91 protein-coding genes and 1 pseudogene are annotated in these 95,346 nt (G+C 71.7%); 37 read left to right on the plus strand and 55 right to left on the minus strand.

Translation table 11 applies throughout. The annotated features are described in order from the left end of the window. Together B0E54_RS12820 and B0E54_RS12825 are read left to right on the plus strand one after the other, a co-directional pair. Positions 1 to 2,389 (plus strand): FtsK/SpoIIIE domain-containing protein (locus tag B0E54_RS12820; protein WP_234583591.1); only part of this gene is annotated, 2,389 nt, incomplete at its 5' end. Continuing rightward, the gene (locus tag B0E54_RS12825; RefSeq protein WP_234583593.1) at positions 2,386 to 3,048 is read left to right on the plus strand and encodes a hypothetical protein; all 663 of its coding nucleotides are present in this window, start codon (positions 2,386 to 2,388) and stop codon (positions 3,046 to 3,048) included. The genes B0E54_RS12820 and B0E54_RS12825, both read left to right, overlap by 4 nt. A gap of 156 nt (positions 3,049 to 3,204) precedes the next feature. Here the strand turns inward: B0E54_RS12825 and B0E54_RS12830 are convergent, their stop codons facing one another. Both B0E54_RS12830 and B0E54_RS12835 read right to left on the minus strand, forming a co-directional pair. Continuing rightward, a complete protein-coding gene (locus tag B0E54_RS12830) occupies positions 3,205 to 4,479 on the minus strand; it encodes a cupin domain-containing protein (RefSeq protein ID WP_234583594.1) in 1,275 nt (424 codons plus the stop codon). Positions 4,480 to 4,488: 9 nt separating this feature from the next. Beyond that, complete coding sequence (locus tag B0E54_RS12835) at positions 4,489 to 4,794, minus strand: hypothetical protein (protein WP_234583596.1); 306 nt, start codon at positions 4,792 to 4,794, stop codon at positions 4,489 to 4,491. A 157-nt stretch (positions 4,795 to 4,951) separates the two neighbouring features. Here B0E54_RS12835 and B0E54_RS12840 point away from each other — a divergent pair, with 157 nt between their 5' ends. Further along, on the plus strand, positions 4,952 to 5,731 hold the full coding sequence (locus tag B0E54_RS12840) for a DUF72 domain-containing protein (protein WP_234583597.1): 780 nt from the start codon (positions 4,952 to 4,954) through the stop codon (positions 5,729 to 5,731). Between the two features lie 43 nt (positions 5,732 to 5,774). On the opposite strand, the gene B0E54_RS12845 is transcribed toward B0E54_RS12840, so the two are convergent. The 9 genes from B0E54_RS12845 to B0E54_RS12885 all read right to left on the minus strand — a co-directional run bounded on the left by B0E54_RS12845 (position 5,775) and on the right by B0E54_RS12885 (position 11,611). Continuing rightward, entirely contained in the window at positions 5,775 to 6,203 is a 429-nt protein-coding gene (locus B0E54_RS12845; protein WP_234583599.1) for a DUF2267 domain-containing protein, read from the minus strand. 289 nt (positions 6,204 to 6,492) lie between these two features. Beyond that, entirely contained in the window at positions 6,493 to 7,365 is an 873-nt protein-coding gene (locus tag B0E54_RS12850; protein WP_234583600.1) for a DUF72 domain-containing protein, read from the minus strand. 48 nt (positions 7,366 to 7,413) lie between these two features. After that, entirely contained in the window at positions 7,414 to 7,812 is a 399-nt protein-coding gene (locus B0E54_RS12855; protein ID WP_007459738.1) for a TraR/DksA C4-type zinc finger protein, read from the minus strand. Between the two features lie 155 nt (positions 7,813 to 7,967). After that, positions 7,968 to 8,612 carry a uridine kinase gene (locus B0E54_RS12860; protein WP_234583601.1) on the minus strand — a complete coding sequence of 215 codons (645 nt, stop codon included), beginning with the start codon at positions 8,610 to 8,612 and terminating at the stop codon, positions 7,968 to 7,970. Positions 8,613 to 8,654: 42 nt separating this feature from the next. Further along, a complete protein-coding gene (locus B0E54_RS12865; RefSeq protein ID WP_234583602.1) occupies positions 8,655 to 9,260 on the minus strand; it encodes a winged helix-turn-helix domain-containing protein in 606 nt (201 codons plus the stop codon). 260 nt (positions 9,261 to 9,520) lie between these two features. After that, positions 9,521 to 10,078, minus strand: a complete 558-nt coding sequence (locus B0E54_RS12870; protein WP_234583603.1) for a winged helix-turn-helix domain-containing protein — start codon at positions 10,076 to 10,078, stop codon at positions 9,521 to 9,523. 51 nt (positions 10,079 to 10,129) lie between these two features. Next, complete coding sequence (locus tag B0E54_RS12875; protein ID WP_234583604.1) at positions 10,130 to 10,618, minus strand: rhodanese-like domain-containing protein; 489 nt, start codon at positions 10,616 to 10,618, stop codon at positions 10,130 to 10,132. A 44-nt stretch (positions 10,619 to 10,662) separates the two neighbouring features. Next, the gene (locus B0E54_RS12880) at positions 10,663 to 11,118 is read right to left on the minus strand and encodes a cysteine dioxygenase family protein (protein ID WP_234583605.1); all 456 of its coding nucleotides are present in this window, start codon (positions 11,116 to 11,118) and stop codon (positions 10,663 to 10,665) included. A 115-nt stretch (positions 11,119 to 11,233) separates the two neighbouring features. Continuing rightward, positions 11,234 to 11,611 carry a signal peptidase I gene (locus tag B0E54_RS12885; protein WP_234583606.1) on the minus strand — a complete coding sequence of 126 codons (378 nt, stop codon included), beginning with the start codon at positions 11,609 to 11,611 and terminating at the stop codon, positions 11,234 to 11,236. 64 nt (positions 11,612 to 11,675) lie between these two features. Between B0E54_RS12885 and B0E54_RS12890 the strand changes: the two genes are divergently transcribed. Together B0E54_RS12890 and B0E54_RS12895 are read left to right on the plus strand one after the other, a co-directional pair. Next, on the plus strand, positions 11,676 to 12,068 hold the full coding sequence (locus B0E54_RS12890) for an ankyrin repeat domain-containing protein (protein ID WP_234583607.1): 393 nt from the start codon (positions 11,676 to 11,678) through the stop codon (positions 12,066 to 12,068). Positions 12,069 to 12,100: 32 nt separating this feature from the next. After that, positions 12,101 to 13,051, plus strand: coding sequence for a DUF3500 domain-containing protein (locus tag B0E54_RS12895; protein ID WP_234583609.1), 951 nt, complete (start codon positions 12,101 to 12,103; stop codon positions 13,049 to 13,051). 42 nt (positions 13,052 to 13,093) lie between these two features. Here the strand turns inward: B0E54_RS12895 and B0E54_RS12900 are convergent, their stop codons facing one another. From B0E54_RS12900 to B0E54_RS12930, 7 genes are all read right to left on the minus strand, one after another. After that, positions 13,094 to 13,864: a class I SAM-dependent methyltransferase gene (locus B0E54_RS12900; RefSeq protein WP_234583611.1), complete on the minus strand. Its 771-nt coding sequence runs from the start codon at positions 13,862 to 13,864 to the stop codon at positions 13,094 to 13,096. 66 nt (positions 13,865 to 13,930) lie between these two features. Next, positions 13,931 to 14,422 (minus strand): DUF2231 domain-containing protein, encoded by a 492-nt coding sequence (locus B0E54_RS12905; RefSeq protein WP_234583613.1) that lies wholly within the window; start codon positions 14,420 to 14,422, stop codon positions 13,931 to 13,933. Positions 14,423 to 14,550: 128 nt separating this feature from the next. Further along, the gene (locus B0E54_RS12910; RefSeq protein ID WP_234583615.1) at positions 14,551 to 15,291 is read right to left on the minus strand and encodes a GAF and ANTAR domain-containing protein; all 741 of its coding nucleotides are present in this window, start codon (positions 15,289 to 15,291) and stop codon (positions 14,551 to 14,553) included. 179 nt (positions 15,292 to 15,470) lie between these two features. Beyond that, positions 15,471 to 17,762: an accessory Sec system translocase SecA2 gene (gene secA2 / locus B0E54_RS12915; RefSeq protein ID WP_234583616.1), complete on the minus strand. Its 2,292-nt coding sequence runs from the start codon at positions 17,760 to 17,762 to the stop codon at positions 15,471 to 15,473. 88 nt (positions 17,763 to 17,850) lie between these two features. Further along, positions 17,851 to 19,632 (minus strand): ABC transporter ATP-binding protein, encoded by a 1,782-nt coding sequence (locus B0E54_RS12920; protein WP_234583617.1) that lies wholly within the window; start codon positions 19,630 to 19,632, stop codon positions 17,851 to 17,853. Between the two features lie 41 nt (positions 19,633 to 19,673). Further along, on the minus strand, positions 19,674 to 20,762 hold the full coding sequence (locus B0E54_RS12925; protein ID WP_234583619.1) for a zinc-binding alcohol dehydrogenase: 1,089 nt from the start codon (positions 20,760 to 20,762) through the stop codon (positions 19,674 to 19,676). After that, positions 20,755 to 21,765, minus strand: coding sequence for a Gfo/Idh/MocA family protein (locus B0E54_RS12930; RefSeq protein WP_234583620.1), 1,011 nt, complete (start codon positions 21,763 to 21,765; stop codon positions 20,755 to 20,757). The genes B0E54_RS12925 and B0E54_RS12930 overlap by 8 nt, the downstream gene beginning before the upstream one ends. A 223-nt stretch (positions 21,766 to 21,988) precedes the next feature. Here B0E54_RS12930 and B0E54_RS12935 point away from each other — a divergent pair, with 223 nt between their 5' ends. From B0E54_RS12935 to ctaD, 5 genes are all read left to right on the plus strand, one after another. Continuing rightward, complete coding sequence (locus B0E54_RS12935; RefSeq protein WP_234583697.1) at positions 21,989 to 22,972, plus strand: glucosyl-3-phosphoglycerate synthase; 984 nt, start codon at positions 21,989 to 21,991, stop codon at positions 22,970 to 22,972. A 46-nt stretch (positions 22,973 to 23,018) separates the two neighbouring features. Continuing rightward, positions 23,019 to 24,176 carry a glycosyltransferase gene (locus B0E54_RS12940; RefSeq protein ID WP_234583622.1) on the plus strand — a complete coding sequence of 386 codons (1,158 nt, stop codon included), beginning with the start codon at positions 23,019 to 23,021 and terminating at the stop codon, positions 24,174 to 24,176. A gap of 86 nt (positions 24,177 to 24,262) precedes the next feature. Beyond that, complete coding sequence (locus B0E54_RS12945) at positions 24,263 to 24,721, plus strand: DUF4383 domain-containing protein (protein ID WP_374109266.1); 459 nt, start codon at positions 24,263 to 24,265, stop codon at positions 24,719 to 24,721. Positions 24,722 to 24,833: 112 nt separating this feature from the next. Continuing rightward, positions 24,834 to 25,565: an ATP-binding protein gene (locus tag B0E54_RS12950; protein WP_234583624.1), complete on the plus strand. Its 732-nt coding sequence runs from the start codon at positions 24,834 to 24,836 to the stop codon at positions 25,563 to 25,565. Between the two features lie 125 nt (positions 25,566 to 25,690). Further along, entirely contained in the window at positions 25,691 to 27,682 is a 1,992-nt protein-coding gene (ctaD, locus tag B0E54_RS12955) for a cytochrome c oxidase subunit I (RefSeq protein ID WP_234583625.1), read from the plus strand. Positions 27,683 to 27,759: 77 nt separating this feature from the next. On the opposite strand, the gene B0E54_RS12960 is transcribed toward ctaD, so the two are convergent. Together B0E54_RS12960 and B0E54_RS12965 are read right to left on the minus strand one after the other, a co-directional pair. After that, on the minus strand, positions 27,760 to 28,902 hold the full coding sequence (locus B0E54_RS12960; protein ID WP_234583626.1) for a SigB/SigF/SigG family RNA polymerase sigma factor: 1,143 nt from the start codon (positions 28,900 to 28,902) through the stop codon (positions 27,760 to 27,762). 221 nt (positions 28,903 to 29,123) lie between these two features. Next, positions 29,124 to 30,536: a hypothetical protein gene (locus B0E54_RS12965; RefSeq protein ID WP_374109267.1), complete on the minus strand. Its 1,413-nt coding sequence runs from the start codon at positions 30,534 to 30,536 to the stop codon at positions 29,124 to 29,126. A gap of 223 nt (positions 30,537 to 30,759) precedes the next feature. Between B0E54_RS12965 and B0E54_RS12970 the strand changes: the two genes are divergently transcribed. Further along, on the plus strand, positions 30,760 to 30,987 hold the full coding sequence (locus B0E54_RS12970; RefSeq protein ID WP_234583627.1) for a CDGSH iron-sulfur domain-containing protein: 228 nt from the start codon (positions 30,760 to 30,762) through the stop codon (positions 30,985 to 30,987). Between the two features lie 204 nt (positions 30,988 to 31,191). Here B0E54_RS12970 and B0E54_RS12975 read toward each other — a convergent pair whose 3' ends face one another. Genes B0E54_RS12975 through B0E54_RS12985 form a run of 3 tightly spaced genes read right to left on the minus strand, consistent with a single transcriptional unit; the run spans position 31,192 to position 35,219 of the window. Next, the gene (locus B0E54_RS12975) at positions 31,192 to 32,298 is read right to left on the minus strand and encodes an iron-containing redox enzyme family protein (RefSeq protein ID WP_234583628.1); all 1,107 of its coding nucleotides are present in this window, start codon (positions 32,296 to 32,298) and stop codon (positions 31,192 to 31,194) included. Between the two features lie 49 nt (positions 32,299 to 32,347). Continuing rightward, positions 32,348 to 34,102: a thiamine pyrophosphate-binding protein gene (locus B0E54_RS12980; protein ID WP_234583629.1), complete on the minus strand. Its 1,755-nt coding sequence runs from the start codon at positions 34,100 to 34,102 to the stop codon at positions 32,348 to 32,350. Continuing rightward, the gene (locus B0E54_RS12985) at positions 34,095 to 35,219 is read right to left on the minus strand and encodes a Vms1/Ankzf1 family peptidyl-tRNA hydrolase (protein WP_234583630.1); all 1,125 of its coding nucleotides are present in this window, start codon (positions 35,217 to 35,219) and stop codon (positions 34,095 to 34,097) included. Before B0E54_RS12985 ends, B0E54_RS12980 begins: the two co-directional genes overlap by 8 nt. A 142-nt stretch (positions 35,220 to 35,361) precedes the next feature. On the opposite strand from B0E54_RS12985, the gene B0E54_RS12990 reads away from it, so the two are divergent. Next, positions 35,362 to 35,907 carry a hypothetical protein gene (locus B0E54_RS12990; RefSeq protein ID WP_234583701.1) on the plus strand — a complete coding sequence of 182 codons (546 nt, stop codon included), beginning with the start codon at positions 35,362 to 35,364 and terminating at the stop codon, positions 35,905 to 35,907. 70 nt (positions 35,908 to 35,977) lie between these two features. Beyond that, positions 35,978 to 36,838, plus strand: a complete 861-nt coding sequence (locus B0E54_RS12995; RefSeq protein ID WP_234583631.1) for an alpha/beta fold hydrolase — start codon at positions 35,978 to 35,980, stop codon at positions 36,836 to 36,838. Positions 36,839 to 36,893: 55 nt separating this feature from the next. Here the strand turns inward: B0E54_RS12995 and B0E54_RS13000 are convergent, their stop codons facing one another. Further along, positions 36,894 to 37,232, minus strand: a complete 339-nt coding sequence (locus B0E54_RS13000) for a DUF3817 domain-containing protein (protein ID WP_234583633.1) — start codon at positions 37,230 to 37,232, stop codon at positions 36,894 to 36,896. 162 nt (positions 37,233 to 37,394) lie between these two features. Between B0E54_RS13000 and B0E54_RS13005 the strand changes: the two genes are divergently transcribed. Further along, a complete protein-coding gene (locus B0E54_RS13005; protein ID WP_234583634.1) occupies positions 37,395 to 38,873 on the plus strand; it encodes a glutamate--cysteine ligase in 1,479 nt (492 codons plus the stop codon). Positions 38,874 to 38,886: 13 nt separating this feature from the next. Here B0E54_RS13005 and B0E54_RS13010 read toward each other — a convergent pair whose 3' ends face one another. From B0E54_RS13010 to B0E54_RS13025, 4 genes are all read right to left on the minus strand, one after another. Beyond that, positions 38,887 to 39,273 (minus strand): DUF2267 domain-containing protein, encoded by a 387-nt coding sequence (locus B0E54_RS13010; RefSeq protein ID WP_234583635.1) that lies wholly within the window; start codon positions 39,271 to 39,273, stop codon positions 38,887 to 38,889. A 133-nt stretch (positions 39,274 to 39,406) separates the two neighbouring features. Beyond that, the gene (locus B0E54_RS13015; protein WP_234583636.1) at positions 39,407 to 39,973 is read right to left on the minus strand and encodes a GNAT family N-acetyltransferase; all 567 of its coding nucleotides are present in this window, start codon (positions 39,971 to 39,973) and stop codon (positions 39,407 to 39,409) included. 82 nt (positions 39,974 to 40,055) lie between these two features. Beyond that, positions 40,056 to 41,228 (minus strand): zinc-dependent alcohol dehydrogenase, encoded by a 1,173-nt coding sequence (locus tag B0E54_RS13020; protein WP_234583638.1) that lies wholly within the window; start codon positions 41,226 to 41,228, stop codon positions 40,056 to 40,058. Positions 41,229 to 41,258: 30 nt separating this feature from the next. Then, complete coding sequence (locus tag B0E54_RS13025) at positions 41,259 to 42,209, minus strand: SRPBCC family protein (protein ID WP_234583639.1); 951 nt, start codon at positions 42,207 to 42,209, stop codon at positions 41,259 to 41,261. A 236-nt stretch (positions 42,210 to 42,445) separates the two neighbouring features. Here B0E54_RS13025 and B0E54_RS13030 point away from each other — a divergent pair, with 236 nt between their 5' ends. After that, positions 42,446 to 43,459: a carboxypeptidase-like regulatory domain-containing protein gene (locus tag B0E54_RS13030; protein ID WP_234583640.1), complete on the plus strand. Its 1,014-nt coding sequence runs from the start codon at positions 42,446 to 42,448 to the stop codon at positions 43,457 to 43,459. 13 nt (positions 43,460 to 43,472) lie between these two features. Here B0E54_RS13030 and B0E54_RS13035 read toward each other — a convergent pair whose 3' ends face one another. Then, positions 43,473 to 43,979 carry a DUF6584 family protein gene (locus B0E54_RS13035; protein ID WP_234583642.1) on the minus strand — a complete coding sequence of 169 codons (507 nt, stop codon included), beginning with the start codon at positions 43,977 to 43,979 and terminating at the stop codon, positions 43,473 to 43,475. 127 nt (positions 43,980 to 44,106) lie between these two features. On the opposite strand from B0E54_RS13035, the gene B0E54_RS13040 reads away from it, so the two are divergent. The 4 genes from B0E54_RS13040 (at position 44,107) to B0E54_RS13055 (ending at position 48,381) form a co-directional block, all read left to right on the plus strand. Continuing rightward, the gene (locus B0E54_RS13040) at positions 44,107 to 44,670 is read left to right on the plus strand and encodes an RNA polymerase sigma factor (protein ID WP_234583643.1); all 564 of its coding nucleotides are present in this window, start codon (positions 44,107 to 44,109) and stop codon (positions 44,668 to 44,670) included. Then, positions 44,657 to 45,859, plus strand: a complete 1,203-nt coding sequence (locus tag B0E54_RS13045; RefSeq protein ID WP_234583645.1) for a sialidase family protein — start codon at positions 44,657 to 44,659, stop codon at positions 45,857 to 45,859. Before B0E54_RS13040 ends, B0E54_RS13045 begins: the two co-directional genes overlap by 14 nt. 83 nt (positions 45,860 to 45,942) lie before the next feature. Further along, positions 45,943 to 46,305 carry an SCP2 sterol-binding domain-containing protein gene (locus tag B0E54_RS13050; protein WP_234583646.1) on the plus strand — a complete coding sequence of 121 codons (363 nt, stop codon included), beginning with the start codon at positions 45,943 to 45,945 and terminating at the stop codon, positions 46,303 to 46,305. A gap of 12 nt (positions 46,306 to 46,317) precedes the next feature. Then, complete coding sequence (locus B0E54_RS13055) at positions 46,318 to 48,381, plus strand: glycogen debranching N-terminal domain-containing protein (protein WP_234583702.1); 2,064 nt, start codon at positions 46,318 to 46,320, stop codon at positions 48,379 to 48,381. Positions 48,382 to 48,385: 4 nt separating this feature from the next. Here the strand turns inward: B0E54_RS13055 and B0E54_RS13060 are convergent, their stop codons facing one another. Further along, positions 48,386 to 49,099, minus strand: a complete 714-nt coding sequence (locus tag B0E54_RS13060) for a helix-turn-helix domain-containing protein (protein ID WP_234583647.1) — start codon at positions 49,097 to 49,099, stop codon at positions 48,386 to 48,388. Between the two features lie 242 nt (positions 49,100 to 49,341). Here B0E54_RS13060 and B0E54_RS13065 point away from each other — a divergent pair, with 242 nt between their 5' ends. Next, complete coding sequence (locus B0E54_RS13065) at positions 49,342 to 50,007, plus strand: DUF4097 family beta strand repeat-containing protein (protein ID WP_234583649.1); 666 nt, start codon at positions 49,342 to 49,344, stop codon at positions 50,005 to 50,007. A 28-nt stretch (positions 50,008 to 50,035) separates the two neighbouring features. After that, positions 50,036 to 50,854 (plus strand): alpha/beta fold hydrolase, encoded by an 819-nt coding sequence (locus B0E54_RS13070; protein WP_234583650.1) that lies wholly within the window; start codon positions 50,036 to 50,038, stop codon positions 50,852 to 50,854. Positions 50,855 to 50,925: 71 nt separating this feature from the next. Here the strand turns inward: B0E54_RS13070 and B0E54_RS13075 are convergent, their stop codons facing one another. Further along, positions 50,926 to 51,369 carry a DUF5990 family protein gene (locus B0E54_RS13075; protein WP_234583651.1) on the minus strand — a complete coding sequence of 148 codons (444 nt, stop codon included), beginning with the start codon at positions 51,367 to 51,369 and terminating at the stop codon, positions 50,926 to 50,928. Between the two features lie 131 nt (positions 51,370 to 51,500). Between B0E54_RS13075 and B0E54_RS13080 the strand changes: the two genes are divergently transcribed. Then, complete coding sequence (locus B0E54_RS13080; RefSeq protein ID WP_234583652.1) at positions 51,501 to 52,568, plus strand: glycoside hydrolase family 43 protein; 1,068 nt, start codon at positions 51,501 to 51,503, stop codon at positions 52,566 to 52,568. A 37-nt stretch (positions 52,569 to 52,605) separates the two neighbouring features. On the opposite strand, the gene B0E54_RS13085 is transcribed toward B0E54_RS13080, so the two are convergent. The 3 genes from B0E54_RS13085 to B0E54_RS13095 form a co-directional block, all read right to left on the minus strand. Next, complete coding sequence (locus B0E54_RS13085; RefSeq protein ID WP_234583654.1) at positions 52,606 to 53,190, minus strand: hypothetical protein; 585 nt, start codon at positions 53,188 to 53,190, stop codon at positions 52,606 to 52,608. A gap of 149 nt (positions 53,191 to 53,339) precedes the next feature. Then, on the minus strand, positions 53,340 to 53,915 hold the full coding sequence (locus B0E54_RS13090; RefSeq protein WP_234583655.1) for a dihydrofolate reductase family protein: 576 nt from the start codon (positions 53,913 to 53,915) through the stop codon (positions 53,340 to 53,342). Between the two features lie 30 nt (positions 53,916 to 53,945). After that, a complete protein-coding gene (locus B0E54_RS13095; RefSeq protein WP_234583656.1) occupies positions 53,946 to 54,464 on the minus strand; it encodes a pyridoxamine 5'-phosphate oxidase family protein in 519 nt (172 codons plus the stop codon). A gap of 75 nt (positions 54,465 to 54,539) precedes the next feature. On the opposite strand from B0E54_RS13095, the gene B0E54_RS13100 reads away from it, so the two are divergent. Next, positions 54,540 to 55,217, plus strand: a complete 678-nt coding sequence (locus B0E54_RS13100; RefSeq protein WP_234583658.1) for a helix-turn-helix domain-containing protein — start codon at positions 54,540 to 54,542, stop codon at positions 55,215 to 55,217. Here the strand turns inward: B0E54_RS13100 and B0E54_RS13105 are convergent. The 3 genes from B0E54_RS13105 to B0E54_RS13115 all read right to left on the minus strand — a co-directional run bounded on the left by B0E54_RS13105 (position 55,214) and on the right by B0E54_RS13115 (position 58,250). Next, the gene (locus tag B0E54_RS13105) at positions 55,214 to 56,737 is read right to left on the minus strand and encodes a hypothetical protein (protein WP_234583659.1); all 1,524 of its coding nucleotides are present in this window, start codon (positions 56,735 to 56,737) and stop codon (positions 55,214 to 55,216) included. The genes B0E54_RS13100 and B0E54_RS13105 overlap by 4 nt on opposite strands. A gap of 13 nt (positions 56,738 to 56,750) precedes the next feature. After that, positions 56,751 to 57,146 (minus strand): hypothetical protein, encoded by a 396-nt coding sequence (locus B0E54_RS13110; RefSeq protein ID WP_234583660.1) that lies wholly within the window; start codon positions 57,144 to 57,146, stop codon positions 56,751 to 56,753. A gap of 357 nt (positions 57,147 to 57,503) precedes the next feature. Then, positions 57,504 to 58,250, minus strand: coding sequence for a hypothetical protein (locus tag B0E54_RS13115; RefSeq protein ID WP_234583662.1), 747 nt, complete (start codon positions 58,248 to 58,250; stop codon positions 57,504 to 57,506). A 219-nt stretch (positions 58,251 to 58,469) separates the two neighbouring features. On the opposite strand from B0E54_RS13115, the gene B0E54_RS13120 reads away from it, so the two are divergent. Together B0E54_RS13120 and B0E54_RS13125 are read left to right on the plus strand one after the other, a co-directional pair. Continuing rightward, the gene (locus tag B0E54_RS13120; RefSeq protein ID WP_234583663.1) at positions 58,470 to 59,561 is read left to right on the plus strand and encodes a winged helix DNA-binding domain-containing protein; all 1,092 of its coding nucleotides are present in this window, start codon (positions 58,470 to 58,472) and stop codon (positions 59,559 to 59,561) included. Between the two features lie 191 nt (positions 59,562 to 59,752). Continuing rightward, positions 59,753 to 60,439 (plus strand): DUF4396 domain-containing protein, encoded by a 687-nt coding sequence (locus B0E54_RS13125; protein WP_234583664.1) that lies wholly within the window; start codon positions 59,753 to 59,755, stop codon positions 60,437 to 60,439. Between the two features lie 59 nt (positions 60,440 to 60,498). Here B0E54_RS13125 and B0E54_RS13130 read toward each other — a convergent pair whose 3' ends face one another. Next, on the minus strand, positions 60,499 to 61,413 hold the full coding sequence (locus tag B0E54_RS13130) for an SDR family NAD(P)-dependent oxidoreductase (RefSeq protein WP_234583665.1): 915 nt from the start codon (positions 61,411 to 61,413) through the stop codon (positions 60,499 to 60,501). 100 nt (positions 61,414 to 61,513) lie between these two features. On the opposite strand from B0E54_RS13130, the gene B0E54_RS13135 reads away from it, so the two are divergent. Both B0E54_RS13135 and B0E54_RS13140 read left to right on the plus strand, forming a co-directional pair. Then, positions 61,514 to 62,179, plus strand: coding sequence for a TetR/AcrR family transcriptional regulator (locus B0E54_RS13135; protein ID WP_234583666.1), 666 nt, complete (start codon positions 61,514 to 61,516; stop codon positions 62,177 to 62,179). 84 nt (positions 62,180 to 62,263) lie between these two features. Continuing rightward, positions 62,264 to 63,148 carry a S41 family peptidase gene (locus tag B0E54_RS13140; protein WP_234583668.1) on the plus strand — a complete coding sequence of 295 codons (885 nt, stop codon included), beginning with the start codon at positions 62,264 to 62,266 and terminating at the stop codon, positions 63,146 to 63,148. Positions 63,149 to 63,232: 84 nt separating this feature from the next. Here B0E54_RS13140 and B0E54_RS13145 read toward each other — a convergent pair whose 3' ends face one another. Beyond that, the gene (locus B0E54_RS13145; RefSeq protein WP_234583669.1) at positions 63,233 to 64,234 is read right to left on the minus strand and encodes a hypothetical protein; all 1,002 of its coding nucleotides are present in this window, start codon (positions 64,232 to 64,234) and stop codon (positions 63,233 to 63,235) included. Positions 64,235 to 64,557: 323 nt separating this feature from the next. On the opposite strand from B0E54_RS13145, the gene B0E54_RS13150 reads away from it, so the two are divergent. The 4 genes from B0E54_RS13150 to B0E54_RS13165 all read left to right on the plus strand — a co-directional run bounded on the left by B0E54_RS13150 (position 64,558) and on the right by B0E54_RS13165 (position 66,482). Beyond that, the gene (locus B0E54_RS13150) at positions 64,558 to 64,920 is read left to right on the plus strand and encodes a DUF2089 domain-containing protein (RefSeq protein WP_234583671.1); all 363 of its coding nucleotides are present in this window, start codon (positions 64,558 to 64,560) and stop codon (positions 64,918 to 64,920) included. A gap of 74 nt (positions 64,921 to 64,994) precedes the next feature. Next, the gene (locus B0E54_RS13155; RefSeq protein WP_234583672.1) at positions 64,995 to 65,177 is read left to right on the plus strand and encodes a hypothetical protein; all 183 of its coding nucleotides are present in this window, start codon (positions 64,995 to 64,997) and stop codon (positions 65,175 to 65,177) included. A 12-nt stretch (positions 65,178 to 65,189) separates the two neighbouring features. Next, positions 65,190 to 65,612, plus strand: a complete 423-nt coding sequence (locus B0E54_RS13160) for a DUF2089 domain-containing protein (RefSeq protein ID WP_234583673.1) — start codon at positions 65,190 to 65,192, stop codon at positions 65,610 to 65,612. 345 nt (positions 65,613 to 65,957) lie between these two features. Then, positions 65,958 to 66,482: a hypothetical protein gene (locus B0E54_RS13165; protein ID WP_234583674.1), complete on the plus strand. Its 525-nt coding sequence runs from the start codon at positions 65,958 to 65,960 to the stop codon at positions 66,480 to 66,482. A gap of 112 nt (positions 66,483 to 66,594) precedes the next feature. Here the strand turns inward: B0E54_RS13165 and B0E54_RS13170 are convergent, their stop codons facing one another. The 5 genes from B0E54_RS13170 to B0E54_RS13190 all read right to left on the minus strand — a co-directional run bounded on the left by B0E54_RS13170 (position 66,595) and on the right by B0E54_RS13190 (position 70,309). Further along, a complete protein-coding gene (locus tag B0E54_RS13170; protein ID WP_234583675.1) occupies positions 66,595 to 66,942 on the minus strand; it encodes a GlsB/YeaQ/YmgE family stress response membrane protein in 348 nt (115 codons plus the stop codon). 625 nt (positions 66,943 to 67,567) lie between these two features. Further along, the gene (locus B0E54_RS13175; protein WP_234583676.1) at positions 67,568 to 67,948 is read right to left on the minus strand and encodes a hypothetical protein; all 381 of its coding nucleotides are present in this window, start codon (positions 67,946 to 67,948) and stop codon (positions 67,568 to 67,570) included. Positions 67,949 to 68,098: 150 nt separating this feature from the next. Further along, positions 68,099 to 68,236 carry a hypothetical protein gene (locus tag B0E54_RS13180; RefSeq protein WP_234583677.1) on the minus strand — a complete coding sequence of 46 codons (138 nt, stop codon included), beginning with the start codon at positions 68,234 to 68,236 and terminating at the stop codon, positions 68,099 to 68,101. Positions 68,237 to 68,547: 311 nt separating this feature from the next. Further along, the gene (locus tag B0E54_RS13185; protein ID WP_234583678.1) at positions 68,548 to 68,940 is read right to left on the minus strand and encodes a hypothetical protein; all 393 of its coding nucleotides are present in this window, start codon (positions 68,938 to 68,940) and stop codon (positions 68,548 to 68,550) included. Between the two features lie 133 nt (positions 68,941 to 69,073). Next, positions 69,074 to 70,309, minus strand: coding sequence for a helix-turn-helix domain-containing protein (locus B0E54_RS13190; RefSeq protein ID WP_234583679.1), 1,236 nt, complete (start codon positions 70,307 to 70,309; stop codon positions 69,074 to 69,076). Positions 70,310 to 70,680: 371 nt separating this feature from the next. Here B0E54_RS13190 and B0E54_RS13195 point away from each other — a divergent pair, with 371 nt between their 5' ends. Further along, positions 70,681 to 72,039: a hypothetical protein gene (locus B0E54_RS13195; RefSeq protein WP_234583680.1), complete on the plus strand. Its 1,359-nt coding sequence runs from the start codon at positions 70,681 to 70,683 to the stop codon at positions 72,037 to 72,039. Positions 72,040 to 72,080: 41 nt separating this feature from the next. Continuing rightward, positions 72,081 to 72,572, plus strand: coding sequence for an NUDIX hydrolase (locus B0E54_RS13200; RefSeq protein ID WP_234583681.1), 492 nt, complete (start codon positions 72,081 to 72,083; stop codon positions 72,570 to 72,572). A 254-nt stretch (positions 72,573 to 72,826) separates the two neighbouring features. On the opposite strand, the gene B0E54_RS13205 is transcribed toward B0E54_RS13200, so the two are convergent. Further along, a complete protein-coding gene (locus B0E54_RS13205) occupies positions 72,827 to 73,273 on the minus strand; it encodes a hypothetical protein (RefSeq protein WP_234583682.1) in 447 nt (148 codons plus the stop codon). Positions 73,274 to 74,134: 861 nt separating this feature from the next. Between B0E54_RS13205 and B0E54_RS13210 the strand changes: the two genes are divergently transcribed. Beyond that, positions 74,135 to 74,689 carry a hypothetical protein gene (locus B0E54_RS13210; protein WP_234583683.1) on the plus strand — a complete coding sequence of 185 codons (555 nt, stop codon included), beginning with the start codon at positions 74,135 to 74,137 and terminating at the stop codon, positions 74,687 to 74,689. Here the strand turns inward: B0E54_RS13210 and B0E54_RS13215 are convergent. The 4 genes from B0E54_RS13215 to glgX all read right to left on the minus strand — a co-directional run bounded on the left by B0E54_RS13215 (position 74,655) and on the right by glgX (position 84,086). Further along, positions 74,655 to 77,636, minus strand: a complete 2,982-nt coding sequence (locus B0E54_RS13215; RefSeq protein WP_234583684.1) for a toll/interleukin-1 receptor domain-containing protein — start codon at positions 77,634 to 77,636, stop codon at positions 74,655 to 74,657. The genes B0E54_RS13210 and B0E54_RS13215 overlap by 35 nt on opposite strands. Positions 77,637 to 78,113: 477 nt before the next feature. Next, the gene (gene treZ / locus B0E54_RS13220) at positions 78,114 to 79,838 is read right to left on the minus strand and encodes a malto-oligosyltrehalose trehalohydrolase (RefSeq protein ID WP_234583685.1); all 1,725 of its coding nucleotides are present in this window, start codon (positions 79,836 to 79,838) and stop codon (positions 78,114 to 78,116) included. Then, positions 79,835 to 81,967, minus strand: coding sequence for an alpha-amylase family glycosyl hydrolase (locus B0E54_RS13225; protein WP_234583687.1), 2,133 nt, complete (start codon positions 81,965 to 81,967; stop codon positions 79,835 to 79,837). The genes treZ and B0E54_RS13225 overlap by 4 nt, the downstream gene beginning before the upstream one ends. A gap of 1 nt (position 81,968) precedes the next feature. Then, positions 81,969 to 84,086 (minus strand): glycogen debranching protein GlgX, encoded by a 2,118-nt coding sequence (gene glgX / locus B0E54_RS13230; protein WP_234583688.1) that lies wholly within the window; start codon positions 84,084 to 84,086, stop codon positions 81,969 to 81,971. Positions 84,087 to 84,420: 334 nt separating this feature from the next. On the opposite strand from glgX, the gene B0E54_RS13235 reads away from it, so the two are divergent. Next, entirely contained in the window at positions 84,421 to 85,866 is a 1,446-nt protein-coding gene (locus tag B0E54_RS13235; protein ID WP_234583689.1) for a glycosyltransferase family 4 protein, read from the plus strand. Positions 85,867 to 86,013: 147 nt separating this feature from the next. Next, positions 86,014 to 86,658 (plus strand): maleylpyruvate isomerase N-terminal domain-containing protein, encoded by a 645-nt coding sequence (locus B0E54_RS13240; RefSeq protein ID WP_234583690.1) that lies wholly within the window; start codon positions 86,014 to 86,016, stop codon positions 86,656 to 86,658. A 727-nt stretch (positions 86,659 to 87,385) separates the two neighbouring features. On the opposite strand, the gene B0E54_RS13245 is transcribed toward B0E54_RS13240, so the two are convergent. From B0E54_RS13245 to B0E54_RS13260, 4 genes are all read right to left on the minus strand, one after another. After that, positions 87,386 to 88,669, minus strand: a complete 1,284-nt coding sequence (locus B0E54_RS13245) for a citrate synthase (RefSeq protein WP_234583691.1) — start codon at positions 88,667 to 88,669, stop codon at positions 87,386 to 87,388. 165 nt (positions 88,670 to 88,834) lie between these two features. After that, on the minus strand, positions 88,835 to 90,886 hold the full coding sequence (locus B0E54_RS13250; protein ID WP_234583692.1) for a sulfatase-like hydrolase/transferase: 2,052 nt from the start codon (positions 90,884 to 90,886) through the stop codon (positions 88,835 to 88,837). Further along, entirely contained in the window at positions 90,879 to 92,309 is a 1,431-nt protein-coding gene (locus B0E54_RS13255; protein ID WP_234583693.1) for a methyltransferase domain-containing protein, read from the minus strand. Before B0E54_RS13255 ends, B0E54_RS13250 begins: the two co-directional genes overlap by 8 nt. Positions 92,310 to 92,323: 14 nt before the next feature. Then, on the minus strand, positions 92,324 to 92,473 hold the full coding sequence (locus B0E54_RS13260) for a hypothetical protein (protein WP_007459587.1): 150 nt from the start codon (positions 92,471 to 92,473) through the stop codon (positions 92,324 to 92,326). Positions 92,474 to 92,653: 180 nt separating this feature from the next. On the opposite strand from B0E54_RS13260, the gene B0E54_RS13265 reads away from it, so the two are divergent. Further along, a complete protein-coding gene (locus B0E54_RS13265) occupies positions 92,654 to 93,511 on the plus strand; it encodes an arginase family protein (protein WP_234583694.1) in 858 nt (285 codons plus the stop codon). 9 nt (positions 93,512 to 93,520) lie between these two features. Here the strand turns inward: B0E54_RS13265 and B0E54_RS13270 are convergent, their stop codons facing one another. Both B0E54_RS13270 and B0E54_RS13275 read right to left on the minus strand, forming a co-directional pair. Beyond that, the gene (locus tag B0E54_RS13270) at positions 93,521 to 94,750 is read right to left on the minus strand and encodes a glycosyltransferase (protein WP_234583695.1); all 1,230 of its coding nucleotides are present in this window, start codon (positions 94,748 to 94,750) and stop codon (positions 93,521 to 93,523) included. Further along, positions 94,747 to 95,346: pseudogene (locus B0E54_RS13275) on the minus strand (glycosyl transferase); the annotation flags it as partial. The pseudogene B0E54_RS13275 and the gene B0E54_RS13270, both read right to left, overlap by 4 nt.

Below are 95,346 nucleotides of genomic sequence, written 5' to 3' on the forward strand. Positions count from 1 at the left end.
TTGGCCGGGCTGGACGCCCACGCCCACCCGCCGGGCCGAGCCGCCCGGCGCGCTGCGGGTCGGCACGGTCCGGCTCGACGACGTCGACCCGGTGCCCGCGCTGGTGCCGCTGCTCGACGCGGGGCACGTGCACCTGTCCGGGGACGACCGCGCCGGCTGCGACGCGGTGGTGTCCGCGCTGCTGCTGCGGGCCGTCGGCCGCGCCGACCCGGGCGGGGTACGCCTTGTCGGCTACGACCCGGAGCACCTGGGCGGCGGCCTGGCCGGGTTCGCGCCCCTGGGCACCGCGGGGCTGCTCACCTTCGTCGGCCCGGGCGGGTTGGGTCCGCTGCTGGACGACCTGGTCGAGCAGATCCGCCGCATCAACGAGACGGTGCTGGCCGGCGAACACGGCTCGCTGCGGGAGCTGGCCGCGGCGACCGGGCGCCGTCCCGAGCCGTGGCGGGTGGCGGTGCTGCTCGGCGGCGACGAGCTGAGCCGGCACGAACGCGGCCAACTCGAACGCGTGGTCCGCGCCGGCGCCGCCTGCGGGGTGCACCTCGTGGTCCGGGGCATCCCGCTGCCGGACGACCCGACGGTGACCCGGGTGGTGACCGAGGCGTCCGGCGCGTGGATCGGCGGCCCGTCCGGCCTGTCGGTCCGGCTGGACCCGCCGCCACCGGCGACGCTTGTCACCGACACCTGCCGGGAGATCGCGGCCCGCGTCAACGCCGGCCCGCCGCCGACCCCGTTCGCCGACCTGCTGCCCCCGCCGGAGCAGATGTGGCGGGAGGACTCGGCCAGCGGGCTGACCGCCCCGATCGGCGAGGGGCCGCAGGGCCGACCGGTGCGCCTGACCCTGGGCGACTATCCACCGCACGCGCTGATCGGCGGGCCGTCCGGCACCGGCAAGACCAACCTGATCTTCGCGTGGATCGGCGCCCTCGCCGCCCGCTACTCCCCCGCCGAGCTGGAGTTCTATCTGCTGGACTTCAAGGAGGGGGTGTCCTTCGCCCGGTTCGCGCAGGGCCGACGCGACCCGAGCTGGCTGCCGCACATGCGCCTGGTCGGCATCAACGTCAACACCGACCGGGAGTTCGGGTTGGCGCTGCTGCGGTTCCTTACCGAGGAGCTGCGTCGCCGCGCCGACGCCGCGAAGAAGCACGAGGTGACCAAGCTGGCCGAGCTGCGCGCGGTCGACCCGACCGGGCACTGGCCACGGATCGTCGCCGTTGTCGACGAGTTCCAGATGCTGCTGGCCGGCCGGGACGTGGTCGCCCGGGAGGCCGCCGACCTGCTGGAGGACCTGGCTCGCCGCGGCCGGTCGCAGGGCATCCACCTGGTGCTCGCCTCGCAGGACGTACGGGGCATCGAGGCGCTGTGGGGCCGTCCGGCGCTGGTCGCCCAGTTCACGTTGCGCATCGCGCTGCCCAAGGCGTTGCGGATCCTGGCCGAGCGCAACGACGCGGCGCAGTCGCTGCCCCGCTGGCACGCGGTGGTCAACGCCGAGTCCGGGATGGTGGAGGGCAACGAGGTCGCGCGGATCCCGTCGGCCAGCGACTGGGAGACGTGGAGCGGCCTGCAACACCGGCTGTGGCGGATGCGCCCGCCGGACGCCGCGCCGGCCCGGCTCTTCGACGGTGACGCGATCCCCCGGCTGGACGAGGCCCCGGACTTCCGGGCCCTCGAAGCCCCGACCGACGGCCGCGCGCCGCGCAACCCGGTGGCCCTGCTCGGCGAGATCATCGACGTGCAGTCCCGCTCGGCGGCGCTGCGGCTGCCCCGCGCGCCCGGGCGCAACCTGGCGGTGCTGGGTACGCGGGTGGACGAGGCGTGCGCGGTGCTCGACTCGGCCGCCCGGTCGCTGGCCCGCCAACACCCGCCGGGCACCGCCCGGTTCTCCATCGCCTGCCTCGACCCGGACGCCGATCCGATCGCCCGCGCGCTTTACGACGACCTGGCCGACGACGCCTCCTGGTACGACGAGGAGACCGTCGGCGAGTTGATGGGCGAGACGGCCGACGGGCTGTCCGGCCCGGGCAGCCCGCACTATCTGCTGTTGTTCGCGGTCGACGCGGCGGCCGGCGCCCTCGCCGCGCGCACGGGCCGGCGCACCGGCCTGGAGCATCTGCGCCGGATCCTGCACGACGGTCCGGAGCGGCGCACCCACGTGCTGGCCTGGTGGCGGGGCGTGGCGCGGATGCGCGCGGACCTGGGCGGCCCGGCCGCCCGCACCGACCAGATCGGCGCCTGGGTTGCTCTGGACGCGCACGGCGGCGAGCTGGGCGCCTCGCTGTATCCGGGAACCGGCGGCCCGGACTGGTATCCCCGGCCGTGGCGTGGGCTCTTCTTCGACCGGGCGGTGCACCGCACCGGCCAGGTGCTCATCCCCTATGGACCGTCGCGATGAACCAACCGGTGACCAGTGACACGTACACGGCGCAACTGCGGCGACTGGCCGAGCTGAGCGCCCGGGTACGCGACCAGCGCGCCGAGGCGCACACCTGGTACGAGCGGCAGTGCGCGGCGGCCGAGCGGGCCGTCGCCGACGCCACCGACGAGGTACGCCGCGCCGAGCAGGAGCTGGTCGACGCCCGCGAGGAGCAGGAACGCGTCGACGCCGAGGTGGCGCACCTGTGGCAGCAGGTGCGGGCCCGCCTCGGCGCCCGCCGCCTCGGTGCGCCGCCCGCGCCGACCAACGGCAGTGCGGCCGGCGAGCCGGTGCTGCTGCTCGGTCGGGTCCGGGACCTGCTCGACCGGGCCGGGCAGCCCGGTGAGCTGCCGGGTTCGGTCAACCCGCTGCTGGCGCTCTGCGGGGTGGCGGGCGCGGTCGTGGCGTACGCGCTGGGCTCCGGCGCGCGGGCGCTCGGCGTCGGGTACGGCGGGGACCTGGCAGTCGGGATGCCGGTGCTGGCGTTGGTGGTGACCCTGCTCGGGCCGTTGATCGGTCTCGTGCCGGCGCGGGTGCTCGCCGACCGCCGACACGCGGTGCTCGGCCCTCGACCGATCACCGTGGTGCTCGGCGCCGGGCTGGTCACGACGGTGCTGCTGCTGGTGCTCGGCCGCTGACCTGAGCCGACGCCCGGGCCCGCTGGCGGCGGTCACTGTCGGTCACGTCCAGCGGGGCGAATGTGGTGGTGAGCGGTATACCGCAGAGTCATATTCATGCCTCTGCGGTATACCGCTCACCACCACATCGGCCCGGCAGGCCAGGGTGGGACTCGGTCAGGCCGGCACCAGGACGGCCTCGCGCAGCAGCCGGCGAGCCAGGGTGACCCGGTCGGCGTCGTCCGGCAGGCCCGGCAGATCACCGACCCGGATCGCGGTGCCACCGAGCAACGCCCGGGTCGCCGGCTCGCAGTCGGCGGGCAGCGTGATCGTGCGGTCGAACAATCGCAGCGCCACCTGGCCGTCCCCGTGCGGCACGAGCTGCCAGCGCAGGCCAGGCCGCAGGGTGAGCCGGGAGTCGGCGTTCAGCGCGGCCACGGCCCCGGCCTGGGCGAGGGGGCGGATCGGCGCCGGTCGGGCGGCCGGCCAGGCGCGGTGGCGCAGTCGCGCCGCGACGGCGGCCGGGTCGGCGCGCAGCAGCCAGTCCCGCAGCGCCTCCACCGTCTCGGTCAGCTCCGGCTCGATGGCGTCGGGGTCGGCCACGTCGGTGCCGAACGGCAGGCTGGCCCGCAGCCGCTGGTCCTCGGAGGCCAGCGCGAGCAGCTCCTCCACCAGGGCGTAGCGCGTCAGCGCGCGGATGCCCACGGTCAGGTGCAGCGAGCTGGCGTCCTGGGCCTGTGCGCTGTGCAGCCAGCCGCGGGGCAGGTAGAGGGCGTCGCCGGGGGCGAGCACCACGTCCAGCGCCGCCTCGCCCTGCGCGGTGGCGGAGACCTCGTCGGCGCGGCCACCCCACGGCTGCTTCTCCAGCGGGTCGGGCAGCACCGGCGGGTGGATCCGCCAGTGTTTGCGGCCGTCGACCTGGAGCACGAACACGTCGTGGGTGTCGTAGTGGGTGGCGAAGCCCTGGCTGCCCGCCGGGGTCAGGTAGGCGTTGATCTGGAGCGGCTGGTTCAGCGCGAGGCCCAGGTCACGGGCGAAGTCGACAAGCGGCGGCCAGATCCGGTGCAGGCCCTGCAACACGAGGGTCGCGCCGGCGGCGTACTGCTCCAGGACCCGTTCGTCGAGCACCTGGTCGCCGATTTCCGCGCCGGCACCGCCGCCGCCGGTCCACCGCGCCGCCGGGACGAGCTGGCCGTCCTTGGCGACCCGCAGGAAGGGGGTACGCAGACCGCGCCGGCTGAGCAGCTCGTCAGCGTCGGCGGGGCTGAACAGGTCGGTGAAGCCGGCCGGGTCGGGCAGCTCGGCGGCGCGGGACAGCAGCGGGGTGTGCCCCCAGTGCGCGGCGGCGAACTTGGCCGGCTCGACCGAGACACAGCGGGCCAGCGCCGCAGCGGCGCCCGCGAACGGAACCGCCGGGCGGCCGTGGCCGCCCGGCGGGTCGAGGTGCGTCATGACGGTCCGTTACCGGGCGCTGCCGTCAGCGCCGCCGTCCTGCTGGCCCGGGGTCGCGCCACCGTCGGCCGGACCCTCCGCGCCACCGTCAGCGCCGCCGTCCTGGTGACCCGGGGTCGCGCCGCCATCGGCCGGACCCTCCGCGCCACCGTCAGCGCCGCCGTCCTGCTGGCCCGGGGTCGCGCCGCCATCGGCCGGACCCTCCGCGCCACCGTCAGCGCCGCCGTCCTGGTGACCCGGGGTCGCGCCACCGTCGGCCGGACCCTCCAGGCCGCCGCCGCCCGTGGTCTGCATGTCATCGTCGTTGAGTGCCATCGGTACTCCCTCGGGTGTGCCGCCCCGCCGTACGCCGGGGTCCGTCGTGCTGCGGGTGGTACCCCACGCGCGATCTTCTCTAACCCACACCGTAGACGTCGAACCGGGACGACACGGTCGGTTCGCGGGCGGCGGCGGTCGGTGTCAGGATGAGACGGTGATCCTGGTGGGCACGTCGGGCTGGCAGTACCGGGACTGGCGGGGCCGCTTCTACCCGCAGCGGCTGCCGCAGCGACTCTGGTTGGAGCACTTCGCGGCGGGCTTCGCCACCGTCGAGGTCAACAACGCCTTCTACCGGCTGCCGGAGCGGGAGACGTTCGCGGCGTGGCGGGCGCGGACACCTGCGGACTTCTGCGTGGCGGTGAAGATGAGCCGCTACCTCACCCACATCAAGCGTCTGCGGGACCCGGCCGAGCCGGTGGCCCGGTTCCTCGGCCGGGCCACGGCCCTCGGTGACCGGCTCGGGCCGGTGCTGCTGCAACTGCCACCGAACCTGCGGGCGGACGTCGACGCGCTCGACGCGACGCTGCGGCTGTTCCCGGCGCACGTGCGGGTCGCGGTCGAGCCGCGGCACCCGTCGTGGTGGACCGACGCGACCCGGGCCGTCCTGGAACGGCGGCGGGCCGCGCTGGTCTGGGCGGATCGCCTGGGTCGTCCGGTGGCGCCGCGCTGGCGTACCACCGACTTCGGTTACCTGCGGCTGCACGAGGGGCGGGCCCGGCCGTGGCCGCACTACGGGCGTACCGCGCTCGGCTCGTGGGCCCGCCGGCTCACCGACGCATTCGGTGCGGACGAGCCGGCGTACGTCTATTTCAACAACGACCCCGGCGGCGCGGCCGTCACCGACGCCGTCGCCTTCGCGGCGCTGGCCCGCGGGGCCGGTCATCAGGTGTCACGGGTGCCGTCGGCCGCCGAGGCCGACGCGTCCGAGCACTGAGCCCGCCCGACGGCGTCGTCGGGCGGGCTCACGCGTCACGGCGTCACGGCATGAACGTGGCGAGATCCTTCGGCATGGTGTCCTTCACGTCCTGCCACTCACCCTGGGTGACGTGCCGACGCAGGGTGTCCAGCACGACCTGCGTCACCCGCTCCGCGCCGCCCTCGACGTCGTACGGGAAGCCCTGGCGGACCTCGTAGAGGAAGTCGTCGCGGTTGAGCTTGATCGGCACGTCGGACGGGTTCCAGCCGTCGAAGTAGATCCCGCGGACCAGCACCGGCAACTGCTGGGCGAACTCGACGCTCTCGTTGACCGCCAACCGGTCGCGCAGCAGGTGCAGCACGGTGCGCAGCGCCGCGTACGACTGGTTGCGCCGCTCCTTCGGCCACCCGTAGGCGGCCTCGATGTCCTTGAGGATCAGGTTCGTCTTGTCCAGCGAACTTTCGAACGCGGAGATCATCGCGTCAGCCATCGGTCGACCCCCGTTCCGTGGTGTCCCACCGTCGGTCGTCGGCGCGTCGCGGCGGCCCCACCGGGCCACGGCGGGCCCGCACCGGGGTGCCCTGAGGCGCGCGCCGGGTGTCGCCGCCCGTGCCCACGACGTGCAGGACGCCGCCGCGCCGTCGATCCGTCACCAGTCGAACCGTCATCCCCGTCACCTCCGTGTCGTCTGCGGCGTCGGCCGCTCCCGGGCGGCCGTACCCACCGTGTCCACCGTGCCGGTCGGGCGGGTGAGCCGGCCCCACCCGGATCGGGTGAGGTCAGCCCGCGTCGAGGAGACCCGCAAGCGTTGCCGCGTTGGTCTGGGCGTAGTCCCGGTAACAATTGTTCATGAGGACGTGGGTCTGCCCGGCGGAGTCGGCCAGCTCGCGCAGCTTCGGCGCCCAGTCGGCCAGCTCCCGCTTCGAGTAGTGGTAGCCGAACTTCTCGTGGATGTCCTTGCTGGTCCACTTGTCACTGTGGCCGTGAAAGCGCATCACCGCGAGGTCGCCGGTGGCGGCCAGCACCGGGGGCACCGACGAGCGGTGGCCCTGCGGCATGTCCACGCAGACGTACGACAGTCGGTGCTCGCGCAGGAAGGCGAGGGTCTCCTCGGCGTTGTCGCCGTCGAACCAGGACGCGTGGCGGAACTCGTAGACTCCTCGCAGCGGCGCGCAGCGCTTCGCCACCTCCAGCAGGTACTGCTTGTTGGCCCGCTTGATCGTGAACCAGGGCGGGAACTGGAACAGCAGCGCGCCGAGCTTGCCCGCCTCGACCAGCGGGTCCAGGGCGGACAGAAAGCGCGTCCACACCTCCTCGTACGACTGCGCGGGCAGGTCGTCGGGGTAGACGTTCTTCTTGTCCGTCTCCGGTCGCAGGTCCTTGTAGAGCGCGCTGACCCGGGTGGGATGCCCGGTGAGCAGGCTGAACGCCTTGACGTTGAACGTGAAGTCGGCCGGGGTGCGCTCGGCCCACAGCCGTGCGGTCGCCTCGGCGGGCGGTGAGTAGTAGGTCGCGTCGACCTCGACCAGCGGAAACTGCCGGGCGTAGTACGCCAGGCGCTTCTCCGGGTTGTCAGCGGTCTGGGGATACCAGCCCGAGTCGAGCAGTGTGCGGTCGGTCCAGGACGCGGTGCCCACCAGGATGTCACCCATGGCGCAAGTCCATCGTGCCGTGGACCGACCGGCAACCGCTGCCGTCGCTCAGGCCGCCCGCCGCTCGCGGGTCTGCTTGCAGGTCACGCAGGTGGTCGCGGCCGGGAAGATCTCCAGGCGTTCCACCGGGATCGCCGCCGAGCAGCCCTCGCACCAGCCGTACGTGCCCTCGGCGAGGCGGCCCAGGGCGTGCTCGTACTGGGTGCGCCGGTCGAGGATGGTCCGCAGCAGGGACTGCGCGGTGTCACGCTCGGCCGTCTTGGTGCCGCTGTCGGCCTGGTCGTCGCCGGCGGTGTCGCCGACCTCCACCAGACGCAGCACCTGACTCTGCAGCACGGCCTGCTCGTACTCGGCGGTCAGCTCGTCGTAGCGCGCCTGCAGGGAGTGCCGGATCTGGTCGATCTCCGTCTGGGATCGGCCGGTACCGACCGTGTCGTGGACGAGCATCGCTGCCTGCCTTTCCTGGCCTGATGGCTCAAGGTGAACCGGGTGCCGGCGGCGTGGGCCCCGGTCAACGGTCGCATCCGGTACGCGGGCGGTCACCCGCGCTCTGTGAGCCGGGCGAGTACCCGCGGGGCGTGCCACGCAAACCGGCGAATTTCTCAGCTGTCGCCGGCCTGCACGAGCGCGGGGTGACGGGGATCGTCGGCGCGTACCACCACGTCGGCGAAGCTGGCGGGGACCACCTCGTCGGCGTAACGGTCGAACGCCGGCAGGGTCCACTCGTCGGCCGGTTCGGTGCGGCGGCGCAGCGCCGCCGGGGACAGCTGAAGGTGGACTGTCACGTCGAAGGGCAGCGCCCCACCGAGCAGGAGCGCGCCGCTGACCAGGACCACGCCACCGGGTGCCAGGTCGACGTACCGGGCGCGGCTGGCCCGGTCGGCGGTGGCGTCCCACAGCGACGGCAGCACCCGCCCGTCGCCGCCGGGGCCGGCCGGGTCGAGCACCTCGCGGCGCAGGCCGGCCTCGTCGTTCCAGCCCTCGTAGTAGGCGTCCGGGTTGGTGCGGCCGAGTTCGAAGCGCAGCGACGCGGGTCGGAGAAAGTCGGCGGCGCGGACGTGCAGGACCGGGCGGCCCCGGGCGCGCAGCGGGTCGACAAGCGCGGCGGCCAGCTCGTCCGGGCCGGCGGCGGGAGCGCCGTCGATCGCCACGCGCAGCCGGGCGGGCTCGACGGTGCGGGAGGCGTCGTCGAGCCGGTCGGTGAGTTCGGCGACGAGCCGGTCGGGCGAGATGGGACGGATACGCACCGAACCATCCTGCCCCGCGCCACAGGGGCGCTCGTCGGACGGTCAGCCGGTGCGGTCGACGGTGACGCGGGCGTCGTCGGCCAGCCGGTAGCCGACGCCGTAGACGGTGGTGACCAGGGGAACGTCCACGCCGACCTTGCCGCGCAGCCGGCGTACGTGCACGTCGACGGTGCGGACGCCGGCGTGCTCGTAGCCCCAGACGGCGTTGAGCAGTTGCAGCCGGGTGAACACCCGGCGGGGGTGGGCGACCAGATGCAGCAGCAGGTCGAACTCCAGCCGGGTCAGCGGCAGCGGCTCGTCGTCGCGCAGAACCGACCGGGACGACGCGAGGATGTGCAGGGCGGGGATCGTCGGGGTGAGGGCTCGGGCGGGTGCCCGGTTGGCCGGCACCCCGTCGGCGCGACGCTCGGCCGGAACGGAGCTGGTGATCACGCCCTCGCCCCGCTCCAGCATCTCGCGCGCGGCTTCGAGCAGCCGCCGGGCCGGCGGGGTCAGCGACTCCTCACAGGCCAGCGGGATGGACAGCGTCACGGTGAGCATCGGCGCGGCGGTGTTCGCCGGGCGGCGTTGACCGCCGGGAGGTCGACCGGGCACCGCGGGTTGGGACGTATGCCATCCGGCGCGCGACGAGGCGGGGCTGACCGACATGGTCCTCCTTGGGCTGGTCCGGGTATCTCCCCACGGCCCGGGACGCCGCTTCATCGATGCTTCCCGGCACCCGGGCGAGGGTCAAGAGGCGGCTGCGTTGCATGAATGTGACAATTGACGAACACATCGGAGCCAGATGCTCGCTCTGCGTACGAAGCCAGATGATTACAGCAGAGCCGCCAGGATGCCCCGATACGGGGGTCCCCGTCCTGTTCACCATGCCCTTCACGGTCGCCTGCGGACCGCCGCCCGAGCGCTGCTCAGCGGGTGTGGTCGACGCTGATCCGCGCCCCGTCGCCGAGCCGGTAACCCACCCCGTAGACGGTCGTGATCACCTCCGCCCCGGGCAGCTTGGCGCGCAGCCGCCGCACGTGCACGTCCACGGTGCGGGCCACGGCGTGTTCGTAGCCCCACACGTTCGACAGCAGCTGGAGGCGGGTGAAGACCCGGTGCGGGCGCTCGGCGAGAAAGAGCAGCAGGTCGTACTCGATGCGGGTCAGCGCGACCACCCGGTCGCCGCGGCGGACCACCCGCGAGCCGGCCAGGATGCGCACGTCGGTCCCGTCGGTGTCGTCGACGGGCAGCTCGGCGGCGGCGGGACGCGGCGTCGAGGGCACGTCGTCGGCGGGCCGCAGCCGGTCCTCCCCGGCCTCGGCCAGCTCGCCGAGCAGCTGCACCAGCCGGGCCAACCGGGGGCTCACCGGCCCGGGGGCCAGGTCGAGGGTGATGGTCAGGGTCGGGCCGGTACGCGGGCGCACGGCGGCCCGGCCCGGGTGACCCGGCGAGTAGGGACGGGTGGGGATCGCGATGACGGACATCGTGCCTCCTGAGATGGCGGTACGCCCGCCACGCCCGGTGGGGCGTGGGGGTCAGCGGCGTGCCCGGCCGGCGGTGACCGGTGGCGCGAGGGGGGCTGCGCGGTGCAGCGGGGTGGGGCCGAGCGCCGGCAGGCCGGCGATGCGCCAGGCGGCGAACCCGCCGTCGACGTCGGTGGCCCGGTGCAGGCCGATGTCCTGCAACGCGGCGGCGGCCAGCGACGACGTGTAGCCCTCCTGGCAGATGATCACCACCGGCACGTCGTAGTCGACGGCCTCGGGCAGCCGGGCGGGACAACGCGGGTCGAAGCGCCACTCCAGCACGTTGCGCTCGACGGTGAGCGAGCCGGGCACGACGCCGTGCGCGGCGCGCTGGGCGGCGGGCCGGATGTCGACGAGCAACGCGCCGGCCCGGTGCGCGAGGTGCGCCCGCTCCGGGTCCAGTCGGTCGAGGCGGGCTCGCGCGGCGGCGAGGAGCTCGTCGATGCCCCGGGAACCCGGCGGTGGCACGGGTGCCGGACAGGGCGCTGCGGTGACCAGCATTGTCGATTCCTTCCGGTGACGAGAGGGCGGTGCGAACGGGAGGTTCACCAGGACCGACCGGCCTCGGCGACCTCGGCGACCCGCAGGCGCCCGTCGAGCAGGTCGTAGCGGGTCATCCGGCGCAGCGCCGGCCGGTAGACGTGCACGCTTACCGCCGGCGCCGGGCCGCGGTTGGTGACCCGGTGGACGTGGCGGGGGCCGAAGCGGCGGGCGGCGCCGGCGGGCAGCAGCCGAGGGCGCAGCGCCGCACGGCTGACCGTCTCCTCGGTGAGGGCGCCGGCGACCACCCGGAACGCGCCGGCGGAGCCGCCATGGTCGTGCAGGTCGGTGCCCTGGCCGGGGAGCCAGCTCAGGGCCCACACCTCGTGGTCGTCGGCGGTGGCGAGCCGGGCGTACCAGCGCTCGGTGGGATCGAAGCGCAGCGGGACCGGCCAGCCGGCCGGGTCGGCCCACCGGGCGGCGACGGCGAGCAGGTCGGGAGCCGGGCGAACGTGGGTCATCGGTGGTTCCTCAGCGGGTCGTTCGGCGGGGTGCCCTCGTACTCTAGCCGGCAAACCCTATAGGTTTAGTAGGTAATTCCACATGCCGGGAGGCCGAACACGCCACCGTCTTGGCTCAGCGCAGAACCGGCGGGCCCACCCGGTAGCCGGGCAGCGACGGCCACCGCACGGTCAGCACCACCGAGGCGCGCTCGGCGTACCAGGAGTGATCCACTCCCCGGGCCCACACCACGTAGTCGCCGGGTTCGGCCAACCGGACCGTCCGGTCCGGCAGCTCCACCCGGAAGCACCCGTCGACCAGCACCAGCAGGGTGGTCCGACGCTCACCTGTCGCCCACCGCGCGCGGGCTTCCCCGGGTGGATGCACGCCCCACTTCACCTCGACGTCGGTGCTGTGCCGGATCTCGTCCGGCGGCGCGAAGTGCCCGAGCAGCCAGCCACCGTTGCCGACGCCGTCGACGCCCGCGTTGCCCACGTAGACCGTCTCACCCATCGGACCCCTCCCCCATCGCGCCGGCCGAGCAACCTATCAGGACCTCGGCGACTACCCTGGACCGGTGACCGATGACCTTGACGCCGAGACCCTGGCGTTCGCGCACCGGATGTTCAACCTGGCCCGCGCGGGCTCCACCGAGGAGCTCGCCGCCCAGGTCGACGCCGGCCTGCCGGTCAACCTGACCAACGACAAGGGCGACACGCTGCTGATCCTGGCCGCCTACCACGCCCACCCCGACACGGTGGCCGCTCTGCTGGCCCGCGGCGCGGACCACACCCGCACCAACGACCGAGGTCAGACCGCGCTCGCCGCCGCCGTCTTTCGCAGCAGCACCGACGCCGTCCGCGCGCTGCTCGCCGCCGGGGCCGACCCGGCGCACGGCACCCCGTCGGCGGCCGAGACCGCGCAGTTCTTCGACCTGCCGGAGATGACCGCGCTGCTGCGGGCCGGCTGACGCGACCCCCGACGGGCCGGTATACAGGGTCGGTGGAAGATCCCCTGCCCGAACAGATGCGTGCCGCCGGCACCGCGCTGCTGGCCGCGCTCGACCCCGCGACCCGCATCGGCGCCGTGTACCCGTTCACCGACGACTCGGCCCGACGCTGGCTGGAGTACCGGCCCCGCCCCCGCCCCGGCGTCTGCCTCGCCGAGCTGGACATCGCCGGGCGCAAGGCCGCGCACCGACTGCTGGCCACCGCGCTCAGCCCCTCGGCGTACGCCCAGGCCATGGCGATCGTCGCGCTGGAGGAGGTCCTCGACCGGGCCGAGGGCTGGCGCCGCGGGCGGCACAGCGGCGACTACTGGGTCGCCGTGTTCGGTGACCCGGCCCGCGACGACCGCTGGGCGTGGCGGCTCGAAGGACACCACCTGTCGGTGACCATGACCGTGGTCGACGACCAGGTCTCCCCCGCGCCGATCTTCTTCGGCGCCAACCCGGCGGCGGTGCGCCACGCCGGGCACGCCGTCTCCCGACCGCTCGGTGTCGAGGAGGACCTGGCCCGCGCCCTGCTCGACGCACTCGGGCCGGCCGGGCGGGCCGCCGCGATCATCGCCGACGAGGCGCCGACGGACATCATCAGCGCCACCCGCGCGCGGGTCGACGGGCCTCTCGAGCCGCTCGGCGTGCCGGCCGACCGGCTCGGCCCGACCGGCCGCGCGCTGCTCGACCAGGTCGTCGCGCTCTACCTGGACCGGCTGCCTCCCGAACTGGCCGTTCAGGAGGCGACCCGCGTCCAGGGCGGCCAGCTGCACTTCGCCTGGGCCGGCCCGACGAGGCCGGGCCAGCGGCACTACTACCGGGTGCAGGGCGACGACCTGCTGATCGAGTACGACAACACCAGCGACGACGGCAACCACGCGCATACCGTGCTCCGCCGCCCCGCCAGCGACTTCGGCGCCGACATCCTGGCCACCCACCGCCAGGCCCACCCCCACTGACCCGTACCCCCGGGGGCGCGACGCCCCGGGGATACGTCATGGTCACCGCGTGGCGGCGGGGCGGGTGGCCTCGATGAGGAAACGTCGGGCGTGGGCGACGAAGGCGCCCTCGGCGGTGATGCGCCGGTGCAGGGCGAGCAGTTCGGGGCGGTAGCGGTCCACCGTGAAACCCGGCACCGTCCAGACCACCTTGCGCAGGAACCAGACGACCGCGCCGATGTCGTGAAAGGCCGCGCGCAGCGTGGCCCGGCGCAGGTCGACCACCCGCAGCCCGGCGGCCTCGGCCGCGGCGACCGCTGCCTCCGGGTGCCGCCCGTCCGGCGGAGGCAGCGGGCCGAGGATCGCCTCGCTCAGCTCCCGCATGGTGCCCGGACCGATCTGCTGGGACAGGTACGTGCCGCCGGGGCGCAGCACCCGGGCCGTCTGGGCCCAGTCGGTGCGCACCGGGTGCCGGCTGACCACCAGGTCGAAGGACCCGTCCCGAAACGGCAGCGCCGAGTCGGGGGCGACCGCCACCACCGTCGCTCCGAGCGGACGCAGGGTCCGCCGGGCGACGTCGACGTTCGGCGGCCACGCCTCGGTCGCCACCAACACCTTCGGCGGGTACGGAATCCCGGCCAGCACCTCGCCGCCACCGGTGTCCACGTCCAGCGCGGCGTCGGCGCGCGCCATCCGTTCGGCGACCAACCCGGCGTACCCCCAGGGTGGACGTTCCTCGGTGGCCCGACCGGCCAGCCAGTCGAAGCCCCACCCGTCGACCGGCGCGGCGGCCGCCTCCGCGATCAACTCCTCGGCATCACGTTCGGCGCTCATGGCGGTCAGCCTCGCCGGCCGGCCGGACGGCGGGCAACCGATTTGCGGGCGCGTGCGCCCGGCCGGTCACGGGCGGGGACGGGCGACCTCGACGGTGCCACCCGCGAGGGTGTCCAGGCTGCCGGTGTCGGTCCGACCCGTGTCGAACTGGCGCATGAGCCGCGCGCCGAGGTGCACACCCATTCCACCGGCGGTCAGCGCGACCAGCTCGGTGGCCAGGATCGCGACCGTCGCGCCCCGGTCCGGCGAGTGGGCGCGCACCAGGCAGGTGACCAGGAACAGGCCCGCCATTGCCGCGTTCACCAGGTTGAAGGCGATGGCGGTGCGGCGGGTGCCGTCGACCGGCACGTCCCACAGGTCGACCATGCCCGCGACCGCCGTCATCGCGGCGGCGAACAGGGCGGCGACACCGGTCCAGTAGCCGACCTCACCGAGGAAGGCCGGCCCGCCGATGACGTCCGTGAGGTCGAAGACGGCGGCGCTGACGAAGAGCCCCAGCGGGAACGTCACCAGCATCGGTTGGATGGGATGCCCCTGCACCCGCAGCCGGCTCTGCATCGGTCCTCCCCAGGGTCGGCGCAGCTCACCAGTACCAGAGTGCTACCCGGGCCCACGAGGCACGAAACGACGCCGCCCGACTCGCCGCCGACCGGGAGAACGGGCACGGCGGCACCGCGCGGGGCGGGTCAGCTCTCGCGGGGGCGGGAGACCGTCCGGATGAGGCGTTCGGCCACCTCGCGCAGCGGGATGTCCAGGGACGAGGCGGCGGTCCGCAGCACGTCCAGGGCCTCGGCCGCCGGGCAGCCGCGCTGCGTCATGATCACACCGACGGCCTGCCCGACGACACCGTCGTGCAGGAGCGAGGCGTCCCGCTCACCGGCGAGCGCCTGCTGGCGGCTCCGGTCCCGGACGGCGGCCAGCAGCAGGCCGGCGTGTTCGGCGAGCAGCATCGCTGTCAACTGGTGCTGCGGGGTGAGGACGTCGGGCGCGGCAGCGTACAGATTGATCGCCCCGATGACCTGGTCGTCGATGTCCAGCGGGGCGGAGATGACCCCTCGGACGCCGAGGTCGCGGGCGCGCGGCGTCCAGGCCGGCCAGCGTGACTCGCCGCTCAGGTCCACCGCGAGGATCATCTCGCGACGCCGGATCGCGCTCATCGCCGGCGAGTCGGGCCCGTAACGCAGGTCGTCGAGGCAGGCCAGCCGCTCGTCGGAGGCGGCCACACTGGCCGGCTCGCCGGCCCGCAGCGCGGTGAAACCGCACCACCGCACCCCGGCCACCGCGTCGCGGGTGACCCGCACCAGCGCCAGCAGCGCCTCGTCGAAATCGGTCAACGCGATCAGGCCGGCGGTCAGCTCCCGCAACAGCGCGGCGGTCTCCAGCACACCGAGTCGCTCGAACACCGGTTCCCGCGTGTCCAGGTTCACCGTTCCACTGCCCTCGAACGCCCTCGCGTGCATCCCGCCGACGTCGTCACGTGTGCCATCGTCTGCTCTCTTCCGAGTTGACCGACCAGCCCTACTACCCTCGCAAACCGGGATCGAAACGGCGTAAGCAGGGGCCTCCGCCACACCGGGAGGTGTGGCAGAGGCCCCTGACGGTCAGGTCAGCGCGACGCGCCGCTGAGCCGCCGCCCGATCGAGGCGATCAGCCGGTCGAGCTCGGAGCCGAACGGGTTGTCGTGCACCAGGTACGTCCAGGTGGCGGTCGGCCGGATCAGGGTGCCGTCCTCGGGCTCCCAATCCTCATCGAATTCGGTCTCGGTGAACGTGGCGATGGTGCGGGCCTCGATCTCCGGGACGAGGTTGTTGAACGCCGGCACCGCCGCCCGGTGGAACTCGTCAAGCGGGTCGAGCCGGCCCAGCGCCCGCAGGTGCACGCCCTCGCGGACCTCCGACAGCTCGGCCAGGTGCTCGGCCCAGAGCCGGTCCAGGTGGAAGAGCGCGATCGACCGGGCCACCCGGGCGAGCAGGTCCTCGTCCATCTCGCCGGCCTTCTCGGGCACCTTGTCCAGCAGCATCAGCGCGGCCACGTCGCTGGTCAGCAGCCGCTCCCGGCGGGCGGCCAGGGCGATGCGCTGCTGCTCGATCACCACGCTGTAGCGCCAGGTGTTGCGGTGGATCTCGTGGTTGACGCCCTCGGCGACCCGCTGGGCGTGCTCGACCGCGTAGTCGACCTGCTCGTCGGTGACGAGACCGTCCGCGTTCATCCGCGGCGACGGGGGCACCGCGTCGGCGGCGTGCCGCACGACCAGGTCGTCCTCCAGGCTGACGAAGAAGACCGAGCCACCCGGGTCACCCTGCCGGCCGGCGCGACCCCGCAGCTGGTCGTCGACGCGGCGGCTGTCGTGCCGCCCGCTGCCGATCACGTAGAGGCCGCCCAGCTCGGCCACCCGGTCCCGGTCGGCCTGGTCGCTGCCGCCGAGCCGGATGTCGACGCCCCGGCCGGCCATCTGGGTGGAGACGGTCACCGCGCCGTACGCGCCGGCCTCGGCGATGATCGCCGCCTCCTCGTCGTCGTTCTTGGCGTTGAGCACCACGCAGGACACGCCCGCCGCGTTGAGCCCGGCGGCCAGCCCCTCGGACTCCTTGACGTCGAGGGTGCCGACCAGCACCGGCCGCCCCTTGGCGTGCCAGCGCTGGATCTCGTCGATCAGCGCCTCGTCCTTCTCGGCGCGGGTCGCGTAGATCCGGTCGGGCTCGTCCTCGCGGACACACGGGGTGTTCGGCGGGATCACCGCGACCTCCAGGCCGAAGAACTCCCGCAACTGGTCGCCGACCAGCACCGCGGTGGCGGTCATGCCGCACACCTTCGGGTAGAGCGCGATGAACGCCTGCACGGCGATCGTGCCCAGCACCTCGCCCTCGGCGGTGGCGTCCAGGCCCTCCTTGGCCTCGACCGCCGCCTGGAGCCCGTCGGGCCAGCGGCGGCGCTGCGCCACCCGGCCGCGCATCTCGTCGATCAGCTCGACCGAGCCGTCCCGGACGATGTAGTCCACGTCACGGTGCAGCAGGGCCTGGGCGTGCAGCGCCACGTGGACCGCGGAGAGCTGCTCGACGTGCTCCTCGTCGTACAGGTCGATGCCGAGCTTGGCCTCGACGGCGGCCAGGCCGGCGGAGGTGAAGGCCACGCTGCGCCCATCCTCGGCGACCGTGTAGTGCCGGCCCTTGCGCAGGCCGCGCACGAGCGCGGCGGCGGCGTGCACCGGGTCCTGCTCGCCGGGCACCGCGCCGGCCAGGACCATCGGCACCCGGGCCTCGTCGATCATGATCGAGTCGGCCTCGTCGATGATCGCGGTGGCCAGCGCGGGCTGCACCCGGTCGGCCACGTCGGTGACCAACTGGTCGCGCAGGTAGTCGAAGCCCGCCTCGCTGACCGAGACGTAGGTGACGTCGCAGTTGTAGGCGTCGCGCCGCTCCTGCGGCGTGGACGCCTCGTTGACCCAGCCGACGGTCAGGCCGAGCAGCGTGTAGATGGGTTCCATCCACTGGGCGTCGCGGCGGGCCAGGTAGTCGTTGACGGTGAGCACGTGCACCGGCCCGTTGCCGAGCCGGACGTGCCCGTACGCGGCGACGGCGGCGGTGAGCGTCTTGCCCTCACCGGTGGCCATCTCGGCGACCTTGCCGGAGAGCAGCGACATCGCGCCGAGCAGCTGCACGTCGTACGGTCGCTGGTCGAGGCCCCGGCGGGCGGCCTCGCGGCCGACGGCGCAGATCTCCTCGTATCCAGCGGCGACGCCGGCGGCCTCGGTCAACTCGGCGTCGTCCAGCGCGGCGAGGTCATCCTCGCGCGCCTCGATCGCCGGCAGCAGCTTCTCCAGCGGAGCAAGATCCACGGTTGATCCCGGGCGCTGGAGGAACCGCCGGAACTTGCTCTTGAACCGTTGCGACACACCCATGAGCGGCAACGGTACGCGATTCCGGCCGCCTTGCGCGGCCCGGCCGGTCGGGTATCCGCCGGCATGTCGATTCCGCGTCGCCGCCGGCTCAGGCGACCAGCAGTTGGTGGGTGGCCAGCTCCCGGTAGAGCGGGTCGGTGGCGGTCAGCTCGGCGTGGGTGCCGACGGCCACCACCCGGCCCCCGTCGAGCACGACGATCTGGTCGGCGTCCACCACGGTGGCGAGTCGGTGCGCCACGATCAGCAGTGTCCGGCGGGCGGCCACCGCGTCGATGGCCCGGCGCAGCGCGGCCTCGTTGCGCGCGTCGAGGTTGCTGGTCGGCTCGTCGAGCAACAGCACCGGAGGGCCGGCCAGCAGCGCCCGGCCGATGGCCAGCCGCTGCCGCTCGCCCCCGGAGAGCAGCACCCCGCCCTCGCCCACCTGCACGTCCAGCCCCTGCGGGGTGCGCTGGACCAGGTGACTCAGGTTGACCTCGTCGAGGACCTCGCGCAGCCGGTCGTCGGTGGCGTCGGGTGTGGTGATCAGCAGGTTCTCGCGCAGCGTGCCGGCGAGCACGGGAGCCTCCTGCTCCACGTACCCGAGCCGGGCGCGCAGCGCGTCGCGGGGCAGCTCCCGCACATCGACCCCGTCGACGCGGACCGCGCCGGCGCTCACCTCGTAGAAGCGCTCGACCAGGGCCAGCAGCGTCGACTTGCCGGCGCCCGAGGGGCCGACCAGGGCGGTACGGGTGCCGGTCGGCACCGCGAAGCTGACGTCGTGCAGCACCGGCGTGCCGCCCGGGTAGCCGAACCCGACCCGGTCGAACTCGATCATCGGGGCGGGTCGGCGGGGGGTAGCGGTGGCGGTTCCGGCAGCCGGCGAGGGGTCCGCCGCGCCCTCCGCCGGCACGGCCAGGATCTCCTCGATCCGCTGCAACGCGCCCAGACCGGACTGCAACTGGGTGTACGCGCGCAGCACCTGGCCCAGCGGCAACGCCAGGAGGAACAGGTACATGACGAAGGCGACCAGGTCGCCGACGGAGATCGCCCCGGCGGCGACGCGCGCCCCGCCGATCCCCAGCACCAGCAGGAACGCACCCTGCACGGTGACCGAGCCGATCGGGCCGATCAGCGCCTGCACCCGGGCCACCCGCAGCCCCGCCGCGTACGCCTCGCGGGCACTGCCGGTGACGGTCTCCGTCTCCCGGCCCTCGGCGCGGCTTGCCCGGATGGTCCGGGCCGCCGAGATGGCCCGCTCCACCGCCGAGGTCATCTCGCCGATCCGCTCCTGGGCGAGGCGGGCCAGCGCCCGGACCCGGCGGGCGAAGGTGGCGGCGAAGCCCAGCCCCAGCCCCACCCCGAGCAGGGTGACGCCGAACAGCAGCGGGTCGAGCAGCACCATCGCGGTGCCGGCGCCGACCACCATCACCGCACCGGTGACCGTCTCGAACAACCCGGAGGTGACGACCGCCCGCAGCAGGGTGGTGTCCGAGCCCACGCGGGAGAGCAGGTCGCCGGTGCGCCGCCTGTCGTACTCGGCGATGGGCAGCCGCAGCAGGTGACCGGCCAGCCGTCGGCGGGTGCTCAGCACCAGCCCCTCGGCGGTGCGTTGCAGCAGGTAGTCGCGCAGCCCGCCGATCGCCGCGCCGAGCACCACGAGCGCCACCAGCACCGCCACCAGGGCCGACACCGGGTCCTCGGCGCCGATCCGGTCGAGCACCGACCGGGTGAGCAGCGGCTGGGCCAGCGACGCCGCCGAGCCGAGCAGCGACAGCGCGCCCACCGCGACGAGGGTGCCGCGGTGCTCCCGCAGGTACGGCAGCAGCGCGGCCAGGCCGACCGGTCGGCTCGCGCGAGCGTCGCCGACCGGCCGGTCCTTCGAGTTGCTCATGGGGCGAACGGTAGCCGGCCGGTTCACGCCGCGACGGCTCCTCAGACCGCCAGGACCACCTGCAACTCCTGGCGGCGGCGCTCGGCCAGGTCGGTGAGCAGGGTGGGCGCCTCGTCGAACGGCACCACCGCCGAGACCAGGTGCTTGCGGATCACGTCACCGTGGGTCCGCAGCAGGTCGATGGTCTCGGCGGAGAGCCGTTCCCGGTCCCAGGTGGGCGCGAGACCGCGCGGCACCCGCCCGATCTGGGCACAGCGCAACGCCAGCCCGTTGTGGTGGAACTCCTCACCGAGGCGGACCGCGTCCGCGCCGCCCTGGTAGAAGGCCAGGTCGATCACGGTGCCCTGCGGGCGCAACACCCGCAGCGCGAGCTGCAACGCCCACGCCTGCCCCCGGCACTGGAACACGACGTCGGCGCCCCGGTCGCCGGCGGTGTGCGCCCACCGGGTCTTGAGCACCACCGCCGGGTCGTCCGCGTCCGGGTCGAGGGTTTCCAGGCCGAGCGCCTCGGCGACCTCGCGGCGGCGCGGGGTGGGGTCGAGCACCACCACCGAGGCGGCGCCGTGTCGCCGGGCCAGCAGGGCGGTCAGGAGACCCACCACGCCCGCGCCGACCACGGCGACCCGCCGGCCGCGTACGCCGTCGCCGAGCGAGCGGACATCCGCGCCGTGCAGGTCGGCGGCGGCGTGCAGCAGGCCGTTGGCGCAGATCGGACCCATGTGCGCGACGTAGACGCCGAGCAGCGGGTCGAGGTCGTCGGGCAGCGGCACGAACCGCTCGGCGACCGGGTCGGCCAGCCAGCCCGTGCGGTGCCCGTAGGTCATCGCGCCGACGGCGCCGACCGGGACCGCCGCCGTGGCGCTCTCCACCACCCGGCCGACCTGCATGTATCCCAGCCGGGTGACCGGGTACGGGGTGCTGGCGTCGCCGGGCTGAAAGAGCCCCAGGTCGGCGTTCCAGGTGACGTTCACATAGGGGTTCGTGCCCTTGACGTAGCTCAGCTCGGTGCCGGCGGAGACGCCGCTGAACAGCGTCTCGACGCGGAAGGTGCCGGGGCGCAGCGCCGCGGCCTCCTGCTCGACGAGCTCCACCCGACCGGGGGCGGTGACCGTGACCACCCGATCACGCATCGACGGTCACCCCGCTGGACAGCGCGACCGGCGCGGCGGGCGTGCCGAGCCGCACCGTCTGACCGGTGCGGGCCGAGTCGGCCACCGCGAGGGCCAGGCGCTGGGTCCGCAGCGCTTCGGCGTACGGGACGCGGACGTCGTCGCCGACGCCGCGTACCGCGTCGACGAAGGCGCGGTCCACCGCCACCCGGGCGGCCTCCGGATCGGCCGGGACGTGTCGCTCGCCGTCGGCGTCGCGGATCAGCAGACCGTCCTCGCTCAACGCCAGGGCCAGCCCGTCGGCGAGGATCTCCAGCCCGGCCCGGTGCTTCCAGCCCAGCACGCAGGCCGCGCTGAGCGTGCCGACCGCGCCACTGGCGAAGCGCAGCGTGGCGGTGGTCACCGAGTCGATGTCGGCGCCCTCGACCGGTGGCGGCGTGCCGTTGCCGTACGCGGTGACCTCGGTGACCTCGCCGGCCAGCACCCGGATCAGGTCCAGCACGTGGGCGGCCTGCTCGACCACCGGGCCACCGGAGCTGTCGCGGCGCGACCACCACGCCACCGGCGGCACCTTGTCCAGCCAGGCGCCGCTGACCATCTGCACCGGGCGGTCGGCGAGCAGCTCGCGGGCCTGGTCGAGCACGCTCAGATAGCGCCAGTGGTGCCCGACGGCGGTGCGCAGACCACGCCGGGCGACGAGGCCGGCGATGCGCTCCGCGGTGACCAGGTCGACGGCGACGGGCTTCTCCACGAACATCGGCACCCCGGCGTCGATCACCGCCTCCTCGGCGGGACCGTGCGCGAACGGTGGCACGCAGACGTACACCGCGTCCGGGGCTGCGGCCAGCAGTTCGGCGACGTCGCGGAAGCTCTGCCCGCCGTGCTGCTCGGCCAGCGCGGAGGCCGCCTCCGGCGCCACGTCGGTCACCCCGACCAGTTCGACGTCGTCGAACCCGGACAGCACCCGCGCATGGCGTTGTGCCACCCCGCCGGCTCCCACGAGACCCACCCGGCATCCACCCATTCGACAACCTCTTTCGAAAACGTTTCGACTTCGGTGGGTGCAGTCCCCTGGGGTGTGCGCAATCAAACGTTCATCCCCCGGGAACGCCACGACGTCACCGTCGTGATCAAGCTGTTGCCCTGGGAACGGTTAGCGCGTGGTGGCGAGTGGGAACTAAAGACTCCGCTTGTTCCACGCACGAAACGGAGGGGTGCCCGTGCGGGATACGACCGTGTCACCGGTGGTGGAGGCGTGGGCCACGTACCGGACCACCTCGGCGGCGGACTGGCCGGCACGCCGGCTGCTGCGCGCCAAGGGAGAGAGCCGGGTCAGCGTGGTGCTGCCGGCACGTAACGAGGAGGCGACGGTCGGCGCGATCGTGTCGACCATCCGGGAACACCTGATGGACCGGGTCGCTCTCGTCGACGAACTGATCGTGGTGGATTCACGGTCGACCGACCGCACCGCGCAGGTGGCGCGCGCCGCCGGCGCGGAGGTCGTCAGCCAGGACGCGATGACCCGGGGTCTGCCCCGGCTCACCGGCAAGGGGGACGCGCTCTGGGCGGGGCTGGCCGCGGCCGAGGGCGATGTGGTGGCGTTCATTGACGCCGACCTGCGGGAGTTCCGTCCGCACTTCGTCAGCGGGCTGCTGGGGCCGCTGCTCACCGACCCGTCGGTGGACTTCGTGAAGGGCTTCTATCACCGGCCCCTGGTCGGTGCCGCGGGCGTGGAGCAGGACGGCGGTGGCCGGGTGACCGAGCTGATGGCCCGGCCGCTGCTCAACCTCTTCTGGCCCGAGCTGGCCGGTTTCGTGCAGCCGCTCGCGGGCGAGTACGCCGCTCGCCGCGACGTGCTGGCCCAGGTGCCGTTCGTCTCCGGGTACGGCGTGGAGACGGCCATGATGATCGACCTGCTGGACCTGGTCGGCCTGGACGCGTTGGCGCAGGTCGACCTGGGCGAGCGCAAACACCGCCACCAGGACACGGCCGCGCTCGGTCGGATGTCCGCGCAGATCATGCTGACCGCCTGGTCCCGGCTGCAACGACGCGGCTGGGCCAGCCCCGGCATGATGCCGGAGGCGCTGCTCACGCAGTTCCGCCGGGGCGGGTCGGACACACTGCCGAACCTCGACCGGGAGATCGTGGTCAGCGACGTGTCCATCGAGGAGCGCCCGCCGCTGGCCGAGCTGCGCCACCGGGTGCCCCGTCGACGGGTGGCCGCGGCGTGAGCGCCGGGGTACGGCCGTACCCGGCCGGTATGCGGGAGCGCGGCCGATGAGCCTCACCGTGCTGATGAACGCCGGCCCGTGGCTGTCGGTGCCCCCGCCCGGCTACGGCGGCATCGAGAACGTGATCGCCACCCTGGTGCCGGAGCTGCGGCGACTCGGCGTGCGGGTGGTGCTCGCCTCGGTGGACAGCAGCAGCCTGCCGGTGGACGAGAAGGTGTCGGTCTTCGCCGACGGGCAGTTCGCGGCGTTGCAGCGGCCGTACAACCAGGTCTGTGGGATCGCCCAGGCGCACCTGGCCGGCGTGGTCCGTGAGCTGCACTCCCGCGACGACATCGACCTGGTCCACGACCACGTGGAGGCGGTCGGGCTGGCCACCCTCACCGCGATGGGGCCGTCCGGGCCGCCGACCCTGCACACCCTGCACTGGGACCTCGCCAAGCACCCCGCGCTGTACGGCAGCCTGGACGGCGGCGACCGGGTCCGGGTCAACGGCGTCTCGGCGTCGCAGCTGGCCCGGGCGCCGTTGGCGCTGCGCGAGCACTCGGTGGGTCACGTGCACCTGTCCACGCCGCTCGCCGTGGACGCCGACCGCCGGCCCCGCCCGCCCAAGGGCGAGCACCTGCTCATCCTCGGTCGGATCAACCCGGGCAAGGGACAGGACGTGGGCGCGCGGCTCGCGCAGCGGATCGGCGTCCCGCTGGTGCTGGCCGGTCCCGTCGGCCCGTACCATCGCCCGGCCGACCTGGCGGCGGCGGGCGACGAGGCCCGGCAGAACCCGGACGTGCGGTTCTTCCTCGACGAGGTGGCCCCGCACGTCGACGGTGATCTGGTGCGCTGGATCGGCACCGTGGCCGGTCAGGAGCGTGACGACCTGCTGGCCAGCGCCCGCGCGTCGCTGTTCCCGCTGCGCTGGGAGGAGCCGGGCGGCACGGCGGTGGTCGAGTCGCTGGCCCTGGGCACGCCGGTGGTGGCCACCGCGCGGGGCTGCCTGCCGGAGTTGATCGAGCACGGTCGCACCGGCCTCCTCACCGCCGACGAGGACGAACTGGACGACCTCGTGGTGGCCGCCGACCTGCTCGACCCGGACGAGTGCCGGCGGGTGGCCGCGCAGCGGTTCACGCCAGCGGTGATGGCCGAGCGCTACGTCGAGCTGTACGAGCGGGTCCGCGAGCTGGCCACCGCGCCCCGCCTGCAACCGGTCTGAGCGCGCCCGTTGCCGCCGGCGCGTTTGCCGCCGGCGGCAACGGGAAGGCGCACCGCTCACGCCCGTCGCGCAGCGAGGAGCCGGTGATGGTCGGACCGATGGCGCACTCCCGGGCCCGGGCCAACCCGGCCGACGGCAAGCCGCCGGTACGCCGGGCGGCCAGCGCCGCGTCCGTGCTCTTCCTGCTGGTCGGCGTGCTCGGCTTCGTCCCGGGGATCACCAGCGGTACGGACAATCTGCGGTTCGCCGGGCACGGCTCGGGCGCGTTCCTGTTCGGCGCCTTCCAGGTGTCGGTGCTGCACAACCTCGTCCACCTGCTGTTCGGGGTGGCCGGCCTGGCGCTGGCGCGGACGACCAGCGGCGCCCGCACGTTCCTCATCGGCGGCGGCGCCGTCTACCTGGTGCTCTGGCTGTACGGCGTGGCGGTGGATCACGACACCGGTGCGAACGTCCTGCCGGTCAACGTCGCTGACGACTGGCTGCACCTCGGCCTCGGTCTGGGCCTGATCGCGCTGGGTCTGCTGACCGGCCGGGCACGCCGCTGACCTGCGCGTCGGGACGTGACGCGCGTCCTGAGACCGGCCGGTCCGGTTTGGCGCCGCGGGGCCTCGGGTAGTGGGCAGATCCCGACCCGACCAGCGAATCGAGGGCCCGCCGATGCCCAGCCGGATCACCTGCGAGGTGCGCGAGACCGCACCGGTGGCGGTCGTCCAGCTCACCGGCGCCCTCGATCTGGGCACGATGCGGTCGGTGCACCAGGCACTGGACGGGGCCCTGGCCGCCCAGCCGGAGGCGCTGGTGGTCGACCTCGAGCGGGTGACCGTGCGGGACCGGCTGGCGCTGTCAGTGTTCGCCGCGACGGCCCGGCGGGCCGAGGAGTGGCCGGCCGTGCCGGTGGTGCTGTGCGCGCCGCCTCCGGCCGCCGCCCGCTGGCTGGCCGAGTCGACGACCTGCCGGGTGGTGCCGGTGTCGCCGGACTGCGCGGAGGCGACCCGGGTGGCCGGCGCGGCCGGCGCGCTGCGGATGCGGGCCCGGCTGGAGCCGGTCGCCGGGGCCTGCCGGCGGGCCCGGGAGCTGGTCGGCGACGCGTGCGCCCGGTGGAACCTGCCCGACGCGGCGGGCCCCGCAGCGCTGGTGCTCAGCGAGCTGGTCGGCAACGTGGTCCGGCACGCGGGCACCCCCATGCAGGTGACGGTGACCCTGCGTCGGCCGTACCTGCACCTGGCCGTGGTGGACGGCAGCCGGGCCGCCGCCCAGCCCCCCGCCGATCCGGATCTGCGGGCCGAGGGTGGCCGAGGGTTGCTGCTGGTCCGCGAGCTGGCGCAGCGGTGGGGCAGCGTGCCGGCGGGCCAGGGCAAGGCCGTCTGGGCGATGCTGCCGGCAACCTGAGCGCACGTGGCGGCTTCGACCGGTACCGGCGATCTGACCGAAATTACCGCTTAAGCCTGGTTACATGGTGCGAGGGTCGGGTAGGCACGCCCGTCCTTTCTGCCGTCACGACGGGGTGAGCAACCATGCCCAAGCGGGTAACCACGGAACCCGGTCGCGATCGGGGCCCGGCGATCCTGGCACCGGCCCGCTTCGGGGGCTTCCCCGGAGCCCTGCGGGCACCGGTCCCCGGCAACTCGTTGATCAAATTCCTCGCCACCACAGATCACAAGCAGATCGGTCTGCTGTATCTGCTGACCTCCTTCGCCTTCTTCGTGTTCGCCGGCCTGGAAGCGATGGTGATGCGGGCCGAACTGGCCCGCCCAGGTCTGCAGTTCCTGTCCTCGGAGCAGTACAACCAGCTCTTCACCTCGCATGGCGCGGTGATGCTGCTGCTGTTCGCCACGCCCGCGGCCTTCGGTTTCGGCAACTTCATCGTGCCGATCCAGATCGGCGCAGCAGATGTGTCGTTCCCCCGCCTCAACGCGCTGGCCTACTGGCTGTACCTGTTCGGCGGGCTGATGGTGATCGGCGGCTTCCTCACCCCGGGAGGCTCGGCCGACTTCGGCTGGACCGCGTACAGCCCCCTCAGCGACGTGGAGAACAGCCCCGGGGTGGGCGCGAACATGTGGGTGCTCGGTCTGGTCGTCTCCGGGCTCGGCACCATCCTCGGCGCGGTCAACCTGATCACCACGATCCTCACCCTGCGCGCGCCTGGCATGACCATGTTCCGGATGCCGATCTTCACGTGGAACATGCTGTTCACCAGCGTGCTGGTGATCCTGGTGTTCCCGCTGCTGGCCGCCGCGCTGCTCGCGCTCTCAGCGGACCGACTGCTCAACGCGCACGTGTACGACGCGGCCACCGGCGGGCCGATGCTCTGGCAGCACCTGTTCTGGTTCTTCGGACACCCCGAGGTCTACATCATCGCGCTGCCGTTCTTCGGCATCATCACCGAGATCATCCCGGTCTTCTCCCGCAAGCCGATCTTCGGCTACACCGGGCTGGTGCTGGCCACCATCGCGATCACCGTGCTGTCCATGACGGTCTGGGCGCACCACATGTTCGCCACCGGCCAGGTGCTGCTGCCGTTCTTCAGCATCCTGAGCTACCTGATCGCGGTGCCCACCGGCGTGAAGTTCTTCAACTGGATCGGCACCATGTGGAAGGGCCAGCTCACCTTCGAAACGCCAATGCTCTTCGCCATCGGCTTCCTGGTCACCTTCCTGCTCGGCGGCCTCACCGGGGTGCTGCTGGCCAGTCCCCCGGTCGACTGGCACACCCACGACAGCTACTTCGTGGTGGCGCACTTCCACTACGTGGTGTTCGGCACCGTGGTCTTCGCGCTGTTCGGCGGCTACTACTTCTGGTGGCCGAAGATGACCGGCCGACTGCTCGACGAGCGGCTCGGCAAGGCCCACTTCTGGACGATGTTCATCGGCTTCCACGGCACCTTTCTGGTGCACCACTGGCTGGGCGCCGAGGGCATGCCCCGCCGGTACGCCGACTACCTGCCCACCGACGGCTTCACCACCCTGAACACCATCTCCACGATCTTCTCGTTCATCCTCGGCGCGTCCACCCTGTTCTTCATCTACAACGCGTGGAAGTCCTGGCGGTACGGGGCGATCGTGACGGTGGACGACCCGTGGGGCTTCGGCAACTCCCTCGAGTGGGCCACCAGCTGCCCGCCGCCACTGCGCAACTTCGACCAGATGCCACGGATCCGCTCCGAGCGTCCGGCGTTCGACCTGAAGTACGGCCCGCTCGTCGCCGACCTGGGCCGGGACCTGCCGCAGCGCACCACGAAGCCGCCGCAGCAGTTCGCCGACGAGCTGCACATGGAGCACCACAGGCCCGAGTCACCCGCCGCCGAAGGCGCGCACGGCGCCCGGGACGCGGCCGCGTACCAGCCCGCGCCGGAATCCGGCGCCCGCCCGGTGGACGTGCCGGAGCCCGAAGGCGTGCGCCGGCCGAGCTTCGAGGAGAGTGATGCGCCCAAGGACGCCGAGGACGCGCCGAAGCCGCACGAACGCTGGCGGCACCCGCACAGCGACGGCGAGACCGAGGACCGCTGACCCGCGTACCCGGCCAGGGGCCCACACCACCGGCTGGTGGTGTGGGCCCCTTCTTCGTGTGTGTACGTGGCGGCCGGTCAGTCCCGGGCGGGCGCCAGGCCGGCGGCGGTGAGCGAGCGGCGCACCGCGGGCTGCACCCGGGTCAGCCGCAGCGGCACGCCGGTGCGCTCGGCCGCCTCGTGTCCCGCCATCAGCGCGGCGATTCCGCCGGCGTCGAAGCCACCCGCGCCGACCAGGTCGACGACGACCTCGCTCGGCTGGCCGTTGACGGCCTCCAGCATCGCGCGGCGCAACTGGTCCGCGCCGTCCCTGTCCACCTCGCCGCCGACCTCGACGACGACCCCGTCGCCGTTCTGCCGCACCGAGATGCGGGTCTTGCCCGGGTCCGGTTCGGCGGCGCCGTTCTGCCAGGGCGGTGGCGCGTCGGCGAGCATGGCCTGCCGCAGCCAGGTCAGCGCCCGCGACAGCAGCCGGGAGACGTGCATCTGCGAGATGCCGAACCGGGCGGCGATCTCCGCCTGCGTCTGGTTGCCGTAGAAGCGCATGGCGAGGATGCGGCGTTCGCGCCAGGGCAGCCGGTGCAGCAGGCCGCTCACCGTCACCCGGTCGTCGACCGATTCCAGCGCGTTGTCCGACTCGCCGACCAGGTCACCGAACTCCGCGGAACTCTCCCCGCCGACCGGCGCGTTCAGTGACGCCGGGCTGTAGCCGGCCGCCGACTCCAGCGCCGCGAGGATCTCCTCCTGCGGCGTCTCCAGGCGGGCCGACAGCTCGGCCACCGACGGCGCCCGGGACAGCTCGCTGGTCAGCGCGGCGGTGGCCTGGCCCACCTCGAGGATCAGGTCGCGCAGCCGCCGGGGCACGTGCACACCCCAGGTGCGGTCCCGGAAGTGCCGTTTGATCTCCCCGACGATGGTGATCGCCGCGTACGCGGTGAACGAACCCCGTTCCGGGTCGTACCGGTCGACGGCGTTGACCAGCCCGAGGCGGGCCACCTGCTCCAGGTCCTCCAGCGGCTCCCCCCGGCCCCGGTACCGGCGGGCCAGTCGCCCGGCGAACGGCAGCGCGAAGCGCACCAGGTCGTCGCGCGCCTCCCCCCGCCGCTCCGGCGGCAGCCCCTCGATCCGGGCCGCGTACGCCAGCGCCGCCGCGTCCAGGTCCTCCAGACCACGCTCGGTGGGTGGTGGTGTGGTCGTGGTCGTGCTCGTCTGTCCGAACATCCGCGCCTCCCTCAGGAAGGTCCCCCGCCCGGATCGGGAAACCGGTCGTGCGCGTGGTCGGGCCACGCACCGGGCCGGAAAGTGGGTCAGTGACTGGGATGCCAGCGGGCGACAACGCCTCTACGCGGCGCAATCAGGCCGTCGCAGCCAGCGATGTTCCCGCTCCGTAGGTACTCAATCACGGGACCCCGGGTTCGCGAGGAAGTTTCGGCGTGCTCCCCTCAGGAGACGAGCAACCCCTGGTGGCCGCCGCTCTCGCGGAGCACCGAGAGGGCCTCAGCGGCCCCCAGCGGGGGCGGAGCGGGCAGGTCGTACGGCTGGGCGCGCAGGACCTCGGTGGCCCGGCGCGTCGGCACGGACGTCACCGGATAGCCCCGGGCGGAGGTCCGGTCCAGCGCCCGCCGCCGCCGGCCGAAGCCCGCGACGGCCAGCCACTGCGGCAGCCCGGCCAGGGCGGGCGAGCGCATCCCGGGAGGCTCGGGCAGAACGTCCACCGAGCTGAACGTCTCGCTGCCGGCCAGCCACCACTCGGCCTCGTCGACGCTGCGCCGGGTGGCGTTCTCACACCAGTACGGCACCAGCCCCGCCCGTACCACCTGCCACGGATCGAGCAGCCGCCCACACTCCACCACCAACCGGTCACCGGTCTTGCCGGCGGCCCGCAGCCACCGCCGGTACAGGTCGGCCACGCCCGCGCTCAGCGCCGCCGGTCGGGGCATCAGGACCCGGTGCAGCGGATGCTGCCGGGCCGCGGCCCAGTCCCGCGTGGTCCGCTCGAAGTCCGGGTCCACACCGTGCTCGGCGTCGCCCGACGGCGCCGACACCTCCGGCGGCGTCCACCGGGTCGCGTCCCCGCCCACGGCGCGCAGGACCTGCCGTAGGGCGTGGCTGTCGGGGTGGAAGTCAACCGGGTCCAGCCCGCTGGCCGGGCAGCCGACCTGGAAGCTGTGCCCGGCGCCGCGCTCCACCACCGGCCACGTGCGCGCGTCGCGGACCAGCAGCATCGGGGCGCCCGCGCTCAGCCGGTCGGTCAGGAACTGCGCGTACGCGGCCGGCAGCGCCTTCCAGCGGGCAGCCAGCGACACGGTGGCCCCGGTCAGCGGCCCTCGGCTGGCCGGGCAGTGCACCTGGCGCAGGTGCACGTCGGGGTTGCCGGCGAGCAGCCGTTCGGCGAGCGCGCCGCCGTGCTCCAGCGCCGCCTCCGGGCGGTCCACGGCGCCGTCGCTCCAGTGCGCGGTCATCTCGAAGCCGGCGGGCAGCCACGGCACCCCCAGGGCCACCGCGAGGTGCGCGGCCGCACCGTGCGGCGAGCCGATGAGCACGCCGGGGTAGCTCCGGCGCGGGTACTGGTTGACGAACCAGCGGGCGACCCGGGCCGCGTCCACCTCACCTACCTGCTCGACGGTGAGGGCGACCCGCCCGGCGGCCCGACTCACCGCGGCGCGGCGTACCGGCTCCGGGGCGCCCGGGAACCGCGACGTGGGCCCAGTGTGCCCGAGGTCGGCGCAGTCCGCGCCACGCAACGCCCGGGCGGTGGCGGCGACCAGCACCCGGGCGGCGCTGCCCTGGGCCACGACCCGGTCGCCGGCCAGACCGGCGCCGTCGGCCGTCAGCCCCTTGTGCACCTTGTGCACCGGGCCCACCTTGCCTCGTTCGCTCACCACGCGGCCCGGCTTCCCGTCCCGATGGGGTTCAAACGGGGCATCACCCACCCGGCGGCACCAATCCACAGGTCAACGCCGTTCGGCGACGATCAGCTCCGGGCGGCTTGAGCGGGCCGGCGGGGACGATCGGCCCTGAGGGACCCCGGACGCCCGCACGGGTTTCGTCGCGGCCGGGGCGGGCACTTCCGGGCTCATGCGCACCGAGGACACTGGCGAGTCCGCCGCCACGATCACCCCGTACGAGGACGGCCCGCTGCTGGTCCGCGGCGACTTCGCCCTGCTCACTCCGGACGGTGAGCGGATCGACGCGCGCCGAGGCACCGTCGCTCTGTGCCGGTGCGGCAAGTCGGCGCTCAAGCCGTTCTGCGACGGCACCCACAAGGTGATCAACTTCCGCGCGGGCGTCGCCCGCGAGGGGTGAACCCACCTCGCTCGACCCCTTTGCTCTGCTTCCACCGACGCAACGGAAAGGGTCCGTCACTGTCGCCTGGGCGGAAGCAGAGCAAAGGACGGAACTGGACCGGGCGGACCCGCCTGCCCGCCCGGCGGTTCGGGTCGGGTCAGGTCGGGTCAGGTCAGGTCAGGTCAGGTCAGGTCAGGTCAGGTCAGGTCAGGTCAGGTCAGGTCAGACCAGCACGCTCGGCGCCAGCGGGACGACAGGTGTCACCGGGGTCGGCCCGACGAGCGGGACGGACGGTGGCGGGGACGGCGGCGCGGGTGACCGCAGTGAGCTGCGGCCGGCGGCCCAACTGTCCAGCAGGTGCGCCGCGAACAGCCGGTCCACCGCGAGCGCCGCCGCCGCGCCGAAGAGCACGTCCGAGGCGAGCGCTGGCTCGGTACGGACCAGGCCGCCGCACAGGTCGTGCGCGGCGATCTGCTCGTGCACCGCGTCGGCCTCCACGTGCTCGTCGTAGAAGCGGGTCGCCACCTCGTCCAGGCCGAGCCGGCGCAGGCCGTTGCCGTAGCGGCGGTTCGGCAGGGACGAGGTCATCTCGAAGGCCGCCAGGTGCCCGAGCAGCGCCCCGCGCAGCCGTCGGTGCAGCCCGAACAGCGACATCAGGTTGTTCGTCGCCAGCGTCACCGCGGGCACCGCGTCCAGATGGGCGCCGTAGCCGGTGTCCATACCCAACCGGTCGAGGGTGCGCCGGAACAGCTCGGAGTGCATCCGGTCCAGCCGGCCGTTGCCGTACTCGTCGGTCTGGATCTCGACGAGGGCGGCCTTGGCGGGACCGCCGAGCCGGGGCAGCGCCCAACTGTGCGGGTCCGCCTCGCGCAGGTGGTAGACGGAGCGGTGGGCGACGAACTCGCGGAACTGGGCGAGGTCGGCGTGCCGCTGGAGCGTGGCGGCCAGCGGCGGCCCGTCGTCGGCCGCGACCAGCTCACCCAGCCCGGCAGCGACACCGCCGGCCGGTACCGCCGGGGCGCCGGCCAGCCGACGCAGCGCCGCCTCGAAGGGCTGCTCGACGCGGGCCCGCAGGGCCAGCAGGGTGGGCTGCCACTCCCAGCTCTCGTCCACCCCGCTCCAGCCGCGGTAATGCAGCTCGTAACAGAGGAACAGGGTCAGTTGCAGGTCCTCGTCGCTGAACGCGTCCGCCGGGTCCAGGTCGGCGCCCAGGTCGGGAGGCAGGTCGTGCGGCGGCTGCCGCAGCGCGTCGGTCACCGCCACGGACAGTGGGCCGCGCGGCTGCGGCAGGGGCGCAGGACCGTAGCGGCGGTCGGCGGGCTCCAGCATGTGACCTCCAGCGTCGTCGGGCCGCTACTGATGCCCTGGTGAGGTACGCCTAAACGAGATCCTCGACGGCCACCGCCTGCTCGACCTGCTCGCGTACCCGCCGGGCCGGTTCCCCGTCGGCGTACAGTCCGCGCAGGTCGGCGAAGGCCGGCTCCGGCGGCGCCAACGACACCGCCGGGTCGACCACCGCTTCCAGGACGCACGGGCGGTCCGCGGCGAGCGCCTCGTCCCAGGCGGCGCCGACCAGTTCCGGGCGGTCCACCCGGACACCGTGCAGCCCGAGCAGGCGGGCCCAGCCGGCGTACGGCACGTCCGGGCGGCGGTGGGTGGGGTCGGACGACGGCGCCCGGCCGCCGCCCATGCCGTTCTGGTCGCGGTTGTTGAGCACGAGGACCACCAACCGTGGGTCGGCCCACCGCTGCCAGTGGTGCGACACCGTGATCAGCTCGGCGAGGCCGTTGAGCTGCATGGCCCCGTCGCCGAGCAGGGCGATCACCGGCCGGTCGGGTGCGGCGAGTTTGGCGGCCACGGAGTACGGCAGGGCGCAGCCCAACGAGCCGAGGGTGCCGCACAGTTGGGCGTTCACCCCGGGCGGCAGGACGAGGTGCCGGGCGTACCAGTAGAGGACCGAGCCGACGTCGACAGCTACCGACCCGGTCTGCGGCACCCGGGTGGAGAGCTCCTGGAGCACGAGCTGCGGGTTGATCGGGTCGGCGGGCGCGGCGGCCCGGTCGGCGGCGGTCGCCCGCCAGCGGTCGACGGCGCTCTCCACCGTGGCACGCCACTGCTGGTGGGGCCGCGACGGCACCCGGGCCAGCAGCGCGCGCAGCGTCTCGGCCGCGTCCCCGACCAGGGGCACGTCGGCCGGGTACCGGCTGCCGATGCGGGTGCCGTCGATGTCGATCTGCACGGTCCGGGCCTGATCGGGCATCGGGAAGTAGTCGGTCCACGGGTCGTTGGTGCCGACCAGCAGAAGCGTGTCGCAGCCGCCCATCAGCTCGGCGGCGGCCGGCGTGCCGACCTCGCCCAGCACCCCGGCGTGAAACGGCAGCCGCTCGTCGAGGACCGGCTTGCCCAGCAGCGAGGTGGCCACCCCGGCGCCGAGCCGGTCGGCCAGTTCGACGATCTCGGCGGCGGCGCCCCGGCCCCCCTGCCCCACCAGGATGGCGGTGCGCTGGCCGTTGCCGAGGACCTGCGCGGCGGCGTCGAGGTCCACCTCGTGCGGCAGCACCCGGGCCAGCGGTTCGCCGGGAGTCGCCGTGATCACGCCGACCGCGTGGGTGCCCAGGTCGGGCACCACTGCCTCCTGCAGGTGCCGGGGCAGCACCACACAGGTCGGGCTGCGCGTCGCCGCCGCGGTGCGGAACGCCTGGTCCAGCAGCGCCGGCACGCTCTCCGGGCTGCGGCCGTACTGCACGAACTGGTTGCACACGTCGCCGAAGAGCCGGCTCAACCCGATCTGCTGGTGCGCGCCGCCCAGGGGGCCGGTGACGTCCTCGCCGACGATCGCCACGACCGGTTTGCTGTCCAGCTTCGCGTCGTAGAGACCGTTGAGCAGTTGCACCGCGCTGGGCCCCTGGGTGGCCAGGCAGACCCCGATGCCGCCGGTGAACTTGGCGTGCCCGGTGGCCATGAACGAGGCGGTCTCCTCGTGGCGGGCCGGGATGAACGCCGGGTCGCCTCCGGAGCGGTCCAGCGCCTCGACCAGCGGGGCGATCGCCGCGCCGGGAAAGCCGAAGGCGCGCGGGACCCGCCAGGCGCGCAGCCGCTCCACCACCAGGTCCGCGACGCGGCGCTCAGCCATTGCCGCGCCCCGGGGTGCCCTCGTCGACGTAGCGCAGCACCGCGCCGACGCCGTCGGTGAGCTGGGGCGCCTCGTCCGCGCCGAGCACTGTCAACGCCGCGTCGGTGCCGACCAGCGCCCGGACCAGCGCCGCGTCGGCGCGTACCCGCTGCGGGTCGTCGACCGACATCGCGCTGAGCTGGGTCGGGTCGACGGCGATCTCGGTCGGCTCGGGGCCGATCCACAGCTCGCCGTTGGCCGACGGGTCGTCGACGATGAGCATGGTGTCGACCTGGTTGCGTTGCAGGGCGGAGACGACCGCGTCGAGGCCGGCGCCGACGTCCTCCTGCACGCCGAACCGGTCCAGCGCGGCGGTGATCCGCTGGTCGGCGACCTCCGCGATGGTCTGCACGGTGAGGTCGTCCAGCATGGTCTGGTCGGCGCCGCCGGCCCGGGATCCGGCGTCCGTGCGGACGACCAGGTCCTGCCAGCGCTCCGGCATCTGGGCGGCGATCATCCCGGTGGCCCGGACGTCACCGGCCACCACCACGACGTCGGCGCCCACCTTGTCGGCCAGCTCCACCGTCGCGGCGGTCACGTCGCCGGCGTTCTGGTGCCACGCCTCCATGGCGGCCCGCTGGTAGCGCGACTGGGACCACCCGCCGGGCTGGACGCGCCGCAGCGGGAAGCTGTCCCGGCCGGCGACGTGCGCCCGTCGGGGCACCCCGCCCGCGCTGACCGCCATCGCGTCGCCGCCGGTGCGGTCGGCCACGACCCGGACCCAGGCCACCTGCTCGCCGCGCTGGGCGAGCAGCGGCATCACGTGCGGCAGCGGCCCGAAACTGGCCAGGTCGCGCAGCGGTGGCGCGGACAGGTACTCGGAGAGCGCCACCCGCCCGTGGCTGGCGAAGACGGCGAGGCCGTAGTCCCCGACCATCGGGTCGTGACCCCGGATCACCCGGTCCAGCGCGGCGATGCTCGCCTCGTCGGCCCCCTGTTCGGCAAGGCTCCGTTCCAGTGCGCGCCAGCGCAGGTCCAGTGCCGGGTGGGCGTCCTCCGTGTCCGCGGAGGCGTCCAGGTACACCGAGCACCACGGCCCGGGTCGGTCGTAGAGCGGGCGCAGGAAGGACAGCTGCATGCTCGACCCCTTTCCAGCTCGGCCCCCCGCTTACCCTGCTCGCCCGGGATGTCACCTCGTGGCCGTGAGCCCGTGACCAGGTTTCATTCACGTCGTTCAACCGGGGACATCGATACGATCAGTGAACACAAGCGGACTCTCGGTGGTGGGGATGGACAGCGGACTCGATACCCGACGGATCGTGCACCCGACGGAGCGGATCGTCACCGGGCGGTTGGTCCGCCTGCTCGACGGCTACACCCGCGAGATACGCGTCGGCCAACCGGTGCTGGTCGCGGTGCTCGCCGCGGCGGCGTTCGCCCGGCTGCCCGCCCTGCTGCTACGCGCGCTCTTCTCGTTCGGCGGCGGCACCCGGCGACGCTGGAAGGAGCTGAAGCAGGGCCCGGAATACCTGGTCACCCCGGTGCGCCTGCGCAACACCGCAGGTCAGCTCTGCGAGGTGGAGCTGCACGGGCACCTGCCGCAGAGCGCGCTGCACCCGGCCGATCAGGTGCAGCTCACCCTGCGCCCGCAGCGGGATCCGGAGTTGCCGCCGCGCATCGAGCGGATCGTCAACCTGACCACCGGGCAGTTGCTCACGCCGCGTACCGCGACGCTCTGGTCGCACCTGGGGCCGCCGCTGCTGTTGCAGGCGATGATCGGCGCTCTACTGCTGGCCGGTGTGGTGGCCTGTTCCGCGCTGACCTGAGCGTCGGGGGACGGCCCCCCTCCTCCCGCGGAGGGTTTCCGGGCCGCGAGGGGCGGGCACCGGCACCGGCATGTTTCCCGGCTTCACCCTCGACGAGATCGACGTCGGTCCGGTACGCCTTCGGGTCCGCCACGGCGGCTCCGGCCCGCCCGTTGTGCTGCTGCACGGGCATCCCCGTACCCACGCCACCTGGCACCGGGTGGCGCCGTTGCTCGCCCGGCGGCACACCGTGATCTGCCCGGACCTGCGCGGCTACGGCCGTTCGACGAAGCTGGCCGACACCCCCGACCACTCCGCGTACGCCAAGCGGGCCATGGCCCGCGACGTGGTGGCGCTGCTCGACGCGCTGGGCCACGAGCGCGCCGCCGTGGTCGGCCACGACCGAGGCTCGTACGCGGCGATGCGCACCGCGCTGGACCACCCTGATCGGGTCAGTCGCCTGGGCGTGCTCGACGGGGTGCCGATCGGCGAGGCGCTGCGCACCTGCGATGCCCGGTTCGCCGCTCGCTGGTGGCACTGGTTCTTCCTGGGGCAGACCGACAAGCCGGCGGAACGGGTGATCAACGCCGATCCGGACGCCTGGTACGGGGGTGACCCCGCCGAGATGGGCGAGGAGGCGTACGAGGACTACCACCGGGCGATCCACGACCCGGCGACCGTGCACGCAATGTGCGAGGACTACCGCGCGGGGCTCGGGCCGGATCGCGCGGCCGACGACGCGGACCGGGCGGCCGGGCACAGGATCGGCTGCCCGGTCCTGTTCGTCTGGTCCGAGCGCGACGACATGGTGGAGTTGCACGGCAACCCGGCGGCCATCTGGCGGGAGTGGGCCGACGACGTACGGGCGGCGTCGGTCGACTCGGGTCACCACATGGCCGAGGAGGCGCCGGAGGCGCTCGCCGCTCTGCTCGCCGACTTCCTGACGGAGTGAGCGGGGGCCCGCACCCGGCGTGGCTCCCGCCCGAGCGCGCGGGTTAGGCGGCGGGTCAGCCGACCGGCGTGGGCTCGCGGGTCGGCTGGTCGACGCTGCCGAGCAGGCCCCGGCGGTGTGCCCAGCGCTCGAAGATCAGGGTGGCGAACGGCGGCACGGCGCACGCCAGCGCCACGACGCTCACCGGCAGGCTCCAGCGGCGCAGCCGGGCCACCGCGAGCACCAGCAGCCCGTACGCGACGAACAGGCCGCCGTGGATCGGGCCGAAGATCTTGACGCCCAGCTCATTGCCGGGCGGACCGTACTTGACGGCCATTCCGGCCAGCAGGGCCAGCCAGGAGCAGGCCTCGGCGATCGCCGCCGCGACGAACAGCCGGGTCACCTTCTCGCGCATCCGGCAATGCTAGCGGTGCCGGCCGTCGCGCCCGCGCCGACCACGCAGCGTGCGACAGGGGTCACGGGGCCCGCTACTGGGTAGGAAAGAACCCTCGGGTCTTCCCCCGCCCGCCGACTCCGTGCGAGGTTTGGGGGGACCAGCGGTGACAGGGTGGTGACCATGGGCGAGGATGTCGGCGTACGGACCTTCAGTCGGGAGGACCGGGCGCGTTACCGCGAGAAGGTGCGCAACTGCCTGGACGTCTTCGCCGAGATGTTGCGCGAGTCGCGGTTCGACATCGACCGGCCGATGACCGGGCTGGAGATCGAGCTGAACCTCGTCGATGAGGCGTCGAACCCGGCGATGCGCAACGCCGACGTGTTGGCGGCCATCGAGGATCCGAGCTTCCAGACGGAGCTGGGCCAGTTCAACATCGAGATCAACGTGCCGCCGCGGCGGCTGACCGGCACCGGCACCGCCGACTTCGAGGAGCACGTGCGGGCCAGCCTCAACGCCGCCGAGGAGAAGGCGCGCGCGATCGGCGCGCACATGGTCATGATCGGCATCCTGCCGACGTTGCGCCCCGAGCACCTGACCGCCGAGACGCTCTCGGCGAACCCGCGCTACAAGCTGCTCAACGAGCAGATCTTCGCCGCCCGGGGTGAGGACCTGCCGATCGCCATCAGCGGGGTGGAACGCCTGGCGGTCACCGCCGACACGATCACCCCGGAGGCGGCCTGCACGAGCACCCAGTTCCACCTGCAGGTCAGCCCGGCGCAGTTCGCCGACTACTGGAACGCCGCCCAGGTGGTCGCGGGCATCCAGGTGGCGTTGGGCGCGAACGCGCCGCTGTTCTTCGGCCGGGAGCTGTGGCGCGAGACCCGCATCCCGCTGTTCCAGCAGGCCACCGACACCCGGCCGGAAGAGATCAAAGCCCAGGGCGTACGCCCCAGGGTCTGGTTCGGCGAGCGGTGGATCACCAGCGTGTTCGACCTGTTCGAGGAGAACGTCCGCTACTTCCCGGCGCTGCTGCCGGTGTGCGACCCGCAGGACCCGGCGCAGACCCTCGCGGCCGGCGAGGTGCCCAACCTGGCCGAGCTGCGGCTGCACAACGGCACGATCTACCGCTGGAACCGCCCGGTGTACGACGTGTCGCGCGGCCGGCCGCACCTGCGCGTCGAGAACCGGGTGCTGCCGGCCGGGCCGACCGTGCTGGACACCATCGCCAACGGCGCCTTCTACTTCGGACTGGTCCGCGCCCTGGCCGAGTCGGACCGCCCACTGTGGTCACAGATGTCGTTCAGCGCCGCCGAGGAGAACTTCACCAGTTGCGCCCGGCACGGCATCGACGCGCAGGTCTTCTGGCCCGGCCTGGGTTACCTGCCGGTCACCGAGCTGGTGCTGCGCCGGCTGCTGCCGATGGCGCACCACGGCCTGGACCGGTGGGGCCTCGACCCGGCCGAGCGTGACCGGCTGCTGGGCATCATCGAGCAGCGGTGCCTGACCAGCCGCAACGGCGCGACCTGGCAGGTGGAGACGCTGCACCGGTTGGAGTCCGCCGATCACCTGGACCGGCCGGAGGCGTTGCGCGAGGTGGTCCGGCACTACGTGACGCTGATGCACAGCAACCGGCCGGTGCACGAGTGGCCGATCCCCTGACGCGGGGCGACGGTCAGCCGCGCGGTGTCGGCACGCCGAACAGGTCGGTGATGCCGCCCGGCAGTTGGGCGAGCAGGTCCTGTCGCTCGTCGTCGTCGAGGGCCTCGGCGACGGTACGCAGCACCGCCTGAGCGTGTTGACGCACCTGGTCCGCGTTCGCGACCTGCTCCCGGTCACCGACGTGCTTGAGGAACTCACCGATGTCCCACCGACGGCCCTGCGGATTACGGGTGACCGACGTGTCCAGTCGATCCGGTAGCTGTGCCGCCAGGTGGTCGGCCTCCTGTCCGGCGAGCCGCTCGCCGAGCACCGACAGGACGGCCTGTACGGACCGTACGGCCTCGTTCTCCCCGAGGCCCGCGCGCTGGCGTACCGTGGCGATCATCTGGTCGTACTCCATGATCCGCTCCTTCCGTCGGCTCGGCCGGCCGTGCGGCCCGCCGGGCGAACGGGGCGGTTTCCCCGGCTGGCCGGGCACAAACGGGGTGGCGCGGTGTCCGGTACCGAGACGCCTGGGTGGCGGTGGACCGGAATCAGCCGGCGAGCGCCGCGGGCGGCGGATCGTCGCGCAGCCGGCTGTAGAGATAGCCGTCGCGCCACGCGCCGGCCCGGAACTCGCAGGCCCGCACGACACCCTCCAACTGGAAGCCGGCCTTCTCCAGCGCCCGCTGCTCGGCGACGTTCTCCGGGTGGGTGCCGGCCTGGATGCGCTGCGCCGGGGTGTGGGTGAACAGGTAGTCGCAGAGCAGCGCCTGGGCTCGCCAGCCGATGCCCCTCCCCCGCCACTCGGGGAGCAGCGCGATTCCGATCTCCCAGTACGACGCCGGCCCCGAGTTCCGCCGGGACGTGTAGCTGACGATCCCGGCGGCCTGATCCCGCTCGACCTCGACGACGAGCCGGCCGTCGTCCGCGCCCAGCCAACCGTCGACGGCGAAGCGCCGCGCCGGTGCGCCCGGGTCACGAAAGCCGGCCCAGTCGAGGCCGATCAGCCAGGGCTCGACGCAGAACCGCCGCAGCATCGCCAGGTCGGGCTCGCCCACGGGCCGCAGCCGGACGCCTGTGTCGTCGCTCGTCGTTGTCGACGTGTCCGCACTCTCCATCGTCGACACGCTAGCCGCAGGCGCTCCGCTGGTGGGGGCGCCCGGTCGTACGGCGGGGTGCGCCCTGCCCACCGCTGGACGTTCAGACCTTCAGCAGCACCTTCGTGCAGTCGTCCTGCTTCTTCTGGAAGATCTTGTAGCCCTTCGGTGCGTCGCGCAGCGGCAGGCGGTGGCTGACGATGAAGCTCGGGTCGATCTCGCCGCGCTGGATGCGCTCCAACAGTGGCCGGGTGTAGCGCTGCACGTGACACTGGCCGGTCCGCATGATCAGTGACCGGTTCATGAACGCGCCCATCGGGAACTTGTCGACGAGTCCCCCGTACGCGCCGATGACCGACACGACCCCGCCGGAGCGGCAGGCCAGGATCGCCTCGCGCAGCGCGAAGGGGCGTTCCGTCTCGGTCCGCGTGGCCTGCTTGGCCCGGTCGTACGCGTACAGGGCCGCGTTGCCGTGGTGGCCTTCCAGGCCTACCGCGTCGATGCACGCGTCCGGCCCCCGTCCGGCGGTCATCTCGTTGAGGGTGTCGAGCACGTCGACGTCCTCGTAGTTGATCGTCTCGGCGCCGGCGTGCTCCTCGGCGAGCCGCAGCCGGTACGGGAACCGGTCGATGATGATCACGCGCTCCGCGCCGAGCAGCCGGGCGCTGACGGCGGCGAGCAGCCCGACCGGTCCCGCGCCCCAGACCGCGATGACCTGCCCCGGTTTGATGTCGCACATCTCGGCGCCCATGTAGCCGGTCGGGAAGACGTCGGCGAGCGTGACCGCCTGGTCGTCGGGGATGTCGTCGGGCACCTTGAGCGGGCCGACGTCGGCGAACGGCACCCGGGCGTACTCGGCCTGACCGCCCGCGTACCCGCCCAGGAGGTGGGAGTAGCCGAAGATGCCGGCCGGCGAGTGGCCCATGACCTTCTCGGCGATGCCGGCGTTGGGATTGGAGTTCTCGCAGACCGAGTACAGGCCCCGCTGGCACGACGAGCAGTGCCCACAGGCGATCGGGAAGGGCACCACCACCCGGTCACCGGGCTTGAGGTTGCGCACCTGCGGGCCCACCTCGACCACCTCGCCCATGAACTCGTGGCCGAGGATGTCTCCCTTGCGCATGGCCGGGATGTAGCCGTGGTAGAGGTGCAGGTCGGAGCCGCAGATCGCGGTGGTGCTGATCTTCACGATCGCGTCGCGGGCATTCATGATCGTCGGGTCGGGCACGTCGATCACCTTGACGCTGTCGGTGCCCATCCAGGCGGTGGCCTTCATCTCTGGAATCCCTTTCGAAGGCGTGGGTGGTCAGCGACGGGACGTCGGCAGCGGCTGCGCGGGCCGCTGCATGGCCTGTTGGCGTACGGAGATGCCGTTCGGGCTGCCCTCGGAGCGGACCACCTCGCCGGCCTCCAGCACCTGCTTGAACCGGCGCAGGTCGTCACGGACCTGCTGCTCGGGCTCCTCACCGAAGAGCTTGGCCACCGCCCGGCCCAGCGCGCCGGCCGGGGGCGCGTAGCGCAGTTGCACCCGCACCTCGGTGCCCCGGTCACCCGGGGCGGGCACGAACCGGACCCGCCCGGCGTTGGCGACCCGGGCGCCCGGCAGCGAGCGCCAGGTGAGGGACCTGTTCGGCTGGTCGTCGATGATCTCGGCGTCCCACTCGATGTGGCGACCGGCCGGGCCGCGCGCGACCCAGTGGGAGCGGCGCAGGTCGTCGGCGCGTACCGACTCCAGGTGCGCCATGAACTTCGGCAGGTTCTCCACGTCGCGCCAGAACCGGTACGCCTCCGCGGGCGACCGGTTCACGGTCACCGCGATCTCCATCCGGATCACCCGGGCGCGGGCCCGTCGCGCCCGGCCGGCGCCGATGGCGACTGCCGTGTCCAGGGCGGTGATGCCGGCGATCGCGGCGGTCGTCAACGCCAGGCGGCGTCGGCGTTCACCCCGACGGTCGGCCATCGCCCGGCCCAGCAGGGTGAGGTCGAGCGCGTCACCGGCCACCCGCGTCCACGCCCAGCCGGCGGGGCGGCGGCCGCCGAGCAGACCGGCGGCGTGCACCAGCTCGCGTGCGCCGACGGCCGGGATGACCGCCTGCGCCGCCGGCGAGTCGTCCACCCCGGTCAGTCGCGCGAGGGACCGGGGTACGGCCAGCGCGCCCACGCCCAGGGCCAGGCTCAACAGGCCCAGCGCCCTCGGCAGGGTCGTCGGGACCGGCCCGTCCAACTCCGGCAGGAGCACCGTCTCGACTCGATCCATGTCGGGTTCCTTCCGCGGGGCCGTGCCCGCCGACGCACGGCGCCTCGGCGGTGGGTCCGCCTCCGTGACGCTATGCGGTACGCCCACCCCGCGAGACCGATTCGGGACAGAACGCCCCGCACCACGCCGCATCGATCGCGAAGTCCGGACCTGGCGGAGTTTTTTCCACAGTCGCCGGGTCGGCATGGTGACATCGACTGACGCGAATCACTCGGGCGCCCGTACCGTCAGGGCTCATGAGCCCTGCTCTCCTCCGTTCGCTGGCCACCACAGTCGTCGTCGGCCTGCTGGGCGTCGAGGCGGCGGCGCCGGCTCTCGCGAGTCCCCCCGAGTCGTTCGCGCCCGCGCCCGGTGGCGTCCGCACCGTGGTCCGCGACGCCGCCACGGGCGCAGCGGCGCCTCGGGCCTGCGCCGCGCTCGTGCCGGCCGACGCCGCGGCGTTGGCGTCGGTGACCCTCGGCGAGGACCAGCTGGGCCGGTACGGGGGTTGCGCCGACGAGCAGGGCATCCTGGCGACCGACGACGTTCCCCCCGGGGAGTACCGGCTGCTGGTGCGGCCCTACGACACGACGGTGCACGGTTGGCAGTGGGTCGGCCGGCACGGCGGGACCGGCCAGCGTGAGCGCGCCCGGGTGGTGCGGGTCCGGGCCGGCGCCGTGACCACAGTGCCGGATGTGCGGCTCGACCGGCCGGGCGTCGTCGTCGGCGTGGTGACCGACGCGGCGACGGGCACACCGGTCCCCCGGGCGCGGGTGATGGTGGTGCCGTACGTGCCGGACCCGAAGTACGACGACCACGGCCCGAGCACCGACGACGACGGCCGCTACACGATCACCGGCCTCGGGCCGTACGACTGGCCGGTGCAGTTCGCCGCCGCCGGGCTGGCGACCGTGTGGTCCGGTGGGGCCGGCAGTCGGCAGCAGGCGCGGACGGTGCGCGTGCGCGCCGGGCGGACGGCGACCCTGGACCAGGCGCTCCCCGCCGGCACGCTGGTCAGCGGTGCGGTACGCGTCGACGAGTTGCTGACCTACGCCCAGGTGCTCGCGTTCGACGCCACCACAGGTGACCTGGCCGGTGTGGCCGACGTGGGCACCGGATACGCCCTGCGCCTGCTGCCCGGCCAGCGGGTGCGGCTGCGCTGCGACTGCGCGTACGCCCCGCCGGTGTGGCACCGGCACGCGGCCGACTTCGACGCGGCGACTCCCGTACGGGTCCGACGCGCGCCGGTCGTGGTGGACTTCGACCTCTGACAGACCCGCCGGGCTACAGGGCCCAGCGCAGCACGGTGATCAGGCCGACGACGGTGAGCGCCACCAGGACCAGGCCGATCACGGTCGTCACCAGGCAGCCCAGGGCGTCGTGCCACGAGTCGGGCTCGCCCGAGCGGGGGCCGAGGTCGGTCCAGACGACCGGGGCAGGACCCTCCCGTTCGGCCTGAGCGACCAGGTGGGCGAGCCGCGCGCCCGCCACCGGCCCGAGCCGGTCGGTGGGGTCGGCGACCACCCGCAGCGCGCGCAGACGTTGCCAGGCGCCCGGGTAGGCCCTCTCGAACGCGGCGATCTCCGGCGCGTCGGCGTCCTCGGTGAGGAACCCCCAGCGACCAGCCTCGGCCACGTTGCCCACCTGCCGGTACAGCGCGGCACGCCGCGAGCGCAGCTCCAGGTCGTCGGGGTACGCGGCGGTCAGGCTCGCCAGCCGCTGCATCGCGGGGTAAACGTGCCCACGCCGCAGGTCGGCCTCGACCCGCGCCAGTACCTGCTCTCTCGCCATGGCGGCCATTGTGAGCGGTACGCCCGCCACGCCGACATCAGATTTCCGCCGGGCCACATATTCTGGCCGGCCACCGGAACCTTCCTCCCGCCCCGTTGGTGGGAGTGGTGGAGAAGGGGGGTGACGGGTGTCCGACGGCGATCTGATCTCCGAGGTCTACGCCGGCTGCTACCGGCGCCTGGTGGTCCAGCTGTACGCGGTGACCGGCGACCTCAACGAGGCGCAGGAGGCGGTCCAGGAGGCCTTCACGCGAGCGCTGGTGTCGCCGGGGCGCTTCGCGGGGCTGGAGAATCCAGAGGCCTGGTTGCGTCGGGTAGCCGTGAACTGGGCCCGCAGCCGGTACCGCCGTCGCCGCGTCCTCGACGGGCTGCTGCGCCGGATCGGCCCGCCGCCGGCCGTCGCCGACCACTGCCCGGAGCACCTCGCCCTGCTCGCCGCGCTGCGCGCGCTGCCGGAGGGGCAGCGGCACGCCCTGGCGTTGCACTACCTCGTCGACCTGCCGGTGGACGAGGTCGCGGCCACGCTGGGCGTGTCGGCCGGGACGGTGAAGTCCCGGCTGTCGCGCGGTCGACACGCCCTGGCCGCGCTGCTCGCCGACACCGAGAGCGACGGCACCGCCGCCACCACCACGAACGCCACCAATGCCGGTGCGGACGCTACGCAAGTCGGGAGGATCGATGTCCGGTCGTGAGTTCTCTGGATTCGACGTGGACACCCTCGCCCGGGCCATTTCCGCGCCGCCCCTCGACGAGCTGCGGTCGGCTGCCCGTTCCCGTCGGCGTCGGTCGGTCACGATGGTGGCGGCCGCTCTGGTCGCGCTGGTCGGGCTGGCGGTCGTGCCATTGGTGGCGGGGGCGGACGGGGCCGACCGGGTGATTCCCACGCAACCGTCGACCGCGCACGGGGACGCTTTCACGCTGACCGGGCCCGACTCCGGGGTCGACGTGTGGAGGGACGGCTGTGTCGTTCGTTTCACGTACACCGGTGACCGCGGCCGGACCTGGTCGGCCTGGGACGCGGCGGTGTTCGACGGCACCAGGTGTGCGACCACCACCACCGGAACAGTGGACACCCGCATCGAGGTCTCCGTGCTCAGCGACCGGACCTACCTGGTGAGCGACGTCGGGGTGCTCTTCCTCTCCACCGACTACGGTCGCACCTGGCGGGACGCGGCTTCCGCGATCCTCGACGTACCCGCGTTCCCGGCAACGGCCCGGCCGGTCTTCTGCTGGTTCGGCTGTGAGCCACTGTCCGAGCCGCTGGCGGTGGACCCGTCGAGCGGGACGGTGTACCGGCTCACCACGGCGCCTTCGTGGCGCCCACTGTTCAGCCTCTATCCGGCCGCCGACGGCAGCATCTGGGCTGCGTACCAGATGGGGAGCGTTTCGGGAGCGACGGTCGCCCGCAGCGTCGACCGGGGCGCGACCTGGACCACCTGGACCGTGCCCGGCGACGCGATGGTGACGGCGGTGGTGGGGCTCGACGACCGGGAGGGGTACGTGCTGACCGAGTCGTCGGCGGTGGGCGGCGGAGCGCGGCTCCTGCGCACCACGGACGGCGCGAAGACCTGGACCGACACCGGCACCGACCTGCCGGACGAGGCGATCTGGGACCTCACGGTCGGGTCGGACGGCTCCCTGCTGGCAATCAGCCCCGGCGGGGGCACCGGGGCCGACCGGCTCGCGCGGCTCCTGGTCAGCCGGGACGACGGGAAGACCTTCACTGTCGTGCGGGAGTACGGCCCGCTCGTCGGAACCGCCAGCGTGGCGCCCGGGTACGCCTGGCTCTTCGGGAACGACGCCGATCCGACGAGCCAGCCGGACCACCTCCTCGTCACCTCCGACGCGACCACCTGGACCCGCTTCACGCTCTCGCCCTGAACGAGGCCCGCCCTGGGTGTTAACAGCGCCTCGCACCGGGTAGCCGGCATCCGCTTCTACGAACGCAGGCCCGGGGAGGTGGGATGACGGCGACCAGCGCCTTCTTCGAGCGGCTCGCCGCTGACTGCCAGGACCCGCGTTTCCGCAAGGTGTGTGGGAGCGTGCGCTTCGACATCGGGGACGGGGACGACCTGGAGCAGTGGTTCCTCGTCATCGACCACGGCGACATGCGGGTGTCCAGGAGCGGCGACCCCGCCACCACCGTGATCAGGGTGTCCGTACAGGTCGCGGAGGCGATGGCGCGCGGTGAGGTGAACGGCTTGGCGGCGATCACCCGCGGCGAGATCATGGTCGACGGTGACCTCGGCCTGGCGTTGCGCCTCGGACGGCTGTTCCCGCGCGCAGCCGAAGCGCGGCGCGCAGCCGAGCCGGCCAGTGGGACGTAGCCGATGAGGGACATCCCCGGCACCGTGTCGTGTATCGACGGGAACACGTTCCTCGTGTCGGACGCCAGTGGGGACGTGCATTCCTCCTCGGCCACCCCGGTCGGGCTGTTCGCCGCCGACACCCGCTACCTGTCCCGCTGGGTGCTCACCGTCAACGGTGAACGCATGGCCGCCCTGTCGGTGGACGACAGCCAGTACTACGAGGTGACGTTCTTCGTCGTGCCGGGCGGGGCCGTCGACTACGTCGAGGCGGACGTGTCCGCCATCCGGCGCCGGCACATCGGCCCGGACCTGACCGAGTCGTTGACGATCTTCAACTACGGTCAATCGGTTGTCGACCTGGACGTCCGCCTGGAGGTAGAGGCCGACTTCGCCGACATCTTCGAGATCAAGTTCGATCTCCACGACAAGGCCGGGACCCGCTACACCCAGGTCGACGCGAACGAGTTGCTGATGGGCTATCGGCGCGGCACGTACCGGCGGGAGGTGGTGGTGTCGACGAGCGAGCCGGCCACCATCGATCCGAGCGGCCTACGGTTCGCCGTGCATCTGGAGCCCGGGCAGCAGTGGACCACCCGGTTGCAGGCCGCCATGCGGGCACTGCGCCCGGACGGCGTCGACCTGCGGGACGCCCTGCGGGCGCAGCGTCCGGACGAATCCACCCTGCCGGACAGCGTGCGGGAGTGGGTCGCGCAGGCCCCGACACTGGACACCGACAGCGCGGCGCTGCAGCAGGTCTACCACCGCAGCCTGGTGGACCTGGCGGCGCTGCGCTTCGCGCCGCTGTCGCTCGGCGGCGCGGCCGTACCCGCTGCCGGGTTGCCCTGGTTCATGACCCTGTTCGGCCGCGACAGCCTGCTGACCTGCCTGCAGACCCTGGCCGTCACACCGTCGTTGGCCCCGCCGACCCTGCGGATCCTCGCGTCGCTGCAGGGCGCCCGGACCGACGACGTCCTGGAGGAGGACCCCGGGCGGATCCTGCACGAGCTGCGCTACGGGGAGTCGGCCGCGTTCGAGGAGCAGCCACACTCGCCCTACTACGGCACTGTCGACGCGTCGCCGCTGTTCGTGGTGCTGCTCGACGAGTACGAGCGGTGGAGCGGTGACACCACGCTGGTGATGGAGTTGGAGCAGGAGGCGCGCGCGGCACTGACCTGGATCGACACGTACGCCGACCTGACGTCGAGCGGCTACGTGTCGTACCAGAAACGCAACCGCGCCACGGGTCTGGACAACCAGTGCTGGAAGGATTCCTGGGACAGCATCTCCTACGTCGACGGCCGACTGCCCGGGTTCCCGAGGGCCACGTGCGAGACCCAGGGGTACGCCTACGACGCCAAGATCCGCGGGGCGCGGATGGCGCGTGCGTTCTGGGGCGACCCCGACCTCGCCGAGCGGCTGGAGAGCGATGCGGCAGCGCTGTTCGACCGCTTCAACCGCGACTTCTGGCTCGACGACCGCGGCTACTACGCCCTCGCCCTGGACCACGACGGGACCCCGGTCGACAGCCTCTCCTCGAACATCGGGCACCTGCTGTGGAGCGGCATCGTGCCACCCGAGCGGGCTGCACGTGTCGTCGAGCACCTGATGGGCCCGGCACTTTTCTCGGGTTGGGGGGTGCGGACCTTCGCGGAGGGGCAGAGCCGCTACAACCCGCTCGGCTACCACAACGGCACCGTCTGGCCGTTCGACAACTCGTTCATCGCCTGGGGCCTGCGCCGGTACGGGTTCGACAGCGAGGCGGGTCGCATCGCCGAGGGGATCCTGTCCGCCGCGACCTTCTTTCAGGGCCGGCTGCCCGAGGCGTTCGGCGGGTACGACCGCGGCACCACCCGGTACCCGGTCCGGTACCCGACCGCCGGCAGTCCGCAGGCGTGGTCCAGCGGGGCGCCCATGCTGCTGCTGCGCACCATGCTCGGCATCGACCCGCACGACGACCATCTCGCCGTGAATCCCGCGTTGCCCGCCGCCTTCTCCCGGATCGCGCTGCTGGACATTCCCGGCCGGTGGGGCCGGGTCGACGCGTTCGCCCGCCACCGGCCGGACCGGCCGCCGTCGACGCACGGAATCGCCTGAGGAGTCACTCGGGTCGGCTGTGCAGGACGTCGCGGGCCTGTTCGGCGGCGCGGGTGACGCTCTCGCTGATGAAGTCCAGGAAGCGGGCGATGTTCTCCAGGCGGGCGGCGGCGGGGGTCTGCGGACCGAGGACGGCGACGCCCTGGCGGGCCGTCTCGACGAGCTGGTCGTTGGCGCGGGCGCTGGCGATCGTCGCCTGGTAGAAGAGCTCGTTGTCGACGACGTAGCGATCGCGGCGGCGCTCGTCGCGCTCTCGGCGCACGAGGCTCTGGCTCTCCAGAAAGGCGATCGCCTTGGAGATGGACGCCGGGCTGACCTGGAGGCGCTCGGCGAGCTCCGACGCGGTCAGGCTGCCCGAGTCGGTGGTGAACAGGCAGGTCAGCACCCGCGCCCCCATCTTGTTCAGGCCGGTGGCCATGAGGACGGTCGTGAACGTCTCCGTGTACTCGGCGACGGCCTCGGCGTCGCGACCGTGCGGCTGCGGGACCGACGCGCCCGCTCGGGCGGAGGCGGGCGCGCGTCGGCGGGCACGGCGTTCGGTGGCGCGGTGCGCCAGGTCGGCGCGGTAGGCGTTGGGACCGCCGTTGCGCAGCACCTCACGGGTGACCGTCGAGGTCGGACGGTCGAGCCGCCGGGCTATCTCGGCGTACGGCAGGCTGTCGGCCAGCCCCAGCGCGATCTGCTGGCGTTCCTGCTGGGTAAGTCTGCCTCCCGGCATCGCGATCTCCTCGGTAGTGGTGTTTCCGGAGCGCCCCCGCGCGCTCACCATAGCGTTCACCGTCATTCGATTGCAATGACACATCGGTGCAGCGTTGCGTTACATTCCGAACCATTGCAACACTTGCAGCCTGTTTACCTGGGTATAGGCACTCTGAAAGCAACGAGCTTGTTGCCCTCTTGTGGAAAGCAACGTAGCGTTTCTCATATCAGAAACGCCGTTGCGAGCACCAGGAGAACAACATGCCGAGCTTCCCGACCCCCGCACCCATCTCCGCCGTCCTGGACATCCCCGCCGGGCGCGTCCAGTTCATCGCCGCCGACCGCGCGGACACCACAGTCGAGGTCCGGCCCACCGACGTCGGCCGCAACCGCGACACCCGGGCCGCCGAGCGGACCACCATCGCGTACGCCGACGGCGTCCTGCGAGTCACGACCGCGACCCCCGCCAACCGGTTCCTCGGCCCGTCCGGCTCGGTGGAGGTGACCGTCCAACTCCCCGCCGACTCCCGCGTCGAGGTCCGGGCCGCCAGCGCCGAGCTGCGCGGCGTCGGACGCCTCGGCGACGTCACCGTCGACGGCGCGTACCGCCACATCAAGATCGACGAAGCCGCGAGCGTGCGTCTCACCGCGATCGACGGCGACGTCGAGGTCGGCCGGCTCAACGGCCCGGCCGAGATCAGCACGACGCGGGGCGACATCCACGTCGCCGAGGCCCGACGCGGCGCGGTCGTGCTGCGTACCCAGTCCGGCGACATCTCGATCGCCGCCGCCAACGGCGTCTCGGCCGCCCTGGACGCCGGCACCGACCACGGCCGGGTCAGCAACGCCCTCACCAACACCGGCAGCGCCGACCTCGACATCCACGCCACCACCTCGCACGGCGACATCACCGCCCGCAGCCTCTGAAACCCCCGACCCCTCAAGGAGTACGACAATGACGACGAACAACCCCTCCTCGACCAGCTCGACGTGGACCGGCATGGTGCCGGTAGACGACACGGCCCTGGCCGTCACCGACACCGGCGGTACGGGCATCCCGGTGGTCTTCCTCAACGGCCAGTTCGCCACCCAGGGGTACTGGCGACGTGTGATCGCCGACCTGGGCACCGGTTGGCGGCACATCACCTACGACGAGCGAGCCCGCGGGAGAAAGTCGGGACGTTCGGCGGACTACTCCTTCGAGGCGGCCGTCCGGGACGTCGACGCCGTTCTCGCCGCCCGGGGCGTGGACCGTGCGGTGCTCGTGGGTTGGTCGTACGGCGCGGTGGTCGGCGCGCACTGGGCCAGCCGGAACCCGGACCGTACCGTCGGGGCGGTGCTGGTCGACGGCGCGTTCCCGCACGACTGGCTGGACGAGGCCATGGAGCAGCGGATCCGCAAGCTGTTCCGGCGGATGCGCTGGTTCATGCCGCTGCTGCGCCCGACGGGCCTGGCCCCGCGGATGAACGCCGACGAGCAGGCGGAGAGCAACATCGAGCTGGGGCGGCTCTCGGCCGAGCGCGAGCTGGGCCCGGTGCTCGACGCCATCACCGTGCCGGTGCGGTACGTGGTCGCGTCGGGGACGTCCTTCGGCAGCAAGGGCGACGAGCAGGAGCGCATCCGCGCCAGCCTCGACGCGGTAACCGTCCGCAACCCGAACATCCGGGTCGGCGCGAAGGTCGCCAGCAACCACGGCGCGATCCTCAAGAAGGACTTCGCAGCGGTCGCCACCGCCGTACGCGAGGTCGCCGCCCTCGACCACGAGGCCCGCTGACGACACCGGGCCCACCGGCGCCCCGGCCGCCTCGCGCGGCCGGGGTCACCCGGTGGACGAGGTGGCGGTCGTCACTGAACCGTCCAGGTGATGGCGGGTGGGTGGACCCGGGCGCACACCGGCCCGCCGGTCGCGTCCGTCAGCCCCAGAGCGCCCACCAGCAGAGCGTTGCTCTCGTGCGCGGCGCGCAGCAGCTCGGTCGGAATGTCGGTGAACATCAGCTTCGCCCGCCGGAACATCGCGAACCCGTCGTCGGTCAACGCGCCCCAGCTCAGATACAGGAACCGCGCTCCGGGACGGCCGTGCACGTACGGTCCGCCGACGTCCAGCACCCCGTCGACCTCCCGGCTGGACACCTCGATCTCCCAGCTCGCCGTGGCCGCGTCGGCCCGTACGCGATCGATCACCTCGGTCCGTTGCTGGATTCCGACGTGCACGTTGCCGAGCCGCAGCGCGTCGGCGTCCGCGCCGGCCCGGCGGCCTGGGAGGTCGCTGCCCTCGATCCGGATCCGCACACCACCGACTCTAGTTTCCCGGCGTCGAGCGCCCGGCTGCCGCACCCCGCGACCCCAGGCAGACCCGCGCGCCATTCATGTTCTCCAATAGACTGCGGGTCGAAGCCACCCGGGCGACGGAAGGACCCCCGATGGACGACCGAACCCTCACCCGGCTCCTCTCCGTCCTGCTGGCCGCCGTCGTCGGCACCGGGCTGTCCGTGCCCGTCGCCGGGCCGGCGGAGGCCGCGCAGACAGGTCTGCGGGCCGCCGACCCGAGCGTGATCCGCGTCGGCAGCACGTACATCTCCGCGCAGTCGGCCAACGGCGGGATCGCCGTCCGCCAGGCGTCCTCGACCGACGCGCTCGCCCGGGCCACCGCTCGTCAGGTCTGGTCGGACACTCGCGACCTGGGCGAGGTCTGGGCACCGGAGATCGTCACCGACGGTGGCCGCTACCACATCTACTTCTCGGCGGGGCGCGGCGCGGCCCACCGCATGTACGTGATCAGTTCGGCGTCACCGGCCAGCGGCTACACGGCCGAGCGGCAACTCGCGCTGCCCGGCGGCAAGTGGGCCATCGACGGCAGCCTGTTCACCTTCAACGGGCAGCGGTGGTTCGTCTGGTCCGGGTGGGCCGGCGACACCAACGTCGAACAGAACATCTACCTCAGCCGGATGAGCGACCCGCTCACCCCGACCGGCAACCGGTTCATCATCTCCCAGCCCCGGGAGAGCTGGGAGCGCGTCGTCGGCAACCCGTACATCAACGAGGCCCCCGAGGCGATCCGGGACCCGAACGGGCAGCTCCACATCGTCTACTCCGCCAACGGCAGTTGGAGTGACCAGTACTGCCTGGCCGACCTGCGCCTGCGGGCCGGCGGTGACCCGACGTACGTGTGGGACTGGTACAAGTCCAACGGCTGCCTGTTCGGCTCGAACCCGGCCACGATGATGGCCGGCTGGGACCCGACCCTGCACGTCAACGGCCCCGGCCACCACAGCTTCGTCCTGCTCAACGGCGACATCGCCACGAGCCCACCGGCCGGGCCGAGGTTCCCGCTGATGTTCCACGCCGTCCCCAAGGGCACCCCGTACTCCTGGGCCAACCGCTACTGGTACACCGGGACGTTCTGCTGGTGGGGCAACACCACCTACCGCCGCGCCAACGTGCCCGGCCCCACGGCCGACACCGGGTTCGGCATCAAGTTCTTCGAGTGATCCGCGCGCGGCCGCACCGCGTCCGCGCGCGGACCGGTCAGCGCGACACACGGGTACGGCGGTAGTAGGACCAGCCGGCCAGCGGCAACGCGATCGCCCAGGCCAGCAGCAGTGGAAGGCCGATCAGGACGCCCGTCGGTGTGAAGATGTCCTGCGCGCCGGACTCGGACAGGTCGGCGGCGAACTGCCAGGGCAGGGTCGCCGAATACCCGATCATCACGGCGGATCCGAGGACGGTCGGGGTCAGCGGCACCCACGGCGGCACCCGGCGTCCGTGCAGCCCCGGCACCCACCGGGGAAAGTTCAGTCCCCAGTCGCGGATCAGGCCGAGCGCCAGGACGCCGCCGAGCCCGGCGAGGATGCACAGCAGGCCCAGATAGAACGCGCCGGCCGGCAGGCCCAGGAAACCGTCGACCGGGTGGTCCCCGACGCCGGGCCCGCGACCGTGGTACCACTCCTCGAACGGGTCGGGATTGGCGAACAGCGGGATGCCGAGGATCCAGGGCACGTGCAGCGGGATGAACCCCAGCACGGGCGCGATCCACGCCACGTGACCGGCACGGCGGGCCCATCGCGGTGGCGGTGGCGTCGTCGAGGCGTCGACGGTCCGGGTCTGCGTCACGGTCGTAACCCCCATCGGTGGGAAGCGTCGGTTCCTTCCGCGATGACGCTGCCCGAACGGCACGACCAGCGAATCCCCGCTCCGAGGGAGCCACGTCCCCGCCCCCGGGGAGCGGGACCGTCGGGGCGGGACGCGCGGCCCGCGTCGCGTCACCCGCCGTTGAGCGGGTGGTACGTCATGAGGACGACGCCGGACTCGAAGGGTTCGGCGGACACCAGCGCCAGTCGTGCGGGCGGTCGCCCGCCGTCGAACAATGCCCTGCCCTGGCGCAGGAACAGGGGGTGCACCAGGAGGTGGAGTTCGTCGATGAGCCGGAGATCGGCAAGGGACCGGATCACCGCCAGACTGCCGTAGACCACGATGTCGCCGCCGGACGCGCGCTTGATCTCGGCGATCTCGTCGGGGTCGACGCGCGCGATCCTGCGGGTGCCCTTCCAGTCCGCGATGTTTCCCGAGGCGGAGACGACGATCTTTTCCAGGGCGTCGAGTCGCTGGGCGTAGCCGCGGACGGCGGCCGGTTCGTCGGGGTTGCGGGCGGCGACCGGCCAGTAGCCGGCGAAGTCGGCGTGGGTGATCCGGCCCAGCAGCAGGCTGCCGGCGCTCTCCACCAGATCCCGCTCGTACGTCTGCAGCTGGTCGTCGGCCAGCAGCCAGTCCATCTCGTCGTTGGGGCCGGCGACGAATCCGTCCAGGGTGATCCACATCGACACGACGATCTTCGGCATGCGCTCCTCCATCAGGTGTGTTGATGCTGGTCAGCGGCCGCCGGCGAGCGCGGCTCGGACGGGTTCCGGGGTCCGGTCGGGAAAGCGCTCCTGGAAGTCGACGACGCCGACCCACGTCGGGCGCAGGCCGATCCGGACCATCCGCAGGCCCGGCTTGTCGATCGCCGCGAGGTAGGTGTCGCCCACCTCGTCGCCCATCCCCGCGCGCTGGATGACGGCGTACTCCGGCAGGACGCCCTCGACCTCCGTCAGGGTGACCTTCCCGCGCAGCATGAGCACCTCGGGTAGCCCGTCGGCGGTGTCGATGCAGATCGCCACGTCCGGCCTGGCCCGCAGGTCGCGGATCTTGTACGTGCCGGCGAACGCGCCGACGACCAGCTCGTCGCCGGTCCACAGGAAGTTCACCGGGATCAGTCGCGGCGTCCCGTCCCTGCTGGTCCAGGCGAGCCGCGCCACGGGGGCCGCGAGCAGGCGCCGCGCCACGGGGGTGTCGAGCAGCTTCACATCACCCTGCGGCAGGCTCGCCGTCTCGGTCTTGGGCAGGCTCATGAGAGTCAAGCTAGAGGCACAACTCCTACAAAACAAGTGTCACTCCTAAATTAGGAGCCGTGTAGTGTGGAGATCGTGAGCGGCGGGCGTAACTACGGGGATCCGTGCGGTGTCGCACGTGGACTGGACATCATCGGCGAGCGGTGGGCGCTGCTGGTGGTCCGCAACCTGCTGCTCGGCCCCCGGCGCTTCAACGACCTGCTCGGCGGGCTCCCCGGGATGAGCCCCAACGTGCTGAGCCAGCGACTGCGCGAGCTGACCGAGCACGGCGTGGTGCGACGGCGGGACCTGGGGCCGCCGGCGCGGGTCCACCTCTACGAGCTGACCGCATGGGGGCGCGCGCTGGAGCCCATCCTGCTGGAGTTCGGCCGCTGGGGAAGCCAGTCCCCGCAGCTACCCGAGGGCGCTCTCGGCATCGACTCCCTGCTGCTCACCATCAAGGTAGGGTTCGATCCGGCGCGGGCGGCCGATCTTCGCGGCGTCTACGCCTTCCACATCGACGCCGACCCCTACCTCGCCGAGGTCGCCGACGACTCGGTGCAGCTGCGCCGCGGCACGACAGCCGAACCCGACGCGACACTCACCACCGACATCGACACCCTCCGAGCCGTCTGCGGGCAGCAGATGACCATGGCGGCGGCAGCGGACGCGGGCGTGCTCGCCCTGACCGGTGACACGGACGCCACGCGGCGCCTCACCGATCTCCTCCTGACCCCGTTCACACCCCGCAACCTCGCCGACGACGAGACCTAGCGGCGTGGGTGACGGCGGCGCTGTCCCGCCAGCCGGGCCAGCAGGTCCTGGTACGCCCTGGCCCGGTCGGCCGCTCGCGGTGACAACACGTCGGCACTCATCCCCGCGTACGCCTCCCGCTCGGCCGCGACGGCCGCCTCGTCGACGAGTGCCCGGGACGCTCGTTCCCGCTCCCGGTGCTGCTCGTACCAGGGTCGGACGGCTCTCGCGGCGAGGTACAGGCCGGCCGCGACGCAGCCGACCGCGATGAGCAGCAGGAACAGGAATGCCACCACCTCGTCGAAGGAGGGCAGAGCCCCGGCCCGGCCGAAGGAACGCTCCAGCTGCCGGTCGTCGCGGGCGTCGAGGTAGTCGGCCGCGCCGGCGCCACCCAGGACGACGAACACCACAAAGGCGAGCACCTGCACCAGCAGGCCGTACCGGGATCGGTCGATCCAGGCCACCGCCGAGGCCGGCCTCGGCGCGTACGCCGCGCCGAGCCGGAACGCCGACGGCACGAGCACGATCGCGGCGGCCAGCCCGCCCGCCACGAGCTGGGCGCTCAGGATGCCCGCGACCCGCGGTTCGGGCCAGCCCCGGGCCAACCAGGTGAGCAGCACGAGGAGCCCCGTCCACCCGGCGACGAACGTCAGCGCCCGGCGTACGGCTGCCGCCCGCGCCGCCGGCCTGGCCCGTTCCACCTCGGCGGCCCGCCAGTTGTCGATCTGCCGCTGCGCGGCTCGGCGCTCATCGGCGGCCCGGTGTCGCTCCGCCTCCCGCCGGACCCGCTCGTCGGCATTGCGGGCGTACCGCGCCTCCCGTCGGGCCTGCTCGTCGGGGCCGACGAACGGCGCCAGCAGGTGGGGCCGGTTCGACTCCCGCAGCGGGTGCCGTGGTGGCAGGTCGGCCGGGAGCCGCCACCCGAAGTCGGTGCCGAGGACCACCCGCATTCCACCGACCAGCCGGTCGGGCAGGAGCGTCGCGACACCGGCTGCGTCCCGCCGGTCGTCGAGGCCGTCGACGACCAGCACCAGCCGCTCACCCCGCCGCTCGCACGCCTGGGCCGCGTCGAGGTACCCGCCCAGCAGGTGCGCCTCCCGGGTGGACCCGGTGAGATGACCCGGCATGGACCCGTCGGTCAGCTCGACCAACTGCTCCAACACGACGTCGACGAACGCGTCGCGGGTCTGCCGCTCGGTACGGCCGGCGACGACGAAGTACGACACGACCCGTACGCCCGGCGGCGGGTGCAGCACGAACCAGGACAGCAGCGCGGTCATCCCGGCGCCCCGGCCAGCCTCCCACCGCAGGTACGCGCCCGACCCGTCACCCGTGCAGAAGGCCGCGAGCCGCGCCAGCTCGTCCTCCCGGTCGAGCAGATCGGCCGGGGCGATCCGGTGCACCTCCGCCAGGTACGCCGACCGTACGACCGGGCCGAAGATGTTGTACTGGCGGCTGTGGGGGCCGAACTGCACGCCCCGGGCGTGGCGGGCGTCGACGCCGCGAGACGGGTCGTGCTCCGGCTGCCGACTGTCGCCCATCTGCCCGGTTGCCTCAGTTGAAGGTGATGTGCTGGGTGCTGTAACTGCCGAACTGGACGCCCTTCGCCCCGCGCAGGTCGACCTGACCGATCTCGGTGCGCACGCCGGCCGTCTCGGCCTGCGCCAGCAGCTCCCGCGCGAGGCTGAGGATCTGCTCGTCCCGGTCGACGCCCGCGCGCGTGAGGTCGTCGGCGAGGCGTACCTGCCAGACGCCCGAGTCGGCGCCCTCGGCCTCGAACGCCCGCAGCGCCTCCTGGCCCTCGCCGGTCAGCCGGCGACGCACCAGGCCCCGGAAACTGTCGGCAGCATCGCGGACCACGGCGCTTGTCGCGTCGGTGACGCCCGCCGACGCACCGAGCGCCAGCGCGGCGAGAAGCAGTTCCACACCGTCCACACGCACCTCCGTCATCAATGCCAGCACCGTGCCCCCATTGCACCATCCGGGCACCGCTCGCGGACACCCCGTCGGGATCAGCGCAGCGGGTGCGACGCCGACCGTCCACGCAGGTCGCGCCGGGCGCGTCCGGCGAATGTCCGGATCACGACAGCCCGGCCACCGCACCATTCAGGACCGCGGAACGCCGCACCCCGCGCGAAGGTGACGACGCATGGCGGCGCGTTCGGGCCAGAGGCGGGGGGTGACCGTGCGCTTTGTCGACGCCACCCACTCCGGGCGGACACTGGACGGGTGGTTCGAACCACGCGGACATCTCCATCTGCGTACGCCAGGGCTCATCTGCGGAGCCGCACACCGCCGCGACGGCCGCTAGCGCGACATGAGGCGGCGCAACGCGTCCGGCACCTCGATGATCTCGGCGTCGCTCGGCTTGCCGATGGTGACCGGCTTGGCGAAGTCGGAGAACGTGGCCGTGGTGGCGAAGGTCGGCAACGAGACGGTCAGCGACGTGAGGTAGCCGTGCGCGTCCACCGACGCCTCGTACGGCACGGACTGCGACACACCGCCGTGGCGTTCCAAACTCTCTGCCTTCGCCGGCAGGAGGCCCCGAGACACCCCTGCCGGCGCCACGCCGAAGTCGAGCTTGCCGGAGTAGGTGCCCTCCCCCGTACGCGTGGCGGCCGTCATGGCTGCGGCGAAGCCCCTGATCCCGGCCGGATCGAACGCGTCCCCCAGGTGCACCACTGACGCCGAGGCGAACTCCGCCGTCGGGAACCAGATGAACTTCGTCGGGTCGAGGTTCGGCATGTAGGTGCTGCCCAGCGTCATCCACGCGTCGTCGCCGACCACCCGCACCCGGGACTCGACAGCCTCGCCGCCGGTGCCCGTGGTGACGCTCAGGGTCAGCGCCCGGCCCGCCGGGTCGGTGTCGCCCGCCACCTCGACGTTCGGCGCGCTCAACGTGACGTGCGCGGGCACCCCGGCGGTCTTGGCGGCTGCGGCACGCACCTGCGCGAGCGGGTCGGTGGGGGCAGGTTCGGGCGATCCCTTTCCGCCCGACTCGCAGCCTGCCACCAGCACCAACAGCCCGACGAGCAGCCATCTACGAATTGCCATTTCCGAACCCCCGTTGATCGACAGCCGGGGCAGACTACCGCGCACCAGGGATCGACGTCGGCCCTCGGCGTTCCGCCTCGGCACGCACCGCTTCGCCGCTCTCGCCAGGGTGGCCGAGAGGGTGCGCCACGGCGCTTCGCGGGTCGTGGGCGCTGGAGAACTGGCGAGTCTCGCTGGTGGCCCGACGACGGGAGCGCCGCCCGTGGCTAGGGTGCAGGCATGGTTGATCGGCGCCAGGTGATGAACTTCCGCGTCCGGGCCCAGCAGCTCGACCGGGACGAGGGCACGCTCGCCGACACCGCCGTCTTGGACATCGGGGTGCAGAACACCGGCCCGGACGGCGCCCGGTGGGCCCTCGCTGCCCGTGGGGTCGACGTGACCGCGCTGTCCGACGCCGACGTGGTCCTGCTCTGGACGGTGCGGGGCGCACCGCACCTCTACCGCCGGGCCGACGTCGGGCACGTGGTGGCCGCGGTCGAGCCCTTCTCCGACGCCGACGCGGGCAAGCGCATCTACGACGCCGCCAAGCCGTTGAAGGCCGCCGGCATCGGCAACCTCGCCGCCCTCGACGAGGTGGCCGCCCGGATGCGGGAGATCGTCACCACGCCGACGGTCAAGGGAGACGTCTCCGGCCGTCTGGCCACGGTGCTGCCCGAGCCGTACCTGCGGTTCTGCCGGGTCTGCGACGCCACACACCTGTACGAGATGCCGTTCCGGCTCGCCGCCGCGCGGGCGGGGTTGGAGTTGCAGCTCGACACGTCACCTCCGGTCCTGCGGCGCATCACCGGGTTCCGCAAGGCGTCCGCCCCGGCTGACCGGTTCGACGTCATCCGCGCGTACCTGCGTCTGCTCGGCCCGGCCACCCCGAAGCAGGTGGCCGGCTATCTCGACGCCCCGGTCAAGGACGTGAAGGCGCGCTGGCCCGACGACGTGGTCGAGGTGACTGTCGACGGCGAGTCCCGTTCGCTGCTGGCCGCCGACGAGGAGGCGTTGACGTCGGCCGGCGGCGGCGTGACCCGCCTGCTCGGCCCGTTCGACCTGTTCCTTCAGGCGAAGGACCGGGCGACCCTGGCACCCGATGCCGCCCGCGCAAAGGAGTTGTGGCCGGTGCTGGGCCGCCCCGGCGCGGTCCTGGTCGACGGCGACCTGGTGGGCACCTGGCGTCCCCGCAAGTCCGGCCGGACGCTCACGGTCGCGGTCCAGCCCTGGCAGAGGCTGTCAACCGGCACGCGCGAGGCCATCACCGCACAGGCCGAACGCCTCGCCGCGCACCGCGAGGTGTCGCTCGCCGGGGTCGACGTCGACAGTTAGCGGGCGCGGGGGCCAGACCGACGCGCGGCGGCCGTGCGCGACCGCGGCCAGCAGGACGCCCGATCCGCCGGTACGCACGGGTACGGCATGACAGACTGTGGGGCGTCCTCGGCCGTCGACACCGGTCAGCGAACCCCCCTCCACGTTCGGCCGCGGCAGGCACCGGCGCCCGGCGCGTGGAAGGGGCGGGGATGCAGCCAACCTGGCTCCTGGCGCTCTCCTGGGCCTCGCTCGCGGTCGGCGTCGTCAGCTTCGCGATCGTCCTCGCCGACACGTACCTGCGCGGGCATCGTCAGCCGGTCAAGGTCATGGAGATCGTCTGGCTGGTGACCGTCCTCTACGTCGGCCCGGCGGCCGTGCGCCTCTACTGGAACTGGGGCAGGCCGCAGGCGCTTGAGCCACGACGGCGGAACGACAAGCCTCGACGGCCCCACCGGGGCGTCATCCTGACGCAGGTGTCCCGTTGTGGCGCGCACTGCGCTCTCGGCTTCATCGTCGCCGAGGTCGCCCTGTACGCGCTCAGTTTCGACCCGGCTCGCAACGGGCTGTGGATCACCTACGTCGGCGACTATCTGGCGGCGGTGACGATCGCTGTTCTCTTTCGGTTCTTCGAGGGGCCGGCTCGCCGCGTCGCGCAGATCTGGCGCGCGCTGACGGCGGTCGTGAGGGCGGAACTGCTGACCATCACGGTGTTCGAGTCGGCGCTGTTCGCGTGGCTGACGCTGGCGCACCACATGGTCTTTCCGGAGCCGCCCCTACGGCCCGACAGCCCCACCTTCTGGTTCGCCGGTCAGATCGGGCTGATCGCCGGCTTCGTCACGGCCTGGCCCGCCGCCTCCTGGCAGGTCGGCCGAAGGCTGCGCGGCGGGCCACGCTGACGGTCGCGGCGGGACCCGGACGGGTCCCGCCGCGACCGATCACCTGCCTCGTGGCACGGTCACGCCGCGAAGGCCGCCTGGCCGACCGGGAACCGGACGCCGGTGAGGTCTTCCGAGACGGCCCAGAGGCGTTGTTGCACCGTCAGGTCGTAGGAGTCGGGGCTGGAGGTGACGAGCTTCGGGTAGCCGCGCGTCTCGCCCAGGCCGTCGGGGCCGTAGTACTGCCCGCCGAGGACGGCCGGGTCGGTGGCGGCGCGCAGGGTGGGCAGCGCGCCCGCCGCCGCGGGCTGGGTGATCACCGGGGCGAACCAGGTGATCGGTGCGCGCACGACCGCCGGGGCGTTGCGGACCAGTTCGGTGTTGGAGACGCCGGGGTGCGCGGCCACCGCGACGGTGGTGCCGTGCGGGGCGAGCCGGCGCTGCAACTCGTAGGTGAACATCAGGTTGGCGAGCTTCGACTGGCCGTAGGCGGCGACCCGACTGTACGAACGCTCCCACTGCAGATCGTCGAATCCGATGGCGGCGCGGATGCGGTGCCCGACGCTGCTGACCGTTACCACGCGGGAGCCGGGCACGGGCAGCAGCACGTCGAGCAGCAGGCCGGTGAGCGCGAAGTGGCCCAGGTGGTTGGTGCCGAACTGCATCTCGAAGCCGTCGCGGGTGGTCTGCTTCGGGGTGTACATCACGCCGGCGTTGTTGATCAGCAGGTCGATCCGCGGGTGGGCGGTACGCAGGTCGGCCGCGGCGGCGCGCACGGATTCCAGCGAGGTCAGGTCCAGTTCCTGGACGGAGACGTCGCCGTTGATCCGGGCGGCGGCCCGCCTGCCCTTCTCGGTGTCGCGTACGGCCAGCACGACCGACGCCCCGCGCTCGGCGAGCAGCCGGGCGGTCTCGAAGCCCAGCCCGGTGTTGGCGCCGGTGACCACTGCCACCCGGCCGTCCTGACGCGGAATCTGCTGCTCGGTCCAGTTCATCTCAGGCTCCCAAGGTACCGCCGGTAAGTTATGCCTGAACGGTAAGGTACCGCCGGTACACTGTCAAGAGACCGGCGGTACCTAAGTTAGGGTTGGCGTCATGACGTTCCAGCGGGCACGCAGCGAGGAGCAGCGTGCGGTCCGGCGCCAGGCGATCCTGGAGACGACCTCGGCGATGCTCGACGAGATGTCGGTGGCCGAGGTGACCCTGAACGAGCTGAGCCGGCGGGTGGGCCTGGCCAAGACGGCGGTGCTGCGGTATTTCGAGTCCCGCGAAGCGGTGCTGCTCGACCTGCTGGACGACCGGACGACGACCTGGCTGACCGAGCTGGAGCAGGAGCTGGGCCGGGGCGTCGACCCGAGCCGGTCCGCGCTGGAGCGTGCCCAGCAGGCGGCGGACGTGCTCAGTGGGTCGCTCGCCGCCCAGACGGTGCTGTGTGATCTCTTCGGCGCGCAGGGCGGGGTGCTCGAGCACAACGTCTCGGTGGAGGTGGTCCGCCGACACAAGCGGGCCTCGCTGGCCAACCTCGCGGTGATGGCCGACCTCATCCGGCGGCACCTGCCGGAGGTCGGCGAGCGCGCCGAGCTGTTCTGCCTGCAGGCTCTGCTCGTGGCAGGCGCGCTGTCCGCCTACACGTCGCCGCCGCCGAGCCTGCTCGCCGTCTACGAATCCGAGCCTGCGCTCGCGGTCTACCAGATCGACCTGCGGGCCGCCCTGCGGCTCGCGATCATCACGTCGCTCGTGGGCTTCCTGCCACGCTCCTGACTCCGACGCGCCCCGGACGTTCGGCGCCTGACTCGCGTGCAACCCGATGGTCATGAGCCTGCTCGCGGTCTACCATCAGCCGCCGTGCTCACCAACGAACAGATCATCGGACAGGCCCTGGACCGGATCGGGGCAGGGTACGTCTTTCCCGCGAAGGTCGCCGACATCGACGCCGCGATCCGGCGTCGTCTCGCTGCCGGCGAGTACGACGACCTGGACGGGCCGGCGCTCTGCACGACGGTGACCGATCACCTTCAGCAGGTGTGCCCGGACAGGCATCTGCGGCTGCTCTGGACGGACCAGCCGCAGTCACTCGATCCGGCGGACGAGGACGGCGGCCGGGCCGCGTTCCGCGCGCTGCTCAGGGCGGAGAACCAGGGGATCCGCCGGGTCGAGCACCTGGACGGGAACGTCGGGCTCATCGACGTGCGGCGCATCGCGTACGCCGACGAGGGCGCCGCCGCGATCGGCGCGGCCATGCACCTGGTCGCCCTCAGCTCCGCGCTCATCCTCGACCTGCGCGCGTGCAGCGGCGGAACACCGGAGGGCGCCGCGATGTGGTGCAGCTACTTCTTCCGCGACGACCAGGTGCACCTCAACGACTTCTACGAGCGGTCCACCGGCGCCACCCGTCAGTTCTGGACCACAGCCCACCTTCCCGCGCCGCGCTATGTGGACCGTCCGGTCCATGTGCTCACCAGCGCGATGACGTTCTCCGGTGGCGAGGACGTGGCGTACACCCTCCAGGCGCACGGCCGGGCCGTCGTCGTCGGTGAGACGACCCGCGGCGGCGCGCACCCGACGGCCCGCCACCCGGTCACCGAACACATCCTCGTGACCGTGCCGACCGCCCGGACCATCAACAGCGTCACCAGCACCAACTGGGAGGGCGTCGGCGTGGTCCCCGACGTGTCAGTCCCGGCGGACCAGGCACTCGACACGGCGCTCAAGGCCATCTCGGGCGCATAGCGGCGCACGCGGCGGGATCGCACCGGGTCCCGCCACGGCCCGTGTTCCCGGCCCGTCGGTTGCCGACCGGCCGGGAACATCGCGTCAGGCGGTCGTCATCCCTCGGGTCGCCAGCTCGCTGAGCGACGCCGCGCCGCTCGCGCCGAACGCCGCCCGAGCCACCGCCGGTTTGCGCAGCTCGAACACCTCGACGAGGATCGTCGGCGCTTCGGACCGGCGGCGGATCCCGTCGATCTCCTGCCGGTCAGGATTGAACGGCAACGTCTGCCACTGGTTCGCGGTCTCCTGCCAGTCGGACGAGATGGCCGCGGCCAGGCCGTCGAGCAGGCTCTCGTAGTTCTCCTTGCTGATCGCCCGACCCAACCCGTACCGCTCGCGCAGGGCGAGAATCGCGCGCGAAGCCTCTCCGGAGTAGCTGTCGTTGATGCCGAGCCACCAGTGCGCGAAGTAGGTGCCCTGGTAGCCCTGGGCCAGGTAACGCGACCCGTCGTGGTGCACCTCGATGACGAAGTTGTGCACCTGCGGGAACTGGCAGTCGAGCAGCAGGACGGTCTGGGCGGTGGCGGGCTGGACGCGCAGCGCCTGCTTGAGCGCGGCGCCCTTGCCCTTGCCGTAGGTCTGGCTGGACAGGCGGACAGGCTCGCCGCCCCTGTCGCGCAACTGCTCGCGAATCTGGAACGCGGCTATTCCGCAGTTCGCCCACCTGCGGCTCTCGTCGCGCCGGGTGATCTGCGGGTCGCCGGTGCGTCCCGTGCTCCCCACCGCCGCGTCGAGCTTCGCCAGGTCGCCGACGCCGACAGCCTCGCCACGCTGGCGTTGGCCGTCGTCGGTGGCACGGGCCATGTCGTTGCGCGCGTAGCTGGTCGCGGCGGTGATGGCTTCGGCCCAGGTCCCGAAGTTGCGGTGCTCCAGCAACGTGCTCGCCGACCAGTCCACCAACGCCCCGACCACCTCGCCCCTGAGGTCGCTGGGCAGGAGCGGTTTGATCCGGGCCAGGATGTCGCCGCACGCCTTCTCGTCGGTCTCCAGGTTGGGGATCTGACCCTTCGGTGGGTAGGTGTCCCGCTCCTCCGCGATGATCAGCATCCGAACCTCCACTGTCCGCTGTGTACGGCCGCCCCACGGCGAGCCGGGTTCCAGATTGGACTGTCCGTGAGCAGACGAACACGGAACGTCGGACTTCCGTCCCGAACCGCGACGTCACCTCCCGGTCCGCGACGACCCACGCGCGCGCCGTCGGGAGAGATGCCTGACGGTGATCCGCCACTGTCCGGGCCCAGGCCGTCGCGCTGCGGCCTGGGCCCAGACGGTCATCGAGGCAGCCGAGCACCGACATTAAGAAAGTTAAGGTCCGACTCTTGGAAGTTGAGGATTCTTAAGGTACAAATTTAGGTATGACAGATCAGGCGATGGACTGGCAGGAACTCACCAGCCTGACGCGGGGGCAGCCGTTCGTCGTCGAGCGGGTGCGCCTGGCGGGCAACGGCGTTGCGATCGAGGGCGAGTTCGAGCTCCCGCAGCTGGCTCAGCTCAACGTCGAGGATCAGGTTTTCGTCACTGCGTTCGTGCGCTGCCACGGCTCGATCAAGGAGATGGAACGCATCTTCGGGGTGAGCTACCCGACGATCAAGTCACGGCTCAACCGGATCACGCAGATGCTCGACTTCGTCGAGACCGACCCGGCGCCGTCGCGGGCCGACGTCATCGACCGGTTGCGCCGCGGTGAGATCAATGCCCAGCAGGCGTTGGCCGAGCTGGAAGGCCGGTCGTGATGCCGCAGTTGGTGACCGTGAAGGTCGATCGCCCGGGCCACCGACCCATCCGCTTGTGGGTTCCGGTGCTCCCGGTGGTGCTCCTGCTCTTCCCGGTCGTGGTCCTGGTCGCGCTCGCGGCGATCGTGGCCTGCCTGGTGTTCCGCATCGGCGCGGTGCGGGCACTCGGCGCCGGTTGGCGCGTCATCTCCGCGCTGCCCGGCGCCCGTTTCGACATCGAGCAGGGCCGCACGGCCGTGCTCGTGGCCATCCGATAGGAGAGGTTCGACATGAACGAACAACGCAAGGACATCCTCGACATGCTGGCCGCCGGCAAGATCACCGCAGAGGAGGCGGAGCAGCTCATCGCCGCACTCGAACGGGACCCGGCACCGGCGGCGGCAGGTCTCGACGCCCGACCGAAGGGCAAGCTGAAGTACCTGCGGGTGGTGGTGGACGCCACCGACAACGGCGAGCCGTCGCGGGTCAACGTGCGGGTGCCGCTGCAACTGCTGCGGGCCGGCGTACGGCTGGCGGCGCTCGTCCCGCCGCAGGCGCTGGTCAAGGCCAACGCCTCACTCAGCGACTCGGGCGTGCCGATCGACCTGACGCAGCTCAAGCCCGAGCAGCTGGAGGCGCTCGTGGAGCACCTCGACGACATGACGGTGGAGGTGGACTCCCCCGATGCCACCGTGCGGGTCTTCTGCGAGTAGGCGCCGTCCGACCGGACGGCCCCTCGAGAGGGTGCTGCAACACCCTCCCGAGGTCTGCGCCCGCCGCAGCAGAGCACAGGTGAACTGCCAACCTGAAGTCTAGCCGCGCGAACCAGCGGAGGGACCACTCGTGCGAGTGGTCCCTCCGTACCGTGGCGGACGGGCACCGCCGCGAACCCGCAGCGAGCCTCACCCGAAGCAGCGTGGTCACGCCGGTGACCGCCGCGTGAACGCAGAGGCCAGCGAGGCAACACCGTTCGTGATGCCTCGTGACGGCACGCGCACGGGCATCGGCGGGGCGGGAGCTGTCCTACAGTCGACGGCACGGTCGACGGAAGGGCCCTCATGGACGAGAACGACAGGACGACATTCCGCACGTCCGCCCGCCTGATGTTCGTGTTCATGCTGCTGCTGGGTCTACCGGCCTGGGTTCTCGTCCAGGCCGTGCTGGCACTCATCGCTGGGCGGGTGGCGGCCGACTACACGAACCTGGCTGTCACAGGTGTTGTCTACGCCGTCGCTTTCAGCGCCTTCACGGTTCTGCTGCATCGGAAGACCTGGTCATCAGTCGACGTCACCGGTCCGGCGTTGGGGCTCGTCGAGAAGGGGCGGTCGGCCCTCCTCCCGTGGCAGACGATCCGGTGGACGACGATTCGCCGTCCTGGCCCGTTCGCCGTCCTGCAGGTGGCCCTGCGCCCAGGAGCGGTCGCACCGCCCGGCACGACGCTGCGTCCACGGATCCGTGCCGGTCAGCCGGTCTACACGGTCAACGTCGGTCTGGTTCGGCCCGGGACGAGCGTCCTGCGTGCCGAACTCGCCCGTCACCTGCCGCAGGTCGCGGCGTCGGAACGCAGTGCACCCGCTGGATGAGACTGTCACCGTCGGGTGACACGAGTGTCAGGCGAGCGGGGGCGGGCAGTGCAGGACCGCGATCGAGTTCACGGCAACCGGGTTCATTCGGCCCCACGCGGCAGCAGCCCGATCACGATTCGCGCTTGGCCTTGGTGCGACGGACGCGCCGACGAGGGGTCTCATCGCCGCCGGCAAGCCGGGTGAAGGTCAGCATGTTCGCCAGTGCCACGGCGATGATCGCGAGGCCGACCTGGATCGCGAGCACGATCCAGTCCCAGCGCAGCACCCACACCTTCACGCCGGCGTCATCGTCGACGTGCAGCGCCCTGGCGACCACGGTGCCCAGCACCGCCGAGCCGACGCCAAGAACGAACGTGGCGAAGATGCCGATCCGCTGCCTCCCCGGCAAGATGAGCCGGCCGAGCAGGCCGACGAGGGCACCGATGAGCACCGCGCCGACATAACCAGTCACCAGCATTGCTGTCTCTCCCCTCCAGCAGTGCCGAGGTACATGCCCGGATCTCACGTTCCCGGAAACCCCAGCCCTGGTCGTCACCCTGATGCGATTGAGGGCGGCGGGTGGGTAGCGTTCCACAATGGGATCCGCGTCGCCGCACCGACAGCTGGTCACGGCCTGCTGTTCATCAGCGCGGGCGCGCTGCCGGCGATGCTCCTGACCGGTCGGGCACTGGCCGTTGGGGGTTGCGGTGCACCGCCCTGACGGTGGTCGCCCTGGGGATTGCGGGGCTCTCCGCTTTCGTCCCGGCCGGCGGGCTCGCGGGCTGCGCGCCGGGCTGACCGCTGTGGGTGTCGCCAGCGGCGCGGTTTTCTCCACCCCGGCGTCGGTTCCGGCACCCGGGCGATCGGCCTGTGGTTGGTCGGCGCAGGTCTCAACTACGCCCCGCTCGCCTGGTACGCGATCAGGCCGATGCGCCCGGGTGCCCTCGATGCCGAACTCGCCGACGTCGACATCGATCGGGAACTGCGTCGGTACACGGTCCTTCAGCTGTGGGTCTTCGTGCCGTTGTCGCTCATCATATTTCGACACGCTCATCCGGCGCAGGGGTCGGATGACGGCCAGCTGAGGGATCCCCGCCACGCGATTAGCAGGAACCGTGCCAGTTCACCTTGGTAACGATTACCTGAAGGTAAAAAATGTTCCCGCGCGGGGTCGCGCAGTGGGTGATGACAGTCGACGGGTCCCACGTGTTGTGGTATTCCAATTCGACATTCGCGCTCGTGTAGTTGTAGAACTGCTTCGTCGGGGCGCTGCCGGTCCACGCACCGGTGGCCACCAGGGACGGAGTCTCGGTGGGGCCCGTGTTCGGGGGCGCCCAGTTGGGCCAGGCGCAGAACGTGCCCGGCTGGCAGTTGCCGGGCGGCCACGGCTCGTCGGCCGGCACGGCGGCCGAGGCCGACGCGGCCGGGACGGCGGCCAGCAGACCCGCGGTGGACAGGGCAAGCGCGAGGGATTTCAGTCGCATGAAAACTATTTCCTCCCCAGTGGAATCGGTCGATGAAAGTTACCACCGGGAAAGTTGAAGGGTCAAGCATCTGATCCACTGTGGTCTAAGCTTTGAGTTTGCTGTGATTCCGCTGAAATCGCCGCTCATCGCGGGGGCGCTTGCCGCTCGTCAGCGGATGAGGCCGACGAGCGTGACCCAGTCGCGCCACGCCGGCCAGGACCGGCCCCACCGGTCGGCGACGCCGGCACCACGGGCACGGCTCAGCCGAAGGGCGGCATCGAGGGCGGCGGCTCGGTGGCCGTTCACGATGCGCGCACCTTCGGCGTGACGTGGCGTAGGCCGTCGAGGAGGATCGCCGTAATCTGCCGGGCCTCCTCCTGCCAGCCGCCGATGGGGCGCATCTCGCAGATGCCGCCCATCGCGCGCGGTCAAGCCAGGCCCTTTCAGCTCCCGTCGCTGCTCTTCGCCAGCCACTAGGCGTCAGCCTTGCCGACCCGACGCCCAGCTGCAGAAATCGTGGCTCTGAATTCGGCCGTGGTCATTGAAACCGCGATCCGATCATCGACGGAGAACATGGCTATTCCCTAAACCCTTACTCGGAAAAGCCCAGTGGAGGATCAGCAGGGGGTCAGCTGCCAAGTCACCTTCGTCACGTTGACCGGCATGTACAGGTCGCCCCCGGTCCCGCCGGCAGGAGCACAGGTCTTGAAGGGAATCGACGAGCCGAAAGTGAACCCGGATATTACGGCGTCGCGGCCTGTGCCGTTGTAGAAGTTGAATCCCTGGATGCTGCCGGTCCACTCGCTGTTGGTCGTCAGAGAGGGCGTCTCCACGGGACCCTGCGGCGGGTGATTCCAGTTGGGCCAGATGCAGAGCATGCCCTGCGGGCAGTTCCCGGACCCCCAGCCTTGTATCGACACTCCGGGTGCTGCCGCGGAGGCGGCGGGGGCGGCGGCCAGCACGCCTGCGACGGACGCGGCGATGGCGATGGCGATGGATTTCAACAGCACGGTTCACCTGCTCTTAAATAGATGATCGTCGTTGTAAATTTACATTACCGGCGGAAAATTGACAGGTCAAGCACCTGAAACGACATGCCGGTCGAGGAGGGCCAGGCAGGCGTCGCTCTCGCCCACAGGCCGGTCAGCGAGTCAGGCCAACGAGCGTCGCCAGTCGCGCCACGCCGGCCGGCGCCGGGTTCGCGCGGGCGATCTCGGCAATCACGGCACGCGCCAACGGCCGGCACCGAACCTCAGCCGGCGCGACGCTGTCCGCGTCCACCAGGGCGCGGGAAGCCCCGCGCAGGTCACCCACCTGGAGGTACACCCGCGCGACATCAACCAGGTACGCGCCCCGATATTCGACCGGCAACCGCCGGAACGCCTCCCGCCGAACCACCGTCACGTGCCGTTGCAGCGCCTCATCGGAGTCAACCCGTTGCGCCGCTGACAGCACCCGCGCCAGGTCGACGGCGATCGGCCCGAAGCAGGTGCGGTGCGTGTCGTCGTACCCCCGAAGGTTGCTGGCGACGCCCGCGGCCCGGTCGGTCAGCTCGTGGGCGCGGCGGGCGTCGCCGCAGCCGGCGGCGGCCAGCGCAGCCTGGAGAAGCAGCGTCCCACCGACGGCCCGCTCCCCCGCGCTCCCGCCCCGGCCCTCGCCCCCGTGATCAAGAGGTTTGCGGGCGATTTGATCTCCAACAGTCCCGCAAATCTCTTGATCACCGGGGCCGGGCAGGGATGGGAGGATGCGGTTCGAGGCGCTGAGGGTCGCGGCCAGGGCCAGGCGGTCGCGGTTGGACGCGCGGAGCGCTTGGGCGACCGAGATGGCCGCCGTTGCCGCCAGGAACGGGTCGTCGCCGGCGGCGGCCATCGCCCGGTCGGCGGCCAGCCAGGCGAGGTCGGCCTCGCCGAGCTTCACCAGCAGGGACGAGGTGATCCGGTACGCCTGCACCAGCAGCTCCGCTTTTCGCGCGCCCTGAGCGGCGTCGAGCAGGCCCGGCAACACCCGCACCAACTGCCCGTAGTGCGCGTGCTGGTAGGTCAACCAGGCGTGCCCGACCTGCCGTCTCAGGTCGTCCGTCTGCGGTGGAGCCTGCGGGGTGTCGTAGCGGGCGAGCGCGGCCCGGATGTCGTCCACGCCGTCCGACGTGCCCGCCGGGGTGCTGCGCTGCTGGCCCAGCAGCACCTCCGGGTCGATGCGTAGGACGTGGGCCAGGTCCTGGATGACGGAGTACCGGTCGAGGGGGCGGACACCTCGCTCGATCTTGTCGACCCAGCTCTTGGACCTGCGCAGCCGGTCGGCGAGCATCTGCTGGGTCATCTGCCGCCGCACCCGCCAGCTCGCCACCCGCCGGCCGATCGGCAGGTCATCCCCTGTCACGCCGCCACCGCCGGTCCGGGACCGCGCGGGTCGTGTCGTCCACGGGTACGCGATCCGCCTCGGCTTGGGCGAGGAGGCGCTGTTTGGCTGCCTCCCGCTCAGCAGCCTCCGACTGCTCGCCTTTGCTCGGTTGCTTATCGCTGCTCATCTCCACCTCCGTCAACCGGGGCGGGACATTCAGCCTCTGCCGCCGCCCGGAACTCCCCTGCACGCAGAGAAGCGGGCTGCCGACTGACGGGCCAGATGGCGAGCGATGCGCTCGGTTGCGCTGGTCAGGACGTGGCTTGCGTGGGGTTGCGCTGTTCCCTATCGGACGGGGGCAACCCATAGGCTCATCACTGTTGGTAGTCGTGTGATGGCTGGAGGCTGAGATGGCGAGACCGGTGACGAATGCGGCGTTCGACGGGCTGCTGACTGCCGCTGGTTATGGAAACGCGCACGCCGCATTCGCACGCCAGCTCAATCACGCCGGTCGAGAGCAGGGTGCCTGGCGGTACGACGCAGCCAGCGTCTACTGGTGGCTGCGCGGTCGCCGGCCTGGGGAGCACGTCCAGGCGGCCATGGCCGAAACACTCGCTCGCAAACTCGGGCGCCCCGTCTCTGCGTCAGAGCTGGGATTCGGCGTTTCCGAGAGCACCGGAACATGCGTCTACCCGGCTTCCGTCGATGCGGCGATAGATGCGGCCGAGCAGATCTGGATGACGCTCGCCAAGCACTTCAACCGGCAGGTGAACGGGACCTTCGACAGCGGTAAAGCCCTACATGCGGCGTTAGGTTGGCGGTACGACCTGCCCGACGAGACGCTCAGTCGGCGCGGCCGGCAGCAGGTCACCTCCGCCGACGTCCAATCGCTGTACGCGCTGGCAGATCATTTCACCGACCTCGATCGACGTCACGGCAGCGGGTCTCCGCACACCCGTGCCGTCATGGCCGACCTGCTTGTTCGTCAGGTCGGGCCGATGTTGCGGGGCACCTACACCGACGCAGTGGGGCGCGATCTCATGCGTGCGGCGGCAACGCTCGCCGGCCAACTCGCCTTTATGTCGTACGACGCGGGCGAACACGTCTTCGCGCAACATCACGTGACCCTAGGTCTGCGACTTTCGAAGGCCGGTAACGACCGCCTCTACGGTGCTCATCTTCTGGCGAACGTTGCCACTCAGGCTGTGTTTCTGGGCCACGCTCGCGAGGCCGCCCGGCTCGCCGAAGCCGCCATTGACGGAGCTGGCCGTGCCCCTGCCACTGTCCTCGCTCGGCTACACGCCACCGCCGCTACGGCCTACGGACAGGCAGGCGAGCGGCGTGCCTGCCAACGTGCCCTAAACAAGGCTGAGCGCTCTCTCGACCGGACGGGCACAGATCCCGGCCCCCGCTGGGTCGGCTACTTCACCCCGGCGCACCTGGCCGGGGCCGCGCTGAGATGCCTAGGCGACCTGCACCTGTACTCGCAAGCCCTACGACATGCGGCCGACGCGCTTACCCTCGGCAGCCAAAACACCCGAACCCGTGCGCTGCACACGGCCCTCGTCGCTATGACTCACGCCCGGGCTGGTGACACCGATGCGGCCTGTGATTGGAGCCGGACCCTGGCGCGGGACGTTACGGGGGTCCAGTCTGCGCGCGTTCGCCAGCGCCTCGGCGAACTCACCACCACCCTCCGCCCGCACCAGTCGTCGAACCAGGTCAACGAAGTCCTGCATGCCCTCGCGGCCGCGCCAGCAGCCATCTAAAGCGAGAGCGCCACCTAGGCATGTCCGCTAGCGTCACCGAGGTGACCTGGACGGAGCCCGCCACCTGGTACGCCAACCTGGCTTCCTTCTACGCTGCCGCTGCGGCTTTCATCACCGACCCGACGGGCAACGTCTTGCTCGTCAAGCCCACGTACCGCGACCACTGGGCCTTCCCGGGCGGCTACGTTGACGAGGGCGAATACCCGCATGATGCCTGCGCCCGCGAGATTCGAGAAGAGTTGGGCGTCGCGCTGACAGTGGGCGCTCTGCTCGTAGTCGACTGGGCACCACCTACCGGGCAGCGCCCCCGTGCGATCGTCAGTTTCACGTTCGACTGCGGGTCCGTCGGTGGCCTCGACGGGTTCAACCTGCCGAGAGGAGAGTTGGAGGACGTCGCCTTCTTCTCGTGCCACGAGGCTGAGCGCCGCCTCCCCGGCAACGTCGCTAACCGAGTTGGTGCGGCGATGCGCGCCCGTGGGCGACACGCTCCGATGTACCTTGCGGCCGGCCTGACCTTCCCTCTCCGCCGATGACGGGGGCAGAACGATTTGCCTGCCTTCCCCTCCGGCATTTCGCCACCCCGGAGTCGTCGCCGTCTTCGCCGCGAGCAGTTCCGAATCCTCTCATCGCTCGTCATTGACCTGCGCGAAGTATGAAGCGGCTTGACGCCTAGCACCGCCGCTCCTTCATAGCCGAGTCCGCAGTAGGCATCGTTCTCCATGCCGCCAGTCGGCTCACCGTGACAACGGTGCCACCGCTGCGCGCCGGAACCGCCGTCATGGAGCAGTTAAACGAAAGCAATGATCAGAGTTAACGCAAGCCCATAGAGGGCGATGACGATGTGAAGGCCGGTCCAAAGTGCGTGAAGACGGATGCGATACATGCGCGGGAAAGCCCTGTAATGACTTTGGCGATGTTCAACTATATTCATGTCATTACCTAGAGCATTTATATCTCGAAGAGTATCAGTCAGCGCGCGGGCCTGACCAAGGTGGTAAACGGCCCGTTCGTGATATTTTGCAGACAAAACAGCCCCAAAGCCGCCTATCATGATTATCAAGACCCCGAGGGGGGTCGCGTTCACTGCGAATCTTTGCTGAATGATAAGACCGCTAAGCGCGGCAGTGACGACCAGGACAAAGTTAGTCATGGTAGCGCGCTGATTTTCGCATTGTCGCAGTTGCTGGCGGTGTTCGTTCCAGTACGCCAAGACGAGGTCGGCGGGATCACTCACTATTCACCCTCACGCAGGCTTGTCGTGTAGAGGCCGCTTGAACTGCGATCAGCGACGTGATGGGCATCCGTCACAGATCCGGGCTCTATAGTACCTACGAGGCTGTCGGGGGCAAGACTGCCCGTGATCCAATTGCGTTATTACGCACGCGTGCCCAGTCAGGGTTGATTGTACAACTCGCTGCGGGGTCTGTAGCGACCTCTCGTCGACGCTCGGAGGCTTAGTCTCGCCGAACAAGGCTGCGCCCTCGAGAGTCAGCGCGCTCGTATAGGGATTTCGCTGTCATCAGGACTCGCTATCGGCGGCGTGATAGTGCTAGGCGTTCATTCTCCGGACAGCCTTCAAGGCGTCTCGGAGATGGCCCACGGCTGCGTCAAGATCCCGCCGTGCAACGGAAGCGGACCCGGACCCCGAGCGCGAAACACGATCGATCACTTCAGGACCATATCTGTTCAGTTCATCTATGATCGCCGAGATCCTCTCATGGATGCGAACACGTCCACTCGGACTCGACGCCCCTGCACTCGTCGCGCCACCGCCGAAGGCCCGCGCAACGCGAAAGTCCGAACGGGGTTGTGCGGACCTCTGACTAAGCGAACGATCCGAGCCCTCGCCTCCCACTGTCATCATCGCTTGTCCTCCTACGTCGAGTGGCTTTGCCTAACGGTAGGGCGGTCGCCGCTTGCCGGTCCATGACGCCATCCAAGTGGCAGACCCACGCCAGCCCATGGCTCAGTTGGTCAAACGTGGCAGTATCGGCGATGATCAGCGCGCACCAAGCCCCTTCGCTCGGAGGTACCGGCTCCCATGGTCGTACGGATTGCCGTCACGGACCCATTGCCCGTTTTCCGACGTGGAGTGATGGCGATCCTCCGGGATGCGGGCTTTGAGCCCGAGGCACCAGACGACCCGTTGGCCTGGTTGCATGACCAGCAGCCTGCCGCGCTGATCTTTACGCTGCTGTCCGATACCGACTGGAACTTACTGGAGTCGCTCACCAGCAGTGCGGCCGACACGCTGCTCGTCGTTCTAGCAGAACGCGTCACGGTCGAGACGTCTGTTCGAGCGTTCCGCCTCGGAGCCGCCTGCATCCTGCCGCGGAGCACCAGCCCGGCGGCGCTAAGCGAAGCATTTAGTGCGGCTTTGAACGGGCGGAGCACCGTCTCGCTCGACGTGCTTCGTGCCCTGATCTTCACGGCACCATCGGAACCGTCCGATGACTATCCGTCTACCCAGGAACGGGAATGGCTTCGTAGCCTCTCCCGTGGTGTGACCGTTGGCCGACTCGCTGTCGAGGCTGGATACTCGGAGCGCATGATGTTTCGACTACTCCGGAATCTTTACACTCGTATCGGCGCAGCTGGACGCGCGGATGCCCTGGTTACGGCTCAGGCGAAGGGGTGGCTCGGACCCTAAGCAGTGCCCGCAGGCGGGCAAGCCCATCACGATCGTCTGCCACCAGTTCCCGAAAGAGGCTGCGCCGACGCGCTTGAATGCCTGGGTAGTCAGCGAGTTCCACGGCGGACTGGTATGCGTCGAGCGCTGCCTCCTCATCAGGCGCAGAGTGGCGGATGAGCGCCAGTCCCGCAAGCTGGAGTGCTGTGAAGTCAAGAGAATCGTAGAGTTTGGGTTCTGTGTTGGGCACCCGTTGCAAGATCGCAAGCCCTCGCACAAAGTCGTCCTCTGCTGGCCGCCGACGCCTACGCCTCCACTCCACAATGCCTCGCAAGGCGTATGCCCCTGCTCCTGGCATGCCGTGGCCAGACCGCACGGCCAGGTCAGCGGCCGCGTGGGCGTTTGCAAGGTCGCTGCGGCGTAAATGCAGCAGGGCAAGTGTGGTGCCAGTGATCCTTAAGAGGTTGGGATGACTTGTCTCCGCAGCAAGCCGGTGCGCCGTTTGCGCTGCAACGGTAGCGCTCACATCGTCACCGTCGAGCAAATAGGCCCACGCCCGCAGGTCGTCGCACGTGCCCGCGAGTATCTCGGCACCGTTGACGCGTGCTTCTTCGCCAGCCTGCTCAGCTAAAACGATACTCCTGACATATTCACCCTTTTCCAGAGCAATCTTGGCGTCAGCCAACAACAGTCTTGCGGCCAACCGCGCGTTGTCAGCGTCGTCCGCGCTGCTTGTAAGCTCGCCAGCAGCGTGCTCGGCGATATCTTGCCGAGCGGACGCGATAGCCCGAGTGGCGGCATCGAACTTTCCCAATTCCGTAAGGCAGATAGCCTCGTTGTAGCGCGCGTCAGCCCGGCTCCACACCTCACGACCGGAAGTCGTCAGTTCGACCGCTTCCTGAAAGGCGTCGAGTGCTGCACCAACCCAGCCTTGGGCCAGGTAAGACACCCCGAGCTGATTAAGTAGTATCAGCTGATTCTCGTTGTCTTTCAGCTCTGCATTACGCCGGCCCGCGCGCACTACATGTTCAACGGCCTCCTTTAATCTTCCCTGCTGCAATAGCGCCCGACCCAAGAGGCTATCGGTGAGAACAAGTGCGTGGGTATTGGTCGGCATTGAGGAGAGTCGCCTCAAGTAGACGACGAGCACCCATGTCTGCCCCCATCCTTTAAGATAACGATCGTCGACCTCCTTTATGATCCGCAACGCGCGTTCACCATCACCGCAGTCCAAATACAGCTCAATCGAGTCGAGATACGCTTCAAGATCGGTCAGGCTGCGTAGCCTGCCGACAGCCTCAATCTCGCGCCCACAGCGGTAGAAGTAGTGGGCGGCACTACGTTGGAGGGTCACCCGAATTTCGGCGTCTGCCGTCAAGAAATCGGCGCGCTCCGCTGGAAGCAATGAAAAGCGCTCTTCCTCCTCCTCGGAGCGTCTACCGGTCCCCCGGACGATTCTCCGGTCTACAAGACTGGTCAGAGCTTCAGCGATACGGCTGTGGGTTGTCTCCCTTACGAGTGCCATTATTGCCTCTGCCGACACAGGGCGGCCGTAGATCGCGAGGGCCTGTGCCACGTCAAGTTCCACATCCCCGAGTGCGGCGACGGTGAGTTCGCCGAGCGACCGCCCGCTCGTCATAGTTTCGAGGAGGGTCTGCAGCATTGCAGGCCTGCCTGCCACCATGCCGTGAATTCGTTCCGCGGGACGCGGCCAGGTTCGCGTCAGCCCAGTAAACAGGCCCCACTGCCGCGACGACATGGGCAGCAAGCCCGTCCCAGTGGCTGAAGCAAGACCCGAGAGGAACTCGCGTAGCTCCTCCGGCGGCAGCCCTTCGAGCATTCCGACAGACATCACCACTGGGGACCGCAATCGCTGCGTTGTGACAAGGAGGACCTGGACTGCGTGCCGGTCTCGGCCGGCCAGGTCCTCGAGCAGCGCCAACAGTGTCTCGTCGCGGAGCTTGCCGTCATCGTCAAGCAACTGTTCCAGGTCGTCGAGGATGATGAGTACGCGTTGCCCACCAAGAGCACTAAGAACCGCATCAAGCTTTGCCAGTATGCTGAGGTCACGGTCGATGAGACGGGTCGTCAGTGCCGCCCGGATTTTGGCGTTGGGATGGGCTGCGGCCAATCCCTCGAGCACTGTCGCGGCGTTGAGTGCCGGGTAGCCGCCAGCGGTGAGATAGTCGACCGCACAATCGCCCTCCTGCTCTCGAGCAAACTTGGCAGCCACTGCAGTCTTGCCAACGCCGGCCTCACCGAGAAGTGCCGTGAGTACGGCGCCGGGCCGCTGGAGAGCAGCTTTTAGTTCACCAAGCACCTTCTCGCGACCTGTTACGCGGGGCGGAACGAATCCAGGTAGAGGACGAATCATTCTCGGCTTCAGAGAATCGCCAGGGCTCTCGGCACGATGAGGCGACAGCTGTTGATCCATCTGCTTCAGAGCTTCGCTATCGTTCGATGCTGCGGCCGGGCTCGCGGCAGGAAAACGCACCCCACGAGGAGAGGACAGTCCAGCGCGCACGCCAGGAAACGATGCTTTAGCAGGCCGTGGCCGTTCTCTATCCACCGCAGCAAGCAGTTTCTTACGCGCCGCGACCTCGTCCGAGCCCACTAAGTCCACATATACTCGTGTCATCAGCAGGCCTGGCGGTTCACACGGTTGCACCCGTACTGGAATCAACAAACCGAGCTCACCCCTCGGGTCCTGCGCGAACGCCACCCCCCACTCTGCCGCACCGAACTGCGACGCTAAATAAGCAGGCGTTAACACGGCAATCACCCGACTTGTCGATATCACGCCCTTCTGCATTTCGTGAACAAAATCCTTACCCGGGCGGATATCCGCCGTCTGGTACCGCGTCAAATAGCCAGCAGCCTCAAGCTCCACCGCTATCCACTCGGCCCAATCGCGATCTTCTGTTGCATAGCTGATGAAAAAACTCTTCAGCATTGGATCTTTGTCCACCAGCTTCTCCTGCGGCCGGAAGTACACATAGTACGCAACAACGGCCGCCGGTTGAAGTGACTAAAGATCGACAATAAAGTTTTTGTTTTTGTGGTATAAGCCGAAGATCGGTGGGCCTGCTCGCCTCAAGACAGCATCTCAAGATCGGTTGAAAAGTCGAACCGCTCGCGCCGGAGACGGTATGCTCGCGGCCCCATCCAGGATCCCAGACACATCCATCCATGTGTGTACGGGAGCCAAGCAGCTGTGATGAAGAGGGTGTCGAGCCCTTCCGGGTCCATCGGATCAACACGCCGACGAGCGGATCGCCAAGATCGAACAGCAGACGACGACTCTGGGCCTGTCAAGGCAAGTCCTGGCTTGCGAAGCGACTGCCGCTGCCGTCGCGCGAGCAAGGCGGAGGACGCCTGCTCTCTATCCTGTTCTCATTTCAAATGAACCACATGTCGCACGGCGCTCACACCCTGCTTCAACTGCTCAGAGCGCCACGATCGCCGCTGTCTCCGCTGGCAGCTCAATCCGGTCCCGCATCACCGTGACCCCCTCCCCCGTAGCCAGCAGCACCCGCCGCGCCACCCCCGGCAGGCTGACCCCTTGCCCCCGCCCAGCGAAGTTGGCGACCACCAACGTCTCCCCTCGCCGCATCAGGAGGAACTGATCCCCGTGCTGCACCGACACCGCGTGCATCCGAGGATCCGACAGGTCGGCCACCGACCGCCGCAGCCCAATCAACCGCTGGTAGAACGCCAACATCGAGGCATGCTCGGGCTTGTCCAGCTCCGCCCAGTCCAACCGCGACCGTACGAACGTCTCCGGATCCTGCGGATCTGGCACGTCCCCCTCGGGCCACCCGTGCGCCGCGAACTCCCGCCGCCGCCCAGTCCGCACCGCAGAGGCCAACTCCGGCTCCGGATGCGACGTGAAGAACTGCCACGGCGTTGAAGCAGCCCACTCCTCCCCCATGAACAGCATCGGCGTGAACGGCGCGGTCAGCAGCAGCATGGCCCCGACCCGCAGCAGCGCAGGCGACAACGAAGCCGAGATCCGATCCCCGGTGGCCCGGTTCCCGATCTGGTCGTGGTTCTGCAGGTACGCCACCAGCCGATGACCAGGAACGCGGGAGTCCAGAGGCCGCCCATGGTGCCGGTTACGGAAGCTGGACCACGTCCCCGCGTGGAAGAACCCGCCGGTCAGCACGTCCGACAGCGTCTCCAGGGAGCCGAAGTCGCCGTAGTAGCCCTGCCGCTCCCCCGTCAGCAACGTGTGCAGCGCGTGGTGGGCGTCGTCGTTCCACTGGGCGTGCAGCCCGAACCCACCCGCCTCCCGGGGGGTGATGAGCCGCGGGTCGTTGAGGTCGGATTCGGCGATCAGTGACAGCGGCCGGCCCAGGTGCGTCGACAGGGACTCGACCTCGATGGCCAGCTCTTCGAGCAGCGGGATCGCCCGGGTGTCCGGCAGCGCGTGGACGGCGTCCAGGCGCAGTCCGTCGACGTGGTAGTCGCGCAGCCACATGAGCACGCTGTCGATGATGTAGCGGCGTACCTCGTCGGAGTGCGGGCCGTCCAGGTTGACCGAGCGGCCCCAACTGTTGCTCTGCTCGGCGAGGTAGGGCCCGAACTGCGGCGCGTAGGCCCCGGAGGGCCCGAAATGGTTGTAGACAACGTCGAGGATCACCCCCAACCCGCGAGCGTGGGCGGCGTCGACGAACCGTTTCAGGCCGTCCGGGCCGCCGTAGGGCTCGTGTGGGGCATACCAGCAGACGCCGTCGTACCCCCAGTTGTGTTCGCCGTTGAAGGCGTTGACCGGGAGCAGTTCGATCAGGTCGACGCCGAGGTTCACCAGGTGGTCGAGGCGGTCGATGGCCGCGTCGAAGGTGCCCTCCGGGGTGAAGGTGCCGATGTGCAGCTCGTAGAGGATGCTGCCGGGCAGTTGCCGGCCCGTCCACAGGCTGTCGGACCACTCGAAAGCGGAGTGGTCATAGCGGCGGCTCGGCCCGTGCACCCCCGCAGGCTGCCACGGTGAGCGGGGGTCGGGCAGTGCGGTTTCGTCGTCGTTCAGCAGAAAGGAGTAGTCGAGGCCGGCGTCGGGGACCTCGACCAGCCACCAGCCGTCGGCGGCGGCGCGCATCTCGTGGTCGGTGTCGCCGGCCAGGCGCAGCCGCACCCGGCTGGCGTCCGGCGCCCAGACGGAGAATTCGGTCATGAAACGGCCTCCTCGGCAGCGGTGAGAGGAGCCAGCAGAGCGACGGGATAGTCCGCCAGAAGAGTGTCCAGCGACGTCTCCCCGCCACTGTAGACCCGGCCGGTGAACAGGTCCTTCACCTCGTTAACACCAAGCGACAGGGCTGTGTCGCGCCAGCCTCCGGAGCGCGCCAGACCCAGCGGCAGGCGGGTCGCCACGGCGATCGCGCCGCCCCTGTCGAACGCCACCACGTGCCGGCCCGCCGGCCCGTGCGCGGGCACCGGCCGGTAGCCGGTGAACAGCTCCGGGTGCGCCCGCCGCAACCGCAGCGTCCGCGACACCACGAGCAGCTTCGCCGCGCCGTCGGTGTCGACAGGGGGACGCCAGCCGCCGTCGAGCCGCGCCAGCATCTCCCGGCGTACGTCGAAGTCGACGGGCCGACGATTGTCCGGGTCAACGAGGGAGTTGTCCCACAGCTCGGTGCCCTGGTAGGTGTCCGGCACGCCGGGCATGGCGAGCTGGATCAGCTTCTGCCCGAGCGAGTTGCACCAGCCGGCCGGGGTGATGGCGGCGGCGAGTTCGGTCAGCTCGTCGTGCAGGCTCGGGTCGTCGTACATCCGGTCGATGACCGCGTGCATGGCCTGCTCGAAGACCGGGTCCGGGTCCGCCCAACTGGTCGAGGCCGCGGCCTCCCGGGCGGCCTTCTCGGCGTACGCGTGCAGCCGCTCCCGCTCGATCGGCCACGCGCCGACGGCGGTCTGCCAGAGCAGGTGGGCGAACGACGGGTCGGGCAGCGGGGCGTACTCCATCCAGGTTTGGACCTGCTCGGCCCAGCGGTCCGGCAGCTCGCTGAGCACGGCGAGGCGGGCGCGGACGTCCTCGCCGCGTTTGGTGTCGTGGGTGGAGAGGGTGGTCATGCTGGCGGGCCAGCGGACCTGGCGGGCGCCGGCGAAGCGGTGGAACTCCGCCGGTGGCACGCCGAAGTGGGCGGGGCTGCCGCCGACCTCGTTGAGGGCCACGAACCGGGTCCAGCGGTAGAAAGCGGTATCCTCCACGCCCTTGGCCATCACCGCGCCGGTGAGCTGCGGGAACCGCATCGCCAGTTCGTCGTCGCTGTCGCGCAGCCGGCGGGTGATCGCGTCCAGGGCGCCGGTCAGGTCGGGGCGGCGGCGACCGGCCTCGGAGCGGGCGGCGGCGAGGTGCCGGGCGCCGTGCGGCGGGTAGCCGCGGTAGACCGGGAACGCCGCGGCCAGCTCGGCGAGCGCCGCGCGGGCCTGCTCGGTCGGCACCTCGGGGGCGTCGTACCCGGTGGTGCCGTCCACCGGCCAGTCCGGCAGCTCCTCGCCGTACTCCAGGATCTTCTCCACCACGAGCCAGGCGTTCGGCGCGGCCTCGCGCAGCCGGGCCAGGTAGCCGCCGGGGTCGCGCAGACCGTCCGGGTGGTCGACGCGGATGCCGTCGACCTCGCCCGCGGCGGCCCAGCGCAGGATCAGCTCGTGGGTGGCGGCGAACACCGCCGGGTCCTCCACGCGCAGGCCCGCCAGGCCCGCGATGGCGAAGAACCGGCGGTACGTCAGCTCGGCGTCCCCACGCCGCCAGGAGACCAGCTCGTAGTTCTGCCGGTCGTGCACCTCGCGGGCGCTGCCGTCGCCGGTGCCGTCGGCGATCGGGAAGCGGTGCTCGTGGTAGCGCAGCTCCCCGTCGACGAGCTTCAGGTCGTCCAGGGCGGCCGGATCGTCGGCCAGCACCGGCAGCAGCAGCCGGCCCCGGTCCCAGTCGATGTCGAACCAGTCGGCGTACGACGAGTCGCGCCCCCGGCGCAGCACGTCCCACCAGGGCGGGTTGGCCGGCGGTACGGCGACCCCGGCGTGGTTGGGCACGATGTCGACGACCAGGCCGAGCCGCTTCTCGCGCAGCGCCCGCAGCAGCCGCTGCCGGGCGGCCTCGCCGCCCAGCTCCGGGTTGACCGTGCGGTGGTCGACCACGTCGTAGCCGTGCGCCGAACCGGGCGTCGCGGCCAGCAGCGGGGCCGTGTAGAGGTGGCTGACGCCCAGGTCGACGAGGTAGTCGAGGATGCCTGCGGTGGCGTCCAGGTCGAAGCCGGGACGGACCTGGACGCGGTAGGTGGCCTGCGGAGGGGTGGCGGCCATGTCAGATCGTCCTTTCCAGCACCACCAGGGAGCGGTCCGGCACCCGGATGGTGCCGCCCGCGCTGATCACCGTGGCGTCGTCGGGCTCGGGCTCGGCCGTGCTGATCACCCGTTCCCACTTCTGGCCGTACTCGCTGCCGGGCATCGTGAAGTCCAGCGGCGCGTCGTGGGCGTTGAAGCAGAGCAGGAACGAGGCGTCGTGGTGTTTCTGGCCGTACTGGCCGCGCTCGCGGATGCCCTCACCGTTGACGAACAGCGCCACCGAGCGGCCGAAGTCGTTGCCCCAGTCCTCGCCGGTCATCTCCCGCCCATCGGGGGTGTGCCAGGCCAGGTCGGGCAACGGCTCGTCGCTGCCGCGCCCGCCCACCGGCAGGCCGGTGAAGAACCGGCGACGGCGGAACACCTGGTGCCGCTTGCGGAAATCGGTGAGCGTACGGACGAAGTCCAGCAGCTGCTCGTCGACGTTGTCCCAGTCGATCCAGGCCAGCTCGCTGTCCTGGCAGTAGGCGTTGTTGTTGCCGTGCTGGGTGCGGCCCAGCTCGTCGCCGTGACCGATCATCGGCACGCCCTGCGAGAGCATCAGGGTGGCCAGGAAGTTGCGCCGCTGCTTGGCCCGCAGGGCGAGCACCGCGTCGTCGTCGGTGTCGCCCTCCACGCCGCAGTTCCACGACCGGTTGTGGCTCTCGCCGTCCCGGTTGTCCTCGCCGTTGGCCTCGTTGTGCTTGTCGTTGTACGACACCAGGTCGGTGAGCGTGAACCCGTCGTGGACGGTGACGAAGTTGATGCTGTGGAACGGACGGCGGCCGTCGTCCTGGTACAGGTCGGCGGAGCCGGAGATCCGCGACGCGAACTCGGCGAGGGTGGCCGGCTCACCGCGCCAGAAGTCCCGCACCGTGTCGCGGTACTTGCCGTTCCACTCGGTCCACAACGGCGGGAAGTTGCCCACCTGGTAGCCGCCGGGGCCGACGTCCCACGGCTCGGCGATCAGCTTGACCTGGCTGACCACCGGGTCCTGCTGGACCACCTCGAAGAAGGTCGACAGCCGGTCCACCTCGTAGAACTCGCGGGCCAGGGTGGCCGCCAGGTCGAACCGGAAGCCGTCGACGTGCATCTCGGTCACCCAGTACCGCAGCGAATCCATGATCAGTTGCAGCGAGTGCGGGCTGCGCACGTTGAGGCTGTTGCCGGTGCCCGTGTAGTCGACGAAGTAGCGCCGGTCCTCCTCGCTGAGCCGGTAGTAGCTGGGCGCGTCCACGCCCTTGAAGCTCAACGTCGGCCCGAGGTGGTTGCCCTCGGCGGTGTGGTTGTAGACCACGTCGAGGATGACCTCGATGCCCGCCGCGTGCAGCGCCTTGACCATGCCCCGGAACTCCTGCACCTGCTGCCCGAGGTGGCCCAGCGCCGAGTAGCCGTGGTGCGGTGCGAAGAAACCGATCGTGTTGTAACCCCAGTAGTTGCGCAGGCCCAGGTCGACGAGCCGGTGGTCGTGCACGAACTCGTGCACCGGCATCAGCTCGATCGCCGTCACCCCGAGCCGGGTCAGGTGCTCGATCATCGGCGGGGAGGCGATGCCCGCGTACGTGCCGCGCAGCTCCTCCGGGATGTCCGGGTGGCGCATGGTCAGCCCGCGCACGTGCGCCTCGTAGATCACTGAGTGGTGGTACGGCGTACGCGGCGGCTTGTCGTTGCCCCAGTCGAAGTACGGATTGACCACCACGGACTTCGGCATGAACGGCGCCGAGTCGCTCTCGTTCATCCGCTCCGGGTCGCCCATGTCGTAGTCGTACACCGCCGGGTCCCACGTCACGTCACCGTCGATGGCCTTGGCGTACGGGTCGAGCAGCAGCTTGTGCGGGTTGCAGCGCAGCCCGTTCGCCGGGTCGTACGGCCCGTGCACCCGGTAGCCGTAGCGCTGCCCCGGCTCGATGCCCGGCAGGTACGCGTGCCAGACGTAGGCGTCCACCTCGCGCAGCTCGACGCGGCGCTCGGCGCCGGTGTCCCACTCGTCGAAGAGGCAGAGTTCGATCCGCTCGGCCACCTCGGAGAAGATGGCGAAGTTGGTGCCCATCCCGTCGTAGGTGGCGCCCAGGGGATACCGCTCGCCCGGCCAGACCTGCATGTCGCTCCTTCAGACCATGGTCATGTGCGCACCGCGCCACGAGCGCGCCGACGACAGGTCGCCCGCGCGCACGCCGGTATTGCCCTGCGCCCCGGTGCGCCAATCCATCCTTTCAGGCGATGACCGGAATCCACCTGTCTGATGCGTGCTACACCCTCAGGTGTCCTCCGTCACCATGGACGGTTTCGAGGTGCGTTCCGGGGCTCGATGCCTTTTGCTTGTCGGGGGGCACGCGTCCGCGCGCGACCCCACTCGGCCCTCGGCCACCCTTTCCACCTCTCGCTCCGCCGCCACTGACGCCGGCGCGCACCACCATGCATGGACGGAGATTGATGTGACGACCCTGCGGGTCGATGAGCAGCTCGCTGCCACCAAGGACCGGGCCCACCGGCCCACCCTGACCTCCCGGCCGCAGCTTCCCGCGCAGCCCGGCCCGACCGCGCAGCCCGGCGCGATCGTGCCCGCGCACTCCGGTCCCGGGGTGCCGCCGCAGACCCGTCGCATCCTCATGTTGTCGTGGGAGTACCCGCCGGTGCTCGTCGGTGGCCTCGGCCGCCACGTCCACGCCCTCTCCGTCGCCCTCGCCGCCGCCGGCCACGACGTCACAGTCGTCACCCGCCACGCCGACGGCGCACCCCTGGAGGAATACGCCGACGGCGTACGCATCCTGCGCGCCCCCGAAGACCCCGTCACCTTCCCCCTCGCCACCAGCAGCCTCCTGGCCTGGACCATGGCCTTCAACCACACCCTCACCCGCACCGCCCTACGCGCCACCCAGGCCGGCAGCTACGACGTCATCCACGCCCATGACTGGCTCGTCGCCCACACCGCGATGACGTTGCGCGACCACCTGGACATCCCCCTCGTGAGCACCATCCACGCGACCGAGGCGGGTCGGCACCAGGGCTGGCTGCCCGAGGAGATGAACCGCACCATCCACGGTGTCGAGCAGTGGCTCAGCAGCGAGTCCGGTCGGGTGATCGTCTGCTCCGGCTATATGCGCGACGAGGTGGGCGCGCTGTTCGGCGTACCGGCCGGCCGCGTCGACGTGGTCGCCAACGGCGTCGAGTCGCACCGCTGGAAGGTGCCGGCGCGGGACGTGGCCGCGGCGCGGGCCCGGTTCGCCGGGGACGGCCCGCTGGTCACCTTCGCCGGCCGGCTCGTCTACGAGAAGGGCGTGCAGCACCTGATCGCCGCCCTCCCCCGCCTGCGCGAGCGGCACCCGGGGCTGCGCGCGGTGATCGCCGGCGACGGCCCGTACCGCGCCGAGCTGGAGGCCGAGGTGCACCGCCGTGGCCTGGGCGGCATGGTCACCATGCCGGGCTTCCTGGGCGGCAACGACCTGCCGGCGCTGATGGCCGCGTCCGACTGCTTCGCGGTGCCGAGCATCTACGAGCCGTTCGGCATGGTCGCCCTGGAGGGCGCTGCCGCCGGAGCGCCCCTGGCCGTCGCGGCCACCGGCGGTCTCGCCGAGATCGTGGAGCCGGGAGCGACCGGGATGACGTTCCGCCCGCACGACCCGGACGGGCTCGGCGACGCCGTCGACGCGCTGCTGTCCGACCGTGAGCGGGCCCGCGCCATGGCCCGTCGCGCCCGCCGGATGGTCCACGACCAGTACGGCTGGGCGGCCATCGCCCAGCGCACCGCCGCCAGCTACGCCGCGGCCATCGCCAACGACGCCACGTTCACGGCCGAGCGCACCGAGCAGCGGATGTCCCAGGGCCGGGCCCTCCCGGCGCTGCCCGAGGGCAACCTGCTCGCCGCCGCCGGCCTGCGCTGACCCGCTCTTTGATCGACTCGGTTTCCATGAAGTCGGGGCGTCCCTGTGCCGGGGACGCCCCGACTTCCCGTAGACCGAGTCGATCAAGCCGTGCTGGCCACGCCTCGCTCCTCAGCGCCGGCCGGTCAGGCCTGCCAGAATGTGCGGATGTCTCGTCCCGTTGACGCCCTCGATTCCGCCTTTCCGGTCGCCGCCGCCATCGCGCTGGACCTGATCCGGCGCCCCGAGGTGTCCGCGCAGTGGTCGAACCCGAGCGCCCTGCCGCACCTGTCCGTGGGTGCCCTGGCATGCCACCTCGGGCGGCAGGCCGTACGCGCGGCGGAACTGCTGCCGACACCCGCCGACCTGCCCACGCTGGACTCCGCCGACAACCACTACGAGCGGGCCGCCTGGGTCACCGAGGGCACGCCGGCCGCCGACGCGGTCGCCACGGGCTCGGACGAGGCCGACGCGCTGCGCGGCCCGGCAGACCTGCACGCCCGCTCCGGGGAGGCGCTGGCGAAGGTCAACGATCTGCTGTCGCGGGGCGCCGCCCTCGACGTCGTGCCGATCCCGTGGCAGGGCTGGTCCCTGCGCCGCGCCGACTTCCTGCTCACGCGCCAACTGGAGATCGTCGTGCACTCCGACGACCTCGCGGTCAGCGTCGGCGTACCCACGCCCGAGTTCCCGGCGGAGGTCTTCGACCCCGTACGCGACCTGCTGGTCCGCCTGGCCATCCGCCGGCACGGCCAGTCGGCGCTGATCGGGGCGCTGAGCCGCAGCGAGCGAGCCCGGGACATCTCCGCCTTCTGACCCTCAACCTCCGACGCGTCCCACACGCCGCCCCGCCCCGGGCACGGTGTCCCCCGGCCCCTCCGGGTCCATTGTTCTCGTCCTGTCGACCTGCCCCAGAAATGGGGCGGCCACCGGAAGCCAGAAGCGCGGACGCGTCACCGAAGCGCCGATCAGCGTCACCGAGAAGCCCACGGGTCGGGACCGCCCCTCGATCGACTCCAGTTCGCCGAAATTGGCCCGGGACCGCCCTTGATCGACTCCAGTCCGCCGAGATTGTGGTGTCCCGACGCCGTGTATACCGCGATATCGGCGGACTGGAGGGATCATCCGTGGGTCCAGCCCGACCAACCCGCCGAGCCATCCGTCGACGTGGCAGGCCGGAATCGGGCGCTCGAAGCCCACCATGCCCCGCCCCGCCCCGCCCCGCCCCGCCCCGGCCCCGTCACGCCGCACCCCGCCGCGCCAAGCCGCACCCCGTCACGCCTCGCCTCGCCCCACCACGGAACGCCCCCCTCCACGCCGCCGCCTCGCCCCATATCTGGGGCAGCTCGACAGGGGCCGAACCATGGACTCGGGGTACCGGTGGGAGGGCCACGGACCGCCACGCGAGCGGGCGGGCGGGTACGGCGCAGGCCGCCGGCCCGGATCGGGTCGGCGGCCTGCGGGCGGTGCGGGCGGTGCGGGCGGTGCGGGCGGTGCGGGCGGTGCGGGCGATGCGGAGGTGCGCGGTGCGAAAGAGCGGAGGTCAGCGCTCGGCGAAGGGGAGATAGTCCCGCTCGGCGGCGCCGACGTAGACCTGCCGCGGACGGCCGATCTTCGTCTCCGGGTCGTTGATCATCTCGCGCCACTGGGCGATCCAGCCGGGCAGCCGGCCGAGCGCGAACAGCACCGTGAACATCTTCGTGGGGAAGCCCATGGCCTTGTAGATCAGGCCGGTGTAGAAGTCCACGTTCGGGTAGAGCCGGCGGGAGACGAAGAAGTCGTCGGCGAGCGCGATCTCCTCCAGCTCCATGGCGATGTCCAGCAGCGGGTCCGGCTTGGCCATCCGGCCCAGCACGTCCTGCGCGGCCTTCTTGACGATCGCCGCCCGCGGGTCGTAGTTCTTGTAGACCCGGTGGCCGAAGCCCATGAGCTTGACGCCGTCCTGCTTGTCCTTGACCTTGCGGACGAAGGACCGGACGTCGTCGTCGCCGGCGTGGATCTGCTGGAGCATCTCCAGCACCGCCTGGTTGGCGCCGCCGTGCAGCGGGCCGAACAGCGCGTTCACGCCCGCCGAGACGGAGGCGAACAGGTTGGCGTTGCTGGAGCCGACCAGCCGGACGGTCGACGTGGAGCAGTTCTGCTCGTGGTCGGCGTGCAGGACGAAGAGCATGTCCAGCACCTTCGACATCACCGGGTCGACCTCGTACGGCTCCGCCGGCACACCGAAGGTCATGCGCAGCAGGTTGTCCACGTACCCGAGGGAGTTGTCCGGGTAGAGCAGCGGCTGCCCGATGGACTTCTTGTACGCGTACGAGGCGATGGTGGGGACCTTCGCCATGAGCCGGACCGTGGAGATCTCCACGTGCTCGGAGTCGAACGGGTCCAGGCTGTCCTGGTAGAAGGTCGACAGGGCGCTGACCGCCGACGACAGCACCGCCATCGGGTGCGCGTCGCGGGGGAAGCCGTCGAAGAAGCGGCGCATCTCCTCGTGCAGCAGCGAGTGCCGCCGGATCCACTCGGTGAACTCGGTCAGCTGCTGCTCGGTGGGCAGCTCACCGTAGATGAGCAGGTACGAGACCTCCAGGAAGGAGGACTTCTCGGCCAGCTGCTCGATCGGGTATCCCCGGTAACGCAGGATCCCCGCGTCGCCGTCGATGTAGGTGATCGCGGATGAGGCAGCTGCGGTGTTGACGAAACCGGGGTCGTACGTCGTCATCCCGGTTTCCTTCAGCAGCTTGCTCACCCCGATGCCAGCGGGGCCCTCGACCGCGGCGTGTACCGGCATCGACAGCTGCCCACCGGGGTGATCGAGCTTGACTTCCGTCATGTGGTTCCTCGCTTCGCCGGCAGATCTACGTTGAATTGCCTTCGCTTCTACCGTAATTGCGGCTCGGGGGACACTGCCCGCCGTGGTTCGGCGGTGAGGTATGCGTCACCCGATTCCCGACTGGGCCGCCGGGAAACCCACCCTCCCGCCAGCCGGGACGCCGGGTCAGGACAACGCGAGGCGTCGTAGCGTACCGTCCGCCGCGACCTGGTAGACGTCGAGCTGATTCGTGCCGGCGCGGAACAGCCGGTCGTCGGTGAGCAGCGCGGCGAAGCGGCGGCCGCCGGGGTCGGTCGGCACCACCGGGACCACCGCGCCGATCCGGCCGTTGACGGCGACGGCCAGGAGCGTGCCGTCCGGTATCGCGTCCGGCACGTCACCCCAGACCAGCGCCGGGAGGGTGCCGGTGTCCGGGTCGGTGGCCCGGAAGGCGGCCAGGTCGGCGACCTGGGCGCTGCCCCCGGTCGGGCCGGCGCGGACCTCGGTGCCCACCAGGGGGTGCGGTGTCGGCAGCGGCGGCGGGGTGGGCACGCCGCCGGGAAAGGTGACCACCTGCCCGGGGGTGTCGTAGAAGTGTTTCGTGGCGTCGGGGCGGGGGGCCTGCCGGGCGGAGCGGCCGTCGACGTGCCAGGGCAGGCGGATGCCGGCTTCGTCGGCGACCGTGGGCAGCAGATCGACGTGTTCCCAGTTGCGGTCGTCCACCCGGCCGGTCTGCTGCCCGGGTTCCTTCACGAACATGGGCACCCACGCGACCTCGCCGGCGGCGGCCTTGATGGCGTCCATGCCCCGGCCCTGCGCGCCCGGATGGAAGCTCACCCCGTGGTCGGCGGTGACGACGACGAGGGCCTGGTCGTAGAGGCCGCTGGCACGCAGCGTCCGCAGGGTCTCCCCGATCAGCCGGTCGGTGTAGCCGAGCTGGGCGAGGTGCCGCTGGCGGGCCAGCTCGACCCAGCCCGCGCCGTCGTTCGGCAGGTCCTCCGGGGCGTCGTAGCGTGCGCCGGACGGCAGGTACGCCCACGGGGAGTGCGGCATCAGCAGGTGCAGGAAGTGCAGGGCGGGTCGGGGCTGCGGCTTCAGGCCGGCCAGGAAGCTGGTGAACCGGGCCGGCTGGTTGTCGTCGAGGCTGTCCCAGCGGAACTTCGGATCGGCGGGGACCGGCTCGGCGGCGTCCAGGCCGGCTTCGACGCGGGTCTGCTCCCGGTAGGAGTCCTCCGGGTCGACGCGGGTGTTCGTCGGCCCGGCGACCTGACCGAGCAGTTTGCCGGTCTCGCGGACCAGCACACCGAGGCCCTGTTCGGGTGCGACGGGCTGCTCGCACCGGCTGGGTGGGCAGAGTCGGGTGATGCTCTCCTGGGCCTGGATGTCGTACAGGCCGCCGAAGGCGGTGAACAGGTTGTCCGGGTACTGCGAGTAGTGCGGCGCTACCGCCCGCGCCGGGTAGCGGCCGGTGAGCATCGCCGGCAACGCGTTGGGCGTCCAGCCGCTGACTCCGGTGGCGTTGCGGTACCAGGTCGAGCCTGCCGCCAGCTCGGCGAAGTGCGGGAACCGCGCCGCGTCGATCCGGCCGTCGCCGCCGAGGAGGCTGACCAGCGGCAGCTCGTCGAGGATCAGCATGACCACCGGCGGGTGCACTGCCGCGCCCTGCGCGGTGCCGACGGCACCGCCGTCGCCGCGGGGCAGCACGACCGCCGAGGTGGGCGAGACGAACAGGAACAGCGCCACGAAGGCCACCGGTCCGGCGGCGGCCAGTCGCAGCGCGCGGCCGGGCGAGCGCCACCGACGGTGGGCGGCCGCGCCGCCCAGACCGGCCAGACCGGCAAGCACCAGCAGGGGTACGCCCCGAAGCGGCGTCGTGTGCCGGCCCACCTGCACGGCGAGGGCGGCGAGCAGCAGCCCGACCAGCGTCGTGTGGGTGAGTGCGCGGGCGGTGCGGCCGGCCAGTCGGCTCAGTGCGCCGAGCAGCGCCACGGGCACGGTGGGCGCGAGGGCCACCAGGGCGACCAGCAGCAGGATCTGGCCGACGTCGGCGCGGTGAAAGAGGAAGAAGTCGGGGCTGCGGCCGAGTACGTCCAGCAGCGGCTGGGTGACGACCAGCCCGACCAGCGCCACGATCTCCAGCAGCCGGCCCAGCTCGCCGCGCCAGCCCCGGTCCCAGCGCCCGGGTGCCGGCGGGCCGGCGACGGGTCCCGACGGGTCGGCGACTGCCGGTTCAGCCACCCATCACCGCCCGGTAGAGCGTGCGGGTGCCCGAGGGCAGTTCCAGTCGGTCGGTGATCCGGCCCCGGGTCGCGAGGAGCCGTTCGAAGGTGTCGCGCCGGTAGTCCGGGAAGAGGCCGTCGGGCTTGTTGGCCAGCAGGCGGGTGGCCATCGGGTCGTCGGGGTGGACGAACTCCACCACCACGGCGCCGCCGGGTGCGCTCAGCCCGGCCAGCCAGTCGACGACCTCCGGCAGTGGCACGTTGCGGCCGATCGCCAGGTGGTGCACCAGGGCCAGAGCGAGCACGACGTCCGCCGACGCCCGCTGCGCGAAGCCGGCACGTTCGACGCCGCGCCAACCGCCACCGGGGGACGGGTCGGCCAGGTCGACGACCAGCGGCAGGATCCGTTGCTGCCCTTCGGAGCGCAGCGCCCGGTACAGCTCGTCGACCACTGCCGGGTCCTGCTCGACGGCCACCACGTAGTCGGCGTGCCCGGCGGCGAGTCGGGCGTACCGGCCGTCGTTGGCGCCCAGGTCGAGCACCAGGCGCGGGCGGGCGGCGGCGGCGACCGCGGTGACCACGAACTGCTCCTTGGCGACCCGGTCGCGCGCCGAGTAGCCGCAGGTGCGCTGGTAGTCCGACCAGTGGCTGCCCGACGGGCGGTGCTGCAGCCGGCGGACGAGCTTCTCGATGCCGCGTACGGTGGCCGCCTGCAGGTCCCGGGAGTAGCCGGCGGCGCGGAGTTGGGCCTTCACGTCGCTGGTGCTGGCGGCGGCGTTGCGGTGCTGCATGGCGCCGTGCAGGTGCAGGTGGGTCAGGACGCCGGGGCGCAGCCGGCGGGTTCCGCCGAAGAGGGGGCGCAGTTGGTCGGCTTCGATGCCGTCGACCTGGGCGCGCAGCCAGGGCTGGAAGTCCACGCCCAGGTGGGCGGTGAGCAGCAGCGGGTAGAGCACGGTCTGGCAGAACTGCCGGTAGCCGGCCCACGGCTCCCCGTCGCGGACCGGCTCGAACGAGCCGATGTCGATGAAGACCGGTTTCGCGCCGCGCCACTGCAGGTTGTAGGCGGAGCCGTCCTTGGTGGTGAAGCCGTTGGCGAGGGCGGTACGCAGGATCTCCAGGTGCAGCAGCGCGGCGTCGCGCAGCATGCCGAAGGACCACTCGTACGGGTGGGAGACGAACGGGATGCGCTCGTGGCGCAGCACCGCCGCCCACGGGGTGCCGGCCGCGTCGGGCACCAGCGTGGGCGGGGCGTCCTCGGTGGCGCAGACCTTGCCGGCCGAGACGAGCGTGGGAAAGAACGGGCTGGCCGCAAGGGTCCGCCAGTGCTCGGCTGCATGGGCGTCGAGCCCGCGCAGCACCTCGTCGCCGACGTGGAACACCCGGTTGGCGGGGTCGCGGAAGGAGGCGGGCTCGGGGCGTACCCCGGTGGGTGAGGTAGTCATCGTCGCGGCGACCGCTACCGCTGGTCGGTGGGTTGCCGGCGGAACCGGTCGACCAGCCGTCGCCAGTAGAGCTTGGCGGCGACCGCGGCGCCGGCCACCCCGCCGACGACGGCCTGCACGATCAGGCTGCCGGATCCCGCGTCCAGGTAGGCCAGATGGATCACCGACCGCTCCTTCCCCTCGCCCGTCTCGACACCGGCGTCCCGGGAATACAGCGGTGAGGCTTTTAACCCAGAAAGCCGGACTTGTCCATCACCGTACGCTGCTCATCTGCGCCGTCGCGGCCACATCGGAGGACTCCCAGCCTGGCCACAGAAAGCGGCCCTCCTCGGTACGCTGCGAAGGTGCGCTGGACAGTCGTGGACGCGCCACTGGACTCCTCCGGCGCGCGACGCGGCGAGGAGCGGGCCCCGGCCGCCCTGCGCCGGGCCGGCCTGCTGGACGCGCTCACCGCTGACGACGACGGGCAGGTGGACGAGGCGTGGCTCCGCGACCCGGCCCGCGACCCGGCGAGCGGGGTGATCGGGGCCGTCGGCCTGGTCCGGGCCGGCGCGGCGCTGAGCAGCCGGGTCGCCGCACTGATCTCCGACGGACGTCGGCCGCTCGTGCTCGGCGGGGACTGCGCGATCCTGCCCGGCATCTGCCGGGGCCTGCCGCGCACGACCGAGCTGTGGTTCGTCGACGCCCATCCCGACTTCCTCGACGGCGCGACATCGCCGACCGGCGAGGCCGCCGACATGGACCTCTCGGTGGTCACCGGGCACGGCCCGGCGGCCGCGATCGGCGTCGACGAGGCCCTGCTCGACCCCGCACGGGTGCACCTGCTCGGGCACCGCCCGCCCTCGGACGACGATGGCCGGGTCGAGGCAGCCCGGATCGACGCGGCGATCCACCAGGTGCCCGCAGCCGACCTGGTGCGCCGGGGCGCGGGGGCGGTCGGGGCGGCCCTGGCGGCCGGCGGCGACGAGCCGGCCTGGCTGCACCTCGACCTGGACGCGGTGGACCCGCGCGACCTACCGGCGGTGACCTACCCCGAGCCGGACGGGCTGCGCTGGCCCGACCTGGCGGCGCTCGTCACCCCGCTGGCCCGCGCCGACCGGCTGCTCGGGATGAGCGTGACCGACCTGAACGCCGACGAGGACCCCGACGGGCGCCACGCGCGGCGCGTCGTCGAGGTCCTCGCGGACGTGCTGGCCGGCTGACCGGCCGCCTCAGCCCCGCCGGTGGTGCATGCCGAGGCGCAGCAGCACGAAGCGCAGCACTGTCGCGGCCAGGTTCGCGGCCACCAGGACTGCCAGCTCCACGGGCCGGGCGGGCACGGCGACGAGCCCGTGCAGCACCGCCAGCGCCCCGCTGGTCAGCGCCAGGCCGAGCGCGAACGCCAGCAGCCCCTGCGCGTGGTGACGACCGGCGTGCCGGCTGCCGGTGATGCCGAACGTCAGCCGCCGGTTCGCAGCCGTGTTCGCCACCGCAGTCACCAGCAGGGCCAGCAGGTTCGCCGGCTGCGCCCCGAGCGCGCCCCGGGTGGCCACGAAGAGCAGCAGGTACGCCAGCGTGCTGGCCACCCCGACGGCGGCGAACCGGGTCAGTTGCCGGGGCAGCCCGACCGGCACCTGCGCCGGCGGCGCGGCCAGCGGCGCCCGGCCGAGCTGCGCGCGCAGCTCGGCCAGCGGCAGCGCGCCGGTCACCAGCGCCCGGCCGAGGCGGCCCATCCCCCGCAGGTCGGCCAGGGCGGTGGCGACGATGTCGACGCGGCTGTCCGGGTCGTCGACCCAGTCCACCGGCACCTCGTGGATGCGCAGCCCGGCCCGTTGGGCGAGCACCAGCAGCTCGGTGTCGAAGAACCAGCCGGTGTCGCGGACGTGCGGGAGCAGCCCGGCGGCCACGTCCGCGCGGATGGCCTTGAACCCGCACTGTGCGTCGGAGAACCGCGCCGCCAGCGCACCCCGCAGCAGCAGGTTGTAGGCCCGGGAGATCACCTCCCGTCTGGCGCCGCGCACCACCCGGGACGTACGCGCCAGCCGGGTGCCGATCGCCAGGTCGGAGTGGCCGGAGATGAGCGGCGCGACAAGCGGCAGCAGCGCCGCCAGATCGGTGGACAGGTCCACGTCCATGTACGCCAGCACCGGCGCGGACGACGCGGACCACGCGGCGGACAGCGCCCGCCCCCGCCCCTTGGCGTCCAGGTGGCGTACGCCGACGCCGGGCAGCTCGGCGGCGAGCGCCTCGGCCACGGCCAGGGTGCCGTCCACGCTGGCGTTGTCGGCGACGGTGATCTGGAACGGGTACGGGAAGTGCTCGGTGAGGTGGGCGTGCAACCGGCGTACGCACGGGCCGAGGTCGGTCTCCTCGTTGTAGACCGGAATCACCACGTCCAGCACCGCACCGGCGCTGGAGGACCGGGTCTGGACGGCGGCACGGGGGCCACTGAGCGCGGTCACGACGCGTCCCCGCCGGTGCTCAGGTCGTAGACGGTGACCCCGTCAACGGTCTGCGCCGTGAAGGTCTGCGCGACCCAGGTGGAGATCTCCTGCGAGGCGGAGCTGCCACCGTTGGCCCGGAAGCCGTCGCCACCCACGAAGTAGTGGATCTTGTGCTCGGCGACGTGGCGCTGGAACTGCGCGAGCGTCGGAGAGGGGTCACTGCCGTTGAACCCGCCGATCGGCATCACCGGGTCGCCGGTGGCCAACTGGTAGCCGGAGGCGTTGTTGGAACCGATGGTGGCCGCCACCCAGGTGTAGTCGTCGCTGTCGCGCTCCAGCAGCTCGCGCAGCGCGGCGCTGGGCTCGCGGGCGTCGAGCAGACCGCCCATGCCGCCCCCGGCCTCCCGGGCACCACCGCCGCCGGGCAGTCGGCCGCCGCCCGGAAAGCCCGGCACCTGAGCGCCGCCGGGAGCACCGGGTGCCTGCGTGCCGCCGGGGAAGCCCGGGAACTGCCCGCCGTTCTGATTGCCGGTGCGACCGTCGCCGCCGGGCGGTTGAGCGCCGGTGCGGCCGTCGCCGGGGAACCGCCCGCCGCCGGGGAACGCCGTGTCGCC

The organism is Micromonospora sp. MH99 (assembly GCF_021442385.1).
GTDB lineage: Bacteria > Actinomycetota > Actinomycetes > Mycobacteriales > Micromonosporaceae > Micromonospora.

What these genes read in the sequence shown, in the direction of transcription:
- B0E54_RS12855 (WP_007459738.1), bottom strand. Translation starts at nt 7,812, where the DNA reads ATGCTCGTCCACGACACGGTCGGTACCGGCCGATCCCAGACGGAGATC.
- B0E54_RS13035 (WP_234583642.1), bottom strand. Translation starts at nt 43,979, where the DNA reads ATGGCGAGAGAGCAGGTACTGGCGCGGGTCGAGGCCGACCTGCGGCGT.
- B0E54_RS13065 (WP_234583649.1), top strand. Translation starts at nt 49,342, where the DNA reads ATGCCGAGCTTCCCGACCCCCGCACCCATCTCCGCCGTCCTGGACATC.
- B0E54_RS12880 (WP_234583605.1), bottom strand. Translation starts at nt 11,118, where the DNA reads ATGACCCACGTTCGCCCGGCTCCCGACCTGCTCGCCGTCGCCGCCCGG.
- B0E54_RS12950 (WP_234583624.1), top strand. Translation starts at nt 24,834, where the DNA reads ATGCCCAGCCGGATCACCTGCGAGGTGCGCGAGACCGCACCGGTGGCG.
- B0E54_RS12900 (WP_234583611.1), bottom strand. Translation starts at nt 13,864, where the DNA reads ATGAGCGCCGAACGTGATGCCGAGGAGTTGATCGCGGAGGCGGCCGCC.
- B0E54_RS13240 (WP_234583690.1), top strand. Translation starts at nt 86,014, where the DNA reads ATGTCTCGTCCCGTTGACGCCCTCGATTCCGCCTTTCCGGTCGCCGCC.
- B0E54_RS13115 (WP_234583662.1), bottom strand. Translation starts at nt 58,250, where the DNA reads ATGGCAATTCGTAGATGGCTGCTCGTCGGGCTGTTGGTGCTGGTGGCA.
- B0E54_RS12945 (WP_374109266.1), top strand. Translation starts at nt 24,263, where the DNA reads ATGGTCGGACCGATGGCGCACTCCCGGGCCCGGGCCAACCCGGCCGAC.
- secA2 (WP_234583616.1), bottom strand. Translation starts at nt 17,762, where the DNA reads ATGGGTGTGTCGCAACGGTTCAAGAGCAAGTTCCGGCGGTTCCTCCAG.
- ctaD (WP_234583625.1), top strand. Translation starts at nt 25,691, where the DNA reads ATGCCCAAGCGGGTAACCACGGAACCCGGTCGCGATCGGGGCCCGGCG.
- B0E54_RS13070 (WP_234583650.1), top strand. Translation starts at nt 50,036, where the DNA reads ATGACGACGAACAACCCCTCCTCGACCAGCTCGACGTGGACCGGCATG.
- B0E54_RS12835 (WP_234583596.1), bottom strand. Translation starts at nt 4,794, where the DNA reads ATGGCACTCAACGACGATGACATGCAGACCACGGGCGGCGGCGGCCTG.
- B0E54_RS13045 (WP_234583645.1), top strand. Translation starts at nt 44,657, where the DNA reads ATGTCCGGTCGTGAGTTCTCTGGATTCGACGTGGACACCCTCGCCCGG.
- B0E54_RS13030 (WP_234583640.1), top strand. Translation starts at nt 42,446, where the DNA reads ATGAGCCCTGCTCTCCTCCGTTCGCTGGCCACCACAGTCGTCGTCGGC.
- B0E54_RS12930 (WP_234583620.1), bottom strand. Translation starts at nt 21,765, where the DNA reads ATGGGTGGATGCCGGGTGGGTCTCGTGGGAGCCGGCGGGGTGGCACAA.
- B0E54_RS13020 (WP_234583638.1), bottom strand. Translation starts at nt 41,228, where the DNA reads ATGAAGGCCACCGCCTGGATGGGCACCGACAGCGTCAAGGTGATCGAC.
- B0E54_RS13110 (WP_234583660.1), bottom strand. Translation starts at nt 57,146, where the DNA reads ATGACGGAGGTGCGTGTGGACGGTGTGGAACTGCTTCTCGCCGCGCTG.
- B0E54_RS13210 (WP_234583683.1), top strand. Translation starts at nt 74,135, where the DNA reads ATGGCGATCCTCCGGGATGCGGGCTTTGAGCCCGAGGCACCAGACGAC.
- B0E54_RS13005 (WP_234583634.1), top strand. Translation starts at nt 37,395, where the DNA reads ATGGGCGAGGATGTCGGCGTACGGACCTTCAGTCGGGAGGACCGGGCG.
- B0E54_RS13145 (WP_234583669.1), bottom strand. Translation starts at nt 64,234, where the DNA reads ATGCTGATCATCGCGGAGGAGCGGGACACCTACCCACCGAAGGGTCAG.
- B0E54_RS12845 (WP_234583599.1), bottom strand. Translation starts at nt 6,203, where the DNA reads ATGGCTGACGCGATGATCTCCGCGTTCGAAAGTTCGCTGGACAAGACG.
- B0E54_RS13050 (WP_234583646.1), top strand. Translation starts at nt 45,943, where the DNA reads ATGACGGCGACCAGCGCCTTCTTCGAGCGGCTCGCCGCTGACTGCCAG.
- B0E54_RS12850 (WP_234583600.1), bottom strand. Translation starts at nt 7,365, where the DNA reads ATGGGTGACATCCTGGTGGGCACCGCGTCCTGGACCGACCGCACACTG.
- B0E54_RS13120 (WP_234583663.1), top strand. Translation starts at nt 58,470, where the DNA reads ATGGTTGATCGGCGCCAGGTGATGAACTTCCGCGTCCGGGCCCAGCAG.
- B0E54_RS12825 (WP_234583593.1), top strand. Translation starts at nt 2,386, where the DNA reads ATGAACCAACCGGTGACCAGTGACACGTACACGGCGCAACTGCGGCGA.
- B0E54_RS13090 (WP_234583655.1), bottom strand. Translation starts at nt 53,915, where the DNA reads ATGCCGAAGATCGTCGTGTCGATGTGGATCACCCTGGACGGATTCGTC.
- B0E54_RS13170 (WP_234583675.1), bottom strand. Translation starts at nt 66,942, where the DNA reads ATGCTGGTGACTGGTTATGTCGGCGCGGTGCTCATCGGTGCCCTCGTC.
- B0E54_RS13245 (WP_234583691.1), bottom strand. Translation starts at nt 88,669, where the DNA reads ATGACGGAAGTCAAGCTCGATCACCCCGGTGGGCAGCTGTCGATGCCG.
- B0E54_RS12940 (WP_234583622.1), top strand. Translation starts at nt 23,019, where the DNA reads ATGAGCCTCACCGTGCTGATGAACGCCGGCCCGTGGCTGTCGGTGCCC.
- B0E54_RS12925 (WP_234583619.1), bottom strand. Translation starts at nt 20,762, where the DNA reads ATGCGTGATCGGGTGGTCACGGTCACCGCCCCCGGTCGGGTGGAGCTC.
- B0E54_RS12975 (WP_234583628.1), bottom strand. Translation starts at nt 32,298, where the DNA reads ATGCTGGAGCCCGCCGACCGCCGCTACGGTCCTGCGCCCCTGCCGCAG.
- B0E54_RS12980 (WP_234583629.1), bottom strand. Translation starts at nt 34,102, where the DNA reads ATGGCTGAGCGCCGCGTCGCGGACCTGGTGGTGGAGCGGCTGCGCGCC.
- B0E54_RS12830 (WP_234583594.1), bottom strand. Translation starts at nt 4,479, where the DNA reads ATGACGCACCTCGACCCGCCGGGCGGCCACGGCCGCCCGGCGGTTCCG.
- B0E54_RS12865 (WP_234583602.1), bottom strand. Translation starts at nt 9,260, where the DNA reads ATGTCGGTCAGCCCCGCCTCGTCGCGCGCCGGATGGCATACGTCCCAA.
- B0E54_RS13150 (WP_234583671.1), top strand. Translation starts at nt 64,558, where the DNA reads ATGGACTGGCAGGAACTCACCAGCCTGACGCGGGGGCAGCCGTTCGTC.
- B0E54_RS13255 (WP_234583693.1), bottom strand. Translation starts at nt 92,309, where the DNA reads ATGACTACCTCACCCACCGGGGTACGCCCCGAGCCCGCCTCCTTCCGC.
- B0E54_RS13130 (WP_234583665.1), bottom strand. Translation starts at nt 61,413, where the DNA reads ATGAACTGGACCGAGCAGCAGATTCCGCGTCAGGACGGCCGGGTGGCA.
- B0E54_RS13000 (WP_234583633.1), bottom strand. Translation starts at nt 37,232, where the DNA reads ATGCGCGAGAAGGTGACCCGGCTGTTCGTCGCGGCGGCGATCGCCGAG.
- glgX (WP_234583688.1), bottom strand. Translation starts at nt 84,086, where the DNA reads ATGCAGGTCTGGCCGGGCGAGCGGTATCCCCTGGGCGCCACCTACGAC.
- B0E54_RS13080 (WP_234583652.1), top strand. Translation starts at nt 51,501, where the DNA reads ATGGACGACCGAACCCTCACCCGGCTCCTCTCCGTCCTGCTGGCCGCC.
- B0E54_RS13195 (WP_234583680.1), top strand. Translation starts at nt 70,681, where the DNA reads ATGGCGAGACCGGTGACGAATGCGGCGTTCGACGGGCTGCTGACTGCC.
- B0E54_RS12985 (WP_234583630.1), bottom strand. Translation starts at nt 35,219, where the DNA reads ATGCAGCTGTCCTTCCTGCGCCCGCTCTACGACCGACCCGGGCCGTGG.
- B0E54_RS12885 (WP_234583606.1), bottom strand. Translation starts at nt 11,611, where the DNA reads ATGGGTGAGACGGTCTACGTGGGCAACGCGGGCGTCGACGGCGTCGGC.
- B0E54_RS13135 (WP_234583666.1), top strand. Translation starts at nt 61,514, where the DNA reads ATGACGTTCCAGCGGGCACGCAGCGAGGAGCAGCGTGCGGTCCGGCGC.
- treZ (WP_234583685.1), bottom strand. Translation starts at nt 79,838, where the DNA reads ATGACCGAATTCTCCGTCTGGGCGCCGGACGCCAGCCGGGTGCGGCTG.
- B0E54_RS13105 (WP_234583659.1), bottom strand. Translation starts at nt 56,737, where the DNA reads ATGGGCGACAGTCGGCAGCCGGAGCACGACCCGTCTCGCGGCGTCGAC.
- B0E54_RS12995 (WP_234583631.1), top strand. Translation starts at nt 35,978, where the DNA reads ATGTTTCCCGGCTTCACCCTCGACGAGATCGACGTCGGTCCGGTACGC.
- B0E54_RS13125 (WP_234583664.1), top strand. Translation starts at nt 59,753, where the DNA reads ATGCAGCCAACCTGGCTCCTGGCGCTCTCCTGGGCCTCGCTCGCGGTC.
- B0E54_RS12960 (WP_234583626.1), bottom strand. Translation starts at nt 28,902, where the DNA reads ATGTTCGGACAGACGAGCACGACCACGACCACACCACCACCCACCGAG.
- B0E54_RS12905 (WP_234583613.1), bottom strand. Translation starts at nt 14,422, where the DNA reads ATGCAGAGCCGGCTGCGGGTGCAGGGGCATCCCATCCAACCGATGCTG.
- B0E54_RS13060 (WP_234583647.1), bottom strand. Translation starts at nt 49,099, where the DNA reads ATGCCGGGAGGCAGACTTACCCAGCAGGAACGCCAGCAGATCGCGCTG.
- B0E54_RS12920 (WP_234583617.1), bottom strand. Translation starts at nt 19,632, where the DNA reads ATGAGCAACTCGAAGGACCGGCCGGTCGGCGACGCTCGCGCGAGCCGA.
- B0E54_RS13225 (WP_234583687.1), bottom strand. Translation starts at nt 81,967, where the DNA reads ATGGCCGCCACCCCTCCGCAGGCCACCTACCGCGTCCAGGTCCGTCCC.
- B0E54_RS13160 (WP_234583673.1), top strand. Translation starts at nt 65,190, where the DNA reads ATGAACGAACAACGCAAGGACATCCTCGACATGCTGGCCGCCGGCAAG.
- B0E54_RS12870 (WP_234583603.1), bottom strand. Translation starts at nt 10,078, where the DNA reads ATGTCCGTCATCGCGATCCCCACCCGTCCCTACTCGCCGGGTCACCCG.
- B0E54_RS12875 (WP_234583604.1), bottom strand. Translation starts at nt 10,618, where the DNA reads ATGCTGGTCACCGCAGCGCCCTGTCCGGCACCCGTGCCACCGCCGGGT.
- B0E54_RS13010 (WP_234583635.1), bottom strand. Translation starts at nt 39,273, where the DNA reads ATGGAGTACGACCAGATGATCGCCACGGTACGCCAGCGCGCGGGCCTC.
- B0E54_RS13095 (WP_234583656.1), bottom strand. Translation starts at nt 54,464, where the DNA reads ATGAGCCTGCCCAAGACCGAGACGGCGAGCCTGCCGCAGGGTGATGTG.
- B0E54_RS13025 (WP_234583639.1), bottom strand. Translation starts at nt 42,209, where the DNA reads ATGGATCGAGTCGAGACGGTGCTCCTGCCGGAGTTGGACGGGCCGGTC.
- B0E54_RS13015 (WP_234583636.1), bottom strand. Translation starts at nt 39,973, where the DNA reads ATGGAGAGTGCGGACACGTCGACAACGACGAGCGACGACACAGGCGTC.
- B0E54_RS12970 (WP_234583627.1), top strand. Translation starts at nt 30,760, where the DNA reads ATGCGCACCGAGGACACTGGCGAGTCCGCCGCCACGATCACCCCGTAC.
- B0E54_RS13175 (WP_234583676.1), bottom strand. Translation starts at nt 67,948, where the DNA reads ATGCGACTGAAATCCCTCGCGCTTGCCCTGTCCACCGCGGGTCTGCTG.
- B0E54_RS13165 (WP_234583674.1), top strand. Translation starts at nt 65,958, where the DNA reads ATGGACGAGAACGACAGGACGACATTCCGCACGTCCGCCCGCCTGATG.